Origin of the sequence: Streptomyces sp. TP-A0356 (assembly GCF_001417775.1) — a bacterium.
GTDB lineage: Bacteria > Actinomycetota > Actinomycetes > Streptomycetales > Streptomycetaceae > Streptomyces.
This window is the reverse complement of the sequence record NZ_BBZJ01000016.1, coordinates 1-112,805: the sequence shown is the minus strand read 5'-3', so window position 1 is coordinate 112,805 and position 112,805 is coordinate 1. Positions and strand designations below refer to the sequence as shown.

Sequence of the window (112,805 nt, the reverse complement as noted above, 5' to 3'; positions counted from 1 at the left end):
CTGGCCCTGGCGGCCGGGACACTGCTGTGCGCGGTCGACGCGAACACGCACCGCCTGATCCCGCTCTTCGCGATCGGCGTGTTCATCGGCTTCACGCTCAGCCAGTCGGGCCTCGTACGGCACTGGGCGACCCAGCGACCGCCGGGATGGGCGCACCGGGCGCTGATCAACGGAATCGGGGCGCTGCTCACCACCCTGGCCGGGGTCATCCTCCTCACCACGAAGTTCGTGCAGGGCGCCTGGGTCGTGGTGATCGCCATCCCGCTGATGATGCTGCTGTTCGACCGCATCGAGCGCTACTACACACGGGTGGGGCAGGAACTGGAGCTGGGGAGGATCCCGGGACGGCCGGCCCCGGCGCCCGCAAGCCTGGTGATCGTCCCGCTGGGCGAGGTCAGCAGGCTCGCCCAGCACGCCCTGAGCGCCGCCCTCGCCCTGGGCGACGAGGTGGTGGCGGTGGCCGTCCACGCCGACCCGGGCGGGGCCCGCGCCCTGCGGGAGACGTGGGAACGCTGGAACCCGGGCGTACGCCTCGACGTCATCGACAGCCCGCACCGCTCCCTGGTCCAGCCCGTCGTCGACTATGTGCAACGAGCGGCCCGGGACGGCCGGCAGATCGCCGTCCTCATCCCCGAGGTCGAACCCCGCCACCGGCGCTACGAGATCCTGCAGAACCAGCGCGGCCTGCTGCTGGCCACCGTCCTGCGCGCCCGCACCGACGTGGTGGTGTGCATGCTGCCGTACCGGCTGAGTGTGTGAACGGCGGCGGGCCAACCTCACGTCCCGGTTACGGATCCCTCAACCTCTGGTGTCGGTGGGGTGAGGCCACGACGATGGGTGCATGACTCTGGCCCAGCGCGCCCTGGAGCAACTGCAGGTCTGGCCCGATCTCACGGCGGGTCCGGCCAGTTGCGGCACGGGGCTGGCGCTCCGCTGCTCGCGAAGCGAGATCGTCCACTTCCACTCCGGCTGCGAGGCGGACCTGTACCTCACCAGTCGGGCCATCGAGCGCTTCTCCGACGACGTCCTCGCCGAGTCGACCGCCATCCGAGTGGTGCCCGGCTCACTGTGGGTCACCGTGCGCCTCGACTGTGAGGCCGACGTCGACCTGTTGATGAGTCTGGTGAGCGTGGCGCTCCAGGCGCACCTGACATGGTCGCCGCCGGCGACCGCACTCGCCGCCGGTTGCAACTACCACCGGGTCACGGTGCTGCCCCGCGACCGCGAAGGCACCAACGGCTGAGCAGCACCACCGACTTGCCGGCGGGAGAAGTGTGACGGCCGGTTCCTTCGACCCTGCAAAGGCGTGGTCACCGGTGCCGGCGAGGCCGCCGAGGCCGCCGCCCTGGGACTGCGGCTCGTCTCCGGCCCGCCGTGAAGGACACCTTGCTGTCGCACGCCACGGCGGTCACGGGGCGCGGGCGCGGCTTCGCCGTCCATGAGGCGATGGACCAAGTCGGCGCGCTGGCCGGGCCGTTGGCCGTGGCCGGGGTGCTCGCGCTGACGGACGGCGACTACGGTCCCGCGCTGGGCGTGCTCGCGCTGCCGGCCGCGGCGGTGCTGGGACTGCTGGTGCGGCTGCGGGCCCGGGTACCCGATCCGGAGGCGTACGAGCGCGGGGTCACCCCGCCCTCGGCCGCCTCCCCGGTGCCGGGTGGCCCCCTGCCCAGGGCGTTCTGGACGTACGCGGCGTTCACCGCGGCCACCACCGCCGGGTTCACGACCTTCGGCCTGCTCTCCTACCACCTCGTCGAGGGGCATCTGGCGCGGACGGCGTGGGTGCCGCTGCCGTACGCGGTCGCCATGGCGGTCGACGCGGTGGCCGCGCCGGCCACCGGATGGGCCTACGACCGCTACGGGCGTGAACGTCAGCCTTCCGCGAGGCGCCTGCGCGACGCGTCGATCTCCGCGTACGCCTGGTCACGTCCCTCCCAGTGGGAACCCTCGACCGACTTGCCCGGTTCCAGATCCTTGTAGACCTCGAAGAAGTGGGTGATCTCCAGCCGGTCGAACGTGGGGACGTCGTCCATGTCCTGCAGGATCGCATAGCGCGGGTCGTGCGCGGGGACGCAGAGGATCTTCTCGTCGGGTCCCTTCTCGTCCTTCATGCAGAACATGCCGACGGCGCGGCACTCGATCACACAGCCGGGGAAGGTCGGCTCGCCGACCAGGACCAGGGCGTCGAGCGGGTCGCCGTCCCGGCCCAGCGTGTGGTCGATGTAGCCGTAGTCCGCCGGATACTGTGTGGAGGTGAACAGCATCCGGTCCAGACGGAGGCGGTGCAGCTCGTGGTCCATCTCGTACTTGTTGCGGGATCCCTGCGGGATCTCCACGATGACGTCGAATTCCACGACGGCCTCCTTGCCTGGTCGGTCTGCAGGCCGGGGCCCTTCCAGTGTGCCCCGCGCCCGGGCACCGCGACATCCCGGCCGTCACGGCAGGCCCGGACGGGGTCAAGGGCTGGTCATGGGTGGCCATGGATCGTCAAGCCCGCCCCAGGCGCGCCCGAGGGCGGTCTATCCTTGGGTCGATTTCATGAGACACCCCACTCGGTGAGGCGCCCGTGAGGCGTCTTCACCGACACGCACACTGATCCCGCCCGTCGACCGACGCTCCGGATCATGTGCGGCCGCGACCGTGTGCGCGGCCACGACCGGAAGGAGGCGAGATGGACAGTAGTCCCGGCCATAGTCGGCCCTCATCCCAGTTGTCCTCGCCGTCCTTCCACGGCCCGGGGCAGCCCGTTCGCTCCTGACCCGGCCGGCCGACCCAGGAACCCGGTCCGGTCGCCACGCCGTCGCGCCCTGCGTGGCCCGACGCGTGCCCCCAGGACACGAGCGCGCCGCCATGGGCCGCCCGACGCCCCGTCCACGAGCCGGGGCAAGGGGGTGCTCCCTGTGTCCGCTCTGTCCTCCTCGATGTTGCTGATGTCCACCACGGCCCGGCTGCGTGACCGCCGCGTGCACCTGGAGCGGCGGGCCACCGCGTCCAAGGCCGTGCGCGCCTCGCTGGTCTCGCTGGCCGGGCTGATCGGCGGCCCGGTCACCAACCAGGCCGACCAGGAGGTCGGGCGCGTCGTCGACGTCGTCGCCCGGCTCTACGGGCCCGAGCCGTACCCCCCCGTCACCGGACTGATCCTGCGCATCGGCCGCCGGCGGACCTTCCTGGCCGCGGAGTCCGTCGACCAGATCCGCGCCGGGCGCGTCCGGCTCCGCACGGCCCGGGTGGACCTGCGGGACTTCGCCCGCCGCCCGGGAGAGGCGCTGCTCGCCAAGGACGTGCTGGACCACCAGCTCGTCGACGTCGACGGGGTCCAGGTCACCCGGGCCGCCGACCTCTATCTGGCCCCGCTCGTGGACCGGGTGGTCCTCGTCGGGGTCGACGTCTCGCTGCCCACCCTGCTCCGGCGGCTCGGCCCCCGGCGCTGGCAGGCCCGGCCCACCCCGGAGCGGGTGCTGGACTGGCAGTCCGTCGCGCCCTTCGGAGAACAGGCCACCGAGGGCCCGCCGGAGGTACGGCTGCGCGCCTCCCGGGCCGCGCTGCAGCGGCTGCGCCCGGCCGATCTCGCCGACATCCTCGAGGACCTGGGCCGCAGCGAGCGGCAGCAGCTGCTGGGGTGGCTGGACCCCGAGCAGGCCGCCGACGCCCTGGAGGAGATGGAACCGGCCGAGTTGGAGAACCTGCTGCGCGAGGCCCGCCCCGAGCACGCCGCCCGGCTGGTGGACGAGATGGAGCCGGACGAGGCCGCCGACGCGCTGCGCGACCTCACCGCCGACGAACGCGAGGCGCTGCTGTCCCGGATGCCGGCCGAGGAGGCTGCCGAACTGCGCACGCTCCTCACCCACCGGGAGGACACCGCGGGCGGCGCCATGACCACCAGGCTGGTCACCGCCCGCCCGGACCAGACGGTCGCCGAGGTGCGGGCCCAGCTGGCGGCGGAGGGCGTGCACCGCACGGAGATCGACGCGGTCGCCGTGGTGGCCGAGGACGGCCGGCTGATCTGCGACATCGCGCTGTTCGACCTGGCCGTGGCCGAGGACACCACCAAGGTCGGGGACCTGGCCACCTGGTGCGCCCAGTTCGGTCCACCCGTCACCGTACGTCCCGACACGCCCCTGGCCGACGCCGCCGAGGAGCTGGTGGCGGCCCGCGCCTCCTCCGTCCTCGTGGTCGACGACGGCGAGCACCCGGTGGGGCGCATCCTGGCCGACGACATCCTCGACGCCCTGCTGCCCGAGCGCGGGCGCCTGCACTTCCGGAGGTTCCTGCAGTGACTCCCGACCTCGACACCGCGACGGCACCCGCCGCACCCAGCGTGGCGCGGCGCACCGGGTGGCGCCGTGTGGCCGTGGTCGCCGCCATCGCGGGGCCCGGCCTGGTGGCCGCCAACGCCGGCAACGACGCGGCCGGGATCGCCACCTACGCCTCGGCCGGGGCGCAGTACACCTACGGGACGCTGTTCTTCATGGTCCTGGTGACCATCGCCCTGGTGATGGTGCAGGAGATGGCCGTCCGGCTGGGCGCCTACACCGGCAAGGGTCTGGGTGCCCTGATCCGCGAGCAGTTCAGCCTCCGTCTGACCGCACTGGCCGTGTTCTGCCTTCTGCTGGCCAATACCGGGCTCGTGGTCAGCGAGTTCGCCGGGATCGGTGCCGCCTTCGAACTCGTCGGCGTGCCGAAGTGGGCCGTCATCCCGCCGAGCGCCGTGCTGCTGTGGGCGCTGGTGGTGTTCGGCTCCTACCGCTGGGCCGAACGCGTCTTCCTGCTGATGTCGCTGGCGTTCTTCGCCTACCCGATCGCCATGGTCCTCGGTCACCCCGACTGGGGCGCCGTCGGCCACCACCTCGTGGTGCCGCACCTCGAACCGAACAAGGACTTCATCCTGCTGGCCGTGGCGCTGATCGGCACCACCGTCAGCCCGTACATGCAGTTCTACGCGGCCGCGGGCGTCGTCGACCGGGGCGCCAAGCCGCAGGACTTCCCGCTGATCCGGGCCGACGCGGTGCTGGGCGCGGTCTTCGCGTGCGTCATCAGCCTCACCATCATCGTGGCCACCGCCGCCGCGATCGGCGGCACCGGCCCGCTCACCTCGGCCGCCCAGGCCGCCAAGGCCCTGGAACCGGTCGCCGGGCAGAGCGCGGAGCTGCTGTTCGCCGTCGGCCTCATGGGCGCCTCCGCCCTGGCCGGGGCCGTGGTCCCGCTGTCGGCCGGCTACGCCGTCGGCGAGGCCGTGGGGGTGGAACGCTCGGTCTCCCGCAGCTTCCGGGACGCGCCCCTGTTCCTCGGTCTGTTCACCGCGCAGATCGCACTCGGTGCGATCGTCGCACTGACTCCGGTGAACGTCATCCAGCTCCTGATCGGCACCCAGGTCCTGCAAGGGCTCATCAGTCCCGTGGTGCTGGTCTATCTGCTGGTTCTGACCAACCGCCGCTCCCTGCTCGGCCCGGCGGCCAACACCCCGCGCCAGCGGATCGCCGCCACGGTGGTGGTCGTCGGGGTCGCGACCATGTCGACCGTGCTGCTGGTACAGACGGTGCTGGGGTGGTTGGGCCTCGGCTGACCTGGGTACCCGCCAGCGCCGGGAAACGCCCGTATCCCCAGGGAGGAGGAACGCCAGTGCCGCGGATGGAAGAGGAGGAGGCACGGCGACGGTTCACCGGGGCCAGGGTCGCGCGACTGGGCACGGTGGATCCCGGCGGACGCCCCCACCTCGTACCGGTCGTGTTCGCCCACCACGACGACGACAGGATCGTCATGGCCGTCGACTGGAAGCCGAAGAGCTCCCAGCGGCTGAAGCGGCTCCACAACATCGCCGTCCATCCGGCCGTGTGTCTGCTGGTGGACTCCTACGACGAGGACTGGGACCGGCTGTGGTGGGCACGGGCGGACGGAGGCGCCCGGACCATCCCGCCCGACGCGTCGGCGGACCAGGACCGCATCGATTACGAGGCCGCCATCGCCCTGCTGAGGCGGAAGTACCCCCAGTACCGGGACAACCCGCCGGAGGGAGCGGTGATCGTCGTCACCGTGCGCCAGTGGAGCGGCTGGCGCTCCGCCGCAGAGCCCGAGAGGGCCGGGCAGGAGGAGCGGGCGGTGCCCCGACGACACGACGATCCGGGAGGTTCCCATGAGCAGGCAGATACGTGACGTGATGTCCCGTGGCGCGGTCGCCGTCGAACCGATGACCTCCGTGGCCCGGGTGGCCCATCTGATGCGCGAGCAGGACGTGGGCGATGTGCTGGTGGCGTACGACTCCGACCTGTTCGGCGTGCTCACCGACCGCGACATCGTGGTCCGGACGATCGCCCAGGACCGCGACCCGCACACGACGACCGCGGGCTCGGTGTGCACCCGTCCACCCGTGGTGACGCTGACGCCCGACGACACCACGGATCGCGCGGCCGAACTGATGCGCCGGTACGCCGTGCGCAGGCTCCCCGTCGTCGAGACGGGCGGCCGACCGGTCGGCATCGTCAGCCTGTGCGACATCGCCGCGACCGACGACCCGCACTCGGTCCTGGCAGACATCAGCAGGGCCGACGCGAACCGCTAGGGCGCTTCTGACGGATCTCCGTGGACAAGGTGCGTGCCGGGCGGCGCGACGCCGCGGAGATCCGTCGGAAGGGCCCTGGGCGGGCGCCTCAGCGCCGGGTGTCCGGTCCCGTCATCTCGTCGACCGCCGGGCCCCGGTGTGCCCGGTGCCGTCCCGGGCCCGTGTGCCGGTGTGTCGCCGAGCCCACCGCCGTGGCCAGGCCAAGAGTGAAGAGCAGCGCCAGGGCGAGGCCGGAGCTGAAGATGGCGAGGACGTTCATGGTGGCGATGGGATGATCCAGCACCGACACCGTGTACTGGGGGCCGCCGGAGAGGTTCCCGATGATCGCCAGGGCGGTGAAGGCGCCGGTGGCCGCGAGGAGGAGCAGTCCGATGAAGAGCATCCGAGTCATCCCCTCAGAGAGTTCCGACACCCTCCAGGTACCCGCACCGCCACGGGCCAGACAGTCGCCGGTCGGCGGCTCCATCGGCCGAGGTCGGTGAGGGAGCCGCACTGGTCCTCGACATCGACTACGACTGGGACCAGCGCGACGAGCTTCGCGAGGGCTCGGGGTACGTCGGCACCTTCCGCGGTCTGGGGCCGCGATCGCGGCCCGACTCGACGGCGTCGAACTACGGACACCTCCGTGATCCGCGAGGTCCGGGCCGCCGCCGGCGGCCTACGGGGCCGCCGAGCGGCTGCCGGGCCTCACAGCGGCGCGTGGCTGGCCGTCATGAGGTAGGTCCCGTAGGCCACGGAGAGGGCGGCGAGTGCGGCGCCGAGCAGGAACGCGTGCTTCGGCCGGACCCGCCAGGTCCGTACGAACGCGCGTGCCAGCGGGATCAGCAGCGGGAACGCGGGCAGCAGGAAGCGCGGCTTCGACCCGTACGGTCCGGAGCCGCCGACCGTGATCAGGACGAGTACGCCGGCGTACGCGATGAGCGCCAGGGGGGCGCGCTCGATGCACAGCAGACAGAACAGCAGGACGGCCGCCGTGACGATCACCAGCGCCAGCGGGTAGACGACCCGGCCGCCGTGCAGGAGCAGCGACTTGAGGAAGTGCAGCGAACCGGCGCCGAAGTCGAAGCGGGAGTCCCAGGCGCGCTGCACCGTGAAGTAGCCGCCCAGCAGATCGCCCGTGTGCTCGCCGACCCACAGCATGAAGCCGGTCCAGCCCAGGGGTGCGATCGCGGTCCCGATCCACAGTCCGAGGGGGACGCGGCCGCGCGATCTGATGACCTCGTGAACCGCCACGGCGCCCACCGCCACGGCCACGGCGAACCCGGTGGGCCGGGCCAGGCCCGCGAGGGCGGCCAGCCCGCCGGCCCACAGCCAGCGGCCCTTCATCAGTGCGTACAGGGACCAGGCGGCGAGCGCGGTGAGCAGAGGCTCCGTATACGCGATGTCGAGGACGACGGAGTGCGGCATGGCGGCCCAGACCCCGACGAGTGCGGTGGCGACCGCCTTCCCGTACAGCTGATGCCCGATCGCGTAGATGCCGTACGCCGCGACTGCCGAGGCGGTCCAGGCGATCAGCAGGGCGGCTGCGCCCGGGCTGATCGGCAGGACCGTGGACACGGCGCGGATGAGCCCCGGGTAGAGAGGGAAGAACGCCCAGTCCCGCTGCACGGCGCCGCTGGCGAGGACGTGGACGCGGGTGCCGTAACCGTACTCGGCGATGTGTAGGTACCAGCGTGAGTCCCACGAGTGGGCCAGGCCCTTGAGCAGCGGGTGCCCGGCGACGTGGTTCGTCACGGCGATCGCAGCGATGCCGGCGAGACGGATGGCGGCGAACAGGGCGAGGGCCTGCGCCGCGCCGGGCAGGAGCCGGCTCTGAAGGGGAAGGCGGACGCGACGGTCTGAGCCTCCGCCTCGCTGGGAGGCGGGGGCGGGCGAGAGTGCGCTCACACCTTGACCCTGCGGTACCGGGGTGCGGTCCGCAACGTGAGGAATGGCCATGGTTGGGTCATATACCACTGCTGTACGAGAATCCGTCGTGACGCAGTGCTGAAGCCGGTGAAATATGGCCAACGGATTGGGGGACGTCGCCGCGTACCCCGTCTTCGGGGCCCCGGAGGACGCTGCCGGGAGGTTACCCCGGACGAGTGGCACGGGCCCAGGCCCGACCATTTGAATGGGCGGTGAGCGCCCTGTTCCCGGACCGCGTTCCGTGATCGCGTTCCGTGCGGCCGAGGCGGCTCCGGGCGCGGCCTTTCCAAGGGCGCGGCGGTGTTCTCGGGTGGGCGTGTCTTCGTCGGGGCGCGGGCGCCGTTCCTCGGCCGGGGGTCGTGTCCTGGCGTTGCGTGCTGTCGCTGGGCGGGCGTGGCGCTCTCGGCGTGCGGCTGCCCCTCTCGGGGCGCGGCTGGGGTTCTCGGGGGTGGCTGCCTACTCCCGGGGGCAGGCCCTGGGGGTCGCTCTCTAGAGTGGCCCCGTGACGAACAGCAGCAGGCCGGTCGCCGTCTTCGATCTCGACAACACCCTCGCGGACACCGCGCACCGGCAGCGTTTCCTGGAGGCGGAGCCGCGGGACTGGAACGCGTTCTTCGCGGCGGCGCCGCAGGACCCGCCGCTGGCCGAGGGCGTCGCGCTCGCGCTGCGCAGCGCCGAGGAGTGCGAGATCGTCTATCTGACCGGGCGGCCCGCACGCTGCCGGCGCGACACGCTCGACTGGCTCGCCGCCCATGGGCTGCCCGAGGGGCGCCTGTACATGCGGGCGAACGGCGACCGCAGGCCCGCCCGCCTCACCAAGCTGGAGATCCTCCGCGAACTCGCCGACGGCCGTGAGGTCCGTGTGCTCGTCGACGACGACGAACTGGTCTGCCAGGACGCCGAACGGGCGGGTTTCACGGTCCTACGCGCCCGCTGGGCGGCCCCCTCCGCCGCGCTGAAGGACGCGCAGGAGCGGGAGGGCCGGACCTGAGAGGGCCCCGCTACTCGCCGTCCTCCAGGCGGAAGCCCACCTTCAGCCCCACCTGGTAGTGCTCGATCTCACCGTTCTCGATCCGTCCCCTGACCTGCGTGACCTCGAACCAGTCCAGATTGCGAAGGGTCTGCGAGGCGCGGCCGATGGCATTGCGAATGGCTTGATCGACGCCCTCGGGTGAGCTGCCGACGATCTCGGTGACCCGGTAGGTGTGATCGGTCATGCGAGTGCTCCTCTCGGCGTGGCGCGTGTGGCGCACGTCACTCCACCGTGCCGTACGGTGCGCCGGACCGCGAGACGTCGGATCACCCCTTGACGTGCCCAAGACCACCCTCGCCCGGGCGGTCGCGGGCGAGGCGGGCGTCGCGGCCGTGGCGGCCGTGCCGCGCAGGGCCGGGCGACGCCCGCCGCGCCCGCCGTCGTCAGCGCGCCAGGCTCAACGACAGCGCGAACCTCCCCTCCTCGTCCGTCCACCAGTGCGTCAACTCAAGCCCCACCTGGCCCAGTTCACGGCGTACACCGTCCTTGCGGAACTTCGCCGACACCTCCGTGCGCAGCTCCTCGCCCGCCGCGAAGTCGACCGCCAGGTCCAGCGCGGGGATCTTCACGGTCTGCGCCCTGCGCGCCCGCAGCCGCATCTCGATCCACTCGTTCTCGGCGTCCCACAGGGCCACATGGGCGAACGCGTCGGGATCGAAGTCGGCCCCCAGCTCACGATTGACGACGGCCAGCACGTTCTTGTTGAACTCGGCCGTCACCCCGGCCGCGTCGTCGTACGCCGCCACCAGCGCCGCCGCGTCCTTCACCAGGTCGGTGCCGAGTAGCAGCGCGTCCCCGGGCGCCAGCAGGGACCGTACGGACTTCAGGAACGCCGACCGCTCGGCGGGCAGCAGATTGCCGATCGTGCCGCCGAGGAACGCCACCAGCCGTGGCCCGGGCGTCCGGGGCAGCGTGAGCCCGGCGGTGAAGTCCGCGATCAGCGCGTGGACGTCGAGTCCGGGCCGCTCGGCGATCAGCGCGTGCCCCGCCTGGGTCAGCGCGCTCTCGCTCACGTCGACCGGCACATAGGTGCGCAGGCCGGTCAGCGCGTCCAGCAGGTACCGGGTCTTCTCGGAGGAGCCGGAGCCGAGCTCGACCAGCGTCCGCGCGCCGGTCGCGGCCGCGATCTCCCCGGAGCGGGCGACCAGGATCTCCCGCTCGGCGCGTGTCGGGTAGTACTCCGGCAGTTCGGTGATCTTCTCGAAGAGGTCGCTGCCGTGCGCGTCGTAGAACCACTTCGGCGGCAGGGTCTTGGGCATGCCGGTGAGGCCTTGGAGCACGTCGGCGCGCAGTGCGGCGTCCGTGGCGTCCTCGGGAAGGGTGCGGGTGAGAAGGAACGGGCTCACGTGCTGGGCTCCTCGGATGGTGCGGATGCCATGTCCTCGCGCAGGTCCTTGAGGGGGGTCAGCAGGACGCCGGTGCGGTCGGCCACGAGCAGCGTGTGGTCGGGCACCTCCTGCCAGCGCGGATCGTCGTCGTACGGTTCGGAGGCCACGACGGTGCGGTGGCCGGGTTCGGTGAGGTACCAGTGGGTGTCCCCCCACGCGGTCGCGGTGATCGTCGCGCCGTTGGTGAGGAGCAGGTTGAGCCGGGAGCCGGGAGCCGCCGTGGCGACCTCCAGCACGGTGTCCGCCAGCGCCTGCCCCTCGTCGTCCCCGCCGCGCAGACGGTTCAGCACCAGCGCCCATACGAGCGCCGAGTCGCTGCGCGCCTCCAGCGACAGCAGCTCGGCCGGTGGCAGGGAGCCCGCCGGGCCGGCGAGCGAGCGGGGCCATCCGGCCACGGCACCGTTGTGGCTGAACAGCCAGGTGCCCGCGGCGAACGGCGCCGCCGCGGCCTCCCGATCGGCGCTGCCCACGGTCGCGTCCCGTACGGCGCCGAGGAAGGCGCCCGAGCGTACGACCCGGGCGAGGTCGGCGAAGGACTGGTCGCCCCAGACGGGTCCGGCCCGGCGGTAGCGGGCCGGCACCGGGTCACCCTCCGCGTACCAGCCCACCCCGAAGCCATCGGCGTTGACGGTCCCGTGCCGCTGCCTCCGTGGTGCCCACGACTGCCGGTACAGGCTGTGCGGGGGTTCCACGAGGAGCCGGCCGAGCGGCTCCTCGGGCCCCAGGAACGCGAGGTGACGGCACATCAGGCGTCCCGGGCGGTACGGAAGCCGGAGAAGATCTGCCGCCGGATCGGATAGTCCCAGTTGCGGAACGTACCCCGGCACGCCACCGGGTCCACGGCGAACGAACCGCCGCGCAGCACCTTGTACTCGGGCCCGAAGAACACCTCCGAGTACTCCTTGTACGGGAACGCACTGAACCCCGGGTACGGCAGGAAGTCGCTGGAGGTCCACTCCCACACGTCACCGATCAACTGCCGTACGCCGAGCGGCGAGGCGCCCGCCGGATAGCTTCCGGCCGGGGCGGGACGCAGATGCCGCTGCCCGAGGTTGGCGTGCTCGGGTGCCGGGTCGGCGTCGCCCCACGGATAGCGGCGGGAGCGGCCCGTGGCCGGGTCGTGGCGGGCCGCCTTCTCCCACTCCGTCTCGCTGGGCAGCCGGCGCCCCGCCCAGCGCGCGTACGCGTCCGCCTCGTACCAGCACACGTGCAGGACCGGTTCGTCGGGCGGTACGACCTCCGTGACGCCGAAGCGCCGTCGCAGCCACTGCCCGCCCTCGCGGCGCCAGAACAGCGGGGCCTCGATCTCGTGCCGGCGGATGTGGTCCCAGCCCTCCGGCGTCCACCAGCGTTCGGAGCCATAGCCTCCGTCCTCGATGAAGGCCTGGTAGGCGGCATTCGTCACCGGGAGGGTGTCGATGTGGAAGGCGGGCACCAGGCGCTGGTGCGCGGGTCGTTCGTTGTCCAGTGCCCATGGCTCGGTGGAGGTGCCCATGGTGAACGGGCCACCGGGGACGAGGACTTCGGAGGGACCGCTGTACGGCGGTGCGGGCGCCGGGTCGGGCGCGGTGAGCGCCTGCGGTCCCTTGCGAAGCTGATGGGTGATCAGCATCGTTTCGTCGTGCTGCTGTTCGTGTTGGGCGATCATGCCGAAGGCGAAGCCCGCCTCCGTCAGGCGCCGGCCCTCGAACGGCGTGCTCTCCAGCACGTCCAGGGCCCGGCCGCGCACCTCCGCGGTGTACCGCCGCGCCTCGTCGGGCGGCAGCAGCGGGAGCGAGGGACGTTCGGCGCGCGGGTGCTCGAAGGCGTCGTAGATCCCGTCGATCTCGGGCCGTATGGCCTCGTGTCCCGCGACCGTGCGCACCAGCCACAGCTCTTCCTGGTTGCCTATGTGCGCGAGGTCCCAGACCAGCGGTGACATCAGCGGCGAGTGCTGGGCCGTGAGGTCGGGATCCTCGACACAGGTGGTCAGCAGCGCGGTGCGGTCGCGGGCCGTGGTCAGGGCGTCCAGCGCGCGGTCCCGGAGCGTGTCGGGGTCGATCGGCGACCGGTCGTCGGTCATGTGCGGATGTCCTTCCCGTGGAACAGGGTGTCCTTCCCGCCGGAACGGGTGTCCTCCCCGTGGAACTGGCGCAGCAGATCGTCGGCGGGGCAGCGGCCCCGGGCCACATAGCGGTCGGTGAACTCCGCGACGGCGTGCCGCACCACCTGGTCGGCGCCGATCCTGGGCAGCGCCTCGGCCGCGGCCGCGAAACAGGCGACGGCGGCGTCGCGCAGTTCGGGATCGGACAGTCCGTCGCGGGCGGCGGCCACCCACAGCGGATTGGACGGGGCCGGGCGGCCGCCCGTCCGCTCCGCGAGGGGTTTCACCGTGCGGTAGGCGGTCTCGGCGGCCTCGGGGTCGTCGAAGAGCGCGGCCGTCACGGCGAGCGGCACGATCCACCCGTCGTCGCCCGGCTGGGCGTCGATCATGCGGAGTTCGAGATGGCCGCGGGGCCGGATCGGGGGGAACAGGGTCGTCAGGTGGTAGTCGAGGTCGGCACGGTCCGGCGGGTCGGCGGACCGGGCCCAGGCCCGGAAGGTGAGGCCGTCGGGCACACGCCAGGGACCGGACTCGGCCCGCACGCACATCACCGGCGCGTCCATCACATGCCGGGCCCAGGCGGCGCGCGGGTCGCCGTCGAGAGCCGGGGCGCTGCTGCGTCCCGGCTCCATGGCCGCCCACAGGGACTGCCGCGTCGAGCGCCAGCCCGTGGGCCTGCCCCGGGACAGCGGCGAGTGCGCGAACGCGGCGACCAGCACCGCGCCCAGCTGGTGCGCGAGCCACCAGCGCCGTCCGTGGCCCAGAGGGCCCGGTTCCTCGTATCCCGCGTCCACGCACACCTGGACCGATGCGGACGAGCACATCATGAACCGCCCCTCCGGGCCGGTGCGATCGAGGTAGCGCTCCATGGCGTCGTAGCGCGGCTCATGGAGGTAGCGGCGCGGAGGGTTCCAGGGATCCTGGCCGTAGCCGCTGAGGCCCAGTCCCGCCTCGCGCAGTACGGCGCGTACCGCGTCGAGGTCGGCGGAGACGGACCCTATGCACTCCATCAGCGAGGCGGCCGGGAGGGAGCTGAGCTCCAGTTGGCCGCCCGGCTCGACCGTGAGGGCCGAACGCAGCGGCAAGGTGCGCAGTGCGGCGTAGGCCGCACGGAGACGTTCGGGTGGTACCCGAAGCCATGGCTTGTGCAGCTCGTGGACGAGCCATTCCACTTCCACACCGAGGCAACGAGGCGGTCCGGTCTTGAAGCAGATACCGCGGACCAGCGCCTCCACCTCGGCGTCGGTGACGGCGGAGCGGTGCTCCGTACAGTCACTCACCGAATCGGACATGTCGGGATCCTCCTGAGATTCCACCATGCCGCCGGCCCGGTGTCGGATGAGCCGGGTCGGCAACGCTCGTCCCACCCAAGACCCTCACGTGGTTTCGCACAAGAGTGCCCCTTGGGCGCTTCCCCGACCACTCGTCTCCTGTTCTGCAAGTGACGAGCGCTTGCCTTCAGGGCCGGGAAACTCTGTTGCGGCGTACGACCAGCATCGCTCACCATGCGTTCATGAGCACGACGGGGGAGGCCGGCGGTACGCCGGGCGAGGTCGGGCGCGACGGCCTCACGGCGCCCACGGGGGTGGCGCCGTGAGCGCGCGTCTGCGGGGGATCGCGCAGCAGACGCAGGAGATCGTCGCGGCGGGTGCCTACCGTGCGTCCGACGGGCGTACGGTGGCCATCGCCGCGGCGGTCGAGGCCGCCCGTGCCGGGACGCGGATGTACGGGCCGGACCCGGTGGAGACGCCCTGGGCCGCCCCCCTCGCCACGGTCTTCGAGGTCACCGGGGAGTCCAGCCTGGAAGCCGCCCGGCGCCTCACCGGCCGATCGGGTGACCCGGTGGCCGTGCTGAACTTCGCCTCCGCGCGCAACCCGGGCGGCGGCTTCCTGAACGGCGCGCAGGCCCAGGAGGAGGCCCTGTGCCGGGCCTCCGCCCTGTACGCGTGCCTCCGCGAGGCGAGGGAGTTCTACGACCACCACCGGGCGCACCGCGACCCGTTCTACACCGATCGCGTGCTGCACTCACCGGCCGTGCCCGTCTTCCGCGACGACCGCGGGCATCTGCTCGACACGCCGTACCGGGTGGGATTCCTGACCGCCGCGGCGCCGAACGCCGGAGTGGTCCGGCGGACGGCGCCGGAGCGCGCGGGAGACCTGCCGCGGGCCCTGGCCACACGCGCCGAACGGGTCCTGGAGACGGCGGCCGCCCGCGGCTACCGACAGCTGGTGCTGGGCGCCTGGGGCTGCGGCGTGTTCCGGAACGACCCGGCCGAGGTGGCCGGGGCGTTCCGCGGGCTGCTGGTCGGGGGGCGGTTCGAGGGATACTTCGAGGAAGTCGTGTTCGCCGTGCTGGACCGCACGCGCGGGACGACGACACGGGCCGCTTTCGAACGTGCCTTCGCGGAGGTGCGCACGCCCTGACCCCGGCGCTCAGTTCCAGCCGTACCGCTCCCGCAGCCGGTGCACCACGAGGTTGAACCGCATCCGGTCCAGCGCGCACGCCTCACGCCGCATGCCGGCCTCGTGCAGACGCAGCACACGGTCCACGTCCACCCAGGAGTCGCGCCCGGACCGGTCCCAGGGCCCGCTGCCGATCGGCACCCACTCCCGGTCTCCCTCGTGCCGCTTGCTGGACAACTGCACGGCGAGCAGCGTGCCCGACGCCTCACGGGCGACCACGAGCACCGGGCGGTCCTTGCCGCGCCCGTCGTTCTCCTCGAACGGCACCCAGGTCCAGACGATCTCGCCCGGGTCGGGATCGCCGTCGTGCGCGGGGGAGTACTCCGTCCGCACCCGGCCCACCTCGCGAGGGTCGGCCTCGGTGGTCGCGGAGGGGCCGTAGCGGCCGGGAACTTCTTCATCGGTATAGGCAGTCACGCGGCCACCGTAGAGCGTCACCGCGGGCACGCTCCGAGCGGGTCCGCGATGGGTGAAGCCGCGTCAGCTCGCGGCCGCCGCGCTACGGCTGCGGCGGGTTGTCCCGGTCCTGCCGGAACTGCTCCCTGAGCGCGTCCGGGCCCTTGTCGACCTGACCGGAGTACGGGCCCTCGGCCTTCTCGCCGACGGCGTCCGCGCCCTTGTCGATGCCCTTGTCGGCATGGGACTCGTGGCCCTTCAGCAGCTGCTTGAGCTTGTCCATCATGGACATCATGGCCTCCTAGCAGTGGCCTCCTTGCAGGTCCTCCTCCCTTCCAGGATCGGGGCCCCGGGCCGAGGGTGCATCCGGGGGCCGGCGAGCCCTCCACGGGCACCGGCCGCGGCGACGGCTCGACCGGCCGTCCCAGGCAGAGCCGCGCTACCGTCGGGTTGTTGCGCGGCCCTTTGCCACGTACTGCCATGGATGCGTACCGCTGTTGACGCCTGTTGCCGTTGACGCCTCTGATGTGGAGCCCTGCATGACCACCGCACGGGACTTGTTGATCGTCGCCATGGACGCCGCCCCCGGCCGGCGCGCCGAACCGGGCGACCTGTCGCTCGCGCTCGCCGGAGCCGAACTGATCGACCTGATGGAAGCCCGGGCCCTCACCCTGGACGGAGATCGCATCGTGCCGAGCGACCCGCCGGTGACGGACGACCGCATGGTGTCCGATGCCGGGTCGGCACTCGTTCGGCAGATGCCGTACGAGTCGGTCGAGGACTGGCTGTGGCGCAGGGGACGCGGTCTGTCCTCGGCGTATCTGGCCGTCTTCGAGGAGGAAGGGCTGCTCGCGCGGCAGCGCCGCCGTTGGCTGCCCGCCTGGACCGGCGATGCGGTGCTGGCCGACTCGGCCGCCCGTCGGCAGGCGGCGGACCGAAGGGACGCCCAGGAGCCCGTGCTCGCCACTCTCGCGACGACCATCGGCATCCGCGACACGCCGGCGGGAGGGCTGCCGAGCGACGCCGGCGAGGCGGCGACAACAGTGCTGGGCGCCGTCGACGACGCCGTGACGGAACTGACAGCGGTACGGCAGCGGCGAGCCATCGAGAAGGCGGCCTTCGACAACATCTGGAGGGGCCCCTGACACGGGCCGCCCACGCGGCCGCGGCTTGATCGGACTCCCATTCAGGCCCGCGACCACGAGGGTGCCCTGCTCGCGCAGACCCTCGCGCAACGCACTGGTCAGTGACCACTGGGCCGCCTTGGAGGCCGCGTAACCCGGCCAGCCGGGCCGACCCACCCAGGACGCCACCGACAGCCGGACCCGGCCGCCGTCCTGGCCGGCCTCGCCGGCGCCCTCCCGAGCCGCACCGTCACCCCCGACCGAGCATCGCTGCCGAGCACGGCAGGCTCCAGGCGTACGGGAGCCGAGTCCCGTACGCCCGGAGCCTCGATGCTCAGCGGCTCACCGCCAGGGGCTCACCCCTCGTCCTTCTCCACCGCCACCTTCTCCGGGCGCGGGGGCACGAACCCGTTGAGCCCGGCGCCCGTGTTCGCCGGCGCCCCGTTCGGGTTCATCGAGGACAGCAGCTGACGTGCGAGTCCCAGGCCGGTGCCGCCCATCGTCAGTGCCTTGGCGAACATCTCGCCCATGCCGTCCGCCCCGTTGAGCAGCACCATGTTGTCGACGTTGCCGAAGGCCGACGCGCCCGCCCGGACGATCTCCGGCCACTTCTCGGCGAGTTGCTGGGCGACCACGGCCTCCTGGTTCTCCGCGAGGGCCGCGGCGCGCGCCTTGATGGCCTCCGCCTCCGCCAGGCCCTTGGCACGGGTAGCCTCGGCATCGGCCAGACCCTTCGCCTGGGCGGCCGCGGCCTCGGCCTCACCGGTGGCCCGGGTCGCCTGTGCGGCGGCGGCACCGCGCGTCTTGGTCGACTCGGCCTCGGCGCCCGCGGCCGTCTTCACCCGGGTCGCCTCGGCCGCCGCCGCCAGTTCGGTCTCCTTCGCCTTGGCCTGCGCCGCCGAGATCCGTGCGTCACGCTCGGCCTCGGCCAGCGTGCGCTTCTCGTACGCCCTCGCGTCCGCGGGCTTGCGGACGTCCGCCTGGAGCTGCTGCTCGCGGCGGTGCGCCTCCAGCTCCGCGACCCGCGTCTCCTGCACCACGACCTCCTGACGGGCCCCGGCGTCGGCGAGCGGACCGGCCTGGCGGGCCTTGGCGGCCGCCTTGTCGCGCTCGGCCTGGTAGCCGGCCTGCAGGATCTCACTGTCCCGCGTCGCCTCCGCCATCCGCGCGAACGACTGCTGCTCCGCCTCGGTGGCGAGACGATTCGCCTCCGCCTGCGCGATGCGCGCGTCCCGCTGCACCGCCGCCGCGTGCGGCGCGGCCAGGTTCTGGATGTAACCGGTCGGGTCCTCGATCTCGTGGATCTGCAGCGAGTCGACGATCAGGCCCAGCTTCTCCATCTCCGTGCCACAGGCGGCCCGGGTCTGCCCGGTGAGCTTCTCCCGGTCGCGGATCATGTCCTCGACCGTCAACCCGCCCACGATCGAGCGCAGATGACCGGCGAACACGTTGTGCACGCGCTCCGACATCAGCCTCTGCTGGTCGAGGAAGCGGCGGGCCGCGTTGGCGATCGACACGAAGTCGTCGCCCACCTTGAAGATGACCACGCCCCGCACCTTCAGCGGAATGCCCTGGTGGGTCACGCAGTCCACGTGCAGTTCGGTCTCGTTCAGGTCGAGCGAGAGCTTGCGCACCGCCTGCACACCCGGCACAACCAGCGTGCCGCGCCCCGTGACGATGCGGAAACCCATGCCTTCTTCGAGACCCTCGGTCCGATGCTTCGAACCGGAGATGATCAGTGCTTCGTTGGGCTCCGCGACACGCCACATGAGCTTGAAGACCACAACGATGAAGACCAGCGCGAGGACGACTGCCCCCGCGACGACGCCGATGACCATCGGCATACGCCCCCTTTGCCTGGTGCCGGGTCGGCACCGAACGAAGGCGAGTCTGCGCCCGTGCAACCCCGGGGTGAAGACGCTGACGGATCCTTGTTGCAATCTTGACGCGTACGGCTCTCACCTGCGCAGAGACCGACTCAACTGTCGTATGCCGCCTCGACGTACACGGTCCGGGGCGGCAGGTGCTCCACCACCATCACCACCGTGCCGCGCTCCATGCGGGTCTTCCCGTCGGCGGGATACGCCAGGAAGTGCTCGGCGCCGCCGCGCACACGGACGATCACCTCGCCGACCAGCCCGGGCCCGACGGTACCGGTGACACGCCCCATCAAGCCCACCATCGACGCATCGTCCATGGCCACAGCCTAGGTCCTGGGGGCGTCCGAGCGGCGCGGACCCCGGTCACCGGTCCGGCGCCGATCCGGTCGTTCGGATGAGGCGTCAGAAGGGTACGTGCCCGCATTGACGGTCCGTGAGGCCAGGGCCGAGCGCCGTAGGACGAGGGGGAGTTCATGGCCGACGAACTGGTGCGGTTCGAACTGGGCGGGGGTTCCGCCGGGGTGTACGTGGAACTGGACGACGACGATTCCGGAGTGGAGCGGGTCCGGCGGCGCGGCGGGGTCCCGCCGACGGCGGTGGACGGGTTCGAGACGGGCCTCGACCAGATCCGCGACGTGGCGGGCCGCACCCTCGACCGGATCACCTCGATGCCGAGGTCGCCGTCGACCGTGGAGCTGGAGTTCGGCGTGAAGTTCAGCGTGGAGGCGGGCGCGGTCATCGCGCGGACGGGCATGGAGGGCCACCTGAAGGTGAAGGTGGTGTGGGAGAGGGGGTCCCTGGCGGGGGAGCACGACGAGCACGACGAGCACGACGAGCACGACGAGGAGGACGAGAAAGAGGGGGAACGGGCCGGGCTCAGTCGCACACCGGATCCGTCGACGTGATCGCCACCGGGTCGGGACCGGACGGCTCACGGCGCACGGGAGCCAGCACCGCGCGGTGCTTCTGTGCCGTCACGCCGCCCTGGTGCGGAGGCCCCGGCCTGCGGTCGGACTCGTCCTCGACCTGGTCCAGCTGGCTTCGGTACAGCGTCACACCGCCGGTCACCGCCCGCGCGCACATCACCGCCAGAGCGCCCGGGCCGAGGAGGGACGCGTCCCCCAGCATCTCCGCCACCATCACCAAGACCCCGAGCGGCGCGTGCGCCACCGAGCCCAGACAGGCCGCCATTCCCACCGCCACCGGCACGATCGGGCTGTGGGGAGCCACCCCGAGCGGCTCGGCCAGGCGCCACAGCGCCGCTCCCACACCGGCGCCCACCACCATGCACGGCCCGAAGATGCCGCCCGAGCCGCCCGAGCCGACCGTCAGTGCCGTGCCCACGATCTTCGCCACCGGAATCGCCAGGACCACGACCAGCGGCAGGTCCAGCAGGATCTGCCGCGACGTGAACGCCTCCATCAGGCCATAGCCGGTGCCCAGTACCCCCGGTACCAGCAGCCCGAGCCCGCCCACCAGCAGTGCGGCGACCGTCGGCGTCATGATCCGGGCGGCCAGCCTGCGCGCCCGGGCCTCCACCCGCGTGTGCACGGCGTAGAAGCACGCCGTGTACAGCCGTCCGGCGGCCCCCGCGGCGAGTCCCACCAGCGCAACCAGGGCGAACCCGCCCACGCCGCCCACCGCCGCATGCGGGGGCGAGCCCAGCACCGGCGCGAACCCGTGGCAGGCGCCGAACACCAGCCAACCCGCGACCGAGGCGATCAGGGCCTTCGGCAGCACGCGGGCGTCCATTCCCCTGCGGTACAGCAGCTCCGCCCCGAGCAGCGCCCCGCCGAGCGGAGCGTTGAAGATCGCGCCCACACCAGCCGCGAGCCCGATCACCAGGGCCGTACGCGCCTGTTCGCGCGACATGCCGGTGCGCCGGGCGATGACGGAACCGAAGGCCGCCGAGATCTGCGCGGCCGGTCCCTCCGTGCCGCCCGAGCCGCCCGAGCCGATGGTGAGGGCCGAGGCCACGAGCTTGACCACCGTCACCCGGCCTCGCATGCCCGCCGGGTCGTTGTGCGCGGCCGCGATGGCGGCATCCGTGCCGTGACCGCGCGCTTCCGGCGCCAGCCACAGCGCGAACACCGTTGCGACCAAGGCACCGCCGGCCGCCACCAGAGGCACCAGCCACGGCCAGTCGGACCCCGTCACGGTACGGAAACCGCCCTCCGCCGAGGTCCGGTAGGGCCGGTAACCGGCCACCGACTCCAGCAACCAGCCGGTACACAGGTGCAGCAGCCCGAAGAGCGCCGCCGCCCCCAACCCCGCCACGACGCCGATGAGGACGGCCGGTCCGACCCAGCGGGCCAGTGAGTCGTCCGCGCCGTCCACCGGCAGCAGCCGCGCGGCCCAGGACCGTAACGACCGGCGCCGCGAACCCATCCCCGTACCACGCGACCCCGCATTCACCCGCATACTCCCGCCGGCCGACGACTTGCCCCTCTGAGAGCGTGACGGTCGACCGGGGCAAGGTCAACGGCGCCGCGCCGTGGGGGAGATGCGGCGAGGCCGGCGGGCGGTGACGTCGCCTCACTCGGCTGCCCACACATCCCAGCGGAACCTGCCGGCCGCGCCCGAATCGCGGGCTGACCTGCCCACGTTCCTGTGGTTATCCTCAAAGTCGGTTCGGTGGACAGCTATCGGGCGGCAGCGGCAGGGGGGTTGAGGGCGATGCCCATCGGGGGAGGGGAGCGCAGCGCGGACATGCCGGATCTGACCGGGCTTCCCCTGGAGGAGATCCTGGAAGGCACCGACTCGGCGCTGTCCGCGGCGCTGCACCGCGTGCTGCGCCACCTGGCCGGCGAGGAGGTGCCGGTGGCCGCCTACGACTCGGGGGGCGACTCCTCCGAGGGTCCCGGCCGGCTCGCCACCTCCACGCCGTGACCCCGCCGGTCGGCGCAGCGCGCGGCCAGTGGCCCGACGACCTCCTCGATGTCGCGGCCCTCCGCGCGGCCGGGCAACGCCCGCTCGCCTTCCGGGAGTTCGTGATCAAGGTGCACAGTCGCTGCAATCTGGCCTGCACGTACTGCTATGTGTACGAGGCCGCCGACCAGCTGTGGCGGGCCCAGCCCCACAGCATGTCGCAGACCACGGCCGAGCAGGTGTGCCGGCGGATCGCCGAACACGCCGAGCGCCACCGCCCGGCCTCCCTGCGGGCGATCCTCCACGGCGGTGAGCCCCTGCTCGCCGGAGTGCCCCTGCTGCGTGGCCTCAGCCGCGCCCTGCGCGACCGCCTTCCCGCGGGAACCGATGCCGAAGTCGTCGTCCAGACCAACGGCACCCTCCTCGACGACGACGTACTGCGCCTGTGCCACCAGGAGGGCATACGGATCGCGGTCAGCCTCGACGGCACTCCCGAGGTCCACGACCTCGCCCGCCGCGACCACGCCGGACGCGGCAGCCACGCCCGGGTCTCCGCCGCCCTGCGCCGTCTCGCCGCCCCGGAGCACCGCGACGTCTGGGCCGGGATCCTGTGCACCGTCGACGTCACCGCCGACCCGCTCGCCACCTACGAGCACCTGCTGTCGTACGACCCACCGGCGATCCGCCTCCTGCTGCCCCTCGGCAACTGGACGGACAGGCCGCCGGGGCGCACCGCCGACCCCTCCCGCACTCCATACGGCCAGTGGCTCGCCACCGTCTTCGACCGCTGGTATCACGCCCCCGGGCCGCCGGTGCGCATCGCGTTCTTCGAATCGATCCTCGACCTGCTGCTCGGCGGCGTCACCCGCACCGAGACCATCGGCGGGGCACCGTCCCAGCTCGCAGTCGTGGACACGGACGGCGCACTCACGCTCTCCGACCAGCTCAAGTCGGCGTACGAAGGGGCCGATCGCACCGGTCTCGACGTCCACCGTCATGCGTTCGACGCGCTGCTGGACCATCCGGGAGTCGTGGCCCGCCAACTGGCGGCGAGAGGGCTGGCGGCACAGTGCCGTGCCTGCCCCGTGGGCGGCATCTGCGGCGGCGGCCACTACCCCCACCGCTACCGCGCCGGCAACGGCTACCTCAACCCCTCCGTGTACTGCCCGGACCTGATCGCGTTGATCCGCCACGTGGCGGGCGTGCTCCGCGCCGACCTCGACCGCGCCGACGGGGCAGGCCGTTGACACAGGAACCCCCGCTCGCCTTGTCCGCGCTGACCCTGCCCCGCGGCCTCTGGCAGCAGATCGCCCGCGGCGCGCCGGACCCCGGCACGGTGCGCCTGCTGCGCGCCGCCCGCGCGGGCCGCAACCTCCTGCTGCTGCGCGCCCTCCACCACGGCCGCCACGACGGGGCCGGCTGGGACGCCGCCATCGCCCTGCTCGCCACCGTGCGCCACCACTCGCCCGCCGTCTTCGACGCGCTGATCACGGACCCCACCACGGGGACCGTGCTGGCCGAGGCCGTACGGGGACGCCGCCACCATGTGGTGACCGTGCTGGCGGCGGTCGCCGGGCACCGGGCCGACATCCCCTTCCGCCTGGACGTCCCGGTGCCGGGCGGCACCCTCGTTCTGCCCGGGCTCGGCCGTGTCACCCTGGACCCGGGCGCCTCCACGGCGTGCGTGGAACGGGGCCCGGACGGCACGAGAGTGACCCGCCAGGGCTCGCGCACCGTTGTCCCGGTCCCGGACACCCCCGGCGACGCCGTACCCGGCTGGGAGCCCGTGCATCGTCTCCGGCTCACGGCGCATGGCGCGCCGCTGGCGCTGCGCCTCGACTCCAACGGTGTCCCGGGGCCCGGGGGCCCCCGGCTCCTGGGGCCGGCGGAGCTCGCCCGCTGGCGGGACCGGCTCGGCGCGGCCTGGGAGCGACTCGCCGACCGTCACCCCGAGCGGGCCGACACCGTGCGCGGCACGGTCCGCGCCGTCGTCCCCCTCGATCCGGTGCCCTCCGGCCTCGGCTCGCGCGGCCTTCGGCTCAGCGCCTCCTTCAGCGACGCGATCGGGCTCGTGGCCCTCGCGCCCCTCGACGACCCGGCCGAACTCGCCGCCGTACTGGTCCACGAGACGCAGCACTCACTGCTCTACGCACTGCAGGACCTCACCCGGCTGCTCGACGCCCGTCCGGGCGCACGCGGACACGCCCCCTGGAGCGGCCGGCTCCGTCCTCCCTCGGCGCTGCTCCAGGGCGCCGCCGCGTTCCTCGTCACGGCCGGGTTCTGGCGCACGGAGGCGGCGTTCGGGAACCCCCTCGCACCGGCGGCGTACGAGCGGTGGCGGCACACCGCCCGCCGGGCCGGCGACGAACTGGTGCGCGGCGGCTGGCTCACCGCGGACGGACACCTGCTCCTGACCGCCATGCGGGAGGTCCTCGAGGACTGGGAGCGGCGGCCGGCCTAGGACCCCTGGGTGTACGGCTCACGAGCGGTGTCTAGTGCTGTGGCCGGAAAGGTTTGCCGGGAAACTCGCGGCGTCCGGTGCGGTGCATCGCAAGGCGGAGCGTCGCCCGCGTACTGGATGTACTCGGGCGATGCGACAACGCGGCGAGGTGCCGTGCCGGGCGTCGCGAGCCGGTGAACCTTTCCGGGCGCAGCACTAGACCGGCGGCGGCTCGATGTCGCACTCCGCGCGCATCCCCGCGGCGGCGCTCCGGCTCTCCGGATGGTCCGCCCCCAGAGTCGCCAGATAGCGCCGCTGCACCGAGGCCAGCAGCTCCTCGCCGGCCTCGCCGTCGCCCGTTGCCGTCATGTCCAGGGCCACGTTGGTGAGGGACGCCAGAGTCGCGGGGTGGCGGTCGCCGTAGCGGGCCTCCAGCTTGCGGGCACACTCCTCGCCCAGCGCACGGGCCGACTCCGGGTCGCCCTCCAGCGCCAGGTCGGTGGCCAGGTTGACCCGGGCGAGGAGCAGCCAGGGGTGGTCGTCCGGGAGCGCGGCGGTGAGCGCGGCCACCGTCTCCTGGTCGATGCGGTGGGCCTCGGCATGCTGCTGCGAGGCGCGCAGGGCGGCCGCGTGGTTGATGCCGGCGACGCACGAGAGCGGGTGCCGCGGGCCGAGAACCGCGCGGTAGCGGTTGAGCGCGTCGGCACTGTGCTCGCGTGCCGCCTCCGGATCGCCGGTCAGCCGCAGATCGTTGGCGAGGTTCGTGAGCGCGGCCATGGTGTCGATGTGCTCCGGGCCGAACTGCCCGCGGTACTGCTCCAGCGCCTCCCGTGCCAGCGCGAGACCCTGCTCGAAGTCACCCGCCTTGCGGCAGGTGACCGACATGTTCTTGATGGCGCGCAAGGTGTGCGGATGCCGGTCGCCGTACTGCTCGCGATAGCGGACCAGCGTGCTGGTCTGCAGGATCAGCGCGTCCTCGTACCGGCCGCACTCACGCAGGTCACGGGCCACGTTGTTGATGGAGAAGAGCGTGGAGCGGGCCGTGGGGCCGAGGATCTCCAGGCGGGCCTCGTGGATGCTCTCGTCGAGGGCGAGCGCCTCCTCGTACAGGCCGTTGACGCGCAGGCTCACGCCATAGTTGTGACCGACGGTGAGGACCATCTGGGAGCGGGCGCCGTACAGGCGCACACTGCGGTCGTACGCGTCGCGGTCGACGGCCAGCGCGTCGGTGAAGCGACCGGCCGCGCGCAGGTCGGCCGCGGTGGCACCGGCCACCGTGAGGGCGTGTTCGTGGTCCTCGCCCACGGTGGAGCGCAGCCGGCGCAGCACGTCCTCGTTGATCCGGCGGGACTCCTCGAACTCGGCCAGCTGCCAGTGCGCGCTGGCCTGCTGACGGCGTGCCCAGAGAGTCTGGAGATGGTCCGGCCCCAGCCTCGTGGTCCACTCGTCGGCGACCTTCCGGGACAGCTGGGCCGCGCCGGGGAAGTCACCGCGGGCGATCACATAGCCGAGGATGTGCAGCGCCGTCTCGCGAACCTCTTCGTCCCCGCAGTGCAGCAGACCGGAGGGCTCCAGGTGGGGCAGGATGTCGGCGAAGTTGCGCCAGTTCTCCGGGCGCTGGGAGTCCTCGGGGTCGTGCGCGGCGATGATCTGGTGGACCAGGTGGCGCAGCCTGGTGCGCTCCTGCGCGGGCAGCTCGTCCTGCAGGACGCCGGCCAGCAGACGGTGCACCTGGAGTGTGCCGGTCGCGGCGTTGACGTTCAGCAGCGAGAACTGGTTGATGGCCCGGATGGCCCGGCCGCGAGCCAGCTCGTCGCGGGCGACGGGGGCGAGGTCGTCCGGCAGGGAGAGCTGCCGGGCGTCGCGCAGGAAGGACTGGGCGACGGGCTCGGGTCCGAAGAAGGCAAGCAGACGCAGGAGTTCGAGAGCCTGTGGGTTGTGGGCGCGCAGCAGGTCCACCGAGGTACGCCATGTCGCCGCGACGGGCTGGACGCCGGACGCGGTGGGTTCGGCGAGCACTTCCCGGCGGCGGTGTTCGAGGAGGTCCAGATAGGCCCCGGTGCGGATGCCGGACTGTGCCTGCGCGGCGACCGAGTGCTCCAGCGCCAGCGGCAGGTCGCCCAGCGACTCGGCGAGCCGCTCCGCCTCCTCGCGGGTGGCCCATGGAGTGCGATGGCGCAGGAATCCGATGCTCTCCTGCCTGGTGAACACGCCCACGCGCAGGGCGTTGACGCGTTCGGCCCATCCCGAGTGCCGCGATGTGACCAGCACATGGCCTGCCCCGCCCGGCACCCCGAGCAGGGAGGGGATGTAGGGCACGACGTCCTCGGGTGCCCCCGCGTTGTCCATCACCAGGAGCCAGCGGGTGAACGGGGTTCCGGTCGACATCGCCGCGAGCACCCGGTCCACCGGGTCCCCCGACCCCTCGGCGGATGAGCCGAAGTCCGGTACCAGGGAGGCGAGTTGCTGCCGGATCACCGCGGGCTGCTCGGCGTCGACCCACCAGATCCGCTCGTACTCGGTGTGATGGCGGTGCACGTACTCCACGGCCAGCCGGGTCTTGCCGACGCCGCCCATGCCGTAGAGGGCGTACGGCAGTACGGCCGCCCGGTCTCCCGAGTTCAGCAGGCTCCGCAGGCTGTCGAGTTCCGCCTCACGGCCCGTGAAGTAGGAGGCCTGGGGAAGCGGCATGGCCCGCGGCAGACGTGCGGGCAGGGACGATCGTGCCGCGGGGCTCCCACCGGGCGCGCCGGGGCGCTCGGGGTTCGGGATCGGAGGCGTCGCAGGGGAAGGGGCGGTATCCATCGACACGACCTCCGTGAGCTGAGCCGGGTCCCTGGGCTGAGGTGTGGGGGCGGGTGCTTCGTCCACGAGGGACGTGCCGGACCGGCCCCCGCTGTTCTCCCCACGACCCGCCGTGCCCAAAGGTGTGCGCTCCCGTGCGCGGGCCAGCGCACCTCCATAGGCCGGTCCGAGCGCGGTCAGCGCCGGCGCCGCCGCCGACAGCAACTCGTGGTCCACCGCGTCGAGAGCGACGTCGTCCAGCTCCATGGGTGTGGTCAACAGGGTGCCGAGCAGACCGGCGCGTGCACCCATCACCCGTCCGGCGACCCCCGACACCTCCTGGAGCGTACGCAGTGTCTCGGTGCGTCCGAGGCCACGCAGGAGCCGGTCGCGTACGCCGTCCAGGAACTCGTAGCGTGGGCCGTCGTCGTCCGTGTCGGTGCGCGCCGACAGCAGGCCGCCGAGCAGGATCTCCGCGAACGCCAGAGGCCCCGCCGCCCGTCCCAGCAGGCGCTGCACGGCGCCGACCACCTCCGGCCGCAGGGGGACCATCGCCAGGCGCGCCGCGAGCCGCCGTGCCTGGGGCGAGGCATGACGCAGGAAGTTGCGCACCGCCTGCTCGGCGGTGACCGGGCGGGAGCGGTGGTCGGGGGCGAGCGGTGGCAGACTCTGCTGTGCCAGGCCCTGTTCGTTCACCAGGAGGGCCGCCACATCACTGTGTGCCCCGGCCTCGCGCGTGACCATGCGTGCCCAGCCCTCGAACCAGCCGGGCTCCAGTTCGAGCACGGGGACCGGTAGCGCGGCGGGGCGCACCCACCGCTTGTTGTGGCGCAGGAGGAGGAGCGCGTTCGGCAGCCCGGGCATGGCGGCGCGCACCCGCACATCCCGGGGCACCGCCTCGCACAGGTCCCACAGGCGGCTGGGCAGCGGCTGGAGCACCGCGACGGGCGCGTGATGCGCCCAGCGGTGGAGCAGCCGGGGCACCGTGCCGGCCGCCCAGGCGTCGCCCACGCAGTCGCTCATCAGCAGGATCAGCCGTCGCCCCTGCGGATGGAACAGCTCGCCCGGGGCGCGCGCCGGGCCACCCCGCTCCGAGTGCAGCTGGGCGGCCTTTCCGCCGCGGGTGTCCAGCCGCCACACCCGCACATCGGTGAACGCGCCCTGTCGGCGCAGGAGTTCGGCGAACTCCGCCGCCATGCGCTGCCACACCGCCATCGACACACTCTGCTCGACGACGAGCGCGACCTCGAACCAGCGGTCCGGCACGTCCACCAGCACGGGGCTCCACCGTCCGAGCTCCGCCGACCTGACGGCTGTCGCCTCGTCGTCCAGGGCGTGCCGGTGACGGGAGCGGACCCGGCGGTTGAACGGACGCAGGGCCCGGGCGAACCGGAGGGGGTCGCGCAGGACGCCGGGGCGTGTGTCGGTGTCGAAGAGGGGTGAGGAACCGGCCGGGAAGCCCTCGGTGTGCGCAGCCTCACGGGAGAGGCGGCCGGGTGCCGTTCCGAGGGCGGTCGCGTCCGGCTCCTCGCTCCGGGACGTCGCGGACTCCCCGCCGTCCCAGGGGAGCCGGTCGGCCTGGGGAGACGTCGCACGGGGGCCTGGCGGAGGGGTGACCGGGACCCCGGAACCGGCCCCGGGCGGCGATGCGCCGTCGAGGGCCGGCGGGGTTCCGGACGGTCGCCCTGCCGGTTCCCCTGCCCCTGCCCTCTCCCGCCTGCCCGACCGTGGAGCGCCGTCCCGTAACGCGTCGTCGCCCGCCCCGATGCGCTCCGTCAGCCATATCGCCTCGGCCCACTCGCGCGCGGTCGGCACCCGCTCCAGGTGGCCGGTCATGGCGAGGTGTCCGTCGCCAGGCTGCGCCACAGCGCGGCCCGTAACCGCGCCCAGGACGCCTCGTCGGCGTCGGCGGCGCCGTTCGTGAGCATGTGCACGGTGTTGAGGAGCTGGTCGGCGGCGAGTGAGCCGTCGCCGCGCAGTTCCAGGAAGGAGCGGATCAGCTCCCTGGTCCGTGCGTCCGGCTGCGGGCCGAAGTGCGACTCGATCATCGCGGCCAGGCGTTCCTCGTCCGGAGCGGCCAGTTCGACTTCGAGACACCTACGGCGGAAGGCGGGTGAGAACGCGCGCTCCCCGTTGCTGGTGATGACCACCACCGGGAACTCGGAGCACCGCACCCTGCCATCACGCACCACGACCGGCGACCCGTGGTCGGCGGTTCCGACGCTCGCCTCCCGTCGGGACTGGCCCAGCCGCTCCAGCTCCCTGATGCGGAACTCGCCCTCCTCGAAGATGTGCAGCAGGTCGTTGGGCAGGTCGACGTCGCTCTTGTCCAGTTCGTCGATCAGCAGCACGCGGGGTCGCTTCCACGGCAGCAGTGCCGTGCCGAGCGGGCCGAGCGTGAGATAGCGGCCGACGTCGGGCAGCGGCCCGCGCTGTGTGCCGGGTCCCGTGCCCACGGGGGCGTCCTGCACCCGTCCGATGGCGTCGTAGTCGTACAGCCCGTCGCGCAGCGCGGTACGGCTGACCACCGGCCACCACAGCACGCGGCCGAGGCCCAGTTCGGCGGCGATCTGATAGGCGAGACTGGACTTGCCGGTACCGGGCTGACCGGTGACCAGCATCGGGCGGCGCAGCTGGATCGCGGCGTTGATGACGTCGACGACGCCGTGGTCCAGGGTGCCGGCCCGGCATGAGCCCAGCTTGCGTTCGACGTCCGAGGAGTCGGCCGGTTCGGGGATGTCGAGCGGGGGGCTGTCCGTGTCCGGCCGGAAGCGCCGCCACGGGGGCGGGGCGGGCAGCGGGGGCAGGGGATCGGAGGGCGCGTGATGGGTGCCGTTGTCCCGGAACACCCACCAGGAGGGAGGACGGGGGTGCCGCGCCTGATGCAGGTCGCTCCGGTCCCCGTTCATGGATGGCCACCCCCGGTCGGCGGATGCCCCAGCGCGGCCTCCGCCCCCTCCAGTCCGTCTTGGCTGTCCCACACTAGGGTGACGTGGCGATGCAGGTCCAGCGTCACCGCTGGACCGCCGCTGCAGGAGCCGACGCCCCGCAGATGTCGTACCCGTTCGGGCAGTGCGTCCAACCTGCCCGCCAGGAGATTCCACAACTGCGGCCGGGCATCGGCGTGATGACCCCGCCGGCGTAGCGCGACGATGGCCGGGATGCCCACCTCCAGTAGGACATATACCGGATCAGCGGCCAAGTCGCCGTCGTAGGGCGGCGGGTCGAGCAGGACGAAGCAGAAGGGTGTGTCGCCGTCGCGGAGTTGGCTGAGGAGGTCGTCCGGGGGCGGATGGAGGCCCGGTGCGACGTAGCGCACGGCCGGTGCCTCGAAGACCCCGCCCGGATTCGACTCGAGCCACGCGAGGCGGCGGTGCAGAGCGGGCCACCAGTACCGTTTGTGGAACCGGTCCCGACTGCGCACCAGGACGGTGTGATCGGCACCGATCGGGCGGGCCACCGAACCGGCCGGCCTGACCATGAACTGGTCGACGTCCAGCCACAGCAGCGCCCGGGGCAGCAGGAACTCCACCCGCAGGCCGGCGCTGAGCTCACCGAGCCGGTCCAGCACGGTCTGGTGCAGCACGGCGACCGTCTCCTCAAGGGCGGGCCGCGAGGGCACCCGGCGATCGGCGAGCAGGGAGTGCGGGCCTTCGCCGGGGGCGAGCAGCCAGCCCCGTATCTGGTACTCGTCGGGGTTCGCCGGGTGCGCGACGATCTCCACGAGCAGACGCGACGGTTCGAAGGGGCGGCCCGACCGCGCGGCCTCGCGGGCGCGCACCCGCCGGAGCAGTTCCCGAGGACAGCCCAGGCGAGGCGCCACTCGGTCGCTCCACGTCCGTAACTCGGCTTCCAGCAAAGGCGGCTGACGCACGGCGACGGCTTCGACGAAGGAGAGCAGGGGATGCGCCTCGTCCGGCATCAGGAGCGCGTCCTCGAACGCGTCGAGCAGTTGCGCCACCGCGTCCTTCCCCGTGGGATCGTCGGACGGGGGCGGCGGCAGGAAGGGCAGGAAGCGCAACGCGATGGGCCCCAGAGGGGTGGCGGAGGCCCGGGATGTGAGCAGGGCGAGCAACTCGTCGCGCTGGTCCGGCGTGAGCAGAGTCTCCGGGTACAGTCGCAGATACATCTGTTCCACGGCCGCCCACGCCAGGATCCCGGTGCGGCCACTGCCGAGCGTGTCGAGGTAGAACCGCAGCCCGCCCGGATAGTCGTCGCACTGCCGCAGCGTCGCGTAGAGGTCTTCCCTGAGGATTCCCGACCGCTCGACGTCCAGCGGCCCGAAGTGCTCGGTGAAGGACTCCGCGGCGCGCCGCAGCGGGAGTTGCTGGCTGAGCCCCGGAATGCGCGCGATCAGTCCCGCCAGTTCCCAGAACAGGTCGGTGCGCGGCGTGTCGGCGCCTCTCACGGCGCAGCCCCCGGCGCGTCGCGCAGACGGACGACCACGCGCTCGAACTCCCGCATGGGCAACGAACCCCGCTCGTACCAGCGAAGTGCGGCGGCGAGCCGGTCGATGCCGTCCGCGTACTGCAGACACAGCTCGACGACCCCTCGCACGTCCTCCAGCAGGACGGGCGAGCGCTCGGCGAGATCGAAGATCTCGTCGCCCGCGTCGCGCAGCACACTGTCGCGGCGTTGCGGGTCGCGCATGCTCGGGACCCGCACCAGAGCGGCGGCCAGTTCGCGCTCGGCGCCGCGCGGCCAGGCGGGGGCGGGTGGTGACTCGCCGTACACGGCGTCGCCCAGGAGCGGGCAGTAGCGCACCACGGCCTCGACCGGGATCATCCAGGCGATGCGGGAGTCGGTCGAGCGGCGTGCCGCCACGACGATGCCGACGACGTCCCCGTTCTCGTCGACGGTCCCCGCCCCGCTGTATCCGCCCTGCACCCGCGCATCCGCCGGGTGCACGCTCTCCAACTGGATCCAGTCCGGGCTCAGCCCTCCCGCGCCCAGCAGCCGCGCGGCGACCCAGATGCCCGGAGGGGCGGCCGAGGCCTGACCGAAGACGCGTACGGTGCGGCCGTGTACGGGGCCGCACGGCCGCAGCCGCGCGGGCGTGCAGTCGGGCGGCGCGGCGTCGTGCAACTGGAGCACCGCGACATCCGCTCGCTCCTGGTCGGGTGGTGCCCAGCCCTGCGGCAGAACCGAGGCGTACGACATGTCACCGGTCAGCGAGCCCGGATGGTCGACGGCGACGGGCCGGTCCTGCGGACTGTCCCGATCATCCATCCCCAGGGCGCTCTGCACGACATGAGCGCACGTCAGCACCCTGCCCCCAGCCACGAGAACACCCGATCCCACCGGTGTGTTGTCCGCCCCGAGAATCCGAATCCGCCATGAGTCCTCGATCGACTGCGACACCCCGCGCCCCGTTCGCTCCGCCTTTGCACGATGTTGACAGACATCGGCTGCCGGTAACAGCGGTGCGGCTGAATCCCCGTCAACAGGAGTGCGCGGGGTGGTGCGGCACGGCGCCCGTGCGGTCCGAGGGAACCGGCGTTCAGACCGCCTCGGTCGGCGCCTCACTCCGCTGCGGCGGCCACAGCTCGTGCCACCTCAGATCCGCCTCCAACTGGGCCGCCAGCGACACCAGAAGCGGCTCGCTGTTCGCCGGGCCCAGCAACTGCGCACCCACCGGCAGCCGGGAGGTGCCCTCGTCGACGAAGCCCGCCGGGACGTTGACGCCCGGCCAGCCGAGCACGTTCCACGGCCAGGCGTACGGACAGGCGGCGATCATCGCGCGGTCGGTGTTCCAGCCGCTCATGTTCAGAAGCGTTCCGATGCGCGGCGGGGGAGCGGCCGTCGTCGGCGCGAGAATGACGTCGTACGAGGAGAAGAGGGCCCCCACCCGCCGGTGCAGCAGCGCCTCCGCCCGCCGTGCCGCGCGCAGCGGCGCCCCGCCGAGCAGTCGGCCCAGGCGCGCCGCGTCCCGCGTGCGCCGGTCGAGCAGGTCCTGGCAGGGCAGGTCGCGCACCCGCTCGGCGACTCCGGCGGTCGCGCGTGGCAGGAAGGTGAGCCCGATCTGCCCGTAGCGCGGCTCCGCCTCCTCGACCACGTGCCCGAGAGCGGCCAGCCGCTCGGCGAGCGCGTGGACGCGGGCCCGGATGCGGGGATCGAGCCGGGCGGGCAATGCCGTGAACGGCGGCTTCAGCGAGAGCGCGATCCGCAGCCGCCCCGGGTCGCGCCCCACCGCGGCCAAGACGTCCACCGCGGGCGGGCGGTGCAGGTCGTCGCCGTGGTTGCCGCTCGCCGCGTCCAGCAGCAGGGCCGCGTCCGCGACCGTACGGGCGAGCGTGCCGTTGACCGTGATGCCCTGGAAGGACTCGGGGCGCGGCCACGTCGAGATCCGGCCGCGCTGCGGCTTGATGCCCACGAGATGCGTCCACGCGGCCGGGATACGTACCGACCCGGCGCCGTCCGAGCCCAGTGCGGCCGGCACCAGGCCCGCGGCGACCGCCGCCGCGGACCCGCCGGAGGAGCCGCCCGGGGTGTGTTCGAGGTCCCAGGGGTTGCGGGTGGCGCCGAAGGCGGGGCCTTCGGTGAACGGCCACTGACCCAGCTCACAGGTATTGGTCTTGCCGACGACCACGGCGCCGGCCGCGCGCAGCCGCCGTACCGCCTCGCCGTCCTCGGCCACCGGCGGGAAGGAGCCGGAGCAGCCGAACGCGGTCGGCTCGCCGGCCACGTCCATGTCGTCCTTGACGGCCACCGGCACCCCGAGAAGCGGCCGCCGCACCCCGGCCGCCAGCTCCCGGTCGGCCGCCTCCGCCTCGGCGAGCGCGGCCTCGGCGCGCACCAGGCGGAACGCGTTCACCGAGGGCTGTGCCGCCTCGATCGCCGCCAGCGCACGCTCCACGACCTGGCGTGAGGTCACCTCACCGACGGCCAGCGCACGGGCGCACTCGGCCAGACCCGGATTCCGTTCGGAAGCCATGGGGACACCTCCGCAACTCCGTTGTCTACCGAACGGTAACCTGTGGCCGCGCCGTCCGCGAGGGAATGCGCAACTTCCCTTGTGGAAGCGGCCGTTCGGGCTCCGTGCGCACCCCGGAGGCGGCCCCTGTGGCCGCTCTGCGAAGATGCGGTACGTCATGGTGCAGATACCGAAACAGCCCGTCCCTTCGTCGCCCGCACCATCCGCCGTGCCGACGAGTGCCGATGTGGCACGTCTGGCCGGTGTCTCGCGCGCGACCGTCTCGTACGTCCTCAACAACACCAGTGCCGTGCGCATCAGCGAACCCACGCGCCGTCGTGTCCAGGAGGCCGCCAAGGAGCTGGGGTACGTTCCGCACGCCGCCGCCCGCAGCCTGCGCGCCGGACACAGCCGTATGGTGCTGATGCCCGCACCGAACGTTCCGGTGGGGCCGCTGTACAGCCAGTTCCTCAACGAACTGCAGTGGGCCCTCAGTCGTCTGGACTACACCGTCGTGCAGTACGGCGGTGTCGGTCTGCACGGCGACGAGGCCGCCCGCGCCTGGGCCGAACTGAGGCCGGTCGCGGTTCTGGTACCCGGCGGCGGTCTCGGCCCTGAGGGCGTGCACATCCTCAAGCGCTCCGGCGCCCGCGCCGTCGTCACCCTCGGCCCGGAGCGCGTCGAGGGGGCGCACGCGCTGCTCCTGGACCATCACGGGGTCGGGCACAGCGCCGGGGTGCACCTGCTGGCCCAGGGCCGCCGCAGGGTCGGTGTCGTCATCCCGCAGAAGCCCGGTCTGGAGTTCTTCGCCGCTCCCCGGCTGGAAGGCGTACGGCGCGCCGTGGAGGACACCGACGCGACCGTCACCGAGCTGCCGCTGGCCTACGAGGAGGAGGCCGCCGCGCGGCTCGCCGCGCGCTGGCGTTCCCTGGCCCTGGACGCCGTCTTCGCCTACAACGACGAGTACGCGATGCTCCTCATGCGCGCCCTGCAGGACGAGGGCGTGGGGGTTCCCGAGGAGACGGCCGTCGTCGGCGCCGACGACCTGATGCTCGGCCGGTTGCTGCGGCCGCGACTGAGCACCGTCCACATCGAACTGCCGTCCGGACAGGATCTCGCCGAGCTCGTCGACAGAGTGGTGCGCGATCCCGGAGGCGTGCCCGAGGTGCACGAGGTGCTCGGGGCACGGATCGTGCACCGCGAATCGAGCTGATGCGTATCGCGCGCCGCGCACCCGGCCGATCAGGCCGACGGGGCCGACGCCCCTTCGGAGGGATCGCCGCCTCCGGCACCGGCGCCCGCTTCGGCGGTGAGGCGAACCCGAACGCCTTCACCGATCCGCGCTGGACGACGGTACGCGGGGCGTGGCGACGTACTGTTCCGGATCAACGCCTTCGGGTGGTCACTGGCCGTTCTGCTCGGTCTTCGCCTGCTGCTCGGCGACCGCCTTGCGGACCTCGTCCATGTCCAGCTTGCGGGCCTGCCCGATGACGTCGTCGAGGGCGTCCTGCGGCAGCGCGCCCGGCTGCGCGAACACGGCGACCTGGTCCCGGACGATCATCAGCGTCGGGATCGACTGGATGCCGAAGGCCGCCGCCAGCTCGGGCTGAGCCTCCGTGTCCACCTTGCCGAACACCAGGTCAGGGTTCGCCTCGGCGGCCTTCTCGTAGACCGGGGCGAACTGACGGCACGGCCCGCACCAGGACGCCCAGAAGTCGATCAGGACGAATTCGTTGTCCGTGACCGTCTGGTCGAAGTTCTCCTTGGTGAGCTCCACGGTGCTGCTCATGGCGTGTCTCCCTCTTCCTGGTGTCGGGGCTGGACCGCTGTCGACAACGGCGTTGCATGGTCATGTATTCCGCGCACGTACCCGTGTGGCCACCGCGCACACCAACAACCAGACTGGGCCCATGACGGAAACGGAATCCATCGCCTATGACGTCGTGGTGCTCGGTGCCGGGCCAGTGGGGGAGAACGTCGCCGACCGCACCCGTGCGGCCGGTCTGTCCACCGCGGTCGTGGAGAGCGAACTGGTCGGCGGCGAGTGCTCGTACTGGGCGTGCATGCCCAGCAAGGCGCTGCTGCGCCCGGTGATCGCCCGCGCGGACGCCCGTCGCGTCCCGGGCCTCGGCCACCTGGTGCAGGGCCACCTCGACGTGCCGGCGGTCCTCGCGCACCGGGACTACGAGGCCTCCAACTGGAAGGACGACGGGCAGGTCGGCTGGCTGGACGCCATCGGGGCGGACCTGTACCGGGGGCACGGACGACTGGCCGGGCCCCGTACGGTCACGGTGAGCAGCCCCGACGGAGAGCACCATGTCCTCACCGCCCGGCACGCGGTGGCCGTGTGCACCGGCAGCAGGGCTCTGCTGCCCGATCTGCCGGGGATCGCCGAGGTGAACCCGTGGACCAGCCGTGAGGCGACGAGCGCGAAGTCCGCCCCCGGCCGCCTGATCATCGTGGGCGGAGGCGTGGTGGCGACCGAGATGGCCACGGCCTGGCAGGCCCTCGGCTCCCAGGTCACCCTCCTGGTCCGCGGAAAGGGCCTGCTGCCGCGTATGGAGCCGTTCGCCGGGGAACTGGTCGCCGACGCGCTCACCGAGGCGGGCGTCGACGTACGCACCGGTACCTCGGTGGAGTCGGTGCGGCGTGAGGGCGGCACGGTCGTGGTCGTCACGGACGGCGGTGACCGCCTGGAGGCGGACGAGATCCTCTTCGCCACCGGCCGGGCGCCCCGCACGGACGACATCGGCCTGGACACCATCGGCCTGGAACCCGGCTCCTGGCTGTCGGTCGACGACACCCTGCGGGTCAAGGGCAGTGAGTGGCTGTACGGGGTGGGCGACGTCAATCACCGCGCACTCCTCACACATCAGGGCAAGTACCAGGCGCGCATCGCGGGCGCGGCCATCACGGCCCGCGCCGCGGGGGTCCCGCTGCTGGAGACGGACCCGTGGGGCGCCCACTCCGCCACCGCCGACCACGCGGCGGTGCCACAGGTGGTCTTCACCGATCCGGAGGCGGCCGCCGTGGGCCTGTCTCTCGCGGAGGCGGAGCAGGCCGGTCACCAGGTGCGCGCCGTGGACGTCGACATGTCGTCGGTCGCGGGGGCGGGTCTGTACGCGGACGGCTACCGGGGGCGCGCCCGCATGATCGTCGACCTGGACAGCGAGACCCTGCTGGGCGTCACCTTCGTCGGCCCCGGCGTCGGGGAGATGCTGCACTCCGCGACCATCGCCGTCGCCGGCGAGGTCCCGATCGACCGCCTGTGGCACGCGGTGCCGTCGTATCCGACGATCAGCGAGGTCTGGCTGCGGTTGCTGGAGGCATACCGGGGCTGACACCGACGGGGGTGTCACCCGAGTGGGAGAACCACTTCACGAACGTCAGCACGTCGGCTCCGCCGCCCGCGGCGGAGCGTACGCTCCGGGCGCCTTCGCCGCACTCGGCCAGCCGTCGGCCACAACCAACGGTTGTGGCCGTAGGGTATGGCATGGACCTCGACACCGTCCGGACCTTCGTCGCCGCCGCCGACGCGGGGCAGTTCCAGGAGGCCGCCGCCGAACTGGCGGTCACCCAGCAGGCCGTCTCCAAACGCATCGCCGCGCTGGAGCGCAACCTCGGCGTGCGGCTGTTCACCCGCACCGCGCGCGGCGCCGAGCTCACCATCGACGGGCAGGCGTTCCTGCCCCACGCGCGCGAGCTGCTGCGCGTCGCCGAGCGCGCGGTCGCGTCGGTGCGCCCCGGCCGTCGTCCGCTACGCGTCGACGTGATCGCCTCGCGCGTCGCGCCGTCAGGCCTGATGCGCGGCTTCCACCACGCGCACCCCGAGATCGACCTCGACGTGGTGATGCTGCTCGACATCGAGACGGCCGTCACCGCCATCCGGTCCGGTGCGATCGACGCGTCCTTCCGCGCCGTCGCCGCGCCCGGCCGGCCCCTTCCCGAGGACATCGAGTCCGTCCGGGTGCTCGACGAGCCGCTCCAGCTCCTCACCGGTCCCGCCCACGCGCTGGCGGGAGCCCGGTCGGTGACCGTCGCCCAGCTCGCCGGGCACCGGATCTGGATGCCCGGCATCGTCCCCGGTACCGAGTGGGCCGCCTACTACGACGACCTCGTCGCCGAGTTCGGACTCACCATCGAGGCGACCGGCCCCAACTTCGGCTCCGACGCGCTCCTCGACACCGTCGCCGACACCCCGGCCCTGGCCACCTTCATGGGCGAGCAGACCCGCCTCGTCTGGCCCGCCAACCACGGCCTGCGCCGCATCCCGGTGACCGACCCGACGCCCGTCTACCCGCACTCGCTCCTCTGGCACCGCGACAACCCCCACCCAGCGCTGGCCACCCTCCGCGCCCACCTCGCCGCCACAGCGGCCGGCCACGACGCCGCCGGGACCTGGGCGCCGGGCTGGGTGATTCCGCGCTGAACGCAGCCGCGTTCAGGAGAGTTGACGGGAATCAAGCCTTGAGCAGCACCCAGGCGCCCTCCGGCCGGCCCTCGAAGGGCTCGGTGCCACGGCGCAGCACCGGATCGCCCGCGGCGACGATCGGCAACGGGCCACCGGCGGCGAGCAGTTCCTCGACCCGCTCGGCGATCGGGCGGGCGTTCGGGTTCGGGTGGTCGACTTCGGATGCCATCGCGCCGGCTGACCGGCGGGTCGCGCGGCGGACGGGACGGCCGGGTGTTCCTGTGGCACAGGTCATCGGCTGTCGCACGGAGTCGTGGCCTCCCGCCCGCCGACGCGTCCTCCGTAGGCACCGGCCCGTACCCGGTTGCCCGGGCACGGGCCGTCGGTCCATCGGCCTGTTGGCGGCTCACACCTCCGCGAAGTCACCGGAGAGCGCCGCGGCGATCCGCAGATGAGGCTCCGCCTCGGTGTGGCGTCCCTGACGCTGAAGCGTGCGCCCCAGCAGCAGCCGGGCGTAGCACTCCACCGGGTCGCGTTCCACGATGGTGTGCAACTCTGCCTCGGCACGCCGAAGTTGGGCCGAGTGATAGTAGGCGCGCGCCAGCAGCAGCCGCGGTCCGGTCTGCTCCGGCACCTCGTCCACCAGCCCCTCCAGGACCCGTGCCGCGGCGTAGTAGTCCCGCGCGTCGAAGAACATCCGCGCCCGCTCCCACCGCTCCGCGGGCGTGCCGTGGCTGTAGTACGTCGTCTCCACTCCATGCCTCCTCACGGCGGGCACAACGGTCGGGGTTGGTTCGATATTCCACTACCTGCGCATTCCACTACCTGCGCATTCCACTACCTGCGCATTCCACTACCCGTGCCCCGTGGGGCGCGTGGGCTGTGCGGCCGCCAGCTCGGCGTTCGCGCGGGCGAGGACCAGCGTCAGCACACGCCCGGCGGTCTCCAGGTCCTCCCGCGGGATGCCCGCGTAGAGCCGGGAGGCCACCTCCTTGCCCCCGGCCTGGATGCCGTCCAACAGCTCTCGCCCGCTGTCCGTGAACGACACCCGGCCCTCCGAGGAGACGTCCAGCACTCTGCCGTCGAGGAGTTCCTCGATGGCGGCGTGGACCGCCTTCTCGTCGACGTTCTTGAGCGCGTCCCTCACCAGCCCCACGAGCGAGGCGCGCTCGACGTCCCCGCCGTTGTCCGCGAGCGTCCGCAGCGTGGCCGACTGGGTGAAGCTGGTGCCGGTGCGCGCGAGCACGCGCTCCAGCAGGGCACGGCTGGCGTAGTGGGTGAGGCCGATGAGCTGACCGTTGACGACGGGGTCGGGTGTGGTCATGACTGCCCCCAGGTTTCGATGTCTTCGCGTCCGATGTCTTCGGTGCGGTTGCCGTCCGTGCCGTCCGTGCCGTGCGTGCCGCCGGGGCGGCTGCCGGCCGCGGACGGGTCGAGTGGTGCGTCGAGCAGGGTCCGGAGCTCGCGCATGAAGCCCTTCGTGCGGGCGCTGTCGCGGCCGCCCAGTGGTTGCAGCAACTGCTCCTGCAGCCGCTGGACGACCTCGATCGCCTGCCGTGCGACGTCCTGCCCCTGTGCCGTGAGCGAGAGCTGTACGGCCCGGGGGTCCGCCGGGTCGCGGCTTCGGTCCACGAGACCGGCCGCCTCCAGGGTGCGGGCGAGTTTCGAGACGTAGAGGGCCTCAAGTCCGGTGTGGTCGGCGAGCTGTCGCTGGCTGGGGCGTCGGCCGACGCGATCCATGCCGAACAGCGTTGCGACCAGGGAGTACTGAGCGTGGGTCAGGCCCAGTGGCGCGACCGCCCGGTCGACGGCGACGCGCCACTTCATCGACAGTCGCCAGACGAGGAAACCGGGCGTCGCGCCCTCGGGTGCCGTATTCATGGCAGATACTGTACATGGCTACTATAGCCATGGCTACTGTTTCCAGCGGCCGGTTCCGGTCGAGGGCGTGCTCACGGGCCGCGCCGCGGCCTGGCGGTTCCGGGCCGACGGCGCCCCGATGGGGAAGGGATGACCTGACGCGGGCACCCCGGCGGGGCTAGGTTGTGCGGCATGAGCAATCTTGATCGCGAGGCGGCGCCCGCCGTGTGCGGTGGCCGTGGGTTCGTGGTGGCGGAGCCGGTGCGCGAGCTCCTCAGCCCGCGCCGGGTCTCGCTCGGCGAGTCGACGGAGGTTCGCCGGCTGCTGCCCAACCTGGGTCGCCGCATGGTGGGCGCGTGGTGCTTCGTCGATCACTACGGCCCGGACGACATCCCCGACGAACCGGGCATGCAGGTCCCGCCGCACCCGCACATGGGGCTGCAGACCGTGAGCTGGCTGCACGAGGGCGAGGTGCTGCACCGCGACTCGACCGGCAGCCTCCAGACCATCCGTCCGCGCCAGTTGGGGCTGATGACCTCGGGCCGGGCGATCAGCCACTCCGAGGAGAGCCCGAAGTCGCATGCCCGTCTTCTGCACGGCGCGCAGCTGTGGGTGGCCCTGCCGGACAACCACCGGCACACGGAACCGCGCTTCGAGTACCACCCCGAACCGCCCGTGGTGACCTCGCCGGGTCTCAGGGCCACGCTGGTCCTGGGCGAGGTCGACGGCGCCACATCACCCGGTACGACGTACACGCCGATCGTGGGCGCGGACCTGGCACTGGCGCGCGGCGCGGACGTACGCCTGCCGCTGGAGGCGGACTTCGAGTACGCGGTCCTGTCGATGTCCGGCGAGGCCCACGTCGACGGCGTACCGGTGCTGCCGGGCTCGATGCTCTACCTGGGCTGCGGCCGCACCGAACTCCCGCTGCGCGCCGAGTCGGACGCGGGGCTGATGCTCCTGGGCGGCGAGCCGTTCGAGGAGGAACTGATCATGTGGTGGAACTTCATCGGCCGGTCGCAGGAGGACATCGCGCAGGCTCGGTCGGACTGGATGACGGGCTCTCGCTTCGGCGAGGTGAAGGGATACGAAGGCGATCCGCTGCGGGCGCCGGAACTGCCGCCTGTGCCTCTGAAACCGCGCGGAAGAGTGCGCTGACCTCGGCGGCACGCAGCCATGGTGAGGGCCGGCGAGACCGCGGTGATCGGTCGAGGCGAGTCGTCACACGATGTCGAGCACGTCGGTGACCCGCCGACGTGGAGTCGGCTGCCCCTCCGGACCGTATCCGAGATGGATCACCATCTGTACGTACCCCATGAGCGACATCGGGTCGGGCACCGCCCACCGGAGTTCGGGCCATTCGAAGGGCTGGAAGGCCAGGGACGCGACGAGGCCGTCCCGAGTGGCCTGGAGCAGGACGCGTTCCAGTGCCTGGCCCGCCCGGAGCCAGTCCACCGGCCGGTCCTGGATCGTACCGAGCAGGGCGATGTGGGGTCTGTCCTCGGTGGGCGCCCAGCCGTGACCGGAGCCGGTGCGAGCGGCGGCGACGTCGTGCACGGGGTAATTGGCTCCCCACTGGCCGGGGCCCAATGCCTCGACGGCGGTTCCGTCCGAAGCGATGGTCTGCCTCGCCGGCTCGGTCCGAGGCCGATACGTCACCTCGTCACCCAGCCCGAGGACCAGAGCCTCGCCGAGCTCCACCTCGTGCACCAGATCGAGGACCAGCAGTACATGCGAGGCGTCGGGGAAGACCAGTCGAGCGCCTTCGCGGCGGGCCGCGTCGCACAGTACGTTCCTCAGGGCCGCCGGTAGGTCGTCCTCGCGGAAGGGGTACCGGCTGGTGTGGCGGCGGTGGATCGCCGGGTGGAGCCCGGCGAGGGATTCGTCCGGGCGTGCGGTGCCGGTGAGGTCCACCTCGGCCAGCAGCTCCGCGTCGGAGTCGTCGGGCAGCAGCCGCGTGGCCGGTTCCCGGCCTGCCGCCACCGCGGCCACCCGCAGGTTGAGCAGTGCGGCACCGCAGCCGAGATGCAGGGCGCGCCCCTCGGGATCGGTCTCCGGGAGTTCCCGTTCGAAGTCGGCGTACAGCCGCAGGGTACTGCTGTCGCGCAGGAACCGGAACTTCCAGGGCTGCGCGTTGTGCAGGGACGGAGCCGCCGTGGCGTCCTCGACGAATGCGGTGACGGCCGACGTGCCCAGATCTGGTGTGGCCATCGAGGTCTCCCTTCATAGCGGGCCGGCGGCAGCCATGTCGGTTCCGTGGCCGAGCGGAGCGCCGTCTCCTGCGCCGTGCGGTCCGCGCCCGGATGAGACGCTCGATCCGTCTTCAGACTGAGGGTGCGCGACGCGCCGCGGTAGGGGCCGTCCGGACCACTTCGGGGGCCAAGCGGACCGTGGGCTCCGGCCGGGTACCGTCGCGTCGGGCAAGGGCTCCGCACCGCCCTCGATCCTGCTGCGAGGTCACTGTGCGAGCAGTGTCCCGCAGCGCGGCCCGTCGCGCATTCTCAGGGCCCGGAACGGTCGTGGGACTCGCAGGTTCGAGGCACTGAGAATGCCCCTGTCGCCGTCGTCCCGCACGACTGAACTGCGGCCGACGGTGAGGTGTGGCACCGCGTCCCAGCCGTACCGGGCACGGTCGGCGACGGTCACGCACGACAAGGCGGGATCACCGGCGACACCCACGTGCCCGGCATCGACGAGGACGGCGCCATGCCCGACAGTGGAGATGCAGCCCACTGCTGCAGGACTCTGCAGCCCGGTGAAAGGCGGTGGGCAGGATGAGGGAGCTGCCCCTGGTCGTGGGCGTCGACGGATCGCGGTCAAGCCTTGCGGCGGTCGACTGGGCGACGGACGAAGCCGCCCGACACGGTCTGCCGCTCCGGCTGGTGTACGCCTCCCTGTGGGAACGCTACGAAGGCGTCACACCGTGGAGCAGCCCTGAACGCCCGGCCGAGAGGGTGATGGCGCAGCACATCGTCGCGTCGGCGACGGAGCGCGCGCAGCGGCGGAACCGGGATGTGAAGGTGTCCGGTGACGTGGTGCCCGACGATGCGGTCTCGGCTCTGCTGCGAGAAGGCGGCAACGCCTCCGCCCTGGTGACCGGATCCCGGGGCCGCGGCGAGCTCAAGGGGCTGCTCCTCGGCTCCGTCGGCCTGGCCGTTGCCGCTCGGGCACCCTGCCCGGTGATCGTGATCCGCGGTGACAGGGCCGGCCTGGCCGGTGCCCACGAGCGGATCCTGCTCGGTGCGGGAGACCCCGACACGAGTGGTGAGGCGGTGCGGTTCGCCTTCGGCGAGGCCGCGGCGCGCGGGTGCGTCCTTGACGTCGTACGGGCCTGGCGCCGTCCCGCGCACGCGGCCACCGACCACCGCCTGCGGGCACGGGAACCGGCGCGCGAGCTCGAGAGGCGGGCGTCCGACCTGCTCGACGTCCTGCTTCACGATGCGATGGTCGACCACCCGGGTGTGCGAGTGCGCCTTGCCACGGCGGAAGGACCCGCTCCCACGGTGCTGCTGAAGCGCTCGGCCGCCGCGGATCTCGTCGTCGTCGGAGCACACCGCCCACAGGGCCGCTTCGGCCTGCAGCTCGGCCGGGTGACTCATACGCTGCTGCACCACGCGGACTGCCCGGTCGCCGTCGTACCGCAGCGGCCGTGACCGCTTCACCGGCTGACGCCGACATCTCCGTACGCGACCTCCGGGAACCGCTCGTGGAAGGACCGCCGCAGTGACGGGCTGGACCTGGCAGTACGAGGGCTACGACCCCGCCGACGAACGCCTCAGGGAGTCCCTGTGCACCCTGGGCAACGGCTACTTCGCCACGCGCGGCGCGCTCCCCGAATGCGGCGCGGACGCCGTCCACTACCCCGGCACCTATGCGGCCGGCTGCTACGACCGGCTCACCTCGGAGGTGGCGGGACACCGGGTCGAGAACGAGGACATGGTCAACCTGCCGAACTGGCTTCCGCTGCGCTTTCGCCTCGCCGGACAGCCGTGGCTCACCCCGGACACGGACACCGTGCTCGACCACCGTCAGGTCCTGCATCTGACCTCGGGCCTGCTGGAGCGGCGTACACGGTACGGGCTCGGCGAGGGGCGCGTGCTGTCCGTGCGCCAGCGGCGCCTCGTGCACATGGCCGACCCACACCTCGCGGCCCTGCGCACCGAGTTCACGGCCGAGGGCTTCGCGGGTGAGGTGGAGGTCGAGGCCGCGCTCGACGGCGGCGTCACCAATTCCGGTGTGGCACGCTACCGAGATCTGGACGGCTGTCATCTGACCCATGTGCACACCGGTACGGCCGCCCCGGACACGGTGTGGCTGCGCTGCCGCACCCGCGCCTCGGACATCCGGATCGGCCTGGCAGCCCGTATGACCGCCGCGGCGCCCGTCATCACGCGGCACCCGCACCCTCGCGCCGTCCAACGGGTGCGCCTGCGTCTGACACCCGGGCGGACGGTCACCGTCGACAAGACCGTCGCCCTGCACACCTCCCGAGACCCGGCGATCAGCGACCCGCTGCGCGCCGCGGTCGACCGGGTGGGCGCGGCACCCGGCTTCGAGGAGCTGCTCACCTCCCACCGCACGGCCTGGGACCAGCTGTGGCGTCGGGCCGGGCTCGACGTCTCCGGGAAGGCGGGCCACGTCCTGCGGCTGCACCTCTTCCACGTACTGCAGACCCTTTCGCCGCACACCGCCGACCTCGATGTGGGCGTGCCCGCCCGTGGCCTGCACGGGGAGGCGTACCGCGGCCATGTGTTCTGGGACGAACTGTTCGTGCTGCCCTACCTCAACCTGCACCTGCCCGAGGTGTCCCGCGCCCTGCTGCTCTACCGCCACCGGCGCCTCGACCGCGCCCGCGCCGCGGCGCGCGCGATCGGCCGGCGAGGGGCGCTGTATCCGTGGCAGAGCGGCAGCGACGGACGAGAGGAGACACAGGAGCTGCACCTCAACCCGCGATCCGGGCGCTGGCTACCCGATCACTCCCGTCTCCAGCGGCACGTCGGCTCGGCCGTCGCCTACAACGTGTGGCAGTACTGCGAGGCCAGCGGCGACGCCGAGTTTCTGCACACCAAGGGCGCGGAGATGCTGCTGCAGATCGCCCGCTTCTGGGCGGACTCGGCGACCTACGACGAGCACCTCGGACGGCACCGCATCCGGGGTGTGGTCGGTCCCGACGAGTACCACGACGCCTACCCCGGCGCACCGGAGCCAGGTCTCGACGACAACGCGTACACCAACGTCACCGCCGCATGGGTGCTCGCCCGCACCCTGGAGGTGCTGGACGCCCTGCCCGAGCCCCGTCGGCGGGAACTCGTCGAGCGCACCGCGCTGGAGGGCGCCGAACGCGAACAGTGGGAGGAGGTCTCCCGCACGCTCCACGTCCCCTTTCACGACGACGTCATCAGCCAGTTCGACGGCTACGGTGACCTCGCGGAACTTGACTGGGACGGCTACCGGGCGCGGTACGGCGACATCCGGCGCCTGGACCGGATCCTGGAGGCGGAGGGCGACACCGTCAACCGCTACCGGGCGTCCAAGCAGGCCGACGTCCTGATGCTCGGCTATCTCTTCTCGCCGTCCGAACTCCGGGGCCTCTTCCGCAGGCTGGGCCTGCGTCTCGACGAGGATATCTGGCGGCGGACCGTCGACTACTACCTGCGCCGCACCAGCCACGGGTCCACGCTCAGCGGCCTCGTCCACGGCTGGGTCCTGGCCCGGGCCCGGCGGGCCGGGGCGTGGGCCTTCTGTCAGGAGGCCTTGCGGGGCGACATCGCCGATCTGCAGGGCGGCACCACGGGGGAGGGCATCCACCTCGGCGCCATGGCGGGCACCCTGGACCTCATGCAGCGCGGACTGACCGGACTGGAGACCCGGGAGGGGGCGCTGTGGCTGGACCCGGTGCCGCTGCCGGAGTTGTCGTCGTACGGGTTCTCCATCCGCTACCAGGGGCACTGGGGCGTGCGGCTGCGGCTGGAGCGCGGCCACCTGGAGATCGAGGTGCCCTCATCCGACCGTTCCCCCATCGACCTCCGGTTGCCGGACCGTGCGGTCCGCGTCCAGCCGGGGGAGACGTCCCGGCTGGCGCTTGCGGAGTGAACGCCCGTCGCGGCCGCACATGACCGCACGGGGGCGTCCGGGTCGGCCGGCGCCGGCCGACCCGGACGTCATGATCAGACGAGGTCGAACCGGTCCAGGTTCATCACCTTGACCCACGCCGCGACGAAGTCGTTCACGAACTTCTCCTTCGCGTCATCGCTCGCGTAGACCTCGGCGAGCGCGCGCAGCTCGGAGTTCGACCCGAAGACCAGGTCGGCCCGGCTGCCGGTCCACTTGACCTCACCCGCGGCGTCGCGGCCCTCGAAGGTGGTCGCGTCCTCGGACGTCGCCTTCCACGTCGTGCCCAGGTCGAGCAGGTTGACGAAGAAGTCGTTGGTCAGGGACCCGGGGGTCGTGGTGAGGACACCGAGCGGCGACTGCTGGTGGTTCGCGCCCAGGACGCGAAGCCCACCGACGAGGACCGTCATCTCGGGGGCGCTCAGGCTCAGCAGGTTCGCCCGGTCGAGCAGCAGGTACTCGGCCGGCAGCCGGTTGCCCTTCCCGAGGTAGTTGCGGAACCCGTCCGCGGTCGGCTCGAGCGCGGCGAACGACTCCGCGTCGGTGTGCTCCTCGGTCGCGTCGACGCGGCCAGGGGCGAACGGGACCTCGATGTCGTGACCGGCGTCCTTGGCGGCCTTCTCGACGGCCGCGCTGCCGCCCAGCACGATCAGGTCGGCCAGGGAGACCTTCTTGGCGCCCGAGTTGAACTCCCGCTGGATGCCCTCCAGGGTGCGCAGCACCGTCGCCAGCTGGTCGGGGTCGTTGACCTCCCAACCGCGCTGGGGCTCCAGGCGGATGCGCGCACCGTTGGCCCCGCCGCGCTTGTCGCTGGCGCGGAAGGTGGAGGCCGACGCCCACGCGGTGGAGACCAGCTGCGAGACGGTCAGGCCCGAGTCGAGGATCCTCGCCTTGAGGGAGGCGATGTCCTCGGCCCCGATGGCCTCGCCCTCAGCCGCGGGCAGCGGGTCCTGCCACAGCAGGGTCTCCTCCGGGACCTCCGGGCCGAGGTACAGCGACTTCGGACCCATGTCGCGGTGGGTCAGCTTGTACCAGGCGCGGGCGAAGGCGTCCGCGAACTCCTCGGGGTTCTCGTGGAAGCGGCGGGAGATCGGCTCGTAGATCGGGTCGAAGCGCAGCGACAGGTCGGTCGTGAGCATCGACGGGGCGATCTTCTTCGAGGAGTCGTGGGCGTGCGGGACGGTGCCCTCGCCCGCGCCGTCCTTCGGCTTCCACTGGTGGGCGCCGGCGGGGCTCTGGGTGAGCTCCCACTCGTAGCCGAAGAGGTTGTCGAAGAAGCCGTTGCTCCACTGGGTGGGCGTGGTGGTCCAGGTGACCTCCAGGCCGGAGGTGATGGCGTCCGCGCCCTTGCCGGTGCCGTAGGTGCTCTGCCAGCCGAAGCCCTGCGCCTCGATCGGGGCGGCCTCGGGGTCGGGGCCGACGTGGTCGGCCGGGCCCGCGCCGTGGGTCTTGCCGAAGGTGTGGCCGCCCGCGATCAGCGCGACCGTCTCCTCGTCGTTCATCGCCATGCGGCGGAACGTCTCGCGGATGTCGCGGGCCGCGGCGATCGGGTCCGGGTTGCCGTTCGGGCCCTCGGGGTTGACGTAGATGAGGCCCATCTGGACCGCGCCGAGCGGGTTCTCCAGCTCGCGGTCTCCGGTGTAGCGCTCGTCACCGAGCCAGGTGGTCTCGGGACCCCAGTAGACGTCCTCCTCGGACTCCCAGACGTCCTCACGACCGCCGGCGAAGCCGAAGGTCTTGAAGCCCATCGACTCCAGGGCGACGTTGCCGGCGAGGATCAGGAGGTCGGCCCACGAGATCCTCTGGCCGTACTTCTTCTTCACCGGCCACAGCAGGCGGCGGGCCTTGTCGAGGTTGCCGTTGTCCGGCCAGCTGTTGAGGGGAGCGAAGCGCTGCTGGCCGGCCCCGGCGCCACCGCGGCCGTCGCTGATCCGGTAGGTGCCGGCGCTGTGCCACGCCATCCGGATCATGAACGGGCCGTAATGGCCGAAGTCGGCCGGCCACCAGTCCTGCGAGTCCGTCAGCACCTCCGCGATGTCCCGCTTCACCGCCGGCAGGTCGAGGCTCTTGAACGCCTCGGCGTAGTCGAACTCCTCACCGAGGGGGTTCGCCACGGCGGGGTTCTTGGCCAGGATCTTCACGTTGAGCCGGTCCGGCCACCACTGGCGGTTTCCGCCGCCCTGAGTCGGGTGCGAGGCGCGCCCGTGGGCGACCGGGCAGCCACCTCCGCCCTCCGTCTTGGCGTCTACGACGATTGCCTCATGGTTCTCGGACATGTAAATCCTTCCGGACTAGGCGGATCACGGTGCTCAGGAACTGCGGGCGGTGGAACAGTCGGGGCACAGGCCCCAGTAGATGACCTCGGCCTCGTCGATCGAGAAGCCGTGGTCGTCGGACGCGGTCAGACAGGGTGCCTCGTCGACCGCGCAGTCGACGTCGGCGACTACACCGCACGACCGGCACACGACGTGATGGTGGTTGTCCCCGACGCGTCCCTCGAACCGGGCCGGGCTGCCGGCCGGTTCGATGCGGCGTATGAGTCCGGCCGCGGTGAGCGCGTGGAGGGCCTCATACACGGCTTGCACGGAGATGTGGCCTACGCGATCGCGCACCCCGGAGGCGACCCCCTCGGCGTCGAGGTGGTCACCGTCCCGGACGGTCTCCAGCAGCGCGACACGGGCGGCCGTCACCCGCAAGCCGGCACCGCGCAGCTCCTCGGCAGTGGTCGGAGCGTGGGATGCGGTCATGGCGCCGAACCTACCCCCGTAAACACGAGCAGTTCAAGAAAACGAATGAGTCGAGTTTGCTTGCCCGGGCGCGTGCCCCGAGGCCGCGCTCGCACCTGTGCCGTATCCGTAGCCGCGCTCGCACCTGTGTCGTATCCGTATGGGAGCCTCCGTCGGGACGATCCGGGTGCGTGGAGTCCTCGGTGCCGGCTCACGGGGACAGCCCGTACACGCGGCAGGCGTTGTCGCGGCCCGTCCACACGGCGATCCGTAGTGCGTCGGGCAGGCTGAGTTCGTCGGCGTCCACCCGGTCCTGGAGCAGCCCCGCCAGACCCCGTCTGAAGGCCAGGGCGCCGAGGTGGTGGAACTCGGCGATCCCATAGGCGTCGGAGCTGTGGAGGAGTTTGCGGAACGGGGTGATCTCCAGTGCCTCCTCCAGGATCGCCCGGGCGCGGACGGGGCCGACGTGGTGCAGGGTGAGTCCGAGATCGAAGTACACCTGCTCGAAGACCGTGGCCAGGTAGGCGGCCTGACGCTGGTAGGGCCAGCAGTGCAGCAGCAGGACCGGGATGGTGCCCGAGGTGAGGTGCAGCCAGTCGGTCAGACGGGTGGGGTCCACCCGGTGCATCCGGATGTCGTTGTCCCCGAAGCCGGTGTGCAGTTGAAGGGGCAGTCCGAGGTCCACCGCCGTCCAGAGCAGATGCCGTACGAGGACGGGCTCGTCCAGGCGGGGACGAGTGTGGGGCCCCTCCTCGGCCACGGCCGTCGTGCCTCCGGTTCTTCCCGAGGCCAGCCAGCGCCGGGCCGCCTCGGTGACGTCCGCGTCCGAGGGCCGGCTGGGATCCAGGTCGAATCCGGTGCGGTAGGCGGCGACGGACTTCACCGCCACCGCCCCCCGCTCCTCGATGGCCTCCCGCGCGGCGTCGGCGAACAGCGAGGCGTACTCGTCCGGCTCCACTCCCTCGGCCGCCAGGGCCTCGGCGACGGCCTCCAGGCGTACGACCTCGTATGCCACTGCCGCCGGACGCCCCGCGACGGCGGCGAGCTCGGCGGGGGTCGTGAGGCGGTCCGGCCTGTAGCCGGTGTCGACGCAGAACACATCCGTTCCCGCGTCGGCGAGGAACCTCCGGCTCACCTCGCGCCAGCCCAACTCGGCCCGCCGGGCGAGGTATTCCGTCGGGGGAGCGTGCCGTGGCAGGTCCAGCAGGGGAGCGCAATGACGGCGGATGGCGATGCCGACCGGGCTGTCGAAGGGCGTGATGCCGCTCGCGGGCCATACGTCCCCTTCGGTGATCAGCGACTGGAACGTCTCCGGAGCCAGATCGGCGGTGATGACGCCATGACAGTGGTGGTCCACGAGGGAGAGACGGGCGAGGTCCTCGTGGACCGGCCCGGTGGCGGGTGCTGCTGGGCTGTTCACGGCTGCGCGGCCTCCTGGGATGGTCGTCGGGATTCCACGTCCCGGGCGTGTCAGTACCTCCACCGGTACGCCGCGGCCACGAGCTCGTCGTCGAGCCCGGCCACGGCGGCGGTCTCCCCGAGGCGGACGGCGATGACCGCGTCCGCCAGGACCGGCCCCAATGCGGCGCGGAGCCGTTCGTCCTCCCGGAACTCCCCGACGGACTCCTCCAGCGACGTCGGCAGGCGGCGCACGCCCCGGGCCACCGCCTCCTCGGCGGTGAACCGTGCGGGATCCCCGGTGACCTCGGGGGGTAGCGGCAGGGACGCCTCCAGGCCGTCGAGCCCGGCGGCGATGAGGCAACCCAGCGCGAGATACGGGTTGGCGGCCAGGTCCACCGGCTTCACCTCCAGGTTCGCCGTCCGGCTGCGCTGCCCCGCCGTGCCGGTGATGACCCGCACCGCGGATTCGCGGGTCTCGCGCCCCCATACGGAGAACACGCCTGCCCACCGCGAAGGTTTGAGCCGTAGATAGCTCGCCGGGCTCGGGGCCGTCACCGCCGTGAGCGCGGGCAGATGGGCGAGCAGGCCGGCGGCGAACGACTCGGCCTCGGCCGTCATGCCGTACCGGCGGTCGCCTCCTGCGTGCAGATTGACCCCGTCGTGCCAGGCGGAGAGATGGACGTGCCCCCCGTTGCCGACCCCTTCCGCGCAGACGGCCGGGGCGAAGGAGACCCTGAGCCCATGGCGCTGGGACACCGCCCGGATGGTCTGCCGTACCAGCACGCTCCGGTCCGCGGCGGCCACCGGGTCGAGCGCACCCACCGAGATCTCGAACTGCCCGGCCGCGTACTCGGGATGGATCTGGTCGACGTCCACGCCCTGGGCCGCGCACGCCGCCAGCAGCTCGACGGTGTAGTCGCTCAGTTCGACCTGCCGCATGGCGCCGTAGGCCGGACCCGAGATCGCGGGGACGAACGCGTCCCCTGGCGCGGATCCCTGGCCGATGGCCCATTCGATCTCGATGGCCGCCTTGAAGGTGATGCCGTGGTGCCGGGCGACGTCCGTGACGACACGGCGCAGGAAGGTGCGGCTGCACGCCGGGTGCCGTTCGCCCTCCTGGGTGATCCGGTCGACCGGGGCCCATGCCCAGCCGGGCTGTCCGGCCAGGACCGCCAGCTGGTCGAGGTCGGGATACAGACGGAGATCACCGTCCGGCGAGCCCAGCACGTCGGTGGAGACGATCGAGTCGTTCGCCAGGAAGGTGTCGAACACCGGCGACATCCCCACGCCCCAGGCTGCCGCCGACGCGAGCCGAGCCGTCGGGACGGTTTTGACCCGGCCGATGCCCGCGGTGTCGACGTACGCCAGAACGATGCCGTGCACGCCTCGCTCCGACAGCTCCGCACCCAGCGCGGTGGCCCGCTCGACGTCACCGGGACGCCCGCCGGGGACGGGGTCGGCAAGCGTGGTCATGGGGCCTCCTCGGCGGGTCGCGGCCCGGCGTCTGCGCAGCCGAAGGCGGGCTCCGCGGTCATGCGGGCGGTGTATCCGGCCAGGATCGCGCACAACGCCGGGCCTGAGGCGGTCGGCCACGCCGCTGCCGCAGGTGGCCTTACGTGTTGTCCGCGCCGGTTGTCGCCTCGCGTACGCCTCGGCGAGGAGCGCTGCCCGGTTCCTGGGCAGGGCCGGAACCCGGCCAAGCACTACCGGCCGGTCTCCTGGGGGTCCGCCGGGTCCGAGCGGAGCGCCCCGGCTCATGCAGGCGCGCCGGCCGATAATCATCGAGAGACCCGAACGATTGGCACAGGGGAGGTGAGTCGCCGATGTTCGACCTGCACCGGCTGCGCCTGCTGCGCGAGCTCAAGCACCGCGGCACGCTCGCGGCGGTGGCCGCCGCCCTGTCCTACAGCCCCTCCACCGTCTCCCAGCAGCTGTCCCTGCTGGAGTCGGAAGTCGGTGTCCCCCTGCTGGAGCCGGTGGGCCGGCGGGTGCGGCTCACGGAGCAGGCCGAGATCCTGGTCGAGCACGCCGAGGCGGTATTGCGGCGGCTGGAGCAGGCCGAGGCGGACATCGCCGCCTCGCTGGCCGAACTCACCGGCACGCTGCGCATCGCGACCTTCCAGACGGCCGCGCTCGCTCTCGTGCCGACCGCGCTGACCCTGCTGCGCGACGCTCACCCCCGACTGCGGATCCACGTCACCCAGACCGAACCGGAACTAGCGCTTCCTGCGCTCCTCGCCCGCGACTTCGACCTGGTCATCGCCGAGGAGTACCCCGGCAACCCCAATCCCCGGCCCGCTGGGATCGAGCGCGAGGAGCTGTGCGAGGACCCCCTGCGACTGGCTCGAGCGAAGCCCGCCGGCCCGGTGGACAGGGCCGGGCCGCGGGAGGCCCTGCGGGCCCTGGCCGAACATCCGTGGGTCATGGAGCCCGAGGGCACGGCCGCCCGTCACTGGGCCATGACCCTGTGCCGAGGCGCCGGCTTCGAACCCGACGTCCGCTTCGAATCCACCGACCTCCTGCTCCACCAGCGGCTGGTCGAGCAGGGACACGCCGCCGCGTTCCTCCCGGACCTCGTGTGGTGCGGTCAGCCGCCGACGATCTCCCTGATGCCCCTTCCCCGCGGTCGGCGGAGCCGGAAGATCTTCACCGCCGTACGTCGCGGTCGCAGCGACCACCCCGCCATCCGTGCCTGCCGGCTGGCTCTGCGTCAGGCCACCGGGCCGAGCGTCGACGCGGAGGGCGGGGCCACGCCCTGACCGTCTCCTCGGCGTCCCCACTGCCGGTGGTGGGTCAGACCGGCAGAAGGCGGGTGATCAGTGCGCCGAGCCGCCGGGCGTTGTGGCTCTCGTGCATCTCGACGAGCTCGGCGGAGGAGGGCGCGGCGCAGTCACCGGTGCCGCACTGGGGGCGCGGCTCGGGATTCAGAGCTCCGAACAGAATGAGCCGGGCGCCCACCGTATCGTCGGCGGCGCCGCGCACGGACTCGGCGTGCGCTGTGGGGCCTGGTGCCGCACCGGGGAAGCGATTCGGCCGGAAACCCGCAAGGCTCTTGACGAGGTAAGTCTCATGACGCAACTCTGTGGCGAGACCCCTGGGCGGCGAGGAGGCCGGAGACGGTGGAGTGGACGGGCGCGTTGTACGCGGACAAGCCGACGGTCGAGGTGAAGACCTGGATCGGCGCCACCCCGGAACGGGTGTGGCAGCTGGTCTCGGACGTCGAGCTGATGCCGAGCATGAGCGAGGAGCTGCGGTCGGTCGAGTGGCTCGACGGAGTCACTCGGCCCGCTGTCGGCGCCAGGTTCGTCGGTCGCAGCAGGCATGAGTCGTTCGGCGAGTGGGCGACGACTTCGCACGTCATCGAATGCGAACCCGGGCGCGCGTTCGCCTGGGCCGTCGAGGACCCGGACCGACCCAGTGCTGTCTGGCGATTCCGGCTGGAGCCCAAGGACGGTGGGACCGAGCTGTCGCAGTGGATGCAGATGGGCCCGGGCCGCTCCGGTCTGTCCTCCGCGATCGACGCCATGCCGGAGAAGGAGCAGAAGATCGTGTTCGTGCGTATGCGTGAGTTCGAGCGCGGCATGACCGTCACGCTCCAGCACATCAAGAAGCTGGCGGAGGCGTGATGCGGAGCGCGACGACCGTGGAAGCGGCGGGCCTCGACTCCTGGTCGCGGCAGGCGGACTTCGTCGTCGAGGCGGAGAAGCTGGGCCTCGACATCTGCTGGGTGGCCGAGGCATGGGGCTCGGACGCCCCGTCAGCCCTCGGCTTCTACGCGGCACGGACCGAGCGGATGCTGTTGGGCTCCGGCGTGATGCAGGTCGGCACGCGCACTCCGGTGGCCCTCGCCCAGACGGCGATCACCTTGTCCAACCTGTCCGGTGGACGCTTCCTGCTCGGCCTGGGACCCTCCGGACCCCAGGTGATGGAGGGTCTGCACGGTGTGCCGTTCGCCCGCCCGCTGGCGCGTGTCCGCGAAACCGTGGAGATCGTGCGGCAGGTGGTGGCGGGCGAGAAGATCTCCTACTCGGGCACCGAGTTCCGGATCCCGCTGCCCGGCGGGGAAGCGGTGCCCATGCGGCTCTCCATGCGGGCCGAGCATCCGATTCCGGTCTACCTGGCCGCCCTGTCGCCGGCCATGCTCCGGCTGACCGGACAGGTCGCGGACGGCTGGCTCGGCACCAGCTTCGTGCCCGAAGGCGCGGCGGACGCCTACTTCGCCCCGCTGGAAGAGGGACTGGCCCGCGGTGGGCGCAGCCGCGCCGACTTCGACGTCTGCCAGGGCGCGGAAGTGTCCTTCGCGCCGGACGAGGAGGCGCTGAGCGCCATGGTCGCCGGACGCAGGAAGGAACTCGCCTTCAGTCTCGGCGGTATGGGTTCCGCGTCGACCAACTTCTACAACCGGGCCTACAGCCGGCAGGGCTGGGCCGAAGTGGCCGCGGAAGTGCGTGAGCGCTGGCAGGCGGGCGACCGGGACGGCGCGGCCGGCCTCGTCACCGACGAGATGGTGCTGGCCACCACGCTCATCGGAACCGAGGACATGGTGCGCCGGCGACTGCGTGTGTGGCACGACGCGGGTGTGGACACCGTCCGTCTCTATCCGGCCGGGGAGACGATGGAGGACAAGCTCGAAACGCTGGGCAGGGCCATCGAGTTGGTCCGCGAAGTCGGTGGTGGGTCGTGAGTCCCGCGCGTCCTTCGTTCGCTGACTGGCCGTGCTCGATCGCACGGACCGTCGACCTGCTGGGCGATATGTGGAGCCCCCTGGTCCTGCGGGAGGCGTTCTACGGCAGCCGCCGATTCGACCAGTTCCAGCAGGACTTGGGCATCGCCCGCAACACACTGGCCGGCCGGCTGCGCCGCCTGGTCGAAGAGGGGCTGATGGAGAAGCGGCTCTACGAGACCGAGCCGCCCCGTCACGAGTACCTGCTGACGGAGAAGGGCCGGGACTTCTTCCCCGTGCTCGCCGCGATGTCACGTTGGGGAGACCGATGGCTCGCGGGGGAGGAGGGCGCCCCGGTCACCCTCCACCACGACGCGTGCGAGCACGATGCCCATGCGGAGGTGGTCTGCTCCGTGTGCGGGGAGCCGATGCGCTCCGAGGACACCTCCGTGCGGATGGGCCCCGGGTACCCGGAGCGGCTCAGGCAGCGGCCGGATGTCCGGCGTCGCTTCGCCCGCTGACCGGTGCCCGCGCGTCAGAGATTGGTGAGCTGTTCGCCCTTGCGGTCCTGGAGCGTGTGGTCCACGCACACCGCGAGGATGATCAGCAGCGTTGCGTCCGGCTCGCTCAGCACGTCGATCGCGTAGGCGTTGCGGATGCTGAACCAGCGGCGCGAGACATGGGCCAGGGTGCGGCCGTCGTAGTGGATGTCGAATTCGCGGTCCCAGACGTTTCCGGCTATGCGCAGCCGCCGCCCGTCCCTGAGGGTGGCTTTGAAGTGGTCCCCGAAGATCCGGAAGGCCCGCTTGCTGATCCGGCCCACCACCTCGCCGTCCTGCTTGATCAGGATCGTGTGGTGGAGCGTGAGGGCCTTCTTGACGATGCTGGCGACCCGATTGCCCTCGCTGTCGACGAAGTCGAACGTGGTCCGCAGCCGGAGCAGTCTGCGGTCGACCTTGAACAGCTTCTCCCGATGCTCGGTCTCGACCCAGGCTTCCTCGTGGAACGCCAGCATGCGATCGCGTACCAGATAACGCATGGACAACCCCGTCCAGATCGTTCAGTTCCCGGGCGGCGCGCCGTCATGACGGACGCCCGGCGGGGAGATACGAAGAATCTCAGCGGGAATAATAGTTGCGTCCTTGCGCAAGAGAGCAACCGCATGGGCGTCTGAGACAGGTACGTGGCCAGGGGAGGCATGAGTGGACGTGACATCTCGGCGGAAGCGTCGGCGGAGGGGCCGTGGTGCGGCCGTACTTCTGGGGCTGCTGCTCGGATCGGTGCTCGCGGTGACACCGGCCGTCGCACAGAGCGGCGAACGAGCGGTGTACGGCCACCGGCAGCCGACGGCAGTGGGCAGCTCCGTGCGTGCCGACGGGGCCCAGTCCGTCACTACGGCCGAGGCCGCCCGTGTCCGGCACACCACCTCGACGCATCGAGTCGCGGCGGCTCAGGTGCGCAAGGAGAAGGCCAAGAAGAAGGCCGGGTTCTTCAAGAAGTTCGGCATCTTCCTGCTGGTCGTCGTGATCGTCGTGATCCTCTTCGTGATCCTGCTCATCTGGCTCCTGGTGCGCGCCGTCCGGCGGTTCTTCGGCCGACGCCGCGTCTGAACGGCCTCGCGCGGTGGATCCGGACCCGACATGGCAGAGTCATGCCATGCGCACCTCAATGTCTGGCCGCCGTGGCATCTTCGCCGTGACGACTCTGCTTCTGGTGGCCGCCATGTCTCTCGATGCCTGCGGTCACCAGCGCGCCACGAACTCCACGGCCAAAGCCGCCACCAGCCCACCGAGCGGCGCCGCCCTCGCGACCGGGGGCGCCTCACCGTACGTGGAGCCGGGAGCCGGAGAGGGCGCTCCGCACTACAACGACAACAACGGCTACCGCCGCGCGGGCGACATGTCTCCCGCGCATGCGAAGGACGCGCAGAGGGAAGCCGAGCGCATCAAGCCGGTGCTCGAGCGGCTGTGGGAAGAGAGGAAGTGGGACCCCGCCACGGTGCGCACGGCACTGCTCCGGCTCGGCTACCAGGAAGATCGGACCGGGGCGAACGGGGAGCGGCACGGCGGGGTGCTGAGCGTCCGCGCGATGGACTCGCGTTACCAGGACGGCCACTACGTCACGCCCGAGGGAGCGCTGGTCGGTCTTCGCGTCCATCGCGACGCCTGCGTCACGGCGTTCGTGCAGAAGACGAACTACCAGGTGGAGGCCAACGGCCCGTTTCCGGAGACGGGGTGCTTCGAGCCGCCTTACGGCCACTGAGAGCTCCGAACGCACCGCCCTGATCCGCGTGCCGTCACGGGCCCCCGAAGTGCAAGATCACCCTTCTTGAGGAAGTATCGGAAGGGGTGGTCTGCGATGTCGATGGGCAGCACGGACCGGCCGTCGGCTCCCACGGAACCGGGGGCACGGTACGTCACTGGGCCGGGGGTTTCCGTCCGCGACTGGGGACTGCTGCTCATCAGGCTGACCTTCGGGCTGCTGATGGCCGGGCACGGTTCCCAGAAGCTGTTCGGGATCTTCGGGGGCCCGGGTCTGACGGCCACCGGCAAGGCTTTCGACACTCTCGGCTTCCACCCTGGAAAGGTCTTCGCCGTGATCTGTGGTCTCTCCGAGTTCCTCGGCGGCCTGGGTCTGGCTCTCGGACTGCTCACCCCGCTCGCGGCCGCGGCCCTCATCGGCGTGATGATCAATGCCATGGTGACCGTCACCGGCGCCGACGGTCTGTGGATCCAGGACGGCGGAGTGGAGTACAACGTGGGCATCGCCGTCGTCGCCCTCGCCATCGCCGCCATCGGTCCAGGCAGGCTGGCCATCGACCGGTTCTTCCGCTGGGGCGCGGGCGGCTGGGCCGAAGCCGCCGTCGCCCTCGTCCTCGGCGGCATCGGCGCCGCGATCACGCTCAGCCTTTGAACCGCCCCTTGAACCAGCTTGACCAGCCCTTGGACCGGAAGACCACCTCTGAATGGTCTCTCGCACGCCCCTCCCCGAAAGGCATCCGCCCCTGCCCCCGCGTTCTGCGGGCGGACGCCCGGTTTCCGGCGGATGGGTGCACATTGGAGACATGCACGTGGGGCAGCCTGCCCGATTCCGGCAGCCATGGCGCTCGAGTCATGCTCTGGTGGCGATACCCGTCGGGCTGATCCTGGTGATCACCCTGGTGGACATCCACTCGCCGACATACGTCCACCTCGGCCCCCTGCTCGTCATAGCGCCCGCCATCACCGCCTCGTTCGGCGGCGCCCGGCTGACCGGACTGATCGGGGCACTGGCGGTGGGAGCGCAGCTCGCCATCGCGGTGCTGCACGGCGGTCTGTCCACCACGAACCACATCGCGCAGCTCGTGGCGCTGACGATCCTCTCCGTCTTCGTCATGTTCGTCTGCCTCATACGTGACCGGCGCACGGAGGAGCTGGCCCAGGTGCGGTCGGTCTCCGAAGCCGCGCAGCGCGCCCTGCTGCGCCCGCTGCCCCACCGCCTGGGTCCCCTGCACATCGCATCCACGTACCTGGCCGCGGAGAAGGAGGCATGTATCGGCGGTGACCTGTACGCGGTCGCCCGCATCGGCAGCGGTACGCGTGTGATCATCGCCGATGTCAGGGGGAAGGGGCTGGGCGCGATCGGGGAGGCCGCCACGCTGCTGGGCGCGTTCCAGGAGGCCGCCCACCACCACGCCACGCTGCCCGCCCTCGCCCAAGCCCTGGACCGCAGCGTCTGCCGCTACCACACCCAGATCCCCGAAAGCGACGAGGAGGCGCAGGAGCACTTCGTCACCGCGCTGATGCTGGAGATCCCCGACCACGCCCCCATGGCCCAGGTGACCCACTGCGGGCACCCACCGCCCCTGCTGATCCGGCATGGTGAGGTGTTGAAGGTCGCGAATGCGCACCCGGCGCCTCCGCTGGGCATCGGCGGACTGGCGACGGACGCCTACGGCTCGTATGCGTTCACCTTCCAGGTCGGCGACACCCTCCTCCTCTACACCGACGGCATCGTGGAGGCGCGCGACCGCGACCACACCTTCTACCCGCTGGAGGAGCGAGTCGCCCTGTGGACCAGGTGCAGCCCCGACACGCTCGTCCACCGCATCCAACGGGACCTGCTGACCTACGCCGACGGGGCTCTCGGCGACGACGCGGCCGTCGTCGCGATCCACCGCACCCACCTACCGCACGCCGGCCACATGGTCCATCCGGAGACCGCCGGGCCGGGGGCGTGAGCGGCCGCCGGGAGAGCGGTACCACCATGAGCGCGTCCTTGCGCCGGGTCGGTTCGGGTGCCACCGGCGGTCGTCCCCGCCGAGGCTGATGAGCCCGGCGGGCTGGGCTGTCAGCTGTGCTCTCGGGGGTGGTCGGCACAAGGGGCGGCGCACGGGCCGGTGTTGGGGCCGACGCCGCCCGCCGGCCGCCGTACGGGAGCCACATGCCTGGAGGCTCGCCCGGCACACCGACGACGTCGAAGAGGGCTTGGGCACGTGCCGGGGCCGTTTCGTCGGCACCGTCGACCGGCGCGCGTACGGGCCCGGGTCCTGAGCGCGGCGCGTACGGCAGCGACATCCACGACGCGGTCGCCGCCGCCCCCGTCGTGGCCCGGTTCACCTCCCCGCACTTGAGCCTGGGTACCCGGAGGACGGCCGGTACGTGGCCGTCCACTCGTGCCACCGGCGCGCCCGGGGGCGCCGCCTGCCCGTCCAGGACGTGCCGCCTCGGCCTTGGACGACTATGAAAGAAGGAAGCAGAGCGTCCGCCACCACGGCACGTGCTGGCACCGAGCGGGAGAGGGAGACGGCGCATGGGTACGGCGGACTCCTCCGGGCCGGGCGGCCGGCCAGTGGCCGCTCCCGCCGCGCCGCCCAGCGGCCTGCTCGATCTGCTGAACGTCGCCGCGGTGGTGCTGGACGCGAACGGACGCGTGGTGTTCTGGAGCCCTCAGGCAGAGGAGCTGTTCGGCTACGCCCCTGAGGAGGCGCTGGGCCAGTTCGCGGCGCGGCTGCTGGTCCATGAGGAGCACTGGGACGAGGTGATCAAGCTGTTCGCCGAGGTCATGGAATCCGGCGCCGACTGGGCCGGGGCCTTCCCGATCCGGCACAAGGGCGGAAGCACCCGCATGGTGGAGTTCCGCAACATGCGGCTGCTGGACGACCGCGGTGACACCTACGCCCTGGGCCTCGCCGTGGACCAGGGGACCGTGGAGGAGGTCGAGCGGGATGTCGCACTGTCCACGCGGCTGGTGTCCCAGTCTCCGATCGGGCTGGCCATCCTGGACCCCGACCTGCGGTACCTGACCGTGAATCCCGCCCTGGAGCGCATGCACGGCCTGCCCGCCGCCGAGCACATCGGCCGACGGGTCAGCGAGGTGCTGACCTTCATGGACACCGAGGCCGTCGAGGAGCGGCTGCGTCATGTGCTGGAGACCGGGGAACCGCTCTTCGACCGGCACGTCGTCGGTCGGACCGCCGCGGACCCGGACCACGAGCATGCCTGGGCCGTCTCGTACTACCGGCTGGAGGATTCCGCCGGGCGGGTGCTCGGCGTGGCCCATTCCGTCATCGACGTCACTGAACGTCACCAGGCCGCCCTCGAGGCCGCACAGGCACGGCACCGGCTGGCCCTGATCGCCAGGGCCTCCGCCGCCATCGGTACGACCCTCGACGTGGCACAGACGGCCCGCGAGCTTGCCGACGTCGTCGTACCCGACCTGGCCGATGTGGCCGCCGTCCATGTACTCGACAGCGCCCTCCACGGCCGGACGGCACCGAACGAGGGCGCAGCCCGCTTCCGTGTCGCCGCCGTCATGGCGGCGGACCCCGCGGACGCGGCCCGCGCGGCCGACCCGCCCGGGGAACTGGCGACCTACGACAGCGACCGCCTGGTCACTCAATGCGTGCATTCACGCGAGCCCGTCCTGGTGGCGCACACCACTCCCGGGGATCTGCGGCGCATCGCCCGCGATGACGAGGCCGCCTCCCTCCTCGCGGCGGCCGGGGTGCACTCCTACCTGGCCGTACCGCTCGTGGCCCGCGGTGAAGTCCTGGGCGCCGTGGACCTCAAACGGACCAGCAACCCCAAGCCCTTCAACCACGACGATGTGCTCCTCGCCTGCGAGCTGGCCGCCCGCGCCGCGGTGTGCATCGACAACGCCCGCTGGTACCAGAGCGTGCGCAACACCGCCCTCACCCTCCAGCGCAGCCTGCTGCCCGAGCCCCCGTCGCACCTGCCCGGTTTGGAGATCGCCTGCCGCTACCAGCCCGCCGGCGCCGCCATCGAGATCGGCGGGGACTGGTTCGACGCCATACCCCTCCCCGGGGACAAGAGCGCCCTGGTCGTCGGGGACGTCATGGGCAGCGGCATCAGGGCCGCCGCCACCATGGGCCAGCTCCGCAGCGCCACCCGCGCCTTCGCCCATCTGGACCTCGCCCCCGCAGAGGTCCTCCGGCACCTCGATCACCTGACCGAGGACGTCGAGCAGACCATCGCCACCTGCGTCTACTGCGTCTACGATCCGCACCGTGGCCAGTGCCACATCAGCCTCGCGGGCCACCTGCCGCCGGCCCTGGTGCGGCCCGGCCGGTCGGCGGAGCTGCTCGATCTGCCCACCGGCGTGCCGCTGGGCGTCGGCGGAGCCCCCTTCGAGACCACCACCATCGACTTCCGCCCCGGCGACCAGATCGCCCTGTACACCGACGGTCTGGTCGAAACCCGGAACGAGCCCATCGACGCCCGCCTGAACACCCTCCTCGACGCCCTCACCGCCACCCGCGCCCAGGATCTGGGAGAAACGTGCGACCGCGTCCTGGACGCCCTCCGGCCGCCCGGCGGCGAGGACGACGTCGCCCTGCTCATCGCCCGGGCCCAGCCCCATGGCCACGGCGCGGGCATCGGGTGAACTCCGGCTGCGCAACCGGCTTCTGTCCCCGGGAGTGCCGCCCCACTACCCGGACGCTTCGCTGGGGGCCTTCGCGAACTGCTCGATGATGGTGCGGCAGAAGGCCGGCAGGTCGGCGGGGGAGCGGCTGGAGACGAACTGGCCGTCGACGACGACTTCCTCGTCGACCACTTCGGCTCCCGCGTTGCGCAGGTCGGTGCGTATGCTCGGCCAGGAGGTCAGCCGACGTCCGCGTACGGCGTCGGCTTCCACGAGGGTCCACGGGCCGTGGCAGATGGCGGCGATCGGTTTCCCGCTGGCGACGAACGCCTTCACGAACCCGACGGCGTCCTTGTTCATACGGAGCTGGTCGGGGTTCATGGTGCCGCCCGGCAGCAGAAGGGCGTCGTAGTCCTCCGCCGAGGCGTCGGCCACGAGCCGGTCCACGGGGAAGGTACCCGCGGGGTTCAGGTCGAACTGCCGGGCCTGGATCTCACCGGGGTGGATGGAGAGGATCTCGCTCTGGGCGCCGGCCCCGTAGAGTGCCCCGCGGGGCTGCTCAAGCTCCACCCGCTCCACTCCATCGGTGGCCAGGATTGCGACCTTCCGGTCGCGCAACGCTTGTGCCATGGCGGTTGACCAGCCTTTCTGTTGAACGGGGAACAGGCAGGCACGCGACCGAGCGGAACAGGCACACGACCGTGAGTGGTCCGGTTGGCCGGAGCTCCGGTCGGCGGGCGTCGAGGCGCTTGCCGGGTGCTGCCCAGGTCAGAGGCCGGAGCGTATGCGTCCGCTGCACGGCGCGAATGGCCGCACCGGCCTTGGCATTTCCACCCTCCCACCCCCGAAACGAATGTCAACCGCAGCCCGCCCCGCGGCGGCACGGACTCGGGAGGCCCTCGCCGCCGGGCACAACTGGCCTTCGTAGCGCTTGACGCACCCGAAGTGTGAGTGGTTGCATACTCATATGCAGACGGAACGCCCCCGCCAGTTGTCCACCGCCGAGGAGCGTCGCGAAACGGTGCTGCGCACCGCGATCGGCGCCTTCGCCGCCCGTGGCTACTTCGGCACCACCACGACCGAGGTCGCCAAGGCGGCCGGCATCTCCCAGGCGTACGTGTACCGGCTCTTCCCCAACAAGGAACTGCTGTTCGTCGCCGTCGTCGAGCACTGCTTCGTACAGGTGCGAGCCAGTCTGGAACGGGCGGCCGCCGAGGCGAAGGGGAGCTCTCCCGAGGTGGTGCTGGAGGCCATGGGTGACTCCTATGCCAAGCTGATCAGCAACAACGACCTCATGCTGATCCAGCTGCACGCCCAGGCCGCGGCCGTCTCCGAGCCGGCCGTGCGTGAGGCCGTCCGGCAGGGCTACGCCCGCCTGGTGGAGTACGTGCGTGGCGCCTCGGGCGGCAGTGAGCAGCAGGTCCAGGACTTCTTCGCCCGGGGCATGCTGTGTCATCTCATCGTCTCGATGGGTGCCGACGAGGTGGACGCTCCCTGGACGCGGACCCTGTCGGCGGGCATCACCCACTACTGAACGGGGCCGGTGCGCCGGATCGGCGGCGGGGCGCCGCGTCGTCGCGCGCATCTGCGCGACAGCGACGCCCGGCCCTCTCTTGGAGCGCTAGTGTGAGTGGTTGACCACGCACGAGGGTGCCTGGTGGAGGAGCTGTACGCGCGTGGTGCGAGCAAGGTCTACGCCACGGCCCGTGACCCCCGCACGGTGACGCACCCGGACGCCGTCGCGCTCGCGCTGGAGGTCACCGACGAGGCCTCGGTGGCCGCCGTCGCCGAGCAGCCCGGGACGTCACCGTCCTGATCAACAACGCGGGCGTCTCGACCGGCGCGCGCTTCCTCGACTCGGAGATCGGCGACATCCGTGTGGTCACAGATCAACAGTCTGCGTCTGGAGCTGGCCCCCGCGGTATTCAGGTCACCGGGCTCCACATGGCGTATGTGGACACCGACATGACGTCCGGCATCGACGCACCCAAGTCCAGCGCTCGGGACATCGTCGCCGCCGCTCTCGACGGCGTCGAGGCGGGTGCGTACGAGGTTCTCGGTGACGACGTCACCCGCTGGGTGAAGGACGCGCTGTCCGGTGAAGTGGCGGCCATGTACCAGCAGTTGGCGCAGTAGCGCGGGCAGCTCGTGGAGGAGGACGGGAGGCGGGTCGTGAGGGTGCCAATCCTCCGGGTGCCGCGTGGGGAGCAAGGGGCCGCACCGCATCCCTCCCTCGGAAACCGGTCGTTCTCTTACGAGGATGAAGGGGGTTAGCCTCTCCCCATGACCATGGACCCGAAGCCCAGTTCCCGCGACCGACTGCTGGAGGTGGCCGCCACGCTCTCCTACGCCGACGGCGTCGGCATCGGTGTGGAGGCGCTGTGCAAGGCCGCCGGGGTGTCAAAGCGCTCGATGTACCAGCTGTTCGAGAGCAAGGGCGAACTGCTGGCCGCCAGTCTGGAGCGGCGTGCCGCCGCCTTCGGCGCCCGGCTCCTGCCCGAGCAGGGCGATGCGCGGTCCCCTCGCGAGCGGATCACACATGTCTTCGAGCAGCTGGAGTCGCAGGCGGGCATGGCGGAGTACCAGGGCTGCCCCTACCTCGCGGTCCAGGTCGAACTGAAGGACCCGGAGCATCCCGCGAGCCGGGTTGCCCAGCGGGTCAAGCAGAGCCTGGAGGCGTTCTTCCGCGAGGAGGCCGAACGGGGCGGAGCCGGTGACCCCGAGCTGCTGGCCCGGCAGCTGATCCTGGTCTTCGACGGGGCCAGCGCCCGTGCCGGGATCCGGGCCGACAACCTGGCCCGGCTGGTCGCACCGACCATCGCCACCCTCCTGGACGCGGCCGGCGTGCGCTGACGCGGCGCTCTCAGGCCTTGCGGGCCGGGAGCAGCCGCCGGTAGAAGCCATCTACCTCGCGGCGTCGGCCCACCTCGGCGGCGTCGGCGTCGAGTGTGCGCCCGAAGCCGTCGCCGAATGCCCGGTTGTGGCGGAGCGGACGCCGGCCCGGCCCTTGCCTTCGGCGCGTCCGCACGTCCGCCAAGGCCCGGCCTTTGCCTTCGGCGCGTCGGCACGTCCGCCAAGGCCCGGCCTTTGCCTTCGGCGCGTCGGCACGTCCGCCAAGGCCCGGCCTTTGCCTTCGGCGCGTCGGCACGTCCGCCAAGGCCCGGCCTTTGCCTTCGGCGCGTCGGCACGTCCGCCAAGGCCCGGCCTTTGCCTTCGGCGCGTCGGCACGTCCGCCAAGGCCCGGCCTTTGCCTTCGGCGCGTCGGCACGTCCGCCAAGGCCCGGCCTTTGCCTTCGGCGCGTCGGCACGTCCGCCAAGGCCCGGCCTTTGCCTTCGGCGCGTCGGCACGTCCGCCAAGGCCCGGCCCTTGCCTTCGCGCATCTGCCCCGTCCGCCACGCCCTCGGCCGTCCTCACCTGGCGGGCCGCCCCGGAGTCGCGCAGCGTGGAGGCGGGAGCTTGGGCGCGGCCGCCGATGGGCCACGGGAGAGGTGGGACGACATATGGACAGGGATGCCCCGAGGCCGCGTGTCGTGGTCGGTGTCGACGGGTCGCCGTCCTCGTACGCGGCGCTGCGTTGGGCCGTCCGCCAGGCCTGTCTCGTCGGCGGCACCGTGGACGCGGTCGCCGCGTGGGAGCTGCCGGGGATGTTCGGTTGGTCGGGTCCGGCCGTGGACGCCGATGTCGACGAGGAGGCGGCCCGGCAGGGGCTGGCCCAGGAACTGACGGAGGTGCTCGGTACCGAGCCCGCCGCCCCGGTCAGGCCGCTCGTGGTGCGCGGCAACCCCGTCGACGTGCTGCTGAGGGCGTCCGAGGGAGCCGAGGCCCTGGTCGTGGGCGGCCGGGGCAGGGGCGGCTTCGCCCGTGCCCTGCTGGGGTCCGTCAGTCACCATGTGGCGCTGCACGCGAACTGTCCGGTCGTGATCGTCCGCCCGCAGGCGGCGTGACGAACGCCCCGGTCACAAGGCTGCACGGCGGCATCCCGCATCCCTGCCCCTCTCTGACGCGCCCCTGGCGGACCGACTTGCGAGCCGGCCCGGTGAACCGACGCGGTCGGACGCCTGCGCGAGGGACCATGAGATGAGGAGGGCCCGTGTCGAGCGGACATGAGGCTCGCCGGAAGGGCGGTGCGTTGTGATCACCCGAGTGCGGATGCCGTACCGGCATCTCACGCCTCCGGCCAAGTCGGGGCCGCCGCCGGACCGGCCCGGTCCACCGACCCGGCAGCAGCCGCGGTCTGGCTGGCCCTGGTGGATCATTCCCCTGGTCTGGGTGGCGTTCCTGACCGTCCTCATGCTCGTCCGTGCCCCGTCGGGGACCCCGCCCGCGCACCTGTCCTACAGCGACTTCGTCGGCAAGGTCGGTGTCGGGCAGGTGAAGACGGTCGACGTCAACGACAAGGGGGCGGTCAGCGGCACCCTGAAGAACGGCACGAAGTTCACGACCCAGATCCCCACGGCGCTGGGCACGGGTCCGCTCCAGCAGCAGCTCCAGGCGAAGCACGTACAGATCACCGCCTCCCGGAGCAAGAGCGGCGGCAACCCCTTCGCGTCGGTCGTGGTGGCCCTGCTCCCCCTGCTGCTCCTGTTCGGGTTCTTCTGGTGGATCGGACGCCGCGCCGCGCGTTCGGTCACGGGCGGGCTCAGCGCCATCGGCCGTTCCCGGGCGAAGATCATCGAGGCGGAGCGGCCCACCACGAGGTTCGACGACGTGGCCGGATACGACGGGGTCAAGCAGGAGATCAGTGAGGTCGTCGACTTCCTGCGCAACCCGGCGCGCTACGCCGCCGCAGGTGCCAAGGGCCCGCGGGGAGTGATCATGGTGGGGCCGCCGGGCACCGGCAAGACCCTCTTCGCCCGTGCCGTCGCCGGGGAGGCCGACGTGCCGTTCCTGTCGGTGACCGGGTCCGCCTTCGTCGAGATGTTCGTCGGGGTCGGCGCGTCCCGGGTACGGGACCTGTTCGACGAGGCCCGCAAGCGCGCCCCGTCCATCATCTTCATCGACGAGATCGACGCCGTCGGCGCCCGTCGCGCGGGCGGCGCACGGCTCGGCGGCAACGACGAGCGCGAACAGACCCTCAACCAGCTGCTGGCCGAGATGGACGGCTTCGACCAGTCCACCGGCATCGTCGTCGTCGCCGCCACCAACCGGCCCGAGGCCCTCGATCCCGCCCTGCTGCGCCCCGGACGTTTCGACCGGCAGGTCACCGTGCCGCTGCCCAACCAGGCCGAACGCGCCGCCATCCTCACCGTGCACGCCCGTGGCAAGATCCTCGCTCGCGACGTCGACCTCGACGCCGTCGCCCGCGCCACGCCGGGCTTCTCCGGCGCCGACCTCGCCAACCTGGTGAACGAGGCCGCCATCAACGCCGTACGAGCCGACCGCGTCCTGATCGAGCAGCACGACCTCGACGCCGCCCGCGACCGCGTCCTGCTCGGCCGCCGTGAGGCCTCCAACGCCCTGCTGCCCGAAGAGCGCCATGCGGTCGCCGTCCACGAATCGGGCCATGCCCTGGTCGCCGCGCTGTGCGAGCACGCCGACCCCGTCGCCAAGGTCACCGTGCTGCCGTCGGGCATGACGCTCGGGGTGACCGAGCAGCTGCCCGAGGCCGAACGCCATCTGTACAGCGAGGGCTATCTGACCGACCTGCTCGCGGTCCGCCTCGGGGGCCGGGCCGCCGAACTCGTCGTCTTCGGCGAGGGATCGAGCGGTGCCGCCAACGACCTGGCCGGGGCCACCCAGATCGCCACCCGCATGGTCCGGGACTTCGGACTGTCGCCGGCCCTCGGTCCCGTGGGCTACGCCGCCGCCAACCCGCGCTATCTGGGCGAGAACGTCGAGGAACCCCTGCGGCAGCCCTACTCGGAGCAGACCCAGCGGATCATCGACGAGGAGGCCGCACGGCTGCTGCGCGAGGCGGAGGAGCGGGCCACGGGGCTGATACGTGAGTACCGTCGGGCCCTGGACAGGCTCTCCGACCTGCTCGTCGTCCGCGAGACCATCGACGGCTCCGCCGTACTAGACGTGCTCCGGCAGGAGCGGCAACTACGGCAGGAGCCGGACCACCGGGAGGAAGACGGATCCCGTCCCGGACGCGCCGCCGACGGTCTCCCGCGGGTGACCCCACGGGTCCCCGTCCCCGGCGAGGGACACGGACCGCAGACCGATGCGACGGCTCACCTCGAGGACAAGGGTGAGGCGCGTCAGGAGCGGCAGCTGCCTGACGCGCCGTGACACCTGCCGGCCGGGACACTCAGCTGGCGTGCCTGGACACGACGGGCCTGACGCCCACCATCCGCCAGATCCTGACCTCGCGTACCAGTCCGGGCAGCTCCCTGGCGAGCACCGTCAGTGCCACGCCGCCCAAGAGCAGTGCCTCTGCGATCAGCACTCGTCTGGCCATTTTCCCTACTCCTCGGTCGTCTTCTGCGATGCCGCGCCCGCGCGGGCACGGTCGTGATGGCCGCGTCATCCCGGCGGAAGGTTCGGCATGATCTTCGAGATCGCGTTGTGCTTCTTCCAGTGGATCCCGGTCGAGCGGCGTGCGTCGGCGGTCCCGTCCTTGTGATGTCCGGGCTGCCGCTTGTAGGGGCCGCGGTTGCCCTCGTGCAGCCCGGCGACATGGCTGGGCGTATCCGGACTGGCGTCCGGCGTGCCCACTCGGATCCTGCCCATCGTCTCCTCCTTGCAGGTTTCCTACGGTTGTTCGGTCAGCTCCGCGAAGAACTGCTCGATTGCGGGCCACACCCGGCCGCCGCCGGACAGGCCCCGCCATTCCCGTCGCACCAGCGCGACCATCCGGAAGCAGTCGTCGATCGGGGTGATCCAGTGGTGCTGCGCGGAACGGGCGGTGTTGACCAGCAGCGCCTCCACCTCCGGTTCGAGCGTGGCGAGCTGTGGGCAGCGGGTCACGACGTCCTGCCAGGCCGTCGGATCCGCCTCCCAGCGCGTGGCCCCCGCGGGGCTCGGATAGTGCGCCGTCACGGTGCCGTCGGTGTGCCGTACGAAGAAGGCCAGCCCCACCGGGACGCCCAGCGCCTGCGTCCTGACCGGAGGCAGCCGCACCCTCCGGCTCGGCACCAGCCGGTACCGTCCCTCGCTCGCCGCCCCCTCGACGAAGAGCAGGGAGCAGGGCCGGCATGCGCACAGCACCTCCTCCCGGCCCGTTTCGAGCAGGTGCCGGTGCTCGGAGGGGACGTCCACGCCGCACAGGTCGCAGCGCTCCGCGTCCGCCCGCCGGTCGGCGGCGGAGCGGATGACGCGGGCGAGCGCACCGGTGGTCATGACCGCTCCCCGACCGACGCCGTCCGCAGGGTGAGCGCCTCCACGGGTACGAAGGTGGTCTTCCGTCCGCCCTCCCCGGGTGCCTGCTCGACGCCGGAGAGCTCGGGGGCCAGGGTGAGCACGGCCTCGCGGACCGCGTCCTCCAGGACCGCCGAGGAGGTCCCGCACCCCTTGGCCGCGAGCCGCACCCGGGCCACTCCCTCCTCGACGCCCTTCAACTCGACGTCTCCGCCCCGCTCCCGCACCGCCGGACGCAGCGCGTCGACCGCCCGGGCGGCCCGGCGCTCGGGCGGTTCCGGGTGGATGCCGTGGAGGACCAGAAGATGGCCGACGAGTTCGTCGCCCGCCATATGGTCGACCAGGCCCGCGTCGGCGCCGTCGAGCACCCGGGCCAGGGCCTCGCCGTAGACCTCGGTGAGGGCCTGCACCGCCTCGATCGCCGCGCCGGTCATCGGGCCGGGAGCTCCTTCGATCTGTTCGAGCAACCGGTCGATGCGCGACAACCGCTCCGCGACCGCGGTCCCGTCGAGCCGTACGGACTCAGGCATGAGCCGCTCCGTAGGTGGGCGAGTGCAGCTTGCTCAGCGTGTTGCCCTTGCCGAGGTACATGTGCACACCACAGGGCAGGCAGGGGTCGAAGCTGCGGACGGTGCGCATGATGTCGACGCCCTTGAAGTCGTCGGGGCCGTTCTCCTCGAAGATCGGCTGACCCTGGACGGCGTCCTCGTACGGGCCAGGCGTGCCGTAACTGTCCCTCGGGCTCCCGTTCCACGGAGTCGGCGGGTACGGGTGGTAGTTCGCGATCTTACGGTCCTTGATCACCAGGTGGTGGGAGAGGACGCCGCGTACCGCCTCGTGGAACCCGCAGCCGATCGCCTCGTCAGGCACCTCGTAGTTCTCGAAGACCTTGGTGTCGCCCGCGCGGATGAATCCCATCGCCTTCTCCAGGAAGTTGAAGGCCATCGCGGCGGCGTACGCGACGAAGTACGGCCGGGCACGGTCGCGTTCGATGGTGTTGCTCCACTGGGGGATCTTCCACTCCAGAGTCATCTCCGGCAGCTTCTCGCTCTTGGGCAGCGAGATCTGCACGCTGTGCCCGGTGGCCTTGACATAGGGCGTGTCGACCAGGCCGTTGAGCGCGGTCGACCACAGGCGGGCCAGCGGGCCGCCGCCGGTGTCCAGGGCGAGGTGCTCGTTGGTGTTCTTGTCGTACCAGCGCGGGCTCATCACCCAGCTGTAGTTGCCGCTGAAGTCCCGCTTCTGCGGCAGCGGTACCGTCGTCTGGTTCCACGGGTGCCGCATGTCGACGGGGTTGCCGAGCGGATCGTGGGTGACGAACGGCTCCTCGTTTCCCCAGTCCTCGTAGTACGAACTGCCCAGCAGGATCCGGATGCCGAGGTTGATGTCGACGAGGTCGTTGGTGACGAGCCTGCCGTCCACGATGATGCCGGGCGTGACGTACATCGCCCTGCCCCATTCGCTCATCGTCTCGTAGCGGTAGTCGCACACCTCCGGGTTCTGCCAGGCGCCCCAGCAGCCGAGCATGATCCGTCGCCTGCCCACCTCCTCGTAGCCCGGCAGCGCCTCGTAGAAGAAGTCGAAGACGTCGTCGTTCATCGCCACGGCCATCTTGACGAAGTCGATGACGCGGATCAGCCGGGAGAGGTAGTCGGTGAACGTGGTCGGCTCCGGCATGGTGCCGACACCGCCCGGATACAGGGTGGAGGGGTGGACGTGACGCCCCTCCATCAGACAGAACATCTCGCGGGTGATCCGGCTGACCTTGAGCGCCTCCTTGTACACCTCGCCCTCGAACGGATTGAAGGCGCGCATGATGTCGGCGATGGTCCGGTAGCCGTGAATGTTCCCGTTGCGTGCCTCGGTGCGCTCGGCCCGGGCCAGGACGCTGGGGTTGGTGGCCTTGACCATGGCCTCGCAGAAGTCGACGAAGACCAGGTTGTCCTGGAAGATCGTGTGGTCGAAGATGTACTCGGCCGCCTCGCCCAGGTTGACGATGGTGTCCGCGAGCATCGGCGGCTTGACGCCATAGGCCATCTGCTGGGCGTAGTTGGAACACGTGGTGTGGTTGTCGCCGCAGATGCCGCAGATGCGGGACGTGATGAAGCCCGCGTCACGCGGGTCCTTGCCCCTCATGAAGACGGAGTAGCCCCGGAAGAGCGACGAAGTGCTGTGGCACTCCACCACTTCCCGGTTCGCGAAGTCGATCTTCGTGTAGATGCCGAGATTGCCGACGATCCGGGTGATCGGATCCCAGGACATGTCCACGATCTGCGCGGGTTTGCGCTCCGCGCCCCGCGCCTCGGTTGCCGTCATGTCCGTGTCTTCCTCGCTCTCTCTCGCTTGTCCTGTCTCAGGGGCGCCAGTGCGGGTCGTAACCGCTGGTCAGCTCTGCCTTGTCGTGGCGCCACTTGGGCTCGCGGTTGACGGCCATGTTGGTGAAGCCGCGCAGCCGCCGGATCACGGCCCCGTAGGGCCTGATGAGTGCCGACGAGAAGGTGGCGCCCGTCGGTTCGTCCATGAACGGCATGAAGGCGTCCGGGAAACCCGGCATCGTGCAGCCGATGCAGATGCCCCCGACGTTCGGGCAGCCGCCCACGCCCGCCATCCAGCCGCGCTTGGGTACGTTGCAGTTGACGACCGGGCCCCAACAGCCCACCTTGACCAGGCACTTGGGCGAGTTGTAGTCCCTGGCGAAGTCGGCCTGCTCGTAGTACGCGGCGCGGTCGCACCCCTCGTGGACCGTCTTTCCGAACAGCCACTGGGGGCGCAGGTTCTCGTCCAGCGGGGGTGGCGGAGCCGACCCGGCCGCGTGGTAGAGCAGCCAGGTCAGCGCCTCCATGAAGTTCTCCGGCTGGATCGGACAGCCGGGTACGTTGATGATCGGCAGCGCGCCCTGCGACCTGAAGTCCCAGCCCAGGTAGTCGGCCAGGCCCATGGAGCCCGTCGGGTTGCCGGCCATCGCGTGGATACCGCCGTACGTGGCGCACGTACCGGCCGCGACGACCGCCCAGGCCCGGGGAGCGAGATGATCGATCCACCAGTTGAGCGTGAGCGGTTCGCCCGTGTCCGGGTCGTTGCCGAACGACGTCCAGTAGCCGTCGCCCTCGATGATGTTCTGGTTGGGGATCGAGCCCTCGATGACCAGGACGAACGGCTCCAGCTCGCCACGCGCCGCCGCGCGGAAGGGAGCGAGGAAGTCCTCGCCGCCCATGGCGGGAGAGAGCACCTTGTTGTGCAGGTTCACCTTCGGCAGGCCCGGTACGAGCCCGAGGACGATGTCCTCGATCGCCGGCTGACCGGCCGCCGTCATCGCGATGGTGTCACCGTCGCAGCTCATGCCCTCGGAGATCCACAGGATATGGACCTCGTCGAATCCGTGTCTGTTCTCAGCCCTCGCGGGATGTTTGCTGACCTTCGTCGTACCGCTTTCGACGGTCATGTCATCGGCCTCCCTTGCAGTCGGTCCCGGAGTCGGTCGTAGGCCGCGGCCACCGGTCCGGCGAGCGACAGGGCGGGAGGCTCGGCCGGTGCGTGTGGGTGCGGTCGGGTCGGGGCGGTCTGCCTGGCCCGTACGAGGAGCTGCCCCAGTTCGTCGAGTTCCCGCTGGGAGACCGCGTCGCGGAGTTGCGGCATCAGCCCGCCCTCCTCCTCACGGACGTGCTCCTCGATCTCCCGGCGCAGCCGCTCGACGAGTTCGCCCGTGCGGTCGTCGTCTGCGGGCAGCTTGTCCAGGGCCAGCAGCGTCTCCTTGGCCGCCTTGTGCTCGGCCAGGTACCTGTGGATCTCGTGCGCGCCCCCCGGGAGAACCTTCTTGGCCAGCGGGTAGAGCATCAGCTCTTCGAGGGCCGCGTGCCGGGAGAGCTCCCGGATGAGGGTCTCCACCACCGCCCGGCGCTGTGTCCCGTCGGCGGCGGCGTGGTAGTCGCGGAACAGTTGCTCCACCTTCCGGTGGTCATGCTTCAGCAACTCGATGGCGTCCATGACACCCTTCCTGGTCCGGGACGGCGGCCGCCTGCGTGTCCGGTTCGGCGGCCGACGTCCGTACGCCGCCGACCGCCACCGGCACGCCGTCAAGCTCAGGGGAACCCACCGAGCGGTCCGGCGCATCCGCGGACGGGCAAACGGGGGCGGCGGACGGGGTGAGGGAGCGGATGGCTCCGTGCAACCGGGCGAACACCTCCGGTGGCATGGTCTCCACCCGGTCCAGGATCCGCGCGGCCCGGGAGTCGGTGGCGCGCGCCTCGCGCTTCTCGTCGTCGGTGAGCAGCAACGTCCGCAGGGTCAGAATCTCGTCGATCTCCGCGGCGTCGTGCAGGTCGCCGGGGCTCTCCGGCGCCACCTGCGGATGGTCCGGCAGGATGATCGGCGACGACAGCACGAGGGTGTCCGACCCCTCCGGGCCGGCCAGCACCGGGAACGTGTGCAGGTTGCGGCAGTCCCGGACCTGTGCCGCGACCTCGTCGGGCGGGTCGACCGACGAGAGGAAGCTCAGCCCCTCACCGCCGATGAAGGTGTGCGCCGAGATGAGCGCGTGCCGCAAGGCCTCGTCACGCGGGGCCCCGGCCCGCGTCGACCGGCCGGTGTTCTCGGTGCGCACACGCAGCCGGTACAGCGAACCGGGACCGGCGAGCCGTTCGGCGCGCAGTGTCGTCCGTGCCTCGACCGGACGGCGTCGGCGCACCAGGCGTCCCACGCCCCCGGGGAGGTCCTCGGTGTCCTCGCCACCGGGAGCGCCGCAGTCGAACTCGCGGTCCTCCGCCAGGAGTTGGGCAAGCGGAACGACGACGTCGCTCTCGCGCGGCACCGCCTCGTCGAAGGCGAGATGGCGGACCCCCGCGGCCTCCAGGGAGTCCACCGGTGTGCAGCGGCCCTGTGGGTCCCGGCGTTCCACGCTCCTGTCCTGCATCTGGAGGTAACGCACGCGTACGCGCACCACGGCTTCGGCATCCGCCCGCAGCAGGCACTCGGTCTGCTGCTGCCAGGACTCCACCGACCCCGAGACACCGGGCGCCACCGGGCCGTTCGCCTCGGCCCAGGCACGCGGGGCGAGGATGCCGAACTGCCAGCGGACCCGGTTCTTGGGCGACGACTTCCGGTACGGGTAGAGGAGATAGCCCTCGTAGAGGACGGCGTCGGCGACGGCGCACGCCTCCTCGAACGCGCAACCCGCATCGCGCGTGCTCCCGGGCCTCCGATCGGGGTCACTCACCGTCGCTCCTCACTCACCGACTGTCCGTATTGCACCGGTTCACAACAATCACACCTTTTGTCGCGAGGGGCGCGCATTGGCAGCGGAAGGGTGAGTGGCGCGTCGACCGGCGGGAGGCGCCCTTCGGCAGCGCCGGCGACCTACCGGCGGACCGCTGCCGTTCCGCCATTCGGGTGGACGCCCGGGAGCCGCAGCGGCGCGTATGGGGGAGGCAGACGCGTGCCCGTCGTCGGGGGTGGCAGGCTGCGGGCGCGGCTCCGTGGCCGCCCTGGCGGGCCGCCTCCCCGCCGGGCGCACCACGCTCGCGCGCCGTGCGGGCCGTCGGCCGGTGCAGAGCGCGTACGGAAGGAGGGGTACCCGTGGAGATCGTCCCGGTCGAACGGGCCCAACCGGCTCATCCCGGTGCCGCGGTCACCGAGCCGGCGAACCGGCCCCCGCGAGGTGCGCAGGCCGTCAGCGCACGGGTCGGTGCCGCCACCGCCTGGGACCTGTTGCGTATGGCCTTCGCCTCCGTGGCACCGCCCGGCCCTCACCGCGTGCCCGGCGCGGAGGGGGCCTGCGGCGGCTCGTGACCGCCCCTGCCGGGGGCCGGGCCCCAGGGCGCGGAGCCGTGGCGCCCGTCGCCACCACCGGAGCGCGGGCGTGTTCCCGCCGGAGGAACGCACGCGCATGCGTGAGGGGGTTCGAGGGCACCGTTCGACCGCGGCTTCCGGCCGGCGCACCCCACGGAGGAGCGACGCATGACCACCATCGCCATCATCGGAGCCGGCCCCGGACTCGGAGCCGCGGTCGCGCGGCGGTTCGGCCGTGAGGGCTACGACGTCGCCCTCGTCGCCCGGGACCGGGGCCGCCTCGACGCCCTGGCCGCCGAGCTGTCCGACGAGGGCATCCCGGCCCGTGGCTTCGCCGCCGACGTACGCGACCCGCAAGCACTGGCGGCGGCCCTGGACGCCGCGGCCAACGCGCTCGGCCCGATCGAGGTCCTCCAGTACAGCCCGGTGCCGCACCGTGACTTCATGCGGCCGGTCCTGCAGACCACCCCCGCGGATCTGCTGGGCCCCGTCGAGTTCTCCGTATACGGCCCGGTCGCCGCCGTGCAGCGGGTACTGCCCGGCATGCGGGCCCTCGGCCGCGGCACGGTCCTCTTCGTCAACGGAGGCACCGCGGCGGTCCCGCACCCCGACCGGGCGGGCACCTCGATCGCCTTCGCCGCCGAGAGCGCCTACGGCCATCTGCTGCACGACACGCTCGCCGCCGACGGCATCCATGTGGCCCAGCTCGTCATCCCCGGCGCGATCACCCCGGGCCACCCCAGGAAGGACCCGGCCGTGCTCGCGGACACCCTGTGGCGCCTGCACCGGGACCGGCACGGCTTCCGGCACTTCGCCGACGACCTCGAGTCCTGACGGCCCAGGATCCCGTGAGGCGAGGATCGGGCGGGGAGAGACGGTGACGGCGGGCCAGCCACACCGTGTGCGTGTCCAGCAGACGCAGCGCCCCGTGCCGCTCTGTTCGCCGGGCGGCACACCGGGATCCGCCATGGCGCGATGGCGCACGGAGGTGCGGCGGCGGCCGGCCACCACCTCACTGACTCGTCACCGTGCCCGTGAGTAGAGTCGCCGATCATGACGGAGGACTGGCGCAAGGACCGGATCGGGAGCGCGCTGCGGGGGCGGAACCCCACGGTGCTGCGGAGACTGCCGGCGGGGTTCGCGGTGATCGGGGACGTCCAGTTCCTGCCCGGATACTGCGTGCTCCTGGTGGACGACCCCGCCGTACGGCGCCTCTCGGGGCTGCCCCGGAGCAGGCGCCTGGCGTTCCTGTCCGACATGGACAGGCTGGGTGAGGCCGTGGAACGCGCCTGCGGGCGGCTGGATCCGGCGTTCCGGCGGGTCAACCTGGAGATCCTGGGGAACAAGGACGACTTCCTGCACGCGCATGTGTGGCCTCGCTACGCATGGGAGTCCGCCGACCTCGTGGGCCGACCGGTGTGGTCCTACCCACGCGAACGGTGGACCGACGAGCGGTACGCGCTCGGCCCCCGGCACGACGCCCTGCGCCAGGCGATCGGGGAGGAGTTGGACGGGCCGGCCGTCTGACCGACTGCCGACGGCCGACAGTGGACCGGCGCCAGGAACCGCCGCCACGGCCGAAACTGCGTCAGGATGCGCTCGTATGCTGGTGCTCCTATCGCACGCATATCGCTCAAACGAACGTCCAGCGGCGGGAGGGCTCGTGCGTGAGCCGGTCGATCTGAGGCGGCAGCGGATCCTGGCCGCGGTGCAGGCGCGCGGCACGGCGCGCGTGCGGGACCTCGCCGCCCGGCTCCAGGTGTCCGTGAGAGACGCTGCACGGCGCCCGTACCACGCTGGAAGAGGCCGGCCTGCGGATCGCCCTGCACATCGCGCCGCAGCTGCCCGGCGCGGAACGCCCCCAGGCGGAAGGGTCGTTGCGAACGGCGCGCGCGCAGTCGTCCTGGCGCCCGGTGGCGCAGCCGGCGTGCTCATCACCCCGCACCTGGCCGGCTCCCAGGGCAACGGGCGGCGCCGCCTGGCCGACCTCGCCCTGGCCGAGGCCGCGCGCCGGGCGCCGGATTCCTGCATTCCGTACGGTGCGAAAGGCTGGCGTTCCAGGCATGAGCATCCCCTTCCCGCTGCCGCCGGAGGACCGCGAGTCCAGCCCGTACACGGGATACACCCGAGCCCACTGGGAGGCCGTGGCGGACGGGCTGCTGGCGGCCGCCTGGCGCTGGAGCACGCCCGGTGGCGCCCTGCTCGACCTGCCCGGCCGCCCCTCACGCTCGGGGGTGCGCTCCGACGGCCTGGAGGGCTATGCCGGACGTTCCTCGCGGCCGCGTTCCGGGTGGCGGGCGCCGACGGGGCCGACCCGCACGGCTGGCTCGACCGGTACGCCCACGGACTGGCCGCCGGTACCCGCACCCCGGGCCGCGCGGACACCGAGTCCTGGCCGCTGATCCTGGACCACGACGTGCAGGGCCAGCCGATGGTGGAGTCGGCGTCGGTCGCGCTCGGGCTGCGGCTGACCGCGGCCTGGCTGTGGAAGCACCTCGACGGCGACGTCCAGGACCGGGCGGAGGAGTGGCTGCGCGGGGCGCTGCGCCACACTCCCGCACCCAACAACTGGTACCTCTTCCCCTTCACCGTCGCCGGGTTCCTGGAGTCGGTGGGCCGCGGCGACGCGGAGACGGCCGCGGCCCGACGGCGCGCACGCGAGCTGATGGAAGGCTGGTACCGCGGCGACGGCTGGTACGCGGACGGGGACGGACGCGCATTCGACCACTACAACGGCTGGGCCCTGCACCTGTATCCGGTGCTCGACGCCCACCTGGCCGGGGACGACCAGTGGTGCGGGCACTACGGGCCCCGCCTGCGCGCGCACCTGGACGGCTTCTCGCTGATGTTCGGCGCGGACGGCGTACCGCTGCACTTCGGCCGGTCGCTGGCATACCGGTTCGCCGCCTCGGCGGCCGTCGGCCTGGGTGCCCTCACCGGTCACACCCCGCTGACGCCCGGCACCTCCCGGCGTCTGACCAGCGGCAGCCTGCGCCACTTCCTGGACCGAGGCGCACTGAGCGGCGACGGGCTGCTCAGCCTCGGGTGGTACGGCCCGCACGCTCCCACCCTGCAGACCTACTCCGGGCCGTCCTCCCCGTACTGGGCGTCGAAGGCGTTCGTCTCCCTGCTGGCGCCGGCCGGCCATCCGCTGTGGAGGGCCCGGGAGGAGCCCGCGCCCGTCGAGGGCCCCGACCGCGTCCTCGCCCTGCCCGCACCGGGGCTGCTCCTGCAGACGACGCGCGCCGACGGGATCGTACGGCTGCACAACCACGGCAGCGACCATGTGCGGCCGCACGAAGGCGAGGCTGCGGCCGGCGACGATCCGCACTACGGGCGCCAGGCGTACTCCACCCACACCGGACCCACCGCGCCGGGGAACATCGCGGACAACCACCTCTCGGTCGAGGTGGACGGCCGGACGAGCGTACGGCGCCGTATCCACCCCCTGGGAGCCGGGCACGGGGACGGCTGGGGATGGGCCGCGTCCTGGCACCGGCCCGTCTTCGCCGCCGGGCCGCCGATGAGCCCGGGCCTGCGGGTGGAGAGCGTCACAGTGGTCCGGGGACGTTACGAACTGCGGGTCCACCGGGTGGTCGGAGCGCCGGACGGGGCCCGCGTCACCCATACGGGGTGGGCCACCGGCCCCGACGAGCCCGTCGTGTCGGCGCTGCACGGGCTGTACGGCTGGGACGACGGTCCCGAACCGGTCCGTGCGCCCCAGGGCACCGCCTACACCCGCTGGGCCCGGGTGCCCCGGCTCGGCGGACGCGCGGGCGGCACCTCGGTGCATGTGTGCCTGGCCACCCTCACCGCCGAACCCGAGCCCGCGCCCCTGGTGGACGCCGTCGCCGACGTGGTGGTCGACGGCGACGGCGTCGAGGTCACCTGGGCCCTGGACGGGGTACGGTCCCGGGTCGGCTTCCGGCCGCTCGACGTATCGCTCCTGGAGTAGCGAGTAGCGGCGGGCCGTCAGCCGATGTGGTAGCTGTCCCCGTACACCTTCCAGTCCAGCGGCGGGTCCAGGTTCAGATTGCCCTTCCGCAGGAAGACCCGCTGTTCGGTGTCGACCCGGCTGGTGTCGCTGTGGGCCGCCTCCTGCTTCATGGCCCACACCCGCGCGTCGAGGAAGGCGTTGAGGTACGCCACCTCGCCGCCGCCCTGCGCCGGCGGTTTCGCCGTCCGCAGGGCGCGCTTGCGGATGTTGCGGAAGCTCGTGGGGTCGCTCCCGTCGCCGTGCATCACGATGGCGTCGTAGTACGCGAACTGTCCCAGGACCCCCAGCCCGTCCGCCTTGCCCTGCTGGACGGCGGGGTTGAAGTACACCCGGTCGCGCTCGTCGTTCTGCGCCTGCTGGAACGCCGTGTCCTGCGCCGCCTTGCGCCAGTCCTTGGGGAAGTCGGGGTCGAGTCCGGCGTGCGAGGCGCTGCCGTTCACCCGGCGCAGGGCCGGCAGGTACTTGGCGAGGACGTTGCCGGGCTTGCGGTCGGTGTAGAGCTGGACGAGGTCGAGCATGTCGCCGGTGCCGGAACAGAACCCGATGATGCCGGCGGTGTAGCCGCGGCCGTCGCCGATGTCCTCGATGTACTTGTACTGGGCCTTCCAGTCGAGCGAGGAGTTCTCCGCGCTCGACACCAGTTCCATGGCGATCTCCTTCTTCGCCGGGTCGTCCAGTCCGGCTGCCTTGGCGGATGCCGGGGCGGCCGAGACGGGCGGGGCGTTGAGCAGGGGCGCCGCCGCCAGGGAGGCACCGATCAGGGCGAGGAGCGTACGGCGTGAGGTGCCGGCCGGGTGTGCCGCGCCGGGCGATGGTTGCACCACGGGGACTCCAAGTGAGGTGGGGGAGCGGCCAGTCGGCGTGCGGACAGCCGTCCGACCGACCTACTGATAGGAAGGTTTCCTATCAGATCCGCTCGGTGATGGGTACCCGTCAAGCGACAAGTTCGTGGGGAAGCACGGCGGACCGTCCGCGCGACGCGGCCGTGCCGACCGCCTCAGGGCAGCGGCTGTTCTGCCCAGATGATCTTGCCCGTCGCGGTGTAGCGGGTGCCCCAGCGCTCGGCGAGCTGGGCGACGAGGAACAGACCGCGTCCGCCCTCGTCCGTCATGCTCGCGTAGCGCAGATGGGGCGAGGTGCTGCTGCCGTCGAAGACCTCGCAGATCAGGGTGCGGTCGCGCAGCACGCGGACGCGAAGGGGCTCACTGCCGTAACGGATGGCGTTGGTGACCAGCTCGCTGAGCACCAGCTCCGTGGTGAACGTCAGCTCCTCCAGACCCCATTCCGCCAGCTGCCGCGTCACCGCCGCACGGACCTCGCCGACGGCGGCCGGATCCATCGGCACCTCCCATTCGGCGACATGGTCGGCCGCGAGGGCGCGGGTGCGTGCCACGATCAGGGCGATGTCGTCGCTGGGCCGCTGCGGCAGCCGCGCGTCGAGGACGGCTCGGCAGGTGTCCTCGGGTGACGGTCCGGCCTCTGCCAGGGCCGTGCGCAGCAGTTCGTAGCCGGCGTCGATGTCCTGTTCGCGGTCCTCGACGAGCCCGTCCGTGTAGAGGACCAGCCGACTGCCCTCCTTGAGCTCCATGTCGGCCGTCTCGAACGGAAGGCCGCCCACGCCGAGCGGGGGCCCGGCCGGTACATCGGGGAACTCCACACTGCCGTCGGGCCGGATCAGGGCCGGCGGCGGGTGGCCGGCGCGGGCGATGGCGCAGCGCCGGGACATCGGGTCGTAGATCGCGTAGAGACAGGTCGCGCCCGTGATGGGGGCGTTGCCCTCGCCGGCTGCCTCGTCCTGGTCGATGCGGGCGACCAACTCGTCCAGCAGGGCGAGGAGTTCGTCGGGTGGGAGGTCGAGGGACGAGAAGTTGTGGACCGCTGTGCGCAGCCGTCCCATCGTGGCCGCGGCGTGCAGCCCATGGCCCACGACGTCGCCCACGACCAACGCGACACGGGCGCCGGGCAGCGGCAGGACGTCGAACCAGTCGCCACCCACTCCCGCCTGCGCCGGAAGGTAGCGGTAGGCGATGTCCAGCGCGTCCTGTTCGGGCAGCTTCCGCGGCAACAGACTCCGCTGCAGCGTCACCGCCATGCTGTGCTCGCGCGTGTACCGGCGCGCGTTGTCCATCGAGACCGCGGCGCGGGCGACCAGTTCCTCGGCGAGCGCCAGCTCCTCCGTGTCGAAGGGCTCGGGCTTCTCGGAACGCCAGAAGTTGACCAGGCCCAGCACCCGGCTCCCCGCCCGCACGGGCACGGTGATCAGTGAGTGGATGCCGTAGTCCACGACCTGCGCGGTGCGCTCGATGTCCTGCGCGAGCCAGCCCGGGGCGATCCCGAGGCGGGGCTCGATGATGGCCCGGCCGCCGCTGAGAGCGTGCGCCTGCGGGGTGGACTCGACGAAGTGGATCCGCTCGCCGACCGGGTAGAGGGGAGGATCCGTGCGGATCCCGCTGAAGGCGGTGCGGCGCAGATCGGTCCCCGCTTCCGGCTCCTCGCCGTGCAGGACCGCGTCAAACAGGTCCACCGTGACGAAGTCCGCGAACCGGGGGACGGCCAGCTCCGCCAGCTCCTCGGCGGTACGGATCACGTCCAGGCTCGTGCCGACGCCCACCCCGGCGTCGTACAGCAGAGTGAGGCGCTCCCGGGCCAGCTCGGCCTTGCCGGACAGGGCCCGCAGCTCCGTGGAGTCGCGCAGCGTGGCGACGCTGCCGGCCGGGCCGCCCTCCAGGTCCGTGGGCCGCTGGTTGACGGCCAACAGCCGGTCTCCGACCAGGTGTACCTCGTCCGTGGCCACCCGCCCGGAGACCAGGAGCGCGGCGGTGGCGGGCGGAAGGCCGAGGTCGGTCACACGCCGGTGCTCGGCGTCCGGGGGCAGGTCGAGCAGACGGTGCGCCTCGTCGTTGGCGAGCAGCAGATCACCGTCGTCGCTGACGATGATCACTCCCTCCCGGACGGAGTGCAGCACCGCGTCGTGGTGCTCGTACATCCGGGTCATCTCCCGGGGCCCCAGGCCGCGGGTCTGACGGAGCAACCGCCTGCTGACGAGTGCAGTCCCCGCCGTGGCCAGGCCCAGTCCCACCGCCGCGGCAGCCAGCACGAGCGGCAGCTGCCGGTCGGCGGCACCACCCACGTGGGCCGTCGTGATACCGGCCGACACCAGGCCCACGACCTTGCCACCGGGCGTCTTGACCGGCACGACGGCCTGCACCAGCCGGCCGATGGTCCCGTCGATCTCCTCGACCACCGTGCCGCCGGCCACCGCGGGCGCGATGTTCCCGACGAACTTCTTGCCGATGCGGTCCGGCTTGGGGTGCGTGTAGCGGATCCCCTGGGTGTTCATGACGACGATGAAGTCGACCTTGGTCGCCACGCGTGCGGCCTCGGCCCTCGGTTGCAGGACGGCCGTGGGGTCGGGGCCGGTCAGGGCCGCCCGGGTGCCGGGCGCGTTGGCGAACGTCTCGGCGACGGCGAGGGAGCGGTTGCGGGCCTCCTGCGTGGTGTCACGACGTGCCTGCAGGAGCAGCGCGGCCACCGCGGTCACGACCAGCAGCAGCACGATCACCACCTGCAGGACGAAGACTTGCCCGGCGACGCTGCGGCCGCTCAACGCCCACCGCAGGCCCGCGAACGGCCCCGGCCGCGGCGGGCCCGCTTCGCCCTGGTACGCGGCATACGGCGGCTGCCGCGTCGGCCCTGCGCCGTGCTCGGGCGCTCGGCGAGGGCGGTCGTGCGTGCGGGGGGCGCGCACACCGCTGGGGCGACGGGTCGACCGGGTACCGGTTCGACGCGGGAGCCGGACCATGTGCCATGTCTACACTGCCGGGCCCCGGGAGGCGAGGGTGGCCACACAGAGTGAGGATGCGCTGTCTCGCCCCAGGGACCTGCCGGTATCCGGCGAGCGCCGAGCCGGGTGGCGCCGCCGTACGGAGGGGCGGGCGGTGACCGTCCCGGGCCCGCCGACGTCACGCGGCCTGGCGCCACCCGCACGACCAGGGGATGCCGGTCCCCGTCCCGCCCGGGCTCGGGGCGGGCCCGGGCCCGCGCCTTCGGAGCCGTGCGCCGGGGCCGACCGCGCCACCGTCGTCCAGTCGACGTGCCCCCTGGCGACACCCCGCCGCCGAGTGGCGGCGCCGCGCTCGCTTTCGGGTGACCCGGGAGCCTGTCTGCGGGGCCGAAGGCGCCCGGAGGGCCGACAATCGCAGTCGGCCGGGCTACTGTGCCCGCACCTCGTCCGCCGGGAGTCCGCCGGGAGTCCGCCGTGTACATCCTGCTCGTGGCCAGCGCGTTCAACAGTCTCACCCAGCGCGTCCATGCCGAACTGCGCGACCGCGGCCACACCGTGGCGGTCGAACTCGCACTTTCGGACGGCTCGTTGACGGACGCCGTACGACGGCACGGGCCGCACCTCGTTCTCGCACCGATGCTGAAGACGGCCATCCCCCAGGAGGTGTGGAGCGCGTACCCCTGCTTCATCGTCCACCCGGGCCCCGTGGGGGACCGGGGCCCGTCCTCCCTCGACTGGGCGATCCAGGAGGGCGGCGAGCGGTGGGGGGTGACGGTCCTTCAGGCGCAGGAGGAGATGGACGCCGGTGACGTGTGGGCTTCCGTCGCGTGCCCGCTGCCACCGGTGGCCAAGAGCGACCTGTACCGCAACGAGATCGCCGACGCGGCACTCGGGGCCGTCCTGCTCGCCGTGGAGCGCTTCGCCTCCGGCACCTACACCCCGCTCGCGCAGGAGGCGGCGCGGACCCGTCCGTACCTCGACCAGAGCGTCCGGCGGATCGACTGGGACGCCGACTCCACGCAAACCGTCGTCCGCAAGCTGCGGGCGGCGGACTCGCAGCCCGGCGTGCTGGACGTCCTGTTCGGCGACGAGTGGTACCTGCACGGCGGCCACCCCGAGGACGTCCTGCGCGGCGCCCCCGGGCAACTGCTCGCCACCCGGGCCGGGGCGATCTGCCGGGCGACCAGGGACGGCGCCGTATGGCTGCCCGAGCTGCGACGGCGGCGCCGTCCGGGCGGGCCGCCCACGTACCGACTCCCCTCGGCAAGGGCCCTCGGGGACCGGCTGCCTCCGCTGCCGGAACTCCCAGCGCCTCCCGAGGCGGGGTGGCGGACCTGGACCGACATCCGCTACCGCGAGGAGGGGAACGTCGGCTTCCTCTCGTTCTCCTTCCCGGGCGGCGCGATGAGCACCGCACAGTGCCGACGCCTGCTCGACGCCTACCGCGAGGCCTGCGCACGGCCCACCTCCGTCCTGGTGCTGGGCGGCCGGCGGGACTTCTTCTCCAACGGAATCCACCTCAACGTCATCGAGGCCGCCGAGGACCCCGCCGCGGAGTCCTGGGCCAACATCAACGCCATCGACGACCTGGTCGAGGCGGTCCTGACGACCACGGACCGGCTGGTGGTCGCCGCGTTGGGGGGCAACGCCGCCGCCGGCGGCGTGATGCTCGCGCTGGCGGCCGACGAGGTGTGGTGCCGCGCCGGCTGCGTACTGAATCCGCACTACCGTCTGATGGGTCTGTACGGCTCCGAGTACTGGACGTACTCGCTGCCCCGCAGGGTCGGTGCCGCGGCGGCCGACCGGCTGATGCGCGAGGCCCTGCCGATGAGCGCCGTGAGCGCGCGGGGCCTCGGGCTCGTCGACCGGGTGGTCGAATGCGGGCCGCAGGACTTCGCCGTGGAGGTCGGCCGGCTGGCGGCCCGGCTGGCGTCGCTGCCCGGGACCCGGTCCCGGATCGCGGCGAAGAAGGCCGTCCTGGACCAACAGGAGGCCGACGAGCCGCTGTCCGCCTTCCGGGAACGGGAGCTGGCCAGGATGTACCGGACCTTCCACGACCCGGCGGCCCCGTACCACGCACTGAGGCGCGCGTTCGTGCGCAAGCAGAAGCCGTCGCACACGCCCCCGCATCTGGCCCTCGCCACGGGCGCCCGGGCAACGGCGGAGCCGGTCCGTCCTGGACCCCCGGCCCACGACACGGCCCACGGGGGCGTCTCCACGCGGTCGGACGACTGACAACGAGAGATCCGGCAGCCCCGGGGCCGTCCCGGGCTGCAGCCCGCGAAGGCGGTGGGAGCCGCCCTCACCAGCACCACCGGAAGGACCGCTCCGTGAGCGTGACCGCGTTCGCCCCGGAAACCGAGGCGCGCTTCGCCCTGGCCCGCCAGGTGGCCGACGCCGTCCTCTTCGAGGGTTATCTGCTGCGCCCGAACCGCGGCGGTGCCGCCGGGAACCGGCTGCGCTCGCAGGTCGGAGTGCTTGTACCGCCCGCCTGGGGCGCCGACCGTGAAGAGCACGACTTCCAGCACACCGAATGCCTGATGGAGCCCAGGGCCGGTGCCACCCTGGCGGTCGAACTGCGCTTCCTGCGCGCCAGACGGCGCACGGTCCAGCGGGCCTGCCCGGACGGCGCGTTCGAGACCGTGCCCGAACTCCGGCTGGGGGACCGGAACCTGGTCCCCGGGGACGAGGGAACCGAGGAGCGCGTCGAGGCGGTCGTGACCGTGGACGAGCTCATTCACGGCGAGGGCGTCACGCTCCCGTTCGGCAGGCCCGCGGCCGAGGAGAGCGAGCCCGTCCTCGACGACGACGGGCGCCCCGTCGGCCGTACGATCAGCCGGCACGAGGAGATCAGCGGCGTACTGCGGCTGTCGGCACACGAACTCGACGGACCCTGCCGGGTGACGCGCCTGACCGCGGTCGTCGAGAACACCAGTACCTGGACGCCCGTGGACGGCCGGGCCGCCGACCGGGACGCGGCACTCCCTCGCTGCCTGGTGGCCACCCACCTTCTGATGGGACTGAGCGCCGGGTCGTTCCTGTCGATGACGGATCCCCCCGAGTGGGCCAGGAGCGCGACCGCCTCCTGCCGCAACCTTCACACCTGGCCCGTCCTCGCCGGTGAACCCGGCCGTGCCGATGTGGTGCTGTCCTCACCGATCACCCTGGAGGACCATCCGGCCGTATCCCCCGACAGCCCCGGCACGCCGCGCGGCGCGAGCGGGACCGACGGGATCCTGGCGCCGGGCGGCCCGGTGGACGCGATGCACACGGCTCCCGCCGCGGGATTCCCCGACGAGTACGGGGTGATGCGTCCGGACACCCCGTGGGACACGGCGACCGAGGCGGGGTTCGACCCGGCGCACGACCGGGTCGTGGTGGCCGGCCGGCCGGTGTGCGCCGGGAGCCGGGTCCGGCTGGACCCGGGCCTGCGGCGCACCGACGCCCAGGACCAGTTCCTGCGCGGCCGCACCGCGAAGGTCGAGGCCGTGCTGCACGACGTGGACGGTTCGGTGCACCTGGCGGTGACGGTGGAGGACGACCCGGGCGCCGACATCCGCCGTACGCAGGGGAGCTTCCTCTACTTCCGGACCGACGAGATCACCCCCGTGGAGGACGAGGCATGAGCGTTCCACCGGACGGTGGCAGGGTCCTCGTGGCCGGGATCGGGAACGTCTTCCTCGGGGACGACGGCTTCGGCGTGGAGACCGTGCGCGCGCTGACCGGGCGTCACCTGCCCGGCCACGTCGAGGTCGCGGACATCGGCGTACGAGGAGTGCACCTCGCCTACCAGCTCCTCGACGGCTACGACACCCTGATCCTGGTGGACGCCACCGCGCGCGGCCAGGACCCGGGCACCCTGTACGTCATCGAGCACGACAGCGCGGCAGGAGACGGCCCGCAGGGCGCGCTGCTCGACGGCCACCGGATGACCCCCGACGCCGTACTCGCCCTGATGGCCACGCTCTGCGACGGCACCGGAGGACGGCCGCCGCGGCGCACCCTGGTGGTGGGATGCGAACCCGCCTCGGTCGAGGAACGCATCGGCCTCAGCCCGCCGGTGGCCGGCGCCGTACCGGAGGCCGTCCGGCTGATCGAAGAGATCCTGCGGGCCGGCGAACCGGATGAGCCCGCGGCGGCGGCTCTCGCGCGCGACGCCGCGAAGTGACGGGCGCCGCCCTCCGGCCGACCGCACCGTGCCGTGCCGTCCTGTGCCGTTGCGGCGAACGGCGTACGCGGCCCCGGGGCGACGGCGTGCCGGTGCGCCTGCCCGGGGTGCCTCACCTCTAATGGACGTCGGCGCGCCGCGCCGCGCCCGCCCGCCCCCACGGGGCGGGGCCGGCCTTCGCCGGGACGGAGACCCATGCACGAGATGTCCATCGCACTGGCGGTGATCGGCCAGGTGGAAGAGGCGGCCGAGCGGGCCGGCGACGTCACCGCGGTGCATTCGGTACGGCTCCAGGTGGGCGAGTTGGCCGGAGTCGTACCCGACGCCCTGTCCTTCTGCTTCGAACTTGCCTGTGCCGGGACCGTGCTGGAAGGCGCGGAGCTGGTCACCGACACCGTGCCCGGGCGAGCCCGCTGCGCACCGTGCGCGCACGAATGGGCCGTCGGCATGCCGCCCCTGCTCAGCTGTCCGCGCTGCGACGGGGGAAGCACCGACCTGCTGTCCGGCCGTGAACTGCAGATCGTCGGCGTGCGGTGGGAGGACGGCCGGACGCCCACCGCCACCCCCGAACCGACCCCCGAGGAGCGCTGAACCATGTGCCGTGTGGTCGACCTGCAACAGGCCGTACTCGCCAAGAACGACCGGGCCGCGCACACCCTGCGCACCGAGCTGGCCGACCGCGGCACCACGGTCGTCAATCTGCTCTCCAGCCCGGGCAGCGGCAAGACCGCCCTGCTGGAACGCGAACTGGTCGTGGCCCGGGAGCGGTCCGTGCCGGTGGCCGCGCTGACCGCCGATCTCGCCACCGAGAACGACGCGGCGCGGCTGGCGCGTTCGGGAGTCCCCGTCAAACAGGTCCTCACCGACGGGCTGTGCCACCTGGAGGCGGCGATGCTCGCCGGCCACCTGGAGGGATGGCTGCCGGACGCGACCCGGCTGCTGTTCGTGGAGAACGTCGGCAACCTCGTCTGCCCGGCCTCCTACGACCTGGGCGAGACACTGCGCGTCGTGCTCGCCTCCGTGACCGAGGGCGAGGACAAGCCGCTCAAGTACCCCACCGCGTTCGGCCTCGCCCACCTGGTGGTGGTCACCAAGACCGACATCGCGGAGGCGGTCGCCTTCGACGAGGCCGCGTTCCGCGCCAACGTCGAACAGGTCAACCCCGGTGTCGAGGTGCTGATGACCTCGGCCCGCCGGGAGCTGGGCGTCGGCGCCCTGCTCGACCGGGCACTGGCCGCGGCGGACGGCGCCCCGCCGCACAGACCCGTCATGGCCCGTGAGCCCCACGCTCACACGCATACGCACGACCACACGCACGGCACCGACGTCATGGCGCAGTCCCGCTCGTGAGCGCTCCGCCCTCGACGGCCGTCGGGGTCCGGTGGCGGCTGCGCAGAAGGGTCACGGTGCGGGGCGTGGTGCAGGGTGTCGGCTTCCGGCCCTACGTCCACGCCCTCGCCACCGCCCTGGACCTGTCCGGGCACGTCACCAACACCCCCGAGGGCGTCGTCGCCGAGGTCGAGGGAGCACCCCAGGCCGTCGCCCGGTTCTGCGAGCGCATCGCCGTGGACGCGCCCCCGCTCGCCCGGGTGGACTCCGTCGACCACCAGGAGGTGCCCGCCACCGGTGACAGCGCCTTCACCATCCTCGCCTCCCGCACGGACGGCCCCTCGGGAACCCTGATCCCGCCCGACACGGCCACCTGTGAGGCGTGTCTGCGTGAGCTGGCCGATCCCGCCGACCGGCGTCACCGTCACGCCTTCGTCAACTGCACGCACTGCGGCCCGAGGTTCACGATCGTCACCGGCGTCCCCTACGACCGGGCGCAGACCACCATGGCCGGCTTCGCCCTGTGTCCCGACTGTGCCCGCGAGTACGCCGATCCGGCCGACCGCCGCTTCCACGCACAGCCGGTGGCCTGCCCGGCCTGCGGACCACGGCTGCGCCTGCTCGTCGCCGGCCCGGACGGCGGTCCACCGGAAGGCAGCACGGAAGGGGACCCGATCGCCGGGGCGCGCGGGCTTCTGGCGAGCGGGGCGATCCTCGCGGTCAAGGGCCTGGGCGGCTACCACCTGGCCTGCGACGCCACCGACGCCGCCGTCGTCGCGCGGCTGCGCCGCCGCAAGGCCCGGGGGGACAAGCCCTTCGCCGTGATGGCCGCCGGACTCGACGACATCGAGCACCTCGTACGACTCGCTCCCGAGGAGCGCGGCCTGCTCACCGGCAGCACCAGACCCATCGTGCTGCTGCGCCGCCGTGCCGCCGCGCAGGCGCCCGAAGCCCCGCGGCCGGCCGAGACCGTCGCGCCCGGCAGCCCCGACCTCGGCATCATGCTGCCGTACACCCCGCTGCACCATCTCCTGTTCGGTCTGCCCGGCGACCCCGAGGGCCCCCGGCTGCTCGTCATGACCAGCGGCAATGTGTCCGGCGAGCCGATCGTCACCGACGACGGGGAGGCGCTTCGACGGCTGGCACGCCTGGCCGACGCCTGGCTCACGCACGACCGGCCGATCCACGTCCCGTGCGACGACTCGGTGGTGCGCGTGTGCGACGGACAGCCGCTGATCGTGCGGCGCGCCCGTGGGTACGCCCCCCTTCCGCTGACGCTTCCGGTGCCCGTGCGCCCCGCCCTCGCCGTCGGCGGAGACCTCAAGAACGTGTTCTGCCTCGGCGAGGGACGCCGCGCCTGGCTGTCCGCCCACATCGGAGACATGGACGACCTGGCCACCCAGCGGGCCTTCGAACGCGCCGAGGCACAACTGCGGGCGATCACCCCGGTGCGGCCCCGGCTGCTGGCCGCCGACCGGCATCCCGCCTACCGCTCCGCCCGGTGGGCCACCCGGAACGCGGGGGACCGGCCCGTCGTCCGCGTCCAGCACCACCACGCCCATGTCGCCGCCGCGATGGCCGAGCACGGGCTCGACGGCGGCCGGACGGTGATGGGAGTCGCCTTCGACGGCACGGGCTACGGGGACGACGGGGCCGTATGGGGCGGGGAGTTCCTGCTCGCCGACTACGACGGCTACACCCGGTTCGGGCACCTCGCGTATGTTCCGCTGCCCGGCGCAGACGCCGCCGTGCACCGGCCGTACCGCATGGCGCTCGCGCATCTGCGCGCGGCCGGCATCGGCTGGTCGGACGATCTCGCCTGCGTGGCCGCCTGTCCGTCCGACGAACGCCCCGTGCTGGCACGGCAGTTGGAGCGGAACCTGAACTGCGTCCCCACCTCCAGCATGGGCCGGCTCTTCGACGCGGTGTCGTCCCTGGCGGGCGTGTGCCACCGGTCCGGCTACGAGGCCCAGGCCGCCGTCGAGCTGGAGGCCGCCGCGCTACGGGCACCAGCAGGGGACACCGCCGCCTACCCCTTCGCCGTCCGGGCGGCCCGGCCGGACGGCGGCCCGGTGGCGGCGGACGCGGCGCCCCTGCTGACGGCGATCGTCGAGGACCTGCGGGCCGGCGCGGAACCGGCCCTCGTCGCGGCCCGCTTCCACCGGGCTGTGGCCGGTCTCGTGCATCGGCTGTGCGTGCTGGCGCGTAAGCGGCACGGAGTGGACACGGTCGCCCTGACCGGTGGCGTGTTCCTCAACTCCCTGCTGTCCTCGGCCTGCGCGAAGGCCCTTGACGCGGACGGCTTCACGGTGCTGCGCCACCACCTGGTGCCGCCGGGCGACGGCGGTCTGGCCCTCGGCCAGCTCGTGGTGGCCGCCCGCGCGGCGAACCGGACCGAAGCCCCCGACTGACGAACCGTCCCGGCAGTGCCCGGCGACGACCACCCACAGCGAGGAGAGGCCCATGTGCCTGGCGGTACCCGGCAGAGTGCTGGACATCGAGGAACGCGACGGCACCCGGATGGCCAACGTCGACTTCGGCGGCGTGGTCAAGGAGGTGTGCCTGGAGTACCTGCAGGACATCCAGGTCGGCGAGTACGCCATCGTCCACGTCGGCTTCGCCCTGCAGCGCCTCGACGAGGAGTCCGCGAAGCAGACGCTCGAACTGTTCGAAACCCTCGGCATGCTGCAGGAGGAGTTCGGCGACCCCTGGGAAGCGGCCGCGGAAGCGGGCGGAGCGCTCCCGCCCGCGCACGAGGAGGCGAGGAAGTGAAGTACATCGACGAGTTCCAGGACCCGGATCTGGCACGCCGGCTCCTCGACGAGATCCACGCAACGGTGACCAGGCCCTGGGCGCTGATGGAGGTCTGCGGCGGTCAGACGCACACCATCATCCGCCACGGCATCGACCAACTGCTGCCGGAGCAGGTCGAACTGATCCACGGGCCCGGCTGTCCCGTGTGCGTGACCCCCTTGGAGGTCATCGACAAGGCACTGGAGATCGCCTCCCGACCCGAGGTGATCTTCTGTTCCTTCGGCGACATGCTGAGGGTGCCCGGTACCGGACGCGATCTGTTCCAGGTGCGGGGCGAGGGCGGGGACGTACGAGTCGTCTACTCGCCGCTCGACGCCCTCGGGATCGCCCAGCAGAACCCCGACCGGCAGGTGGTGTTCTTCGGTATCGGCTTCGAGACGACCGCGCCGCCCAACGCGATGACGGTGTATCAGGCCCGCCGGCTCGGCATCCCGAACTTCAGCCTGCTGGTGTCCCATGTGCGCGTACCCCCGGCCATCGAGGCGATCATGCGCTCCCCGAGCTGCCGGGTCCAGGGCTTCCTGGCCGCCGGACACGTGTGCAGCGTGATGGGCGTCGAGGAGTACCCCGAGCTGGCGCAGCGCCATCGCGTCCCGATCGTCGTGACCGGGTTCGAGCCCCTGGACATCCTCGAGGGCGTACGCCGCACCGTGGCGCAGCTGGAGCGCGGCGAACACACCGTCGACAACGCCTACGCCCGTGCGGTGCGCCCCGAGGGGAACCCGGCCGCCAAGGCCATGCTGGAGGACGTCTTCGAGGTCACCGACCGCGCCTGGCGGGGCATCGGCGTAATCCCCGACAGCGGCTGGCGGCTGTCCGCCAAGTACCGCGACTACGACGCCGAGCACCGCTTCTCGGTCGAGGGCATCCAGACCCGGGAACCGGCCGCCTGCCGAAGCGGCGAGGTACTTCAGGGCCTGATCAAGCCGCACGAGTGCGAGGCGTTCGGCACCCTGTGCACCCCGCGTACCCCGCTCGGGGCCACGATGGTCTCCAGCGAGGGCGCCTGCGCCGCGTACTACCTCTACCGACGTCTGGACCTCACCCCCGCCCCCCGGGAGGCGACCTCCCTTGTCTGAGACCACCGACCTGCGCAGCCCGGCCCTGGATCCGGCGGCCTGGACCTGTCCCGCTCCGCTGCGCGACCAGCCCCGCATCGTCATGGGGCACGGCGGGGGCGGGGCGCTCTCCGCCGAACTGGTCCAGCACGTGTTCGCGCCCGCCTTCGGGGGCGACGCGCTCGCCCAGCTGGGCGATGCCGCCGCCCTGTCGCTGGGCGGCCTCCGACTGGCCTTCTCCACCGACTCTTTCGTGGTACGACCGCTGTTCTTCCCCGGTGGCAGCATCGGTGACCTCGCCGTCAACGGCACTGTCAACGACCTGGCCATGAGCGGTGCCCGGGCGTCGTACCTGTCCTGCGGGTTCATCCTGGAGGAGGGCGTCGAGGTGGAGACGGTCGCCCGCGTCGCCGACGCGCTCGGTGTGGCCGCGCGGGCCGCCGGCGTCGAGGTGGCGACGGGCGACACCAAGGTGGTGGAGGCCGGTCACGGCGACGGCATCTTCATCAACACCGCCGGTATCGGGCTCATCCCGGCGGGCGTCGACCTGCGGCCGCAGCGGGTCGTCCCCGGCGACGTGGTGATCGCCAGTGGCGCGATCGGCGTGCACGGCGTGGCGATCATGAGCGTCCGCGAGGGCCTGGAATTCGGCGTGGAGATCGAGAGCGACTGCGCGGCCCTCGGCGGACTGGTCGACGCGATGCTCGCCGTCACCCCGGACCTGCACGTACTGCGCGACCCCACCCGGGGCGGCCTGGCGGCCGCCCTGAACGAGATCGCGACGGCCTCGGGCACCGGCGTCGTCGTCAGGGAGCGCGCGATCCCCGTCCCGCCGCCCGTCGCCAACGCCTGTGCCGTGCTGGGCCTGGACCCCCTGTACGTCGCCAACGAGGGCAAGCTGGTGGCGTTCGTCCCGCGCGAGCACGCCGACGCGGTACTGGACGCGATGCGGGCTCACCCGCTCGGTACGGAGGCCACGATCATCGGCGAGGCCGTGGCGGAGCATCCGGGCATGGTGGTGGCCCGCACCGGCCTGGGCGGCACCCGGGTGGTGGACCTCCCGATCGGGGAGCAACTGCCGAGGATCTGCTGACGTGTGCGGCGGATGAGGGCGTCGGCGCGCCGGGAGCACGGTGACCCGCGCGCCGCCTCACACCGTGCCCTTGTACACCTCGCTCACGTTCGGCCGCGGTGCGGGGCGGTGGCGGGCCACGGGGCCCTGCGCGAAGGCGCGCAGCAGGTTCTCCGTGGTGCGGGTCACGAACGCGCGGGTGCGGGTGTCCATGCCGTGGTCACGGCCGCCGTCGGCGGTGCCGGCCATGAGCGCCTCCACCCAGCGCATGGTGCCCGTCGCGAAGACGCCCGCGCCGCTCGGGACCGTGTAGTAGGCCGAGTCGCTGTGGCTGCGCCGGCCGCCGCACACCAGGGGGGAGTGTGCCGTTATCTCCAGCGGTTCGGGGACGGGCGCACCCGGTGTGACCCGGTCGTACTCGACACCGACCAGGTGGCCGAAGCCGTCTCCGGACCGTACGCCCGTCCCCTCGTACAGCCAGTGGTCCGCCGCGTGGACGACGTACGGTGCGTCCGTCGGATAGCCCTCGTAGAGCACGCCCGTCAACGACGACTCCGGGTCGGCGGCCGGTGCCTGGCGGAAGTCGGTCGTCGCCAGAGTGGGGCGGGTCGCGTAGCAGGGGTCGGCCCGGACGGAGGACTTGTAGCAGACGACCGTGCGGTCGGGCAGTGTTCCGCTCCGCTCAAGGCGGACCCTGCGGAAGCAGGTGTTGGCGCCGAGGAACGCGATGTTGGCGCCGGCGTCGCGGGCCTCGGTGACGTGCCGCCGCTGCTCCGGGGTCCAGTACTCGTCGTGACCGAGACAGACCACGGCGGTGGCGCCGCGCAGGACCTCCGGGTCGCGGTGCACGTCCGTGCCGGTGGTGTACGCGAGCGGTATGCCCAGCCGTTCGGCCAGGACCACCGCCGCCCGCTCGTACACCAGGAACTTCTGCGCGCCCTCGGCGTCATAGGGCCGGTCGAAGCTGACGGCGAGCGACCGGTCGGCGTACGCGCCGGAGGCGCCGGCGTAGAGGCTGTAGCCGCCCCAGCCGTTGTACGCCTGCCAGGTGGCCGGGGCGTGCATCAGGACCGTACGGCCGGTGCCCTGAGTGGAGCGCACGATCAGCGGGACGTAGCGCTGGTGGCCGTTGTCCGCCTCCAGCCGCAGCAGATACGCGCCCTCGGGCCAGCCGGCCGTGCCGATCGTGAGCGTGCGCCGCCAGTCGGCGCGCACCGTGCGGGTGCCTGACAGGATGCGCGGTCCTGGCTGGGCCCGGCCCGGTATGCGCTCGGAGGCCCAGACGAGCCGGGCCTGCGCACCGCCGTACCAGCCGACGCGGAAGGCCGACACACGGAATGACGGCGCGGTCGTCGAGACGTACAGGCCGCACTCCTCGCCCGCTGTCACGCTCACCCGGTCCGCGTAACCGGCGACGGACCTGGCAGGACCCTCCGACCGGATACGCCAATCGGGTGTCCCCGCGCGGTCGCGTTCCGCCTCGGCCCGGGGGGAGACCGTGGCCCGGGGACGCTCGCGGGCGGGAGCGGACGAGTCGCAGGCGGAGGCGGTCGCCGAGGCCAGCCCGAGGCCGGCGCAGGCTCCGAGGAAGTGCCTGCGCAGCAGGTCTTCCGGCGTACCTCGCTCGTCGGGGCCCACATCGCCTCCCGTGCTTCCGGTTCGCGTGTCGCCGCCCCCGCGAGTCAGCGTGGCACAGGCCGGTGGGCCGCGCGCCCCACCGCCGGCCGCCGGACGTCACGGGGGCCGGGGCCGCAGCGCCTGCAGAACCGCCCAGGCGACGGAGACGAACGGGACGGCCACGATGGCGCCGATCACGCCCGCCACGATGCTGCCCGCGATGACGGACACGGCGACGACCAGCGGGTGGAGGCGGACGGCCCAGCTCATCACGACGGGATGCAGGACGTGCCCCTCCAGTTGGCCGATGACGACGATGAGCAGCAGCACGGCCGCGGCCGTGAGGGGACCGCGCCCGGCGAGGGCGACCACCGTGGCCACACCCAGCGCGACCGGCGAGCCGATCAGCGGCACGAACGTGGCGAAGAACTCCAGCAGCGTCAGCGGCAGAGCCAGCGGAACCCGCAGCAGGAGCAGGACGATGCCCACGAGGATGGCGTTGGTGGCGGCCACGATGATGATGCCCCGCGTGTAGCCGGCGAACGTCCGCCAGGCCGCGTGCCCCATCCGGTCCCACGTCGGCCGCGCGGCCCTGGGCAGGAACTGGTCACTCGCCCAGCCCCACAGGCGTTCGCCGGAGTGGATGAAGAAGACGGAGGAGAAGAGCGCGAGCGCGGCCCCCGTGATCAGTTCGACAGCCCTGCCGAGACCGCTGACGGCGCTGCTGAGCAGGCTGGACCGATGGGACGAGAGGTAGGAGACGATCTGCCCCTGCAGATCGGAGAGTCTGCGGGGACTGAGCCGGAACGGCGGGCGTTCGAGCCAGCGTTCGATCTGGCCGATGCCGCCGCGGAACTCGCTGGCCAGCTTCGCCCACTCGCCCGCCACCGCCTCACCGATGAAGGCGAGCAGGGAGAACAGCAGCAGCAGGCTGCCGATGAGGGCGATCGCGACGCTGAGGGGCCGTGGAAGCCCTCGGTTCAGCAGGTCGGTGACGGGCCGCAGGATCGAGGTGATGACGAGCGCCAGGAACAGGGCCACGGCGATCAGCTGGAAGCGGCCCAGGATGGTGAAGGCGCCGTAGACCACGACGCCGACCAGGATCAGACGCCAGGCGTAGGCGGCGGCGACGCGCAGCCAGGGCACGGTGCGCTCGGCAACCGAGCCCCCGGGGGCGGCCGAGGCGCGCCGAAGGAGGTGACGGGAGTGCGGCGGCCGGGGGCGCAGTACCACGGTGCGCGCCCTGCGCCCTCTCCCCGGCCCTGCCGCCGAGCCGCCCGTGTGCGCCACCGCGCCTCCCGCGTCCTGACCGTCGCTCATCTCCCAGCACAGTAGGGGCAAAACGGACATGGGGCAGGGTGTCGCGCGCCCGGGTGGGCGAGGAGGCGGTGTCGCCGGCAACGGGCGCGACCGCCCGGAGGCGGCGGCGCACCCGCCCGAGCAAGCGTCCGAGCACGCGTCCGAGCGGTTACTCCAAGTGAGCACCGGTCCTCGCTCCGGCCCGTCACGCACTATCGTGAGGCCTGAGGGTCGCCGTTGATCCGCACCTCGTCCGCACGGTTCGTTCGGAGGTGGCCATGAGCGGGGAAGGGCGTGGGCTTCCGGACCAGCACCTGCCCAAGCTGCGGCTGGACGAGCTGCTGGACGAGGTGCAGGCCCGCATCGATGCGGCACGGGGCACCCAGGAGCGGGTGCACCGGCTCCTGGAGGCCGTGCTGTCGGTCGGGCGGGAGCTCGACCTGCCGCAGGTGCTGCGGAGCATCACGGAGGCGGCCGTGGTGCTGGTGGACGCCGAGTACGGTGCGCTGGGCGTCATCGGCGACGACCGTATGCTGTCGGAGTTCCTCACCGTCGGCATCAGCGAGGAGGGACGGGTGCGGATCGGGGCACTGCCCAGCGGGCACGGCATCCTCGGGGAGCTGATCCGGGATCCGCGGCCACTGCGCCTCGCCGAGATCTCCGAGCATCCCGCCTCCCACGGCTTTCCGGCCCACCACCCGCCGATGCACTCCTTCCTCGGCGTGCCCATCCGGGTGCGCGACCAGGTCTTCGGGAACCTCTACCTCACGCAGAAGCGGGGCGCCGCGGAGTTCGACGCGGAGGACGAGGCGGTCCTCTCGACGCTGGCGGTGGCGGCGGGTGTCGCCGTCGAGAACGCCCGGCTGTACGAGGAGGCGCGGCTGCGTGAGCGCTGGCTGAGGGCGAGCTCCCAGGTCACCAGCGCTCTGCTGTCGGGTGCGCCCAGCGCGGACGTACTGGAGCTGATCGTCGAGCGGGCGCGGGGGATCGTCTCCGCCGACGCGGGGATGATCGCCGAGCGGGTGGCCGGGGAGGACGTGCTGCGGCCGCTGTTGGCGGTCGGCCTCGGGGCGGAGCGGCGCCGGGGCCTGGTGATGTCCGGGCAGGACGGCTTCGTGGCGGCCGTGTTGAGTGCGGCGGAGCCGTTGGTCAGCCCCGACGTTCGGCAGGATCCCCGGATCGATCCGGATTCGGCCCTGTGGACCGGGCTCGGGTCCGTGGTCGGTGTGCCGCTGGTCGCGAGCGGCAAATCGATCGGCGTGCTGGTGCTGGGGCGCACGGTCGGGCGCACTCCGTTCACGGACACCGAGGCCGGTCCCCTGCTCGGCTTCGCGGGGCAGGCCGCACTGGCGCTGGAGCTGGCGGAGCGGCGCCGGGATGCCGAGCGGCTGGCGTTGCTGCAGGACCGCGACCGGATCGCCCGAGACCTGCACGACCTGGCGATTCAGCGGCTGTTCGCGGCCGGTATGACCTTGCAGAGCACCCAGCGCTTCGTCGAGCATCCCGAGGCCGCCGAGCGGCTGTCGCGGACCGTCGACGACCTCGACGAGACCATCAAGATCATTCGGTCCACCATCTTCGGGCTGCGTACGAGTGGCGGCGCGAACGAGGCGGCCGGACTGCGCAGGCGGGCGTGCGAGGCGGTGAAGGCGTCGGCCACCTCGCTGGGCTTCACTCCCGCGCTGCGGGTGGAGGGACATGTGGACACCGATGTCCCGGGCGACGTGGCCGATCATGCGATCGCCGTCCTCGGCGAGGCCCTGAGCAATGCGGCCCGGCACTCCGGGGCATGTTCCGTGGACGTCCGTCTGGCGCTGGCGGGGGGCGAGCTGACGCTCACGGTGACCGACGACGGATGCGGGATGCCCGAGAACGCCGTGCGCAGCGGACTGCGGAACCTGGAGGAGCGTGCCGTCGCGCTGGGCGGCACGCTCACCGTGGGGGAGCGCGTCGAGGGCGGGACACGGCTGGTGTGGTGTGTTCCGGTGCGTTCGGCGGGGGCCTGACGGCCTCGCTCACCGGGCGGCGCGATCCGTTGACGGGGGTGGTTCGAGGTGGGAGGCCAGCACCGCGGCCTGCACCCGGCGCTGCACGCCCAGCTTCGCCAGCAGCCGCGAGATGTGGTTCTTGACGGTCTTCTCCGAGAGGTAGAGCCTCTTGCCGATCTCGCGGTTGGTGAGTCCGTCGCCGATCAGCGCGAGGATGTCCCGCTCCCGGGCGGACAGACCCGCCAGCTCGGGCGCGTGGGCCGGCTGCTCGGCGGGGTCGGCGCGCAGCGAGTGCATCAGCCGTGCGGTCGTCGCGGGGTCGAGCATGGACTGGCCGCTGGCGACCGCGCGGACCGCGGAGACCAGGTCGGAGCCCCTGATCTGCTTGAGTACGTAGCCCGCGGCCCCGGCCATGATCGCGTCGAGCAGTGCGTCCTCGTCGTCGAACGAGGTCAGCATCAGACAGGCCAGCTCCGGCATGCGGCTGCGCAGTTCACGGCAGACGCTGATGCCGTCGCCGTCGGGCAGGCGCACGTCGAGGACGGCCACGTGCGGCCGTACCGCCGGGCCGCGAGCGAGCGCGTGTTCGACGGTGTCGGCGTCGCCGACCACCGAGATGTCGGGTTCGGCGTCCAGCAGGTCGGCCAGGCCACGGCGTACGACCTCGTGGTCGTCCAGCAGGAAGACCCGGATCGGGTTCTGCTCGCTGAAGGTGTGTGCCTCGGCCATGGGTGCCTCGTGTTCTCCCGGTGAAGGTTGCTCGGACCCCCGTGTCTACGCCGGTGGGGGCCCCGCTTCCGCCAGGTCGAACCGCACGTCCACGACGCCCTCGACGGCCCGGACCAGTCGCGCGGCCACCGGTATCGCAGAGGTGTCCCAGGCGCGGCCACCGAGCGTGACGACCCCGTTCTCGACGACGACTCGTACGGCGGACCCGGGCGGGGGGAAGAGATAGGGAACCACCTCGCACCGCACCTCCTCGGCGATCTCCTCGTCGTCCCGCAGGAACACCTTCAGCAGGTCCGAGCGGCTGACGATGCCCTCCAGCATGCCAAGGTCGTCGACGACCGGCAGCCGCTTGACCCGGGCGCGCGCCATGGTCCGCGCCGCCTGGGCGAGCGTCGCGTCGGCATGCGTGGTGAGAGCCGGGGAGGTCATCAGCTCCTCCGCCGTCACCGCGTCGGCCTTGGGGCGGTCGGAGAGGCCGTGCCGAGGGGCCGCACCAGCGCCCTCGCCGGAGCCGGGCCCGGCACCGAGGAGGTCCGGGTCACCGTCGCGGTACTCCTCCTTGGGCAGCAGATCGGCCTCCGACACGACGCCGACGACACGGCCTTCACCCTCCAGTACGGGCAGGGCGCTGACCCTCCAGTCCTGCATCATCTGCACGATTTCCTTGAAGGTCGCACGGCGGCCGATGGCGGCGACCGTATGCGTCATCACATCACTCACGATGTGCGGGGTGCCGTGCATGACGGTTCCTTGGTCAGAAGGGCACGATCGGCGAAGAGGCGGGTTCCCCGAGGGAGGGAGAGCTCGCGGGCGGTACGGATCAGCCGTTCCCGGTGTCCGGTGGGCGGTGGGTGGAGCATGCTGGTCGTCGGGGGAACGTTCATCACAGCCTCCGGCTGCAAGCGGAACTGATGCTTCCAGCGTCTCCCCGTGTCGAGGCCCTGGCCAGGGGTCACCGGCCCCCGGGGCCCGCAGCATGGGCCGACAGGCCCCCTGAGGGGTCCCTGCGGCCCCTGCGCACCAGGCCCCGACTGGACGAGGCTCGACGGTGGGCCGGAAGCCCGGACGCAGGAGGTGCGCACCATGGTTCGGTACGTCACCGCGGGAGTCGACGAATCCGGCGAGAGTCTCGCGGCCGCTCACTGGGCCGCCCGGGAGGCCCTGCGCCGCGGTGCCACGCTGCGTCTCGTGCACGCCGTGAAGTGGCAGGCGCCCGCGTCCACCGTGCCCATGGACACCACCCGGGGCCAGTGGGCGCAGCAGACCCTGGAGCGCGCGGCCGGAAGCGTACGCGCGGCGCACCCGGGGCTGCGGGTGGAGGAGGCGCTGCTGCCCGATGCCCCGCTCACCGCCCTCCTGGCGGCGGCCGAGGAGTCGGAGGTGCTGGTGCTCGGGTCGCGTGGCCTGGGACGTATCGCGGGGTTCGTGGTCGGTTCGGTGTCCCAGCGCGTCGTCGCCAGGTCTCCGCGTCCCGTGGTGCTCGTACGCGCCGGTGAGGCCCTGGCCGACGAGCACCTGCCCGCCCTGGACGGTGTCTCGCCCGAGGAGATCCCCGAGACGCCGTACCGCGATGTCGTCCTCGGCCTCGACCCCCGGCACGCCGACGCCGAGCCGATCGGGTTCGCCTTCGAGGCCGCCCGGCGCCGTGGCGCTTCGCTCCACGTGGTCCACGCCGTCGGTGAGGCGCCGGGCCATGCCGCCGAAGGACGCTCGGGTGCCGGCCACGGGCCGGAGTCGCTCGCCGAACGGAAGGCCCTCCTGTCCGCGACGCTGCAGCCCTGGACCGAGAAGTTCCCCGGGGTCCCGGTCTCCGAGACCGTCACCGAGGGGCGACCCGCCACAGAGCTCGTCCGTGCCGCCGGCCGGGCCTCTCTCGTCGTCGTGGGGCGCCCGTCGCGGGACACCCGGCTCGGCACCCACATCGGTTCCGTCGTGCACGCCGTGCTCCACCACGCCGGCTGCCCCGTCGCCGTCGTCCCGCACGCCTGAGAGCTCGGAACGGAATGGGCGCCCGGCTCGCCGTGAGCCGGGCGCCCATTCCGTTCGGAGCTCTGAACCGCCTTCAGGGCCGCCATGACCGGGCGCGCGTAAGGCACTCGCCGCGTCAGCCCCGCGGCCGGGTGGCGCTGGTCAGCCAGGTCACGGCGCGGCTGACGTCGGCGGGTGTGACGATTCCGACGAGGCGCCCGTCGTCCAGGACGAGGGCCCTGCGGTCCTTGCTCGCCTCCAGCCGCGGCAGCAGTTCCACGACGGCGTCGTCGGGGGCGACCGTCTCGACGTCGGACAGCGGACGCATGACGTCGCCGACCGTGGTGCTCGCGCGGGCCTCCGGCGGAGTCCGGCCGACGAGGTCGGCGGTGACCAGCCCGATCACGTCTCCGTCGGGTGCCAGGACCGGGAACGCCGAGTGGCGGTAACGGTCGAAGGGAGCCTCGGCCAGGAACCGTTCCAGGGTCATCGTGGCGGGGACGGAAACGGGGTCACGGGTCATGACCCGGCTCACGGGGATGCCCTGCAGGATCCCGCGCAGCTCTGCCTGACGGGCCTCGGCGGTCGCGGCGGCGATGAGGAACCAGCCGAGGAGGGCGAACCACATCCCCGACAGGTTGCCGGCGAACAGCACGGCGGCGAAGCCGGCGAGCACCATGAGCCAGCCCAGGGCCCGCCCCGCGGCCGAGGCGCCGCGGGTCGCACGCACACGGTCGCCGGTACGGTGCCACAGGAACGCGCGCAGCAGTCGGCCGCCGTCCAGCGGGGCGGCGGGCAGTGCGTTGAACACGGCCAGCACGATGTTGATCCCGGCGAGCCAGGCGATGGCCTCGACCAGGAGCCCCGACACATGCAGCGCGTCCATCATCACGGCCAGACCGATGAACACTCCGCCCACCACCGCGCTGGTGAGCGGCCCCACGCCCGCGATCCGCAGTTCCGCGGCCGGTGTCGGCGACTCGTTGTGCAGGCGAGCGGCGCCGCCGAGCATCCACAGCGTGATGCCGTCGACCTGGACGCCGTTGCGTCGCGCGACGACCGCGTGGGCGAGCTCGTGCAGCAGCAGTGAGGCCAGGAACACCACGGCGGTCAGCGTCGCCAGTGCCCAGTAGGCCCACGCGGAGTGGCCCGGGTGGGCGTCGGGGAAACGGCCGCCGGCCAGGCTGACGGCCACCAGCACGATGATGACGAGCACACTCCAGTGCAGGCCGACACGTACGCCGGCGATCCGCCCCAGAGACACTGTCTCGTTCACTGAAACACCGCCTTCCGGGTGCGCGGCCCCGGCGGCAGCGCCCTGCGCGGCAGTCGCCGGGCGGGGCGTCGCCGCAGCCGACGGCGATTCCCACCCGGGTACGGGACCGATCCCTACCTCCTTCCATCGTCCTGCTGGATACGCCCGACCGGCGTGGTCCGGGCGGCCCCGGCGGGGAACGACGGGCCGTTCCGGCGGGCGGACGGGCCGTATCGGATCGGCAGGTCACCGGACGGACGGCCGCGGATGGGGCCGACCGGCCCAAGCAAAGGCCGGTGACGTGGGACAAGCTGGAGCTGCAGGGCCGCCGGCATTCCGTCGGCGCCCGGGCCGCAAGTGGCGTCCAGGCCGGCCCCGACGTTCCGCCGGGCGGCGGACGCCGACGCACCGCCCCACCGTCAGACACCGGCAGAGGGCACTGCCCCACCGTCAGACACCGGGAGAGGAAGGAATCGCCATGAAGGGCTTCGTCTTCCACGGCCCCGGACAGTCCGCCTGGGAGGACGTTCCGGACCCCGACATCCTGGACGCCACCGACGCGATCGTACGGGTCGACACCGTCACCATCTGCGGGACGGACCTGCACATCCTCCGAGGCGACCTGCCCGAGGTGCCGCCCGGCACCGTGCTCGGGCACGAGGCGGTCGGCGAGGTCGTCGAGATCGCCGACGACGTGCGCACCCTGCAGCCGGGAGACCGGGTCCTGGTGTCCTGCATCACCGCCTGCGGGCGTTGTCGCTACTGCCGCGAGGGGACCTACGGCCAGTGCCTGGGCGGCGGGGGCTGGATCCTCGGCCATCTGATCGACGGCACGCAGGCCGAATACGTCCGCGTCCCCTTCGCCGATCTCTCCGTCCACCCGCTGCCCGGCACGCTGGACAGCCAGGACGCCGTGCTCCTCGCCGACATCTTCCCGACCGCGTACGAGGTCGGCGTGCTCAACGGGCACATACGGCCCGGAGACACCGTCGCCGTCGTCGGGGCCGGTCCGATCGGACTCGCCGTGATCACCACGGCCCAGCTGTACGCCCCCGAACGGATCATCGCCGTGGACCTGGCCGCGGCCCGGCTGGACGCCGCCAAGCGGTTCGGAGCCGATGCCGTGGCGCACGCCGACGAAGGCCCCGAGCAGCTGGTCGCCGACCTCACCGACGGGCTGGGCGCCGACGTGGTCATCGAGGCCGTCGGCCTGCCGGAGAGCTTCGAGATGTGCACGCGCATGGTGCGACCAGGCGGGCGCGTGGCCAACGTCGGTGTGCACGGCGGCCCCGCCACACTGCACCTCGAAGACCTGTGGAGCACCGACGTGACCATCACGACCGGCCTGGTCGACACCTACTCCACGCCCACGCTGCTGCGGATGGCGGCCGCCGGACGGCTGCCCACCTCGTCGCTGGTCACGCACACCTTCCCACTGGACCGGATGGAGGAGGCCTACGACGTCTGCGGCCGCGCCGCCGCCACCGGTGCGCTCAAAGTGGTACTCGGCGGGCAGCAGCACGAAGTCGTCGCCGTCCGGGCGGCGTGACGAGAGGAAGTGAGGGCCATGGCCGCACAGGCATCGTCGGATGCGGTGGAGGGCCACCACCCCGCAGGCAATCTCGGACGCCGGATCGCCCTGCGGCGTGAGGAACTGGGCCTGACCCGGCACGAAGCGGCCCACCGGGCGGGCATGGCCTCCAGCTACCTCCAGTACCTGGAGGAGCAGCCCACCGCCGCGCCCGGCGTGAGCACCCTCCTCAGACTGGCGGGAGCGCTGGAGACCACGGTGCTCGAACTCACCGGCGGCGACGTCGAGCTGCCGCCGGGTCTGGGACAGCCCGGGCGGCACCCGCGGTTCACCGAACTGACCCCACAGGAGTGCCGGGACCTGCTCTCGACCCACGGTGTGGGAAGACTCGCGCTGCACACCCCCTCGGGGCCGGTGATCGTCCCACTGAACTACGGCGTCGTAGGCGACTCGATCATCTTCCGCACCGCCCCGGACACCGTGGCGTCACAGGCGTCGGGCTCCCAGGTGGCCTTCGAGGTCGACCGCATCGACGCCGCGTTCAGCCAGGGCTGGAGCGTCCTGGTGCGCGGACACGCCAACGCCGTGACGGATCCCGACTCCGTACGGCGACTGGAGGAGCAGGCACACAGCAAGCCCTGGGCGGGCGGACAACGCGACCTGTGGATCCGCATCGACCCCCTCAGCATCACCGGGCGGCGCATCGCCGTGTGACACCCTCCCCGGCCCGGGACGAAGGACGCAGGCCGTACGGCAGAGCCGCCGCACCAGGCGAAAGACGGACTGACTGATGTACCCGAACGACGGTTTCCGCGAACTCGAACGCCAGGAGTGCCTGCGTCTGCTGACGAAGGCCCCCGTCGGCCGTGTCGTCCACACGCGTCAGGCCCTGCCCGCGGTGCTGCCGCTCACCTTCTGTCTCGACCGCGACGGCGCGGTGCTGTTGCGCACCTCGGCGGCCTCGGAGCTGGTCCGTGCCATCGAGGGTTCGGTGGTCGCCTTCGAGGCGGACGACGTCGACGCGGCAGCGCGCTCCGGCTGGAGCGTCGTCGTCACCGGACCGGCCGCCGTGGTGACCGACCCCGTGGAACGCGATCGGCTGGCCCGCACCGGGCCGCGCTCCTGGGTGCCTTCACCGGAGGATGTCTTCGTGCGCATCGAGCCCGAGCTGGTGACGGGGCGTGAACTCGTGGGCGGCATCGGCCTCTACGGCGTCGAGCGAGAGCCGGCCGGTACCCGGGGCGGCGCCGATCGGCCCGCCCCGTCGGCCGGACCAGGACCATCAGGAGCCGGCCGCGTCACATGACGCACCCCGAGGTGAGGACGGATGGCGACGACCCGGCGTACGACGACGAAGGTGTGGCTCTGGCGGTGGCGGCGCAATCCCCTACTGCGCCGCAGCGACCGTGTGGAGGCCTGGATCATGCTCGCCACCTGGCTCCTCGTCCTGCTGGCCGGTGTGCTCGCGGGTCAGGGCGCGGCGGCCACGGTGCATCACGGACTCGCCGAGCGCCGCGCCCACTCGTACGCGGTGCGGGCCGTGCTGACCGAGAACGCGGTGCGCAGCCCCCAGGCGGTGTCCGACTACGGCGACGGGAGCGTGTGGGCGAAGGCGCGCTGGACCGCGGGTGACGGTTCGACGCACACGGGTCTGGTGAAGGTCGAGCCCGGGGGGAGGACGGGCACGGCGGTCACCGTGTGGACGGATCGCGCGGGACGGCTGGTCTCCAGGCCGGTGAACGAGACGCATACGCGACGGCAGGCGTCGCTGGTGGGCGCGCTGGCCGGGCTCGGTGCCGCGGGCGGGGTGTGGGGCTGCGGGTGGCTGGTGCGCGGGAGCCTGGAACGGCGGCGGATGGTGGCATGGGACCGGGAGTGGGAGCGGGTCGGTCCGCGTTGGCGAAGGACGATCGGCTGACCGAGCACGTCGATCCCCCTGAGGCCCCCTGAGGCCCCCCTCAGGTCCCCGGGCCCCCGGCTACGCCGGTTCCCCGGCGGAGGAACCGGTCATGCCAGGTCTCCACTGCCGTAAGGGGCGTACAGATCGAGCAGCCGGGTACGGGCCGCGTGCAGGCGGTGTGCGAGCACGTAGCCGACCCAGACGGCGATCGCACGGCCGAACTCGGGGTCCTGCTCGCACATCGCCCGCACCGCCACCGCGTCGAACTCATGGGCCCGTACGGGACTCATGGCCGCGGCGCCCAGCTGCCATACATGGGGCGTGAAGTGCCAGGACCAGCCGACCAGTTCGCCGTGTCCCAGTGAATCGATGATGGCGGCCCGGCGGCCGGGCACATGCAGGTCCAGGGCCACGGTCCCGGTCTTGATGATCCAGAACCGGTCCGCGTGCCGGCCCTCCTCGAACAGTCGGGTTCCCGCCTCGAAGAAGACCTCGCGGGCGAGCCGCATCAGCCGTTCGCGGTGGTCGGCCGGGAGGGCCGAGGCCAGGGTGGTGGCAGAGGCCATCGCTCCGTGTCCTTTCGTCGTCCTTTCGTTCCTGTCGCCGCGGCGTCCTTTCCCTGTCGCCGCGGCCGCCCGCCGACTCCCGGCCGGCCCCGCCCAAGGGCGGCTCGTGGGCCGGGGCGAGGAGGGATCGGGACGGGGGCCGTGCGGCTGCTTGTCATCGCTTCCCCCCCGGGACCGCCGTGGGAAGGCGTCGGCTCGGCGGTGCTCCGCCGACCGCGGGAGCGCGCGACACCCGGCACGAGGCGGGGCCGGCACAGACAGGGCATGACAGGGCGGGAAGGACCCCACCCGCTTCTCGCGGATCTCGATTGCGCGGTGCACGGCCGCGAGCCGCTTCTCCGCGTCTTCATGGGTCCTTCCCGTCACTCTCAGCACACCACGGGAACGGGAGAACCGCCAGCGCCGGGGGCCCGGCGCTCCCGCTGCCAGGCCCGGCCCATCACCGCGAACGGGCACGAGCGGACGTGCCCGGCGCCGTCACGGTGCGGCGGGCCCGGCCAACTGCACGATGTCGTCGGAGGCGACGTCGTGCAGCCGGATGGCGAGGTCCTCCAGCGCGCGGCTGGCGGCGAGCTCGTCGCCGATCTCCGGGATGGGCCGGTCCACCGGGTTGCGCCGGGCCACTCCCCGTCCGGTGACGGACGCCGTGTCGCGGGTGGTGAGCACGGCATGCGCACGGGTGTCGTCGCCGTCCTCGGTGATGTAGATCTGCACGGTCCACTGTTTGGCTTCCATCGTGATCACTTCCGTGCGGAGGGTCAGCCGAACCGGGCGGCTTCTGTCCCGATTCTCAGCCTGCACCCGTCTTGGGAGCCGGTCCACAAGAACCCGGAGCGCACGCACCACGCCCGTGACCGAACTCCGCGCCGCCGCACACGACGTCGGGTTCTGCTACGTCACCGGGCACGGTCTGCCGGCCCGTCTGCGGGTCACCGGTCCCAGCCAATGGCGCTCCGCCTCGCCCGGGTTGCGTCCGGCGTGCTGCGCCGGCCGGCCGAGGCGCTGCGGGTCGGCCGTGCGCGTGTCCTCCCGGTCTCCGGGCCCCTCCCGCGTGTGATCTGCACTGCGAGCGTTTTGAGTGTGATCCACGCCATTTATCCGTTTCGTGCCGGCGGCTAGGGTGACGCAGATGTCAGCCGATCTGTCCCCTGTCATATCCGCCACCACCCAGTGGCTGCTGCGCTCCTACCCGGGCACCGGTGGAGCACTGGATGCCGCCCTGGCGGAGGCCCAGGCGTCCCAGGCCGTCACGGTCGCCGCCTGGCTGCGCTATCCCTCGGTGGCCGACGCCGCACTCGTCGCGTTCGTCGGCCCGGGCGGGTCCACCCGTCTGGACTGGCTCGCCGGATCCGATGCGGCGGCCTCCGACGAGGCCGACACCGGCTGGCGCTCCTGGGTGGACGAGGTGGTCGCCAGCTGGGCCGCCTGCCTGCTGACCACACCGTCCCTCGCGCGGGAGGCGGTCGCCGCGCTCGACGGCTGCGACCACACGGCCGGGTTCGCGTTCGACTTCCGCAGGCTGACCGATCCCGACGAGCGGGACCACCGGGCGGCTCCCCTGCTGCGCCACCCGGACCTGCTCGGGGGGCTCGCCGGGTTGCACCGGGACTCCCTGGTGCGACGGGTGCACGAGGAGCCCGTGGACGAGGACGGCCCGGTCGGGGACCAGGTCACCGGCTGAGCCGACGCGAACTCGGCGGAACTCGGCAGAACCCGACCGGACCGGGCCGGGCCGCCCGCGCCGGTCAGGAGCGGCCGCGGCCGGTGACGAAGTCGCGGACCCGGTCCACGAGACCCGTACCCGGCGCGATGATCTTGTTCAGGGGCGGCGTGTCGGGGGCGGCCGGGTGGGGGCGCGTGGGCGCGATCTTCTTGCCCATGCGGATCTTCTCGCCCAGGGTGTCGAGCATCTCCTGGCTGCAGGCCATGCGCAGCTTGGGGAAGAGGTTGTTCTCCTCGTCCTCGACGTGCGCTTTCACCTCGTTCTTCACCGTGATGAACAACCGGTCGAACTGCGGGTCGTCCACATCGCAGCCCTCGAGCTGCTTGAGGGCCTGTTCCACCCGCGCGTGGTCGGCGATCTCCTTGTCGGCGATCGCGTCGCCGTCCTCGATGTGCTCCCGCACGGCGGGGTAGAGATACATCTCCTCGGCGACGGAATGCCGGACGAGTTCGATCGTCATCTCGTCGGCCAGCTTGCGGCGGTCCTGATGGCCGCTGGGCAGCGACTCGATCTGCTGGAAGTAGTTCTCCACCTCCCGGTGGTCGGTGGTGAGCTCGTTGATGACGTCGCCACCGTGTCCCATGACGGTCTCCCTGTGACGTGGCTGATGGGTTCGGACGGTCGGCGTCCACGGCTTCTCGTGGCCGTACGCAACCGCCCGGACACCATTTCCCGAGACCGTCGAGGCGATAACGACACTCACCGGTAGTCGCCGGATTGGCCGAACGGCCCTCTCGCCCGTACGCCGGAGAACCGCGGATCACTCGAACCGCGATGTGTCGCCCGCACCCTTGCGTACGATCTCGGCCTCGCCGCCGGAGAAGTCGACGACCGTCGTCGGCTCGGTGCCGCAGTCGCCCGAGTCGATCACCGCGTCCACGACGTGGTCGAGCCGCTCCTTGATCTCCCAGCCCTGCGTCATCGGCTCCTCCTCGCCAGGCAGGAGCAGTGTGCTGGACAGGAGCGGCTCGCCGAGTTCGTCCAGCAGCGCCTGCGCCACCGCATGGTCGGGGATGCGGACCCCGACCGTCTTCTTCTTCGGGTGCAGCAGCTTGCGCGGCACCTCACGCGTCGCGGGCAGGATGAACGTGTAGCTGCCGGGCGTCGAGGCCTTGATCGCGCGGAACACGTCCTTGTCGACGTGCACGAACTGGCCCAGCTGGGCGAAGTCCCGGCACACGAGCGTGAAGTGGTGGCGGTCGTCGAGCTGGCGGATCGTACGGATGCGCTCCACGCCGTCCCGGCTGCCCAGGCGGCACCCCAGCGCGAAGCAGGAGTCCGTCGGATAGACCACGAGGGCACCGTCGCGGATGCTGTCGGCGACCTGGCGGATCGTGCGCGGCTGGGGGTTCTCGGGGTGAACGTCGAAATACTTCGCCATTCGCCGAGTGTCGATCATGCGGGTGCGGGCTGTCCACGCGAGACGATCCGCCTGGCGTCCTCAGTCCTCGAGCCGCTCGATCTGCCGGATCCTGTTGGTCGCGTCCAGGGCGGCGACCTTGTACGACTCCGCGAGCGTCGGATAGTTGAAGACCGCGTCGACGAGGTAGTCGACCGTGCCGCCGCAGCCCATCACGGCCTGGCCGATGTGGATCAGCTCGGTGGCCCCGGTGCCGAAGCAGTGCACGCCGAGCAGGGTGCGGTCCACCGGTGAGACCAGCAGCTTCAGCATCCCGTGCGAATCGCCGATGATCTGCCCGCGGGCCAGCTCGCGGTAGCGGGAGACGCCGACCTCGAACGGCACGCACTCCTGAGTGAGCTGGTCCTCCGTCCGTCCGATGAAGCTGATCTCGGGGATCGTGTAGATACCGATCGGCTGCAGGCCGATCATCTCGTGCACCGGCTCGCCGCAGGCGTGGTACGCCGCCATGCGCCCCTGTTCCATCGAGGTGGCGGCCAGCGCCGGAAAGCCGATCACATCGCCGACGGCGTATATGTGCGGCACCTCGGTGCGATAGTGCTCGTCGACCGTGATCCGGCCGCGCGCGTCGGCGGTCAGCCCCGCCTTGCCGAGGTCGAGCTCGTCGGTCAGGCCCTGCCGGCCCGCCGAGTACATCACCGCGTCGGCGGGGATCTTCTTGCCGCTCTCCAGGATGGTGAGGGTTCCCTTGGGGTGCCGTTCGACCGCGGCGACGGTCTCGCCGAAACGGAAGGTGACGGCCAGGTCCCGCAGGTGGTACTTCAGGGACTCGATCACCTCGACGTCGCAGAAGTCGAGCATCCCGGGCCGCTTCTCGACCACCGTGACCTTGCTGCCGAGGGCGGCGAACATGGAGGCGTACTCCATACCGATCACCCCCGCCCCGACGATGACCATCGAACGGGGCACCCGCTCCAGCCCCAGGACGTTGTCCGAGTCCATGATCGACCGCCCGTCGAACTCGACGCTCGTGGGCCGGGCGGGCCGGGTGCCGGTGGCGATGACGAGATGTTCGGCGCTCAACAACCGCTCCTCGCCCGTCACTTCGCGTACGGCTACGGTGTGCGGGTCCACGAACCGGCCGGTGCCGGCGAAGAGGGAGACGTGGTTGCGGGAGAGCTGACTGCGGATGACGTCGACCTCGCGGCCCACCACATGCCGGGTGCGGGCGGTCAGGTCGGCGACGGTGATGTCCTCCTTGAGGCGGTAGCTCTGCCCGTACAGATCCCGCTGCGTGAGGCCGGTGAGGTAGAGAACGGCCTCGCGCAGGGTCTTGGAGGGGATCGTGCCGGTGTGGATGGAGACCCCGCCGACCATGTCGGGGCGGTCGACGACGGCGACCCGACGACCGAGCTTGGCCGCGGCGATGGCGGCCTTCTGGCCACCCGGGCCGGATCCGATGACGAGCATGTCGAAGTCGGGCACCCCCGGAGTCTGACAGGCCCAACGCCCCCGCCGGAAGAGCGGAGTTGACGGGCACGGTCCCGAGGGTCCGGGGTGACGTTCGCGGCGACCACGGCCCCGTGCAATCGCGGACCGCGAACAGAGGCCGTCGCAATCGCGGACCGCGAACAGGGGCCGTCGCAATCGCGGACCCCGGACAGGGGCCGTTCCGGGGAGCCCGGTCGCCGGCGCCTCACGGTCGCGACAACCGTGTCGACCGCCACGGCCACCGTCCCGGGTGCGCCGCGGCCGAGGGCGCACCGTCCACGGGGATCCACGAGGGCGCGCCCTGCCGGGGCGTGGGCGTCAGGCGTGGGCCATGGCCGGTTCCGGCTGCCCCGCCGACGCGTCCTCCCGCTCCGGCCCGGCGGCGACCGCCGCCGGCGGCAGAGCGCGGGGGAGCGGGCGCGTCTCGCGCAGGCTCGGCGCGGGTGCCACCGGGACGAGAGGGGCGCGTTCGGCGGCCCGGGCCCGCTGCGAGAACCAGATGATCTTTCCGCCGGTGTTGGTGGCGCAGCAGCCCCAGCCGGTGCTCAGGGCCGCGATCCGCGTCAGGCAGCCGGTCGGCGCGTAGTGCGGCCGGACGTCCTGCTCGCTGTCCTGGACCGCGGTGATGAGGTGCTGACCGTTCCACCACATCTCGATGGTCGTGTTCTTGTCCACCGCGTGCTGCTCGATGGTGCGCATCAGCGCTTCGGTGCACTGGCAGACGGGCTCGACGAGCATCTCGAGATTCCAGTACCGGAGATGGGCGGCCAGAATCCGCTGGACCTGTCCGATTCGCTCCGGGCTGATCTCCACGTCGAGGTGGTAGTAGCAGGGCGCTGCGGTCTTCATCGTCGTTGGCTCCTCACCGGCGAAGCTCTCGCTCCTCCTCGCCCCTTTGGGCCGAGCCCCGATCACGAAGCGTGAGCGGTCATCGCTCCTGAGTAAGTCCACTGTGCGATTGCTACTCCATTCGTGCAACACGAGACACACCAGTCCCACTGGTTGAAATCCGAACAGGACGCTTCGTGGTGGGCCGTGCACCATGGGTGAAGGTCTCGATCGCCGTAACGGACCAACCCCGCTCCGTGTACGGCCTTCGCGTACCCGTCCGGACCGCGCACCCGCGACCGTCCGGAAACGTGCTCCAGCGCAGAGGTATGGGAGGTGACCGGTGCCGTGCTGCTGCCAGCCAGAACCGAGGTCGCCAGACATCTCGAGCAGTACCGGGCGTGGGAACGCCTGATGCTCGCGTCCCCCGACAACCGGGCGGTCCGCGGCAGCTTCGAGAACACGGGCTACACCTTGTGCGTGCTGATGGGAAAGCGCTGCGCGCGCGAGGCCGTTGACGCCGCCGAGCTGTATCTGAACGCTCACAGGGCCCGCGAGCGGGCCGTGTCCGGAACCCGTCCCGCACCGTCGGCGAACGCGTAGGGGATGCCGCACCGAGCAGAGCACCGAGAACCCCGAGAGCCGGCGTCGACCCGAGGCTCCAGAACGGCGGAGGAGGCGAAGTCCATGGAACCGCAGGCCGTGCACCGGGACGGGGCGAACCCTGTCGCCGGCGGTGCGAGGCCCGCGATCGGCCGTATCCCGATCGTGGACGTCCGTCCGACCGTCGACCACGGCCGACGCCCGGCGAAGGCGGTGGAGGGGGAGACCTTCCAGGTCACCGCCACGGTCTTCGGCGAGGGTCACGGCGCGATCGGCGCCAACGTCGTGCTGCTCGACCCGGAGGGCCGCCCGGGCCCCTGGACGCCGATGCGTGAACTGGAACCCGGCAGCGACCGCTGGGGCGCCGACGTGACACCGCTGTCGGTCGGCACCTGGACGTATCTGGTGGAGGCGTGGGGCGATCCGATCACCACCTGGCGGCACCACGCGCGGATCAAGGTCCCCTGCCGCGTCGACGTGGCACTGGTCCTGGAGGAGGGCGCCGATCTGTACGAGCGCGCCGCCGCCGGAGTGCCGGAGGGACCGGGGCGGGAGGCGATACGAGCGGCCGTCCGTGCCCTGCGCGACGACTCGCGCCCCCCGGTCGCCCGTCTGGCGGCGGCGTTGACGCCGGAGGTGGATGGGGTTCTGGCTCGTCATCCGTTGCGTGAGTTGGTGTCGTCGTCGGAGGGGTTGGCGCTGTTGGTGGAGCGGGAGCGGGCGTTGTTCGGGTCGTGGTACGAGTTCTTCCCGCGGTCGGAGGGTACGCCGG

Annotated in this window: 105 protein-coding genes and 3 pseudogenes (1 of these 108 running past the window's edge); 56 read left to right on the top strand and 52 right to left on the bottom strand. The window is 72.1% G+C overall.

Features of this window, described 5'->3' with window-relative positions:
• The 3 genes from ASC56_RS11335 to ASC56_RS11325 form a co-directional block, all read left to right on the top strand.
• Positions 1-759: the 3' end of an APC family permease gene (locus ASC56_RS11335; RefSeq protein WP_055491187.1), read on the top strand. 1,059 nt of this gene lie to the left of the window's left edge; the window shows 759 of its 1,818 coding nt (coding positions 1,060-1,818); its start codon lies off the left edge, out of view; its stop codon occupies positions 757-759.
• An 82-nt stretch (positions 760-841) separates the two neighbouring features.
• Positions 842-1,243 (top strand): luciferase family protein, encoded by a 402-nt coding sequence (locus tag ASC56_RS11330; protein ID WP_055491186.1) that lies wholly within the window; start codon positions 842-844, stop codon positions 1,241-1,243.
• Between the two features lie 131 nt (positions 1,244-1,374).
• The gene (locus ASC56_RS11325) at positions 1,375-1,977 is read left to right on the top strand and encodes an MFS transporter (RefSeq protein WP_055491185.1); all 603 of its coding nucleotides are present in this window, start codon (positions 1,375-1,377) and stop codon (positions 1,975-1,977) included.
• Here ASC56_RS11325 and ASC56_RS11320 read toward each other — a convergent pair.
• Positions 1,869-2,351, bottom strand: a complete 483-nt coding sequence (locus tag ASC56_RS11320) for an inorganic diphosphatase (RefSeq protein WP_055491184.1) — start codon at positions 2,349-2,351, stop codon at positions 1,869-1,871. The genes ASC56_RS11325 and ASC56_RS11320 overlap by 109 nt on opposite strands.
• 546 nt (positions 2,352-2,897) lie before the next feature.
• On the opposite strand from ASC56_RS11320, the gene ASC56_RS11315 reads away from it, so the two are divergent.
• The 4 genes from ASC56_RS11315 to ASC56_RS11300 all read left to right on the top strand — a co-directional run bounded on the left by ASC56_RS11315 (position 2,898) and on the right by ASC56_RS11300 (position 6,553).
• Positions 2,898-4,274, top strand: a complete 1,377-nt coding sequence (locus ASC56_RS11315; RefSeq protein ID WP_234376930.1) for a magnesium transporter MgtE N-terminal domain-containing protein — start codon at positions 2,898-2,900, stop codon at positions 4,272-4,274.
• Entirely contained in the window at positions 4,271-5,560 is a 1,290-nt protein-coding gene (locus ASC56_RS11310; protein WP_234376929.1) for an NRAMP family divalent metal transporter, read from the top strand. The genes ASC56_RS11315 and ASC56_RS11310 overlap by 4 nt, the downstream gene beginning before the upstream one ends.
• 65 nt (positions 5,561-5,625) lie before the next feature.
• Complete coding sequence (locus tag ASC56_RS11305) at positions 5,626-6,147, top strand: TIGR03668 family PPOX class F420-dependent oxidoreductase (RefSeq protein ID WP_063784960.1); 522 nt, start codon at positions 5,626-5,628, stop codon at positions 6,145-6,147.
• Complete coding sequence (locus tag ASC56_RS11300) at positions 6,128-6,553, top strand: CBS domain-containing protein (protein WP_055491183.1); 426 nt, start codon at positions 6,128-6,130, stop codon at positions 6,551-6,553. Before ASC56_RS11305 ends, ASC56_RS11300 begins: the two co-directional genes overlap by 20 nt.
• 88 nt (positions 6,554-6,641) lie before the next feature.
• Here the strand turns inward: ASC56_RS11300 and ASC56_RS11295 are convergent, their stop codons facing one another.
• Both ASC56_RS11295 and ASC56_RS11290 read right to left on the bottom strand, forming a co-directional pair.
• Positions 6,642-6,935 carry a hypothetical protein gene (locus ASC56_RS11295; protein ID WP_055491182.1) on the bottom strand — a complete coding sequence of 98 codons (294 nt, stop codon included), beginning with the start codon at positions 6,933-6,935 and terminating at the stop codon, positions 6,642-6,644.
• A gap of 305 nt (positions 6,936-7,240) precedes the next feature.
• Positions 7,241-8,440 (bottom strand): hypothetical protein, encoded by a 1,200-nt coding sequence (locus ASC56_RS11290; RefSeq protein WP_371330054.1) that lies wholly within the window; start codon positions 8,438-8,440, stop codon positions 7,241-7,243.
• Positions 8,441-8,963: 523 nt separating this feature from the next.
• On the opposite strand from ASC56_RS11290, the gene ASC56_RS11285 reads away from it, so the two are divergent.
• Positions 8,964-9,452 (top strand): hypothetical protein, encoded by a 489-nt coding sequence (locus ASC56_RS11285; RefSeq protein ID WP_055491181.1) that lies wholly within the window; start codon positions 8,964-8,966, stop codon positions 9,450-9,452.
• 10 nt (positions 9,453-9,462) lie between these two features.
• On the opposite strand, the gene ASC56_RS11280 is transcribed toward ASC56_RS11285, so the two are convergent.
• The 5 genes from ASC56_RS11280 to egtA form a co-directional block, all read right to left on the bottom strand.
• Positions 9,463-9,678, bottom strand: coding sequence for a dodecin (locus ASC56_RS11280; RefSeq protein ID WP_055491180.1), 216 nt, complete (start codon positions 9,676-9,678; stop codon positions 9,463-9,465).
• 199 nt (positions 9,679-9,877) lie between these two features.
• Positions 9,878-10,840, bottom strand: a complete 963-nt coding sequence (egtD, locus tag ASC56_RS11275) for an L-histidine N(alpha)-methyltransferase (RefSeq protein ID WP_055491179.1) — start codon at positions 10,838-10,840, stop codon at positions 9,878-9,880.
• On the bottom strand, positions 10,837-11,628 hold the full coding sequence (egtC, locus tag ASC56_RS11270; RefSeq protein ID WP_055491178.1) for an ergothioneine biosynthesis protein EgtC: 792 nt from the start codon (positions 11,626-11,628) through the stop codon (positions 10,837-10,839). The genes egtD and egtC overlap by 4 nt, the downstream gene beginning before the upstream one ends.
• Complete coding sequence (gene egtB / locus ASC56_RS11265) at positions 11,628-12,944, bottom strand: ergothioneine biosynthesis protein EgtB (protein WP_055491177.1); 1,317 nt, start codon at positions 12,942-12,944, stop codon at positions 11,628-11,630. Before egtB ends, egtC begins: the two co-directional genes overlap by 1 nt.
• Entirely contained in the window at positions 12,941-14,257 is a 1,317-nt protein-coding gene (gene egtA, locus ASC56_RS11260) for an ergothioneine biosynthesis glutamate--cysteine ligase EgtA (RefSeq protein ID WP_055491176.1), read from the bottom strand. Before egtA ends, egtB begins: the two co-directional genes overlap by 4 nt.
• A gap of 301 nt (positions 14,258-14,558) precedes the next feature.
• On the opposite strand from egtA, the gene ASC56_RS11255 reads away from it, so the two are divergent.
• The gene (locus ASC56_RS11255) at positions 14,559-15,389 is read left to right on the top strand and encodes a TIGR02452 family protein (RefSeq protein WP_055491175.1); all 831 of its coding nucleotides are present in this window, start codon (positions 14,559-14,561) and stop codon (positions 15,387-15,389) included.
• A 9-nt stretch (positions 15,390-15,398) separates the two neighbouring features.
• Here ASC56_RS11255 and ASC56_RS11250 read toward each other — a convergent pair whose 3' ends face one another.
• Both ASC56_RS11250 and ASC56_RS11245 read right to left on the bottom strand, forming a co-directional pair.
• The gene (locus tag ASC56_RS11250; protein ID WP_055491490.1) at positions 15,399-15,845 is read right to left on the bottom strand and encodes a type II toxin-antitoxin system PemK/MazF family toxin; all 447 of its coding nucleotides are present in this window, start codon (positions 15,843-15,845) and stop codon (positions 15,399-15,401) included.
• Between the two features lie 82 nt (positions 15,846-15,927).
• Positions 15,928-16,119: an antitoxin gene (locus tag ASC56_RS11245; RefSeq protein ID WP_371330053.1), complete on the bottom strand. Its 192-nt coding sequence runs from the start codon at positions 16,117-16,119 to the stop codon at positions 15,928-15,930.
• A gap of 244 nt (positions 16,120-16,363) precedes the next feature.
• On the opposite strand from ASC56_RS11245, the gene ASC56_RS11240 reads away from it, so the two are divergent.
• Positions 16,364-16,969, top strand: coding sequence for a GPP34 family phosphoprotein (locus tag ASC56_RS11240; protein WP_055491174.1), 606 nt, complete (start codon positions 16,364-16,366; stop codon positions 16,967-16,969).
• Positions 16,970-17,304: 335 nt separating this feature from the next.
• Here the strand turns inward: ASC56_RS11240 and ASC56_RS11235 are convergent, their stop codons facing one another.
• Positions 17,305-18,792 carry a flotillin family protein gene (locus ASC56_RS11235; RefSeq protein ID WP_055491173.1) on the bottom strand — a complete coding sequence of 496 codons (1,488 nt, stop codon included), beginning with the start codon at positions 18,790-18,792 and terminating at the stop codon, positions 17,305-17,307.
• Between the two features lie 134 nt (positions 18,793-18,926).
• Positions 18,927-19,145 carry a hypothetical protein gene (locus ASC56_RS11230; protein ID WP_199835964.1) on the bottom strand — a complete coding sequence of 73 codons (219 nt, stop codon included), beginning with the start codon at positions 19,143-19,145 and terminating at the stop codon, positions 18,927-18,929.
• A gap of 156 nt (positions 19,146-19,301) precedes the next feature.
• Here ASC56_RS11230 and ASC56_RS11225 point away from each other — a divergent pair, with 156 nt between their 5' ends.
• Positions 19,302-19,733 carry a CU044_2847 family protein gene (locus tag ASC56_RS11225; RefSeq protein ID WP_063784959.1) on the top strand — a complete coding sequence of 144 codons (432 nt, stop codon included), beginning with the start codon at positions 19,302-19,304 and terminating at the stop codon, positions 19,731-19,733.
• On the opposite strand, the gene ASC56_RS11220 is transcribed toward ASC56_RS11225, so the two are convergent.
• Positions 19,705-21,216 (bottom strand): chloride channel protein, encoded by a 1,512-nt coding sequence (locus tag ASC56_RS11220; RefSeq protein ID WP_055491171.1) that lies wholly within the window; start codon positions 21,214-21,216, stop codon positions 19,705-19,707. The genes ASC56_RS11225 and ASC56_RS11220 overlap by 29 nt on opposite strands.
• Positions 21,217-21,504: 288 nt before the next feature.
• Here ASC56_RS11220 and fxsA point away from each other — a divergent pair, with 288 nt between their 5' ends.
• From fxsA to ASC56_RS11205, 3 genes are read left to right on the top strand one after another with little or no spacing between them, the layout of a single operon-like run.
• Positions 21,505-21,717, top strand: a complete 213-nt coding sequence (gene fxsA / locus ASC56_RS11215; RefSeq protein WP_079102441.1) for an FxSxx-COOH cyclophane-containing RiPP peptide — start codon at positions 21,505-21,507, stop codon at positions 21,715-21,717.
• Complete coding sequence (locus tag ASC56_RS11210; protein ID WP_055491169.1) at positions 21,714-22,943, top strand: FxsB family cyclophane-forming radical SAM/SPASM peptide maturase; 1,230 nt, start codon at positions 21,714-21,716, stop codon at positions 22,941-22,943. Before fxsA ends, ASC56_RS11210 begins: the two co-directional genes overlap by 4 nt.
• Positions 22,940-24,157 carry an HEXXH motif-containing putative peptide modification protein gene (locus ASC56_RS11205; protein WP_159039633.1) on the top strand — a complete coding sequence of 406 codons (1,218 nt, stop codon included), beginning with the start codon at positions 22,940-22,942 and terminating at the stop codon, positions 24,155-24,157. The genes ASC56_RS11210 and ASC56_RS11205 overlap by 4 nt, the downstream gene beginning before the upstream one ends.
• 195 nt (positions 24,158-24,352) lie before the next feature.
• Here the strand turns inward: ASC56_RS11205 and fxsT are convergent, their stop codons facing one another.
• From fxsT to ASC56_RS11180, 5 genes are all read right to left on the bottom strand, one after another.
• Complete coding sequence (fxsT, locus tag ASC56_RS11200) at positions 24,353-28,786, bottom strand: FxSxx-COOH system tetratricopeptide repeat protein (RefSeq protein WP_055491167.1); 4,434 nt, start codon at positions 28,784-28,786, stop codon at positions 24,353-24,355.
• Complete coding sequence (locus tag ASC56_RS11195) at positions 28,753-29,829, bottom strand: MoxR family ATPase (RefSeq protein ID WP_055491166.1); 1,077 nt, start codon at positions 29,827-29,829, stop codon at positions 28,753-28,755. Before ASC56_RS11195 ends, fxsT begins: the two co-directional genes overlap by 34 nt.
• A complete protein-coding gene (locus ASC56_RS11190; RefSeq protein WP_055491165.1) occupies positions 29,826-31,328 on the bottom strand; it encodes a hypothetical protein in 1,503 nt (500 codons plus the stop codon). The genes ASC56_RS11195 and ASC56_RS11190 overlap by 4 nt, the downstream gene beginning before the upstream one ends.
• The gene (locus ASC56_RS11185; RefSeq protein WP_267887622.1) at positions 31,325-32,221 is read right to left on the bottom strand and encodes a trypsin-like peptidase domain-containing protein; all 897 of its coding nucleotides are present in this window, start codon (positions 32,219-32,221) and stop codon (positions 31,325-31,327) included. Before ASC56_RS11185 ends, ASC56_RS11190 begins: the two co-directional genes overlap by 4 nt.
• A 199-nt stretch (positions 32,222-32,420) precedes the next feature.
• On the bottom strand, positions 32,421-33,854 hold the full coding sequence (locus tag ASC56_RS11180) for an amidase (protein WP_055491163.1): 1,434 nt from the start codon (positions 33,852-33,854) through the stop codon (positions 32,421-32,423).
• Positions 33,855-34,011: 157 nt separating this feature from the next.
• On the opposite strand from ASC56_RS11180, the gene ASC56_RS11175 reads away from it, so the two are divergent.
• Positions 34,012-35,046: a LacI family DNA-binding transcriptional regulator gene (locus ASC56_RS11175; RefSeq protein WP_055491488.1), complete on the top strand. Its 1,035-nt coding sequence runs from the start codon at positions 34,012-34,014 to the stop codon at positions 35,044-35,046.
• 189 nt (positions 35,047-35,235) lie between these two features.
• Here ASC56_RS11175 and trxA read toward each other — a convergent pair whose 3' ends face one another.
• Complete coding sequence (trxA, locus tag ASC56_RS11170; protein WP_055491162.1) at positions 35,236-35,622, bottom strand: thioredoxin; 387 nt, start codon at positions 35,620-35,622, stop codon at positions 35,236-35,238.
• Positions 35,623-35,743: 121 nt separating this feature from the next.
• Here trxA and ASC56_RS11165 point away from each other — a divergent pair, with 121 nt between their 5' ends.
• Positions 35,744-37,174: an NAD(P)/FAD-dependent oxidoreductase gene (locus ASC56_RS11165; RefSeq protein WP_055491487.1), complete on the top strand. Its 1,431-nt coding sequence runs from the start codon at positions 35,744-35,746 to the stop codon at positions 37,172-37,174.
• Between the two features lie 152 nt (positions 37,175-37,326).
• Positions 37,327-38,262, top strand: coding sequence for a LysR family transcriptional regulator (locus ASC56_RS11160; protein ID WP_055491161.1), 936 nt, complete (start codon positions 37,327-37,329; stop codon positions 38,260-38,262).
• 64 nt (positions 38,263-38,326) lie between these two features.
• Here ASC56_RS11160 and ASC56_RS11155 read toward each other — a convergent pair.
• The 4 genes and pseudogenes from ASC56_RS11155 to ASC56_RS11140 form a co-directional block, all read right to left on the bottom strand.
• Positions 38,327-38,473, bottom strand: a pseudogene (locus tag ASC56_RS11155) (peptide deformylase); the annotation flags it as partial.
• 177 nt (positions 38,474-38,650) lie between these two features.
• A complete protein-coding gene (locus tag ASC56_RS11150) occupies positions 38,651-38,998 on the bottom strand; it encodes a M48 family metallopeptidase (RefSeq protein ID WP_055491159.1) in 348 nt (115 codons plus the stop codon).
• 99 nt (positions 38,999-39,097) lie between these two features.
• Positions 39,098-39,568 (bottom strand): hypothetical protein, encoded by a 471-nt coding sequence (locus tag ASC56_RS11145; protein WP_055491158.1) that lies wholly within the window; start codon positions 39,566-39,568, stop codon positions 39,098-39,100.
• The gene (locus ASC56_RS11140) at positions 39,565-40,125 is read right to left on the bottom strand and encodes a MarR family winged helix-turn-helix transcriptional regulator (RefSeq protein ID WP_055491157.1); all 561 of its coding nucleotides are present in this window, start codon (positions 40,123-40,125) and stop codon (positions 39,565-39,567) included. Before ASC56_RS11140 ends, ASC56_RS11145 begins: the two co-directional genes overlap by 4 nt.
• Positions 40,126-40,296: 171 nt before the next feature.
• On the opposite strand from ASC56_RS11140, the gene ASC56_RS11135 reads away from it, so the two are divergent.
• Positions 40,297-41,262: a pirin family protein gene (locus ASC56_RS11135; RefSeq protein ID WP_055491156.1), complete on the top strand. Its 966-nt coding sequence runs from the start codon at positions 40,297-40,299 to the stop codon at positions 41,260-41,262.
• A gap of 63 nt (positions 41,263-41,325) precedes the next feature.
• Here the strand turns inward: ASC56_RS11135 and ASC56_RS11130 are convergent, their stop codons facing one another.
• Positions 41,326-42,315 carry a hypothetical protein gene (locus ASC56_RS11130; RefSeq protein WP_055491155.1) on the bottom strand — a complete coding sequence of 330 codons (990 nt, stop codon included), beginning with the start codon at positions 42,313-42,315 and terminating at the stop codon, positions 41,326-41,328.
• 563 nt (positions 42,316-42,878) lie between these two features.
• Here ASC56_RS11130 and ASC56_RS11125 point away from each other — a divergent pair.
• Together ASC56_RS11125 and ASC56_RS11120 are read left to right on the top strand one after the other, a co-directional pair.
• Positions 42,879-43,757 carry a universal stress protein gene (locus ASC56_RS11125; protein ID WP_055491154.1) on the top strand — a complete coding sequence of 293 codons (879 nt, stop codon included), beginning with the start codon at positions 42,879-42,881 and terminating at the stop codon, positions 43,755-43,757.
• 70 nt (positions 43,758-43,827) lie between these two features.
• On the top strand, positions 43,828-46,197 hold the full coding sequence (locus ASC56_RS11120) for a glycoside hydrolase family 65 protein (RefSeq protein WP_055491153.1): 2,370 nt from the start codon (positions 43,828-43,830) through the stop codon (positions 46,195-46,197).
• A gap of 74 nt (positions 46,198-46,271) precedes the next feature.
• Here the strand turns inward: ASC56_RS11120 and katG are convergent, their stop codons facing one another.
• The 4 genes from katG to ASC56_RS11100 form a co-directional block, all read right to left on the bottom strand.
• A complete protein-coding gene (gene katG / locus ASC56_RS11115) occupies positions 46,272-48,491 on the bottom strand; it encodes a catalase/peroxidase HPI (protein WP_055491152.1) in 2,220 nt (739 codons plus the stop codon).
• A 33-nt stretch (positions 48,492-48,524) separates the two neighbouring features.
• Entirely contained in the window at positions 48,525-48,962 is a 438-nt protein-coding gene (locus tag ASC56_RS11110; protein ID WP_055491151.1) for a Fur family transcriptional regulator, read from the bottom strand.
• Between the two features lie 190 nt (positions 48,963-49,152).
• On the bottom strand, positions 49,153-50,361 hold the full coding sequence (locus ASC56_RS11105; RefSeq protein ID WP_055491150.1) for an amidohydrolase family protein: 1,209 nt from the start codon (positions 50,359-50,361) through the stop codon (positions 49,153-49,155).
• Between the two features lie 50 nt (positions 50,362-50,411).
• Positions 50,412-51,815, bottom strand: a complete 1,404-nt coding sequence (locus ASC56_RS11100) for a glutamine synthetase family protein (RefSeq protein WP_055491149.1) — start codon at positions 51,813-51,815, stop codon at positions 50,412-50,414.
• 350 nt (positions 51,816-52,165) lie between these two features.
• On the opposite strand from ASC56_RS11100, the gene ASC56_RS11095 reads away from it, so the two are divergent.
• Positions 52,166-53,101, top strand: a complete 936-nt coding sequence (locus ASC56_RS11095) for a LysR substrate-binding domain-containing protein (protein WP_055491148.1) — start codon at positions 52,166-52,168, stop codon at positions 53,099-53,101.
• 34 nt (positions 53,102-53,135) lie between these two features.
• Here ASC56_RS11095 and ASC56_RS11090 read toward each other — a convergent pair whose 3' ends face one another.
• Positions 53,136-53,324 (bottom strand): hypothetical protein, encoded by a 189-nt coding sequence (locus tag ASC56_RS11090; protein ID WP_055491147.1) that lies wholly within the window; start codon positions 53,322-53,324, stop codon positions 53,136-53,138.
• Positions 53,325-53,461: 137 nt separating this feature from the next.
• Here ASC56_RS11090 and ASC56_RS11085 point away from each other — a divergent pair, with 137 nt between their 5' ends.
• The 3 genes from ASC56_RS11085 (at position 53,462) to ASC56_RS11075 (ending at position 55,526) form a co-directional block, all read left to right on the top strand.
• Positions 53,462-53,968 carry an SRPBCC family protein gene (locus ASC56_RS11085; protein WP_055491146.1) on the top strand — a complete coding sequence of 169 codons (507 nt, stop codon included), beginning with the start codon at positions 53,462-53,464 and terminating at the stop codon, positions 53,966-53,968.
• Positions 53,968-55,026: an LLM class flavin-dependent oxidoreductase gene (locus tag ASC56_RS11080; protein WP_055491145.1), complete on the top strand. Its 1,059-nt coding sequence runs from the start codon at positions 53,968-53,970 to the stop codon at positions 55,024-55,026. Before ASC56_RS11085 ends, ASC56_RS11080 begins: the two co-directional genes overlap by 1 nt.
• Before the next feature lie 68 nt (positions 55,027-55,094).
• Positions 55,095-55,526, top strand: coding sequence for a helix-turn-helix domain-containing protein (locus ASC56_RS11075; RefSeq protein ID WP_079102437.1), 432 nt, complete (start codon positions 55,095-55,097; stop codon positions 55,524-55,526).
• 14 nt (positions 55,527-55,540) lie between these two features.
• Here ASC56_RS11075 and ASC56_RS11070 read toward each other — a convergent pair whose 3' ends face one another.
• Positions 55,541-56,044: an LURP-one-related/scramblase family protein gene (locus ASC56_RS11070; protein WP_055491143.1), complete on the bottom strand. Its 504-nt coding sequence runs from the start codon at positions 56,042-56,044 to the stop codon at positions 55,541-55,543.
• A gap of 169 nt (positions 56,045-56,213) precedes the next feature.
• Here ASC56_RS11070 and ASC56_RS11065 point away from each other — a divergent pair, with 169 nt between their 5' ends.
• From ASC56_RS11065 to ASC56_RS11045, 5 genes are all read left to right on the top strand, one after another.
• On the top strand, positions 56,214-56,615 hold the full coding sequence (locus ASC56_RS11065; RefSeq protein ID WP_234376927.1) for a hypothetical protein: 402 nt from the start codon (positions 56,214-56,216) through the stop codon (positions 56,613-56,615).
• Positions 56,616-56,700: 85 nt separating this feature from the next.
• Positions 56,701-57,267, top strand: coding sequence for a hypothetical protein (locus ASC56_RS11060; RefSeq protein WP_234376926.1), 567 nt, complete (start codon positions 56,701-56,703; stop codon positions 57,265-57,267).
• A gap of 102 nt (positions 57,268-57,369) precedes the next feature.
• Positions 57,370-57,918 carry a DoxX family protein gene (locus tag ASC56_RS11055; protein WP_079102470.1) on the top strand — a complete coding sequence of 183 codons (549 nt, stop codon included), beginning with the start codon at positions 57,370-57,372 and terminating at the stop codon, positions 57,916-57,918.
• Positions 57,919-58,126: 208 nt separating this feature from the next.
• Complete coding sequence (locus ASC56_RS11050; RefSeq protein ID WP_234376925.1) at positions 58,127-59,224, top strand: PP2C family protein-serine/threonine phosphatase; 1,098 nt, start codon at positions 58,127-58,129, stop codon at positions 59,222-59,224.
• A gap of 572 nt (positions 59,225-59,796) precedes the next feature.
• Complete coding sequence (locus ASC56_RS11045; protein ID WP_055491139.1) at positions 59,797-61,890, top strand: SpoIIE family protein phosphatase; 2,094 nt, start codon at positions 59,797-59,799, stop codon at positions 61,888-61,890.
• A 45-nt stretch (positions 61,891-61,935) separates the two neighbouring features.
• Here ASC56_RS11045 and ASC56_RS11040 read toward each other — a convergent pair whose 3' ends face one another.
• Positions 61,936-62,499 carry a type 1 glutamine amidotransferase domain-containing protein gene (locus tag ASC56_RS11040; protein ID WP_055491138.1) on the bottom strand — a complete coding sequence of 188 codons (564 nt, stop codon included), beginning with the start codon at positions 62,497-62,499 and terminating at the stop codon, positions 61,936-61,938.
• A gap of 337 nt (positions 62,500-62,836) precedes the next feature.
• Between ASC56_RS11040 and ASC56_RS11035 the strand changes: the two genes are divergently transcribed.
• The 5 genes and pseudogenes from ASC56_RS11035 to ftsH all read left to right on the top strand — a co-directional run bounded on the left by ASC56_RS11035 (position 62,837) and on the right by ftsH (position 68,101).
• Positions 62,837-63,403 carry a TetR/AcrR family transcriptional regulator gene (locus ASC56_RS11035; RefSeq protein ID WP_055491137.1) on the top strand — a complete coding sequence of 189 codons (567 nt, stop codon included), beginning with the start codon at positions 62,837-62,839 and terminating at the stop codon, positions 63,401-63,403.
• Positions 63,404-63,499: 96 nt separating this feature from the next.
• A pseudogene (locus ASC56_RS11030) lies at positions 63,500-64,005 on the top strand (short-chain dehydrogenase).
• A 147-nt stretch (positions 64,006-64,152) separates the two neighbouring features.
• Complete coding sequence (locus ASC56_RS11025) at positions 64,153-64,722, top strand: TetR/AcrR family transcriptional regulator (protein ID WP_055491136.1); 570 nt, start codon at positions 64,153-64,155, stop codon at positions 64,720-64,722.
• 648 nt (positions 64,723-65,370) lie between these two features.
• Entirely contained in the window at positions 65,371-65,814 is a 444-nt protein-coding gene (locus tag ASC56_RS11020; protein WP_055491135.1) for a universal stress protein, read from the top strand.
• A 187-nt stretch (positions 65,815-66,001) separates the two neighbouring features.
• On the top strand, positions 66,002-68,101 hold the full coding sequence (gene ftsH, locus ASC56_RS11015; RefSeq protein WP_234376924.1) for an ATP-dependent zinc metalloprotease FtsH: 2,100 nt from the start codon (positions 66,002-66,004) through the stop codon (positions 68,099-68,101).
• A gap of 19 nt (positions 68,102-68,120) precedes the next feature.
• Here the strand turns inward: ftsH and ASC56_RS41155 are convergent, their stop codons facing one another.
• The 8 genes from ASC56_RS41155 to ASC56_RS10980 all read right to left on the bottom strand — a co-directional run bounded on the left by ASC56_RS41155 (position 68,121) and on the right by ASC56_RS10980 (position 74,381).
• Complete coding sequence (locus tag ASC56_RS41155) at positions 68,121-68,270, bottom strand: hypothetical protein (RefSeq protein ID WP_199835962.1); 150 nt, start codon at positions 68,268-68,270, stop codon at positions 68,121-68,123.
• Positions 68,271-68,335: 65 nt separating this feature from the next.
• The gene (locus ASC56_RS11010) at positions 68,336-68,542 is read right to left on the bottom strand and encodes a hypothetical protein (RefSeq protein WP_055491134.1); all 207 of its coding nucleotides are present in this window, start codon (positions 68,540-68,542) and stop codon (positions 68,336-68,338) included.
• A 21-nt stretch (positions 68,543-68,563) separates the two neighbouring features.
• Positions 68,564-69,151, bottom strand: coding sequence for a DUF5947 family protein (locus ASC56_RS11005; RefSeq protein ID WP_055491133.1), 588 nt, complete (start codon positions 69,149-69,151; stop codon positions 68,564-68,566).
• Positions 69,148-69,699: a NifU family protein gene (locus ASC56_RS11000; protein WP_055491132.1), complete on the bottom strand. Its 552-nt coding sequence runs from the start codon at positions 69,697-69,699 to the stop codon at positions 69,148-69,150. The genes ASC56_RS11005 and ASC56_RS11000 overlap by 4 nt, the downstream gene beginning before the upstream one ends.
• Positions 69,692-71,485 carry a nickel-dependent hydrogenase large subunit gene (locus ASC56_RS10995; protein WP_055491131.1) on the bottom strand — a complete coding sequence of 598 codons (1,794 nt, stop codon included), beginning with the start codon at positions 71,483-71,485 and terminating at the stop codon, positions 69,692-69,694. Before ASC56_RS10995 ends, ASC56_RS11000 begins: the two co-directional genes overlap by 8 nt.
• A 37-nt stretch (positions 71,486-71,522) precedes the next feature.
• The gene (locus ASC56_RS10990; RefSeq protein ID WP_055491130.1) at positions 71,523-72,611 is read right to left on the bottom strand and encodes a hydrogenase expression protein HypE; all 1,089 of its coding nucleotides are present in this window, start codon (positions 72,609-72,611) and stop codon (positions 71,523-71,525) included.
• Positions 72,608-73,153 (bottom strand): hemerythrin domain-containing protein, encoded by a 546-nt coding sequence (locus tag ASC56_RS10985; RefSeq protein WP_055491129.1) that lies wholly within the window; start codon positions 73,151-73,153, stop codon positions 72,608-72,610. The genes ASC56_RS10990 and ASC56_RS10985 overlap by 4 nt, the downstream gene beginning before the upstream one ends.
• Positions 73,125-74,381, bottom strand: a complete 1,257-nt coding sequence (locus ASC56_RS10980; RefSeq protein ID WP_055491128.1) for a hypothetical protein — start codon at positions 74,379-74,381, stop codon at positions 73,125-73,127. The genes ASC56_RS10985 and ASC56_RS10980 overlap by 29 nt, the downstream gene beginning before the upstream one ends.
• Before the next feature lie 359 nt (positions 74,382-74,740).
• Here ASC56_RS10980 and ASC56_RS10975 point away from each other — a divergent pair, with 359 nt between their 5' ends.
• From ASC56_RS10975 to ASC56_RS10960, 4 genes and pseudogenes are all read left to right on the top strand, one after another.
• Positions 74,741-74,953 (top strand): hypothetical protein, encoded by a 213-nt coding sequence (locus tag ASC56_RS10975; protein ID WP_055491127.1) that lies wholly within the window; start codon positions 74,741-74,743, stop codon positions 74,951-74,953.
• 168 nt (positions 74,954-75,121) lie between these two features.
• Positions 75,122-75,787, top strand: a complete 666-nt coding sequence (locus tag ASC56_RS10970; protein WP_055491126.1) for an SDR family oxidoreductase — start codon at positions 75,122-75,124, stop codon at positions 75,785-75,787.
• A 219-nt stretch (positions 75,788-76,006) separates the two neighbouring features.
• Positions 76,007-76,480, top strand: a complete 474-nt coding sequence (locus ASC56_RS10965; RefSeq protein ID WP_055491125.1) for a hypothetical protein — start codon at positions 76,007-76,009, stop codon at positions 76,478-76,480.
• Between the two features lie 536 nt (positions 76,481-77,016).
• Positions 77,017-78,908, top strand: a pseudogene (locus tag ASC56_RS10960) (DUF2264 domain-containing protein).
• 17 nt (positions 78,909-78,925) lie between these two features.
• Here ASC56_RS10960 and ASC56_RS10955 read toward each other — a convergent pair.
• Together ASC56_RS10955 and ASC56_RS10950 are read right to left on the bottom strand one after the other, a co-directional pair.
• Positions 78,926-79,771 (bottom strand): chitosanase, encoded by an 846-nt coding sequence (locus tag ASC56_RS10955; RefSeq protein ID WP_371330064.1) that lies wholly within the window; start codon positions 79,769-79,771, stop codon positions 78,926-78,928.
• Positions 79,772-79,947: 176 nt separating this feature from the next.
• Positions 79,948-82,752, bottom strand: coding sequence for a SpoIIE family protein phosphatase/ATP-binding protein (locus ASC56_RS10950; protein WP_199835961.1), 2,805 nt, complete (start codon positions 82,750-82,752; stop codon positions 79,948-79,950).
• Between the two features lie 456 nt (positions 82,753-83,208).
• On the opposite strand from ASC56_RS10950, the gene ASC56_RS10945 reads away from it, so the two are divergent.
• From ASC56_RS10945 to hypE, 9 genes are all read left to right on the top strand, one after another.
• Positions 83,209-84,969, top strand: coding sequence for a hydrogenase maturation protein (locus ASC56_RS10945; protein WP_079102434.1), 1,761 nt, complete (start codon positions 83,209-83,211; stop codon positions 84,967-84,969).
• Positions 84,970-85,064: 95 nt separating this feature from the next.
• Positions 85,065-86,360: a hypothetical protein gene (locus tag ASC56_RS10940; protein ID WP_055491123.1), complete on the top strand. Its 1,296-nt coding sequence runs from the start codon at positions 85,065-85,067 to the stop codon at positions 86,358-86,360.
• Positions 86,357-86,902 carry a hydrogenase maturation protease gene (locus ASC56_RS10935; protein ID WP_055491122.1) on the top strand — a complete coding sequence of 182 codons (546 nt, stop codon included), beginning with the start codon at positions 86,357-86,359 and terminating at the stop codon, positions 86,900-86,902. Before ASC56_RS10940 ends, ASC56_RS10935 begins: the two co-directional genes overlap by 4 nt.
• Positions 86,903-87,097: 195 nt before the next feature.
• Positions 87,098-87,493, top strand: a complete 396-nt coding sequence (hypA, locus tag ASC56_RS10930; protein ID WP_055491121.1) for a hydrogenase maturation nickel metallochaperone HypA — start codon at positions 87,098-87,100, stop codon at positions 87,491-87,493.
• Between the two features lie 3 nt (positions 87,494-87,496).
• Positions 87,497-88,252, top strand: coding sequence for a hydrogenase nickel incorporation protein HypB (gene hypB, locus ASC56_RS10925; RefSeq protein WP_055491120.1), 756 nt, complete (start codon positions 87,497-87,499; stop codon positions 88,250-88,252).
• Positions 88,249-90,642: a carbamoyltransferase HypF gene (hypF, locus tag ASC56_RS10920; protein WP_055491119.1), complete on the top strand. Its 2,394-nt coding sequence runs from the start codon at positions 88,249-88,251 to the stop codon at positions 90,640-90,642. Before hypB ends, hypF begins: the two co-directional genes overlap by 4 nt.
• A gap of 52 nt (positions 90,643-90,694) precedes the next feature.
• Entirely contained in the window at positions 90,695-91,003 is a 309-nt protein-coding gene (locus ASC56_RS10915; protein ID WP_055491118.1) for a HypC/HybG/HupF family hydrogenase formation chaperone, read from the top strand.
• Positions 91,000-92,124 (top strand): hydrogenase formation protein HypD, encoded by a 1,125-nt coding sequence (gene hypD, locus ASC56_RS10910; RefSeq protein ID WP_055491117.1) that lies wholly within the window; start codon positions 91,000-91,002, stop codon positions 92,122-92,124. Before ASC56_RS10915 ends, hypD begins: the two co-directional genes overlap by 4 nt.
• On the top strand, positions 92,117-93,196 hold the full coding sequence (gene hypE, locus ASC56_RS10905) for a hydrogenase expression/formation protein HypE (RefSeq protein ID WP_055491116.1): 1,080 nt from the start codon (positions 92,117-92,119) through the stop codon (positions 93,194-93,196). The genes hypD and hypE overlap by 8 nt, the downstream gene beginning before the upstream one ends.
• Positions 93,197-93,253: 57 nt before the next feature.
• On the opposite strand, the gene ASC56_RS10900 is transcribed toward hypE, so the two are convergent.
• Both ASC56_RS10900 and ASC56_RS10895 read right to left on the bottom strand, forming a co-directional pair.
• Positions 93,254-94,861 carry a N,N-dimethylformamidase beta subunit family domain-containing protein gene (locus ASC56_RS10900; RefSeq protein WP_371330063.1) on the bottom strand — a complete coding sequence of 536 codons (1,608 nt, stop codon included), beginning with the start codon at positions 94,859-94,861 and terminating at the stop codon, positions 93,254-93,256.
• Positions 94,862-94,909: 48 nt separating this feature from the next.
• Positions 94,910-96,112: an AI-2E family transporter gene (locus ASC56_RS10895; RefSeq protein ID WP_055491115.1), complete on the bottom strand. Its 1,203-nt coding sequence runs from the start codon at positions 96,110-96,112 to the stop codon at positions 94,910-94,912.
• Between the two features lie 257 nt (positions 96,113-96,369).
• Between ASC56_RS10895 and ASC56_RS10890 the strand changes: the two genes are divergently transcribed.
• Complete coding sequence (locus tag ASC56_RS10890; protein WP_055491114.1) at positions 96,370-98,097, top strand: GAF domain-containing protein; 1,728 nt, start codon at positions 96,370-96,372, stop codon at positions 98,095-98,097.
• A 9-nt stretch (positions 98,098-98,106) separates the two neighbouring features.
• Here ASC56_RS10890 and ASC56_RS10885 read toward each other — a convergent pair whose 3' ends face one another.
• Together ASC56_RS10885 and ASC56_RS10880 are read right to left on the bottom strand one after the other, a co-directional pair.
• Positions 98,107-98,808: a response regulator transcription factor gene (locus ASC56_RS10885; protein WP_055491113.1), complete on the bottom strand. Its 702-nt coding sequence runs from the start codon at positions 98,806-98,808 to the stop codon at positions 98,107-98,109.
• A gap of 45 nt (positions 98,809-98,853) precedes the next feature.
• A complete protein-coding gene (locus ASC56_RS10880) occupies positions 98,854-99,549 on the bottom strand; it encodes a CBS domain-containing protein (protein WP_055491112.1) in 696 nt (231 codons plus the stop codon).
• Positions 99,550-99,891: 342 nt separating this feature from the next.
• Between ASC56_RS10880 and ASC56_RS10875 the strand changes: the two genes are divergently transcribed.
• Positions 99,892-100,797, top strand: a complete 906-nt coding sequence (locus ASC56_RS10875) for a universal stress protein (protein WP_055491111.1) — start codon at positions 99,892-99,894, stop codon at positions 100,795-100,797.
• A 115-nt stretch (positions 100,798-100,912) separates the two neighbouring features.
• Here the strand turns inward: ASC56_RS10875 and ASC56_RS10870 are convergent, their stop codons facing one another.
• Complete coding sequence (locus ASC56_RS10870) at positions 100,913-102,052, bottom strand: site-2 protease family protein (RefSeq protein WP_055491110.1); 1,140 nt, start codon at positions 102,050-102,052, stop codon at positions 100,913-100,915.
• Between the two features lie 457 nt (positions 102,053-102,509).
• Here ASC56_RS10870 and ASC56_RS10865 point away from each other — a divergent pair, with 457 nt between their 5' ends.
• The 4 genes from ASC56_RS10865 (at position 102,510) to ASC56_RS10850 (ending at position 105,480) form a co-directional block, all read left to right on the top strand.
• On the top strand, positions 102,510-103,580 hold the full coding sequence (locus tag ASC56_RS10865) for an alcohol dehydrogenase catalytic domain-containing protein (RefSeq protein WP_055491109.1): 1,071 nt from the start codon (positions 102,510-102,512) through the stop codon (positions 103,578-103,580).
• Between the two features lie 18 nt (positions 103,581-103,598).
• Positions 103,599-104,276 carry a pyridoxamine 5'-phosphate oxidase family protein gene (locus ASC56_RS10860; RefSeq protein WP_055491108.1) on the top strand — a complete coding sequence of 226 codons (678 nt, stop codon included), beginning with the start codon at positions 103,599-103,601 and terminating at the stop codon, positions 104,274-104,276.
• 76 nt (positions 104,277-104,352) lie between these two features.
• The gene (locus ASC56_RS10855; protein ID WP_055491107.1) at positions 104,353-104,868 is read left to right on the top strand and encodes a pyridoxamine 5'-phosphate oxidase family protein; all 516 of its coding nucleotides are present in this window, start codon (positions 104,353-104,355) and stop codon (positions 104,866-104,868) included.
• A 21-nt stretch (positions 104,869-104,889) separates the two neighbouring features.
• Complete coding sequence (locus ASC56_RS10850) at positions 104,890-105,480, top strand: hypothetical protein (RefSeq protein WP_055491106.1); 591 nt, start codon at positions 104,890-104,892, stop codon at positions 105,478-105,480.
• 89 nt (positions 105,481-105,569) lie between these two features.
• Here ASC56_RS10850 and ASC56_RS10845 read toward each other — a convergent pair whose 3' ends face one another.
• Together ASC56_RS10845 and ASC56_RS10840 are read right to left on the bottom strand one after the other, a co-directional pair.
• Positions 105,570-106,028, bottom strand: a complete 459-nt coding sequence (locus ASC56_RS10845; RefSeq protein ID WP_055491105.1) for a Crp/Fnr family transcriptional regulator — start codon at positions 106,026-106,028, stop codon at positions 105,570-105,572.
• A gap of 477 nt (positions 106,029-106,505) precedes the next feature.
• Positions 106,506-106,763 carry a DUF1876 domain-containing protein gene (locus tag ASC56_RS10840; RefSeq protein ID WP_055491483.1) on the bottom strand — a complete coding sequence of 86 codons (258 nt, stop codon included), beginning with the start codon at positions 106,761-106,763 and terminating at the stop codon, positions 106,506-106,508.
• Positions 106,764-107,157: 394 nt separating this feature from the next.
• On the opposite strand from ASC56_RS10840, the gene ASC56_RS10835 reads away from it, so the two are divergent.
• Positions 107,158-107,709: a hypothetical protein gene (locus tag ASC56_RS10835; protein ID WP_055491104.1), complete on the top strand. Its 552-nt coding sequence runs from the start codon at positions 107,158-107,160 to the stop codon at positions 107,707-107,709.
• Positions 107,710-107,773: 64 nt separating this feature from the next.
• Here ASC56_RS10835 and ASC56_RS10830 read toward each other — a convergent pair whose 3' ends face one another.
• The 4 genes from ASC56_RS10830 to ASC56_RS10815 all read right to left on the bottom strand — a co-directional run bounded on the left by ASC56_RS10830 (position 107,774) and on the right by ASC56_RS10815 (position 111,451).
• Complete coding sequence (locus ASC56_RS10830) at positions 107,774-108,334, bottom strand: hemerythrin domain-containing protein (protein ID WP_055491103.1); 561 nt, start codon at positions 108,332-108,334, stop codon at positions 107,774-107,776.
• A 177-nt stretch (positions 108,335-108,511) separates the two neighbouring features.
• Entirely contained in the window at positions 108,512-109,132 is a 621-nt protein-coding gene (locus ASC56_RS10825; protein WP_055491102.1) for an L-threonylcarbamoyladenylate synthase, read from the bottom strand.
• A 60-nt stretch (positions 109,133-109,192) separates the two neighbouring features.
• Positions 109,193-110,596, bottom strand: a complete 1,404-nt coding sequence (gene sthA, locus ASC56_RS10820; RefSeq protein WP_055491101.1) for a Si-specific NAD(P)(+) transhydrogenase — start codon at positions 110,594-110,596, stop codon at positions 109,193-109,195.
• Between the two features lie 324 nt (positions 110,597-110,920).
• A complete protein-coding gene (locus tag ASC56_RS10815) occupies positions 110,921-111,451 on the bottom strand; it encodes a hypothetical protein (RefSeq protein ID WP_055491100.1) in 531 nt (176 codons plus the stop codon).
• Positions 111,452-111,766: 315 nt separating this feature from the next.
• On the opposite strand from ASC56_RS10815, the gene ASC56_RS10810 reads away from it, so the two are divergent.
• Together ASC56_RS10810 and ASC56_RS10805 are read left to right on the top strand one after the other, a co-directional pair.
• A complete protein-coding gene (locus tag ASC56_RS10810) occupies positions 111,767-112,033 on the top strand; it encodes a DUF5133 domain-containing protein (RefSeq protein ID WP_371330052.1) in 267 nt (88 codons plus the stop codon).
• 84 nt (positions 112,034-112,117) lie between these two features.
• Positions 112,118-112,805: maltotransferase domain-containing protein (locus ASC56_RS10805; RefSeq protein ID WP_234376922.1), on the top strand; the 688-nt coding region annotated here is incomplete at its 3' end.

Excerpts from the sequence above, each read along its gene's own strand:
- ASC56_RS11075 (WP_079102437.1), top strand. The coding sequence starts at position 55,095 with ATGTGGAGCCCCCTGGTCCTGCGGGAGGCGTTCTACGGCAGCCGCCGA.
- ASC56_RS11135 (WP_055491156.1), top strand. The coding sequence starts at position 40,297 with ATGAGCAATCTTGATCGCGAGGCGGCGCCCGCCGTGTGCGGTGGCCGT.
- ASC56_RS10840 (WP_055491483.1), bottom strand. The coding sequence starts at position 106,763 with ATGGAAGCCAAACAGTGGACCGTGCAGATCTACATCACCGAGGACGGC.
- egtB (WP_055491177.1), bottom strand. The coding sequence starts at position 12,944 with ATGACCGACGACCGGTCGCCGATCGACCCCGACACGCTCCGGGACCGC.
- ASC56_RS10915 (WP_055491118.1), top strand. The coding sequence starts at position 90,695 with ATGTGCCTGGCGGTACCCGGCAGAGTGCTGGACATCGAGGAACGCGAC.
- ASC56_RS10845 (WP_055491105.1), bottom strand. The coding sequence starts at position 106,028 with ATGGCCTCTGCCACCACCCTGGCCTCGGCCCTCCCGGCCGACCACCGC.
- ASC56_RS11235 (WP_055491173.1), bottom strand. The coding sequence starts at position 18,792 with ATGCCGATGGTCATCGGCGTCGTCGCGGGGGCAGTCGTCCTCGCGCTG.
- ASC56_RS11160 (WP_055491161.1), top strand. The coding sequence starts at position 37,327 with ATGGACCTCGACACCGTCCGGACCTTCGTCGCCGCCGCCGACGCGGGG.
- ASC56_RS11095 (WP_055491148.1), top strand. The coding sequence starts at position 52,166 with ATGTTCGACCTGCACCGGCTGCGCCTGCTGCGCGAGCTCAAGCACCGC.
- ASC56_RS10970 (WP_055491126.1), top strand. The coding sequence starts at position 75,122 with ATGACCACCATCGCCATCATCGGAGCCGGCCCCGGACTCGGAGCCGCG.
- ASC56_RS10850 (WP_055491106.1), top strand. The coding sequence starts at position 104,890 with ATGGCGACGACCCGGCGTACGACGACGAAGGTGTGGCTCTGGCGGTGG.
- ASC56_RS11130 (WP_055491155.1), bottom strand. The coding sequence starts at position 42,315 with ATGGCCACACCAGATCTGGGCACGTCGGCCGTCACCGCATTCGTCGAG.
- ASC56_RS11010 (WP_055491134.1), bottom strand. The coding sequence starts at position 68,542 with ATGGGCAGGATCCGAGTGGGCACGCCGGACGCCAGTCCGGATACGCCC.
- trxA (WP_055491162.1), bottom strand. The coding sequence starts at position 35,622 with ATGAGCAGCACCGTGGAGCTCACCAAGGAGAACTTCGACCAGACGGTC.
- katG (WP_055491152.1), bottom strand. The coding sequence starts at position 48,491 with ATGTCCGAGAACCATGAGGCAATCGTCGTAGACGCCAAGACGGAGGGC.
- ASC56_RS11280 (WP_055491180.1), bottom strand. The coding sequence starts at position 9,678 with ATGACCGATCACACCTACCGGGTCACCGAGATCGTCGGCAGCTCACCC.
- ASC56_RS11040 (WP_055491138.1), bottom strand. The coding sequence starts at position 62,499 with ATGGCACAAGCGTTGCGCGACCGGAAGGTCGCAATCCTGGCCACCGAT.
- ASC56_RS10990 (WP_055491130.1), bottom strand. The coding sequence starts at position 72,611 with ATGACCGTCGAAAGCGGTACGACGAAGGTCAGCAAACATCCCGCGAGG.
- ASC56_RS10815 (WP_055491100.1), bottom strand. The coding sequence starts at position 111,451 with ATGAAGACCGCAGCGCCCTGCTACTACCACCTCGACGTGGAGATCAGC.
- ASC56_RS10895 (WP_055491115.1), bottom strand. The coding sequence starts at position 96,112 with ATGAGCGACGGTCAGGACGCGGGAGGCGCGGTGGCGCACACGGGCGGC.
- ASC56_RS10935 (WP_055491122.1), top strand. The coding sequence starts at position 86,357 with ATGAGCGTTCCACCGGACGGTGGCAGGGTCCTCGTGGCCGGGATCGGG.
- ASC56_RS11195 (WP_055491166.1), bottom strand. The coding sequence starts at position 29,829 with ATGAACGGGGACCGGAGCGACCTGCATCAGGCGCGGCACCCCCGTCCT.
- ASC56_RS11230 (WP_199835964.1), bottom strand. The coding sequence starts at position 19,145 with ATGGACGATGCGTCGATGGTGGGCTTGATGGGGCGTGTCACCGGTACC.
- ASC56_RS11305 (WP_063784960.1), top strand. The coding sequence starts at position 5,626 with ATGGAAGAGGAGGAGGCACGGCGACGGTTCACCGGGGCCAGGGTCGCG.
- ASC56_RS10825 (WP_055491102.1), bottom strand. The coding sequence starts at position 109,132 with ATGGCGAAGTATTTCGACGTTCACCCCGAGAACCCCCAGCCGCGCACG.
- ASC56_RS11005 (WP_055491133.1), bottom strand. The coding sequence starts at position 69,151 with ATGACCACCGGTGCGCTCGCCCGCGTCATCCGCTCCGCCGCCGACCGG.
- fxsA (WP_079102441.1), top strand. The coding sequence starts at position 21,505 with ATGCCCATCGGGGGAGGGGAGCGCAGCGCGGACATGCCGGATCTGACC.
- ASC56_RS11055 (WP_079102470.1), top strand. The coding sequence starts at position 57,370 with ATGGGCAGCACGGACCGGCCGTCGGCTCCCACGGAACCGGGGGCACGG.
- egtC (WP_055491178.1), bottom strand. The coding sequence starts at position 11,628 with ATGTGCCGTCACCTCGCGTTCCTGGGGCCCGAGGAGCCGCTCGGCCGG.
- ASC56_RS11300 (WP_055491183.1), top strand. The coding sequence starts at position 6,128 with ATGAGCAGGCAGATACGTGACGTGATGTCCCGTGGCGCGGTCGCCGTC.
- ASC56_RS11070 (WP_055491143.1), bottom strand. The coding sequence starts at position 56,044 with ATGCGTTATCTGGTACGCGATCGCATGCTGGCGTTCCACGAGGAAGCC.
- ASC56_RS11245 (WP_371330053.1), bottom strand. The coding sequence starts at position 16,119 with ATGATGTCCATGATGGACAAGCTCAAGCAGCTGCTGAAGGGCCACGAG.
- ASC56_RS11225 (WP_063784959.1), top strand. The coding sequence starts at position 19,302 with ATGGCCGACGAACTGGTGCGGTTCGAACTGGGCGGGGGTTCCGCCGGG.
- ASC56_RS10890 (WP_055491114.1), top strand. The coding sequence starts at position 96,370 with ATGAGCGGGGAAGGGCGTGGGCTTCCGGACCAGCACCTGCCCAAGCTG.
- ASC56_RS11220 (WP_055491171.1), bottom strand. The coding sequence starts at position 21,216 with ATGGGTTCGCGGCGCCGGTCGTTACGGTCCTGGGCCGCGCGGCTGCTG.
- ASC56_RS11110 (WP_055491151.1), bottom strand. The coding sequence starts at position 48,962 with ATGACCGCATCCCACGCTCCGACCACTGCCGAGGAGCTGCGCGGTGCC.
- ASC56_RS11020 (WP_055491135.1), top strand. The coding sequence starts at position 65,371 with ATGGACAGGGATGCCCCGAGGCCGCGTGTCGTGGTCGGTGTCGACGGG.
- ASC56_RS10995 (WP_055491131.1), bottom strand. The coding sequence starts at position 71,485 with ATGACGGCAACCGAGGCGCGGGGCGCGGAGCGCAAACCCGCGCAGATC.
- ASC56_RS41155 (WP_199835962.1), bottom strand. The coding sequence starts at position 68,270 with ATGGCCAGACGAGTGCTGATCGCAGAGGCACTGCTCTTGGGCGGCGTG.
- ASC56_RS10830 (WP_055491103.1), bottom strand. The coding sequence starts at position 108,334 with ATGGGACACGGTGGCGACGTCATCAACGAGCTCACCACCGACCACCGG.
- ASC56_RS10880 (WP_055491112.1), bottom strand. The coding sequence starts at position 99,549 with ATGCACGGCACCCCGCACATCGTGAGTGATGTGATGACGCATACGGTC.
- egtA (WP_055491176.1), bottom strand. The coding sequence starts at position 14,257 with ATGTCCGATTCGGTGAGTGACTGTACGGAGCACCGCTCCGCCGTCACC.
- ASC56_RS10860 (WP_055491108.1), top strand. The coding sequence starts at position 103,599 with ATGGCCGCACAGGCATCGTCGGATGCGGTGGAGGGCCACCACCCCGCA.
- ASC56_RS11145 (WP_055491158.1), bottom strand. The coding sequence starts at position 39,568 with ATGACCACACCCGACCCCGTCGTCAACGGTCAGCTCATCGGCCTCACC.
- ASC56_RS11180 (WP_055491163.1), bottom strand. The coding sequence starts at position 33,854 with ATGGCTTCCGAACGGAATCCGGGTCTGGCCGAGTGCGCCCGTGCGCTG.
- ASC56_RS10985 (WP_055491129.1), bottom strand. The coding sequence starts at position 73,153 with ATGGACGCCATCGAGTTGCTGAAGCATGACCACCGGAAGGTGGAGCAA.
- ASC56_RS10965 (WP_055491125.1), top strand. The coding sequence starts at position 76,007 with ATGACGGAGGACTGGCGCAAGGACCGGATCGGGAGCGCGCTGCGGGGG.
- ASC56_RS11125 (WP_055491154.1), top strand. The coding sequence starts at position 42,879 with ATGAGGGAGCTGCCCCTGGTCGTGGGCGTCGACGGATCGCGGTCAAGC.
- ASC56_RS10875 (WP_055491111.1), top strand. The coding sequence starts at position 99,892 with ATGGTTCGGTACGTCACCGCGGGAGTCGACGAATCCGGCGAGAGTCTC.
- hypA (WP_055491121.1), top strand. The coding sequence starts at position 87,098 with ATGCACGAGATGTCCATCGCACTGGCGGTGATCGGCCAGGTGGAAGAG.
- ASC56_RS11035 (WP_055491137.1), top strand. The coding sequence starts at position 62,837 with ATGCAGACGGAACGCCCCCGCCAGTTGTCCACCGCCGAGGAGCGTCGC.
- ASC56_RS11140 (WP_055491157.1), bottom strand. The coding sequence starts at position 40,125 with ATGAATACGGCACCCGAGGGCGCGACGCCCGGTTTCCTCGTCTGGCGA.
- ASC56_RS11045 (WP_055491139.1), top strand. The coding sequence starts at position 59,797 with ATGGGTACGGCGGACTCCTCCGGGCCGGGCGGCCGGCCAGTGGCCGCT.
- ASC56_RS11330 (WP_055491186.1), top strand. The coding sequence starts at position 842 with ATGACTCTGGCCCAGCGCGCCCTGGAGCAACTGCAGGTCTGGCCCGAT.
- ASC56_RS11175 (WP_055491488.1), top strand. The coding sequence starts at position 34,012 with ATGGTGCAGATACCGAAACAGCCCGTCCCTTCGTCGCCCGCACCATCC.
- ASC56_RS11295 (WP_055491182.1), bottom strand. The coding sequence starts at position 6,935 with ATGCTCTTCATCGGACTGCTCCTCCTCGCGGCCACCGGCGCCTTCACC.
- ASC56_RS11000 (WP_055491132.1), bottom strand. The coding sequence starts at position 69,699 with ATGCCTGAGTCCGTACGGCTCGACGGGACCGCGGTCGCGGAGCGGTTG.
- ASC56_RS10885 (WP_055491113.1), bottom strand. The coding sequence starts at position 98,808 with ATGGCCGAGGCACACACCTTCAGCGAGCAGAACCCGATCCGGGTCTTC.
- ASC56_RS11240 (WP_055491174.1), top strand. The coding sequence starts at position 16,364 with ATGACCACCGCACGGGACTTGTTGATCGTCGCCATGGACGCCGCCCCC.
- ASC56_RS10865 (WP_055491109.1), top strand. The coding sequence starts at position 102,510 with ATGAAGGGCTTCGTCTTCCACGGCCCCGGACAGTCCGCCTGGGAGGAC.
- ASC56_RS11025 (WP_055491136.1), top strand. The coding sequence starts at position 64,153 with ATGACCATGGACCCGAAGCCCAGTTCCCGCGACCGACTGCTGGAGGTG.
- hypB (WP_055491120.1), top strand. The coding sequence starts at position 87,497 with ATGTGCCGTGTGGTCGACCTGCAACAGGCCGTACTCGCCAAGAACGAC.
- ASC56_RS10950 (WP_199835961.1), bottom strand. The coding sequence starts at position 82,752 with ATGGTCCGGCTCCCGCGTCGAACCGGTACCCGGTCGACCCGTCGCCCC.
- ASC56_RS11165 (WP_055491487.1), top strand. The coding sequence starts at position 35,744 with ATGACGGAAACGGAATCCATCGCCTATGACGTCGTGGTGCTCGGTGCC.
- ASC56_RS10835 (WP_055491104.1), top strand. The coding sequence starts at position 107,158 with ATGTCAGCCGATCTGTCCCCTGTCATATCCGCCACCACCCAGTGGCTG.
- ASC56_RS11080 (WP_055491145.1), top strand. The coding sequence starts at position 53,968 with ATGCGGAGCGCGACGACCGTGGAAGCGGCGGGCCTCGACTCCTGGTCG.
- ASC56_RS10855 (WP_055491107.1), top strand. The coding sequence starts at position 104,353 with ATGTACCCGAACGACGGTTTCCGCGAACTCGAACGCCAGGAGTGCCTG.
- ASC56_RS11100 (WP_055491149.1), bottom strand. The coding sequence starts at position 51,815 with ATGACCACGCTTGCCGACCCCGTCCCCGGCGGGCGTCCCGGTGACGTC.